At 68.3% G+C, this 115,343-nt stretch carries 94 protein-coding genes (2 of these 94 running past the window's edge); 38 read left to right on the top strand and 56 right to left on the bottom strand.

Going from position 1 to position 115,343, the window contains the following annotated elements:
• Positions 1–1,427, top strand: the 3' portion of a protein-coding gene (locus J8I35_RS02270) for an MFS transporter (protein ID WP_209924354.1). Its footprint begins 55 nt before the window's first position; 1,427 of the gene's 1,482 nt are visible here — the last part of the coding sequence; its start codon lies beyond the left edge, outside the window; the stop codon is at positions 1,425–1,427.
• A 43-nt stretch (positions 1,428–1,470) separates the two neighbouring features.
• On the opposite strand, the gene J8I35_RS02265 is transcribed toward J8I35_RS02270, so the two are convergent.
• Positions 1,471–2,946 (bottom strand): HD domain-containing phosphohydrolase, encoded by a 1,476-nt coding sequence (locus J8I35_RS02265; protein ID WP_209924353.1) that lies wholly within the window; start codon positions 2,944–2,946, stop codon positions 1,471–1,473.
• Between the two features lie 289 nt (positions 2,947–3,235).
• Between J8I35_RS02265 and J8I35_RS02260 the strand changes: the two genes are divergently transcribed.
• Positions 3,236–3,811: a DUF308 domain-containing protein gene (locus tag J8I35_RS02260; protein ID WP_209924352.1), complete on the top strand. Its 576-nt coding sequence runs from the start codon at positions 3,236–3,238 to the stop codon at positions 3,809–3,811.
• 330 nt (positions 3,812–4,141) lie between these two features.
• Here J8I35_RS02260 and J8I35_RS02255 read toward each other — a convergent pair whose 3' ends face one another.
• Entirely contained in the window at positions 4,142–4,753 is a 612-nt protein-coding gene (locus J8I35_RS02255; RefSeq protein ID WP_209924351.1) for a TetR/AcrR family transcriptional regulator, read from the bottom strand.
• Between the two features lie 95 nt (positions 4,754–4,848).
• Between J8I35_RS02255 and J8I35_RS02250 the strand changes: the two genes are divergently transcribed.
• The 3 genes from J8I35_RS02250 (at position 4,849) to J8I35_RS02240 (ending at position 7,598) form a co-directional block, all read left to right on the top strand.
• The gene (locus tag J8I35_RS02250) at positions 4,849–5,769 is read left to right on the top strand and encodes an alpha/beta hydrolase (RefSeq protein WP_209924350.1); all 921 of its coding nucleotides are present in this window, start codon (positions 4,849–4,851) and stop codon (positions 5,767–5,769) included.
• Entirely contained in the window at positions 5,756–6,625 is an 870-nt protein-coding gene (locus J8I35_RS02245) for an SDR family NAD(P)-dependent oxidoreductase (protein WP_209924349.1), read from the top strand. Before J8I35_RS02250 ends, J8I35_RS02245 begins: the two co-directional genes overlap by 14 nt.
• 121 nt (positions 6,626–6,746) lie before the next feature.
• A complete protein-coding gene (locus J8I35_RS02240) occupies positions 6,747–7,598 on the top strand; it encodes an SDR family NAD(P)-dependent oxidoreductase (protein ID WP_209924348.1) in 852 nt (283 codons plus the stop codon).
• Positions 7,599–7,973: 375 nt separating this feature from the next.
• On the opposite strand, the gene J8I35_RS02235 is transcribed toward J8I35_RS02240, so the two are convergent.
• A complete protein-coding gene (locus J8I35_RS02235; RefSeq protein ID WP_209924500.1) occupies positions 7,974–8,933 on the bottom strand; it encodes a LysR family transcriptional regulator in 960 nt (319 codons plus the stop codon).
• A 596-nt stretch (positions 8,934–9,529) separates the two neighbouring features.
• Positions 9,530–10,180, bottom strand: a complete 651-nt coding sequence (locus J8I35_RS02230) for a GntR family transcriptional regulator (RefSeq protein WP_245170048.1) — start codon at positions 10,178–10,180, stop codon at positions 9,530–9,532.
• Between the two features lie 53 nt (positions 10,181–10,233).
• Here J8I35_RS02230 and J8I35_RS02225 point away from each other — a divergent pair, with 53 nt between their 5' ends.
• Positions 10,234–11,400, top strand: a complete 1,167-nt coding sequence (locus J8I35_RS02225; protein ID WP_209924346.1) for a pyridoxal phosphate-dependent aminotransferase — start codon at positions 10,234–10,236, stop codon at positions 11,398–11,400.
• A 178-nt stretch (positions 11,401–11,578) separates the two neighbouring features.
• On the opposite strand, the gene J8I35_RS02220 is transcribed toward J8I35_RS02225, so the two are convergent.
• A complete protein-coding gene (locus J8I35_RS02220) occupies positions 11,579–12,925 on the bottom strand; it encodes an MFS transporter (protein ID WP_209924345.1) in 1,347 nt (448 codons plus the stop codon).
• Between the two features lie 298 nt (positions 12,926–13,223).
• On the opposite strand from J8I35_RS02220, the gene J8I35_RS02215 reads away from it, so the two are divergent.
• The 3 genes from J8I35_RS02215 to J8I35_RS02205 all read left to right on the top strand — a co-directional run bounded on the left by J8I35_RS02215 (position 13,224) and on the right by J8I35_RS02205 (position 17,443).
• Positions 13,224–14,261, top strand: coding sequence for a LacI family DNA-binding transcriptional regulator (locus tag J8I35_RS02215; protein ID WP_209924344.1), 1,038 nt, complete (start codon positions 13,224–13,226; stop codon positions 14,259–14,261).
• A gap of 189 nt (positions 14,262–14,450) precedes the next feature.
• On the top strand, positions 14,451–16,232 hold the full coding sequence (locus J8I35_RS02210; RefSeq protein WP_209924343.1) for an IlvD/Edd family dehydratase: 1,782 nt from the start codon (positions 14,451–14,453) through the stop codon (positions 16,230–16,232).
• A 32-nt stretch (positions 16,233–16,264) separates the two neighbouring features.
• On the top strand, positions 16,265–17,443 hold the full coding sequence (locus J8I35_RS02205; protein WP_209924342.1) for a fumarylacetoacetate hydrolase family protein: 1,179 nt from the start codon (positions 16,265–16,267) through the stop codon (positions 17,441–17,443).
• Between the two features lie 186 nt (positions 17,444–17,629).
• Here the strand turns inward: J8I35_RS02205 and J8I35_RS02200 are convergent, their stop codons facing one another.
• Positions 17,630–19,447, bottom strand: coding sequence for a methyl-accepting chemotaxis protein (locus J8I35_RS02200; RefSeq protein ID WP_209924341.1), 1,818 nt, complete (start codon positions 19,445–19,447; stop codon positions 17,630–17,632).
• A gap of 28 nt (positions 19,448–19,475) precedes the next feature.
• On the opposite strand from J8I35_RS02200, the gene J8I35_RS02195 reads away from it, so the two are divergent.
• The 3 genes from J8I35_RS02195 (at position 19,476) to J8I35_RS02185 (ending at position 23,501) form a co-directional block, all read left to right on the top strand.
• Positions 19,476–19,772 (top strand): hypothetical protein, encoded by a 297-nt coding sequence (locus J8I35_RS02195; RefSeq protein WP_209924340.1) that lies wholly within the window; start codon positions 19,476–19,478, stop codon positions 19,770–19,772.
• Positions 19,769–21,355: a methyl-accepting chemotaxis protein gene (locus J8I35_RS02190; RefSeq protein ID WP_209924339.1), complete on the top strand. Its 1,587-nt coding sequence runs from the start codon at positions 19,769–19,771 to the stop codon at positions 21,353–21,355. The genes J8I35_RS02195 and J8I35_RS02190 overlap by 4 nt, the downstream gene beginning before the upstream one ends.
• 184 nt (positions 21,356–21,539) lie before the next feature.
• Positions 21,540–23,501, top strand: coding sequence for a phosphatase PAP2 family protein (locus J8I35_RS02185; protein ID WP_124555360.1), 1,962 nt, complete (start codon positions 21,540–21,542; stop codon positions 23,499–23,501).
• Between the two features lie 34 nt (positions 23,502–23,535).
• Here the strand turns inward: J8I35_RS02185 and J8I35_RS02180 are convergent, their stop codons facing one another.
• Genes J8I35_RS02180 through J8I35_RS02140 form a run of 9 tightly spaced genes read right to left on the bottom strand, consistent with a single transcriptional unit; the run spans position 23,536 to position 33,056 of the window.
• Complete coding sequence (locus J8I35_RS02180) at positions 23,536–23,778, bottom strand: hypothetical protein (RefSeq protein ID WP_209924338.1); 243 nt, start codon at positions 23,776–23,778, stop codon at positions 23,536–23,538.
• Positions 23,779–23,831: 53 nt separating this feature from the next.
• A complete protein-coding gene (locus J8I35_RS02175; protein WP_050016812.1) occupies positions 23,832–25,355 on the bottom strand; it encodes an altronate dehydratase family protein in 1,524 nt (507 codons plus the stop codon).
• Positions 25,352–26,515 (bottom strand): mannitol dehydrogenase family protein, encoded by a 1,164-nt coding sequence (locus J8I35_RS02170; protein ID WP_209924337.1) that lies wholly within the window; start codon positions 26,513–26,515, stop codon positions 25,352–25,354. The genes J8I35_RS02175 and J8I35_RS02170 overlap by 4 nt, the downstream gene beginning before the upstream one ends.
• Before the next feature lie 31 nt (positions 26,516–26,546).
• On the bottom strand, positions 26,547–27,557 hold the full coding sequence (locus tag J8I35_RS02165) for a zinc-binding alcohol dehydrogenase family protein (RefSeq protein ID WP_089490426.1): 1,011 nt from the start codon (positions 27,555–27,557) through the stop codon (positions 26,547–26,549).
• A 22-nt stretch (positions 27,558–27,579) separates the two neighbouring features.
• A complete protein-coding gene (locus J8I35_RS02160; RefSeq protein ID WP_209924336.1) occupies positions 27,580–28,455 on the bottom strand; it encodes an amidohydrolase family protein in 876 nt (291 codons plus the stop codon).
• Positions 28,452–29,468, bottom strand: coding sequence for an aldo/keto reductase (locus J8I35_RS02155; protein WP_124555364.1), 1,017 nt, complete (start codon positions 29,466–29,468; stop codon positions 28,452–28,454). Before J8I35_RS02155 ends, J8I35_RS02160 begins: the two co-directional genes overlap by 4 nt.
• Positions 29,469–29,497: 29 nt before the next feature.
• Positions 29,498–30,445, bottom strand: a complete 948-nt coding sequence (locus J8I35_RS02150; RefSeq protein ID WP_209924335.1) for an ABC transporter substrate-binding protein — start codon at positions 30,443–30,445, stop codon at positions 29,498–29,500.
• A 42-nt stretch (positions 30,446–30,487) separates the two neighbouring features.
• Positions 30,488–31,519 (bottom strand): ABC transporter permease, encoded by a 1,032-nt coding sequence (locus J8I35_RS02145; protein WP_050016800.1) that lies wholly within the window; start codon positions 31,517–31,519, stop codon positions 30,488–30,490.
• The gene (locus J8I35_RS02140) at positions 31,512–33,056 is read right to left on the bottom strand and encodes a sugar ABC transporter ATP-binding protein (RefSeq protein WP_124630168.1); all 1,545 of its coding nucleotides are present in this window, start codon (positions 33,054–33,056) and stop codon (positions 31,512–31,514) included. The genes J8I35_RS02145 and J8I35_RS02140 overlap by 8 nt, the downstream gene beginning before the upstream one ends.
• Before the next feature lie 233 nt (positions 33,057–33,289).
• Here J8I35_RS02140 and J8I35_RS02135 point away from each other — a divergent pair, with 233 nt between their 5' ends.
• Complete coding sequence (locus J8I35_RS02135) at positions 33,290–33,991, top strand: FadR/GntR family transcriptional regulator (RefSeq protein ID WP_050016796.1); 702 nt, start codon at positions 33,290–33,292, stop codon at positions 33,989–33,991.
• A gap of 39 nt (positions 33,992–34,030) precedes the next feature.
• On the opposite strand, the gene J8I35_RS02130 is transcribed toward J8I35_RS02135, so the two are convergent.
• Positions 34,031–35,359, bottom strand: a complete 1,329-nt coding sequence (locus J8I35_RS02130; RefSeq protein ID WP_209924334.1) for an MFS transporter — start codon at positions 35,357–35,359, stop codon at positions 34,031–34,033.
• A gap of 581 nt (positions 35,360–35,940) precedes the next feature.
• On the opposite strand from J8I35_RS02130, the gene J8I35_RS02125 reads away from it, so the two are divergent.
• The 6 genes from J8I35_RS02125 (at position 35,941) to J8I35_RS02100 (ending at position 43,807) form a co-directional block, all read left to right on the top strand.
• Positions 35,941–36,885 carry a helix-turn-helix domain-containing protein gene (locus tag J8I35_RS02125; protein ID WP_050016792.1) on the top strand — a complete coding sequence of 315 codons (945 nt, stop codon included), beginning with the start codon at positions 35,941–35,943 and terminating at the stop codon, positions 36,883–36,885.
• A 289-nt stretch (positions 36,886–37,174) separates the two neighbouring features.
• Complete coding sequence (locus J8I35_RS02120) at positions 37,175–38,614, top strand: APC family permease (RefSeq protein WP_209924333.1); 1,440 nt, start codon at positions 37,175–37,177, stop codon at positions 38,612–38,614.
• A 261-nt stretch (positions 38,615–38,875) separates the two neighbouring features.
• The gene (locus tag J8I35_RS02115) at positions 38,876–40,321 is read left to right on the top strand and encodes an aldehyde dehydrogenase family protein (protein WP_209924332.1); all 1,446 of its coding nucleotides are present in this window, start codon (positions 38,876–38,878) and stop codon (positions 40,319–40,321) included.
• A gap of 63 nt (positions 40,322–40,384) precedes the next feature.
• Positions 40,385–41,749, top strand: a complete 1,365-nt coding sequence (locus tag J8I35_RS02110; RefSeq protein ID WP_209924331.1) for an aspartate aminotransferase family protein — start codon at positions 40,385–40,387, stop codon at positions 41,747–41,749.
• 150 nt (positions 41,750–41,899) lie between these two features.
• Positions 41,900–42,463 (top strand): cytochrome b/b6 domain-containing protein, encoded by a 564-nt coding sequence (locus tag J8I35_RS02105; RefSeq protein WP_209924330.1) that lies wholly within the window; start codon positions 41,900–41,902, stop codon positions 42,461–42,463.
• A gap of 195 nt (positions 42,464–42,658) precedes the next feature.
• The gene (locus J8I35_RS02100; RefSeq protein WP_209924329.1) at positions 42,659–43,807 is read left to right on the top strand and encodes a porin; all 1,149 of its coding nucleotides are present in this window, start codon (positions 42,659–42,661) and stop codon (positions 43,805–43,807) included.
• Positions 43,808–43,870: 63 nt separating this feature from the next.
• Here the strand turns inward: J8I35_RS02100 and J8I35_RS02095 are convergent, their stop codons facing one another.
• Positions 43,871–44,926, bottom strand: coding sequence for a porin (locus J8I35_RS02095; RefSeq protein WP_050016836.1), 1,056 nt, complete (start codon positions 44,924–44,926; stop codon positions 43,871–43,873).
• A gap of 312 nt (positions 44,927–45,238) precedes the next feature.
• Between J8I35_RS02095 and J8I35_RS02090 the strand changes: the two genes are divergently transcribed.
• Positions 45,239–45,967 (top strand): IclR family transcriptional regulator, encoded by a 729-nt coding sequence (locus J8I35_RS02090; protein ID WP_039356037.1) that lies wholly within the window; start codon positions 45,239–45,241, stop codon positions 45,965–45,967.
• A gap of 42 nt (positions 45,968–46,009) precedes the next feature.
• Here J8I35_RS02090 and J8I35_RS02085 read toward each other — a convergent pair whose 3' ends face one another.
• The 9 genes from J8I35_RS02085 to J8I35_RS02045 form a co-directional block, all read right to left on the bottom strand.
• On the bottom strand, positions 46,010–47,461 hold the full coding sequence (locus J8I35_RS02085) for an NAD-dependent succinate-semialdehyde dehydrogenase (protein WP_209924499.1): 1,452 nt from the start codon (positions 47,459–47,461) through the stop codon (positions 46,010–46,012).
• 84 nt (positions 47,462–47,545) lie between these two features.
• The gene (locus J8I35_RS02080; RefSeq protein WP_050016779.1) at positions 47,546–47,878 is read right to left on the bottom strand and encodes an NIPSNAP family protein; all 333 of its coding nucleotides are present in this window, start codon (positions 47,876–47,878) and stop codon (positions 47,546–47,548) included.
• On the bottom strand, positions 47,868–49,499 hold the full coding sequence (locus J8I35_RS02075) for a bifunctional 3-(3-hydroxy-phenyl)propionate/3-hydroxycinnamic acid hydroxylase (RefSeq protein ID WP_209924328.1): 1,632 nt from the start codon (positions 49,497–49,499) through the stop codon (positions 47,868–47,870). Before J8I35_RS02075 ends, J8I35_RS02080 begins: the two co-directional genes overlap by 11 nt.
• A complete protein-coding gene (locus tag J8I35_RS02070; RefSeq protein ID WP_209924327.1) occupies positions 49,496–50,419 on the bottom strand; it encodes an alpha/beta hydrolase in 924 nt (307 codons plus the stop codon). Before J8I35_RS02070 ends, J8I35_RS02075 begins: the two co-directional genes overlap by 4 nt.
• Positions 50,420–50,446: 27 nt before the next feature.
• A complete protein-coding gene (locus J8I35_RS02065; protein WP_023476921.1) occupies positions 50,447–51,052 on the bottom strand; it encodes an amino acid synthesis family protein in 606 nt (201 codons plus the stop codon).
• A gap of 48 nt (positions 51,053–51,100) precedes the next feature.
• Positions 51,101–51,616 carry a VOC family protein gene (locus tag J8I35_RS02060; RefSeq protein WP_089490437.1) on the bottom strand — a complete coding sequence of 172 codons (516 nt, stop codon included), beginning with the start codon at positions 51,614–51,616 and terminating at the stop codon, positions 51,101–51,103.
• A gap of 12 nt (positions 51,617–51,628) precedes the next feature.
• Positions 51,629–52,666, bottom strand: a complete 1,038-nt coding sequence (locus J8I35_RS02055) for a sialidase family protein (RefSeq protein WP_209924326.1) — start codon at positions 52,664–52,666, stop codon at positions 51,629–51,631.
• A 15-nt stretch (positions 52,667–52,681) separates the two neighbouring features.
• Positions 52,682–53,494, bottom strand: a complete 813-nt coding sequence (locus J8I35_RS02050; protein WP_209924325.1) for an SDR family oxidoreductase — start codon at positions 53,492–53,494, stop codon at positions 52,682–52,684.
• A gap of 49 nt (positions 53,495–53,543) precedes the next feature.
• Positions 53,544–55,124 carry an acetolactate synthase large subunit gene (locus J8I35_RS02045; RefSeq protein WP_209924324.1) on the bottom strand — a complete coding sequence of 527 codons (1,581 nt, stop codon included), beginning with the start codon at positions 55,122–55,124 and terminating at the stop codon, positions 53,544–53,546.
• A 394-nt stretch (positions 55,125–55,518) separates the two neighbouring features.
• On the opposite strand from J8I35_RS02045, the gene J8I35_RS02040 reads away from it, so the two are divergent.
• Positions 55,519–57,624: a TonB-dependent receptor gene (locus J8I35_RS02040; protein ID WP_209924323.1), complete on the top strand. Its 2,106-nt coding sequence runs from the start codon at positions 55,519–55,521 to the stop codon at positions 57,622–57,624.
• A 41-nt stretch (positions 57,625–57,665) separates the two neighbouring features.
• On the opposite strand, the gene J8I35_RS02035 is transcribed toward J8I35_RS02040, so the two are convergent.
• From J8I35_RS02035 to xylA, 13 genes are all read right to left on the bottom strand, one after another.
• Positions 57,666–58,919, bottom strand: a complete 1,254-nt coding sequence (locus tag J8I35_RS02035; protein ID WP_124555380.1) for an arsenic transporter — start codon at positions 58,917–58,919, stop codon at positions 57,666–57,668.
• Between the two features lie 37 nt (positions 58,920–58,956).
• Positions 58,957–60,222: an MFS transporter gene (locus tag J8I35_RS02030; protein ID WP_209924322.1), complete on the bottom strand. Its 1,266-nt coding sequence runs from the start codon at positions 60,220–60,222 to the stop codon at positions 58,957–58,959.
• A gap of 21 nt (positions 60,223–60,243) precedes the next feature.
• Complete coding sequence (locus J8I35_RS02025) at positions 60,244–60,789, bottom strand: hypothetical protein (protein WP_089490443.1); 546 nt, start codon at positions 60,787–60,789, stop codon at positions 60,244–60,246.
• 42 nt (positions 60,790–60,831) lie between these two features.
• Positions 60,832–61,413, bottom strand: a complete 582-nt coding sequence (locus J8I35_RS02020; RefSeq protein ID WP_235356275.1) for a hypothetical protein — start codon at positions 61,411–61,413, stop codon at positions 60,832–60,834.
• A 363-nt stretch (positions 61,414–61,776) separates the two neighbouring features.
• Positions 61,777–63,153 carry a sigma-54 dependent transcriptional regulator gene (locus J8I35_RS02015; protein ID WP_209924320.1) on the bottom strand — a complete coding sequence of 459 codons (1,377 nt, stop codon included), beginning with the start codon at positions 63,151–63,153 and terminating at the stop codon, positions 61,777–61,779.
• On the bottom strand, positions 63,135–64,625 hold the full coding sequence (locus J8I35_RS02010) for a HAMP domain-containing sensor histidine kinase (RefSeq protein WP_209924319.1): 1,491 nt from the start codon (positions 64,623–64,625) through the stop codon (positions 63,135–63,137). Before J8I35_RS02010 ends, J8I35_RS02015 begins: the two co-directional genes overlap by 19 nt.
• Positions 64,626–65,001: 376 nt before the next feature.
• The gene (locus J8I35_RS02005) at positions 65,002–67,140 is read right to left on the bottom strand and encodes a LamG-like jellyroll fold domain-containing protein (RefSeq protein ID WP_209924498.1); all 2,139 of its coding nucleotides are present in this window, start codon (positions 67,138–67,140) and stop codon (positions 65,002–65,004) included.
• 491 nt (positions 67,141–67,631) lie between these two features.
• Positions 67,632–67,949, bottom strand: coding sequence for a hypothetical protein (locus tag J8I35_RS02000; protein WP_209924318.1), 318 nt, complete (start codon positions 67,947–67,949; stop codon positions 67,632–67,634).
• A 47-nt stretch (positions 67,950–67,996) separates the two neighbouring features.
• Entirely contained in the window at positions 67,997–69,196 is a 1,200-nt protein-coding gene (locus J8I35_RS01995) for a sugar ABC transporter permease (RefSeq protein WP_209924317.1), read from the bottom strand.
• Positions 69,193–70,752: a D-xylose ABC transporter ATP-binding protein gene (gene xylG / locus J8I35_RS01990; protein ID WP_050016753.1), complete on the bottom strand. Its 1,560-nt coding sequence runs from the start codon at positions 70,750–70,752 to the stop codon at positions 69,193–69,195. Before xylG ends, J8I35_RS01995 begins: the two co-directional genes overlap by 4 nt.
• Positions 70,753–70,816: 64 nt before the next feature.
• Positions 70,817–71,845, bottom strand: a complete 1,029-nt coding sequence (gene xylF, locus J8I35_RS01985; protein WP_050016752.1) for a D-xylose ABC transporter substrate-binding protein — start codon at positions 71,843–71,845, stop codon at positions 70,817–70,819.
• An 87-nt stretch (positions 71,846–71,932) separates the two neighbouring features.
• Entirely contained in the window at positions 71,933–73,411 is a 1,479-nt protein-coding gene (gene xylB / locus J8I35_RS01980; RefSeq protein WP_209924316.1) for a xylulokinase, read from the bottom strand.
• A 4-nt stretch (positions 73,412–73,415) separates the two neighbouring features.
• A complete protein-coding gene (gene xylA / locus J8I35_RS01975) occupies positions 73,416–74,738 on the bottom strand; it encodes a xylose isomerase (protein ID WP_124555388.1) in 1,323 nt (440 codons plus the stop codon).
• 263 nt (positions 74,739–75,001) lie between these two features.
• On the opposite strand from xylA, the gene J8I35_RS01970 reads away from it, so the two are divergent.
• A complete protein-coding gene (locus tag J8I35_RS01970; protein ID WP_209924315.1) occupies positions 75,002–76,195 on the top strand; it encodes a DNA-binding transcriptional regulator in 1,194 nt (397 codons plus the stop codon).
• A gap of 27 nt (positions 76,196–76,222) precedes the next feature.
• Positions 76,223–77,311: an aldose epimerase family protein gene (locus tag J8I35_RS01965; protein ID WP_124679122.1), complete on the top strand. Its 1,089-nt coding sequence runs from the start codon at positions 76,223–76,225 to the stop codon at positions 77,309–77,311.
• 104 nt (positions 77,312–77,415) lie between these two features.
• Here J8I35_RS01965 and J8I35_RS01960 read toward each other — a convergent pair whose 3' ends face one another.
• Positions 77,416–79,707 (bottom strand): heavy metal translocating P-type ATPase, encoded by a 2,292-nt coding sequence (locus tag J8I35_RS01960; RefSeq protein ID WP_209924314.1) that lies wholly within the window; start codon positions 79,705–79,707, stop codon positions 77,416–77,418.
• Between the two features lie 247 nt (positions 79,708–79,954).
• Between J8I35_RS01960 and J8I35_RS01955 the strand changes: the two genes are divergently transcribed.
• Entirely contained in the window at positions 79,955–80,572 is a 618-nt protein-coding gene (locus J8I35_RS01955; RefSeq protein WP_209924313.1) for a hypothetical protein, read from the top strand.
• Between the two features lie 88 nt (positions 80,573–80,660).
• Entirely contained in the window at positions 80,661–80,825 is a 165-nt protein-coding gene (locus J8I35_RS01950) for a hypothetical protein (RefSeq protein WP_185624992.1), read from the top strand.
• Between the two features lie 141 nt (positions 80,826–80,966).
• Here the strand turns inward: J8I35_RS01950 and J8I35_RS01945 are convergent, their stop codons facing one another.
• Together J8I35_RS01945 and J8I35_RS01940 are read right to left on the bottom strand one after the other, a co-directional pair.
• Positions 80,967–83,345 (bottom strand): exo-beta-N-acetylmuramidase NamZ domain-containing protein, encoded by a 2,379-nt coding sequence (locus tag J8I35_RS01945; RefSeq protein ID WP_185624991.1) that lies wholly within the window; start codon positions 83,343–83,345, stop codon positions 80,967–80,969.
• 109 nt (positions 83,346–83,454) lie between these two features.
• Complete coding sequence (locus tag J8I35_RS01940; RefSeq protein WP_209924497.1) at positions 83,455–83,931, bottom strand: carboxypeptidase regulatory-like domain-containing protein; 477 nt, start codon at positions 83,929–83,931, stop codon at positions 83,455–83,457.
• Between the two features lie 410 nt (positions 83,932–84,341).
• On the opposite strand from J8I35_RS01940, the gene J8I35_RS01935 reads away from it, so the two are divergent.
• Complete coding sequence (locus J8I35_RS01935) at positions 84,342–84,830, top strand: lecithin retinol acyltransferase family protein (RefSeq protein ID WP_209924496.1); 489 nt, start codon at positions 84,342–84,344, stop codon at positions 84,828–84,830.
• A 64-nt stretch (positions 84,831–84,894) separates the two neighbouring features.
• On the opposite strand, the gene J8I35_RS01930 is transcribed toward J8I35_RS01935, so the two are convergent.
• Positions 84,895–86,151, bottom strand: a complete 1,257-nt coding sequence (locus J8I35_RS01930; RefSeq protein ID WP_209924312.1) for a putative glycoside hydrolase — start codon at positions 86,149–86,151, stop codon at positions 84,895–84,897.
• Positions 86,144–86,938 carry a polysaccharide deacetylase family protein gene (locus tag J8I35_RS01925; RefSeq protein WP_124555393.1) on the bottom strand — a complete coding sequence of 265 codons (795 nt, stop codon included), beginning with the start codon at positions 86,936–86,938 and terminating at the stop codon, positions 86,144–86,146. Before J8I35_RS01925 ends, J8I35_RS01930 begins: the two co-directional genes overlap by 8 nt.
• A 268-nt stretch (positions 86,939–87,206) precedes the next feature.
• Here J8I35_RS01925 and J8I35_RS01920 point away from each other — a divergent pair, with 268 nt between their 5' ends.
• Positions 87,207–88,811 carry a bifunctional aminoglycoside phosphotransferase/ATP-binding protein gene (locus J8I35_RS01920; RefSeq protein ID WP_209924311.1) on the top strand — a complete coding sequence of 535 codons (1,605 nt, stop codon included), beginning with the start codon at positions 87,207–87,209 and terminating at the stop codon, positions 88,809–88,811.
• Between the two features lie 129 nt (positions 88,812–88,940).
• Here the strand turns inward: J8I35_RS01920 and J8I35_RS01915 are convergent, their stop codons facing one another.
• From J8I35_RS01915 to J8I35_RS01895, 5 genes are all read right to left on the bottom strand, one after another.
• Positions 88,941–90,200: a nitrate/sulfonate/bicarbonate ABC transporter ATP-binding protein gene (locus tag J8I35_RS01915; RefSeq protein WP_209924495.1), complete on the bottom strand. Its 1,260-nt coding sequence runs from the start codon at positions 90,198–90,200 to the stop codon at positions 88,941–88,943.
• Between the two features lie 120 nt (positions 90,201–90,320).
• Positions 90,321–92,054, bottom strand: coding sequence for an ABC transporter permease subunit (locus J8I35_RS01910; protein ID WP_209924310.1), 1,734 nt, complete (start codon positions 92,052–92,054; stop codon positions 90,321–90,323).
• 323 nt (positions 92,055–92,377) lie between these two features.
• Positions 92,378–92,827, bottom strand: coding sequence for a CBS domain-containing protein (locus tag J8I35_RS01905; RefSeq protein ID WP_209924309.1), 450 nt, complete (start codon positions 92,825–92,827; stop codon positions 92,378–92,380).
• A gap of 140 nt (positions 92,828–92,967) precedes the next feature.
• A complete protein-coding gene (locus J8I35_RS01900) occupies positions 92,968–93,483 on the bottom strand; it encodes a hypothetical protein (protein ID WP_209924308.1) in 516 nt (171 codons plus the stop codon).
• Positions 93,484–93,706: 223 nt separating this feature from the next.
• On the bottom strand, positions 93,707–94,642 hold the full coding sequence (locus J8I35_RS01895; RefSeq protein WP_209924307.1) for a 1-phosphofructokinase family hexose kinase: 936 nt from the start codon (positions 94,640–94,642) through the stop codon (positions 93,707–93,709).
• A gap of 232 nt (positions 94,643–94,874) precedes the next feature.
• Between J8I35_RS01895 and J8I35_RS01890 the strand changes: the two genes are divergently transcribed.
• Positions 94,875–96,671: an adenosylcobalamin-dependent ribonucleoside-diphosphate reductase gene (locus J8I35_RS01890; RefSeq protein ID WP_209924306.1), complete on the top strand. Its 1,797-nt coding sequence runs from the start codon at positions 94,875–94,877 to the stop codon at positions 96,669–96,671.
• A gap of 53 nt (positions 96,672–96,724) precedes the next feature.
• On the opposite strand, the gene ftsH is transcribed toward J8I35_RS01890, so the two are convergent.
• Both ftsH and J8I35_RS01875 read right to left on the bottom strand, forming a co-directional pair.
• Positions 96,725–98,677, bottom strand: a complete 1,953-nt coding sequence (gene ftsH / locus J8I35_RS01885) for an ATP-dependent zinc metalloprotease FtsH (RefSeq protein ID WP_209924305.1) — start codon at positions 98,675–98,677, stop codon at positions 96,725–96,727.
• Positions 98,678–98,841: 164 nt separating this feature from the next.
• Positions 98,842–99,489 (bottom strand): BON domain-containing protein, encoded by a 648-nt coding sequence (locus tag J8I35_RS01875; protein WP_124592716.1) that lies wholly within the window; start codon positions 99,487–99,489, stop codon positions 98,842–98,844.
• 283 nt (positions 99,490–99,772) lie between these two features.
• On the opposite strand from J8I35_RS01875, the gene J8I35_RS01870 reads away from it, so the two are divergent.
• The 7 genes from J8I35_RS01870 to J8I35_RS01840 all read left to right on the top strand — a co-directional run bounded on the left by J8I35_RS01870 (position 99,773) and on the right by J8I35_RS01840 (position 108,527).
• Positions 99,773–99,961: a DUF2964 family protein gene (locus tag J8I35_RS01870; RefSeq protein ID WP_124555404.1), complete on the top strand. Its 189-nt coding sequence runs from the start codon at positions 99,773–99,775 to the stop codon at positions 99,959–99,961.
• Positions 99,962–100,143: 182 nt separating this feature from the next.
• Positions 100,144–101,640: a TolC family protein gene (locus J8I35_RS01865; protein WP_209924494.1), complete on the top strand. Its 1,497-nt coding sequence runs from the start codon at positions 100,144–100,146 to the stop codon at positions 101,638–101,640.
• Entirely contained in the window at positions 101,637–102,710 is a 1,074-nt protein-coding gene (locus J8I35_RS01860; RefSeq protein WP_050016742.1) for an HlyD family efflux transporter periplasmic adaptor subunit, read from the top strand. Before J8I35_RS01865 ends, J8I35_RS01860 begins: the two co-directional genes overlap by 4 nt.
• The gene (gene rbbA, locus J8I35_RS01855; RefSeq protein ID WP_245170047.1) at positions 102,707–105,511 is read left to right on the top strand and encodes a ribosome-associated ATPase/putative transporter RbbA; all 2,805 of its coding nucleotides are present in this window, start codon (positions 102,707–102,709) and stop codon (positions 105,509–105,511) included. Before J8I35_RS01860 ends, rbbA begins: the two co-directional genes overlap by 4 nt.
• A 2-nt stretch (positions 105,512–105,513) precedes the next feature.
• Positions 105,514–106,638, top strand: coding sequence for an ABC transporter permease (locus J8I35_RS01850; protein WP_050016739.1), 1,125 nt, complete (start codon positions 105,514–105,516; stop codon positions 106,636–106,638).
• Between the two features lie 170 nt (positions 106,639–106,808).
• Entirely contained in the window at positions 106,809–106,994 is a 186-nt protein-coding gene (locus J8I35_RS01845; RefSeq protein ID WP_209924304.1) for a DUF2964 family protein, read from the top strand.
• A gap of 129 nt (positions 106,995–107,123) precedes the next feature.
• Entirely contained in the window at positions 107,124–108,527 is a 1,404-nt protein-coding gene (locus J8I35_RS01840; RefSeq protein WP_209924303.1) for an MBL fold metallo-hydrolase, read from the top strand.
• Positions 108,528–108,621: 94 nt separating this feature from the next.
• Here the strand turns inward: J8I35_RS01840 and J8I35_RS01835 are convergent, their stop codons facing one another.
• The 4 genes from J8I35_RS01835 to J8I35_RS01820 are packed head-to-tail and all read right to left on the bottom strand — an operon-like array spanning position 108,622 to position 112,766.
• Positions 108,622–109,662 carry a zinc-dependent alcohol dehydrogenase family protein gene (locus tag J8I35_RS01835; protein WP_209924302.1) on the bottom strand — a complete coding sequence of 347 codons (1,041 nt, stop codon included), beginning with the start codon at positions 109,660–109,662 and terminating at the stop codon, positions 108,622–108,624.
• Between the two features lie 14 nt (positions 109,663–109,676).
• Positions 109,677–111,497: an alpha/beta fold hydrolase gene (locus tag J8I35_RS01830; RefSeq protein ID WP_209924301.1), complete on the bottom strand. Its 1,821-nt coding sequence runs from the start codon at positions 111,495–111,497 to the stop codon at positions 109,677–109,679.
• Entirely contained in the window at positions 111,494–112,240 is a 747-nt protein-coding gene (locus J8I35_RS01825) for a beta-ketoacyl-ACP reductase (protein ID WP_209924300.1), read from the bottom strand. Before J8I35_RS01825 ends, J8I35_RS01830 begins: the two co-directional genes overlap by 4 nt.
• A complete protein-coding gene (locus tag J8I35_RS01820) occupies positions 112,230–112,766 on the bottom strand; it encodes a hypothetical protein (protein WP_124592709.1) in 537 nt (178 codons plus the stop codon). Before J8I35_RS01820 ends, J8I35_RS01825 begins: the two co-directional genes overlap by 11 nt.
• 188 nt (positions 112,767–112,954) lie before the next feature.
• On the opposite strand from J8I35_RS01820, the gene J8I35_RS01815 reads away from it, so the two are divergent.
• From J8I35_RS01815 to J8I35_RS01805, 3 genes are all read left to right on the top strand, one after another.
• Positions 112,955–113,794, top strand: a complete 840-nt coding sequence (locus J8I35_RS01815; protein WP_124592708.1) for a universal stress protein — start codon at positions 112,955–112,957, stop codon at positions 113,792–113,794.
• A gap of 146 nt (positions 113,795–113,940) precedes the next feature.
• Positions 113,941–114,444: a universal stress protein gene (locus tag J8I35_RS01810; RefSeq protein WP_209924299.1), complete on the top strand. Its 504-nt coding sequence runs from the start codon at positions 113,941–113,943 to the stop codon at positions 114,442–114,444.
• Complete coding sequence (locus tag J8I35_RS01805; protein ID WP_209924298.1) at positions 114,441–115,274, top strand: universal stress protein; 834 nt, start codon at positions 114,441–114,443, stop codon at positions 115,272–115,274. Before J8I35_RS01810 ends, J8I35_RS01805 begins: the two co-directional genes overlap by 4 nt.
• 42 nt (positions 115,275–115,316) lie before the next feature.
• On the opposite strand, the gene J8I35_RS01800 is transcribed toward J8I35_RS01805, so the two are convergent.
• A protein-coding gene (locus J8I35_RS01800; RefSeq protein ID WP_124555413.1) for a universal stress protein crosses the window boundary here: on the bottom strand, positions 115,317–115,343 show its end. The gene runs 444 nt beyond the window's last position; only the last 27 of its 471 coding nucleotides appear in the window; its start codon lies off the right edge, out of view; its stop codon occupies positions 115,317–115,319.

Below are 115,343 nucleotides of genomic sequence, written 5' to 3'. Positions count from 1 at the left end.
TCCTGCTCGTCGGCGCGTTTCTGCCGCCGCTGGATTTCTTCATCGTCAATGTCGCGCTGCCGTCGATCCGCGCGGAACTGGGCGCGTCGTCATCCGCCGAGCAACTCGTCATTTCATCGTATGCGGGGCTGTACGCGGTGACGCTGATCACCGGCGGGCGACTGGGCGACCTGTTCGGCCGCGGCCGCGTGTTTTTCCTCGGGTTGATCGGCTTTGCGATCGCCTCGACGCTGTGCGGTCTCGCGAGTTCGCCGTGGACGCTCATCGTCGGCCGTGCGTTGCAGGGCGTGACGGCCGCGATCATGGCGCCGCAGGCGCTCGCCTCGATCCAGGCAATCTTTCCCGAAGCGGAAAAACCGCTCGCGCTCAGCTTGTACGGCGCGGTATTCGGCCTCGCCGCCGTGATCGGGCAGGCGCTGGGCGGGATCCTGATCTCGCTGAATCTGTTGAATCTGGGTTGGCGCACGATCTTCCTCGTCAACCTGCCGCTGGCGATTCTGGTCGTCCTGTTCGGGATTCCGTTGTTGAAGGAAACGCGTGCACAGCATGCGCGCAAGCTCGACCTCGGCGGCACCGCGCTGTCGATGCTGACGCTGGGCGCGCTGATCGTGCCGCTGATCGAGGGGCGCGAAGCAGGCTGGCCCGTCTGGGCCTGGGCGTCGCTGCTCGCGGTGCCGGCTCTCGCCGGCTTCTTCTGGCGCTACGAGCGCCGGCTCGGCCGCCGCGGCGGCGCCCCGCTGCTCGATCCGGCCGCGCTGCGCGCACCGGGGCTGGGCCGCGCGTTGCTGATCGCGCTGTTGCTGTACTCGATCGGCGCGTTCTTCCTGCTGTTCTCGGTGTATCTGCAGAATGCGTTGCACGTCGACGCGCTGAGCGCGGGCCTCGTGTTCTTGCCGTTCGGCGTCGGGTTCCTGCTCGGCCCGTTGTCGACGCCCTTCTGCTCGCGTGTCATCGGCGCTTACGTCAATCCGTTCGGCATGGGGCTGGAGATCGTCGGGCTCGTCGGCCTCGCGTGGTTGATCGCTGCCACGCCGCTCGGGATGCCGCTCGCTGCCGTGCCGCTCGCGGTCGTGCTCTTCGTCATCGGTTTCGGACAAGGGCTCGCGCTGCCGACGCTGATGCGCATGGTGACGGGGCGCGTCGCACCGGCGCTATCCGGCATGATCGCCGGCATCGCCAGTTCGACGCTGCAGGTCAGCACGTCGCTGAGCGTGGCGATCATCGGCGGCATTTTCTATACGACGCTCGGCACGCGCCAGGATCCGGCGGCCATCGCGCACGCGTTCATCGTCGCGCTCTTGTCGATCTCGGTGTTCCTCGCTGTCGGCGCCGCGCTGGGTATCTCGCTTGCACTCGCGCCCGCCGCGCACACGTCGATGCGTGCTGCCGCCCGGCCGGGCTTCGGCCCGGAACGCGAACGGCCGTGAGCGTCCGCGTACACACGAAAGCGAATCCGCGTCGCGGAGCGCATCAGAGCAGCCCGAGCGCCGATGCCTTGAGGGTCGCCGCGGCGCGTGTCGAACATTCGAGCTTGCGGAACGCCTTCTCGACATGGGTGCGCACCGTGCTCGGACTCATCGCGAGCGCCTGCGCGACCTGCTTGTTGCTCGCACCGCGGGAGATCGCCCGCAGCACGTCGATTTCCCGCGCGGACAGGCGCGGGCCAGCGGCCGACGCGCCCGTCGCGATGCGCCGGACCACGGGCGGCCCGCCCGTCACGAGCGCCGCCACCACTTCGCCGCACAGCCGGCCGCACGCCACTTCTTCCTGCAACTGGCCGGCGGCGGCCGCATCGCTCAGGGCCGCTCGCCACGGACGCGCCGAGCGCAACGCGACCCACGCCAGCGACGCCGCCAGCACGCGCGCTTCCAGCGTCAGCGCCGCATCGCGCGCGCCGCGGAAATAGCCCGAGCCGTCCTGCCGCTCGTACGCATACGACGCAAGCACCGCGGCTTCGCCGAGCGCGCCGGTCTGCCTGCCGGCGCGCTCGGTCCAGTACGGCACGAGTCGCACCTTTTCCCACGCGCTCGCAGGCAGCCGCGTCGGCAGATTCCACACGTCGTTCGGCACCGCGGCCCTGCCGATGCCATGAATCAGTCCGGCGCGGTACACGCGTTCGCGCGCGGCCTCGTCCGGCGACAGACGGCCGTAACACGCGGCCGCCGTCGCGGCGACCGAACGCGAAAAACCCGTCATCCACGGCAATTTCAGATCGATGACGTCCGCAATCAATTCGGCGGACGTCGCGCCCTGCATGTCCGGCGTGGCCAATGCGGCGTCCAGGTCGGCGGGGGCCATGTGTTCGAGCGCCGCCAGCCAGCGCGGTGCGTCGCGCGCAGCCGTCTCGACGAGCACGGCCGGATAGCGTGACCCCGCGCGTTGGCCGATCAATTCGAGGGCCCGTTCGATGCCGTACGTGCGGCTGAACACGTCGAGATCGCCTGCCAGCGCGACGATCGACACGGCGGGCGGCACCTGTTCGCGCACGAGCCGCGCAGGCAGCCCGTTGCCGTCCCAGGTTTCGAAAATGTGCCGCAGCGCGGTTTCCGTCGCGCTGGACAGGCCGAGTATTCGCGCAACTTCGCCCGAGACTTCGCAATGGATTTGCGCGAGCGGGATCAGCGCGGCACCCGCGCCGCCGATCGCTTCGGCCATGCCGGGCTGGCTCGCGAGCATTGCGGCGCGGATCGCGACGTCGTCGCCGAATATCTGCGCGAAGCCCGCCGCGTTCGCCGTGCAGCCCGACCAGCGCAACAGCGCCACCTCGCGGGCCGTGTCGCAGACCGATGCATCGAATCGTGCCGCGTGCGCGAGCTGCGCCGCCAACCAACTGGTGCGCGGCGAATGGTCCGTCGGCTGGCCCATGCTGAGATCGCCGATGAAGGCCAGCGCGCGGACGGCGTCGACTATGCGCAGCGGGGCGTGACGGGCTTCGGCGTCGGGCATCGGGTGGGAGGAGACATTCGCGAGGATGGGAAAAAGATCATACGCGACGGCGTCGCGGCCTGCAGGGGCATGCGCGTTGGCGGCGCGTCGGGGGCCGGCCGGGCGCGATGTCTGCCGGCATCGGCGCAGGCAACCGGCAGCGGACTTCGCCATCGGACATCTGACCGATGGCGGCAGGTGCGGACGATTGCGATACTCGGCGCACTGGAGATCCGGTTGGAACCGCATTCGCGTGGTGGAGACCGTGCATGCGGGCCGGAACGACGATTCAATGTAACAAGGAGTGCAAATGACTGATCGCTACCCCGAATTCCACGCCCCTGCCGACGAACACTGGCTGAAACGGTACTACTTTTCCCGGGCGATATTCTCGCTGATCTGGGTCGCGCTGGCGTTTTCCGTCGGCCGGCAAAGCGCGGCCGGCGCGGCGGTCCTGCTGGTCGTTTATCCGGCCTGGGATGCGCTCGCCAATTTCGTCGACCTCGCCCGCAGCGGCGGGATGGCGGCAAACCGCACGCAAGCGGTCAACGTCGCGATCAGCGCCGTCACGACACTGGCGGTATTTCCGGCGTTGAGTGCGGGCCTGCCCGCGGTGCTCACGGTGTTCGGCGTCTGGGCGATTCTGTCTGGCGCGCTGCAGCTCGGCACTGCCGTGCGGCGGTGGAAGCATGCCGGTGCGCAGTGGGTGATGGTGCTGAGCGGCGCGCAATCGGCACTGGCCGGGTTGTTCTTCATTTTGCAAAGCCACGCGCCGATGCCGCCCGCGATCGTGAAGATCGCCGGCTATGCGGGAGTGGGGGCGCTTTATTTCCTGATATCCGCCATTTGGCTGCAGGTGCGGGGGATGCGGCGTAGCGTGTCGTGAGCCGTCGGTCGGAATGAAGACCTGCACGCGGTCGCGAATGGCGCTGAACGACCCACTGCAGCCTTTCGACGCCGCCTGAATCAACGGCAGCTTGCGAGGTACAACGGCTATTCCCGCCATCGTCCACACCGGCGAAAGTTGGGTCCTTACCTGCGGTTCACGCCTTCGTGATAATCATCCAACTTCCGAGCCGAAGCCCGAAGTGAGATGAGCGAAACTGACCGAAAGGAAGCCCTTGGCTTGCAGGCACCTCGGAAGGCCGCCTGACGGCAGACCGGTTGAAAACTGCCTGAAGTCTTTGCCGGCGCCGAGTTGTCCGGGGTCTACGCGTCAATCGCCCCGCCTCTTGATACCGCCGGTCAACAATGAGATCGCGGTACCCAGTAGATCGTCGATGTGATCGACATCCAGTCGAAGGCTATCGGGGCGCCACATCAGGCTGATAACGCCATTCATCATTGCCCACAGGGCCGTCGACGCGTGTTCCGGCTCGACGTCTGCATCCACCCACCCTTCGTCGATACCTCGGCTGATCAATGCGGCCAATTTGGCGTTTTGCTGTCTGATCACGGCAGCAATGCGCGCGAGCGCCTCCGGCTCATTCGGTGGTTCGACAAGGATACGAAACTGGTGCGGGCGCTCCTTGGCGAACCGCGCGTAAGCAGCCGCCACGCAACGCAGTTTCGTCTCGACGTCGCCATCGGATGCATAGGCCGCGTCCATGTACTCGCGGTTTTCTTCCAACGCGCGCTCCGCCACGGCAATGAGCAACGCGGACCGACCACCGACACGGTTATAGAGCGTCTGCACCGCGACATCCGCTCGGGTCGCCACCGCCTCAGGCGTGACCGCGTCTAGTCCGCCCTCCGTCAGCAAAGTCTCGGCGGCTTCCAGGATCGCCAGGCGGGTCGCGGCAGCCCGGCGCTGAGTTCTCGATTCCATACGGGGGTTTACCTCACTAGATGGATCGCATTACAAAGTTAGAATGCGTTACAACATTGGATTGAAATCTATTCTCGCACACCTTGGAGGGACACATGGCCGGGCGGAGAAGTGTCGAGTTCGTGGCTGGCGGCCGCGGTGAACATTGCCGTGGTTGGCTGTACGAGCCTCGCGGGACGGGCCCGTTTCCCGTCATCGTGATGGCGCACGGGCTGGGCGGAATCAAGGAAATGCGGCTCGACGCCTATGCACAACGCTTTTGCGCGGACGGCTATGCGTGCCTCGTGTTCGACTATCGACATTTCGGCGCGAGCGACGGCTCCCCTCGCCAACTGCTCGATATCGATCGTCAACTGGAAGACTGGTTGGGTGCGATCGCTTTTGCACGCGGGAACAGCAGTCTCCAGCCGGATCAGGTGGTCCTGTGGGGAACCTCCTTCGGCGGCGGTCATGTGATTCTCTCTGCGGCACGCGACCGGACGATTGCCGGGGCCATCGCGCAATGCCCGTTCACGGACGGGGTCGCGTCGTTGTTCGCGTTGAACTGGCGTAGCGCGCTCAAGGTCACCGCGCTCGCGCTATGCGATGTCCTGCTATCCCTCGTCGGCAGGGCGCCGGTGATGGTGTCGACGGCGGGGCCGCCCGGTTCTGCCGCGTTGATGACCGCACCGGATGCCCTGGATGGCTATCTCGCGCTCGTCCCTGACGGTACTGCATTTCGCAATCAGGTCGCGGCACGCTTCGGCCTGAACATCGTGCGGCACCGCCCGGGTCGCAAAGCAGCCGACATTTCCTGTCCGATTCTGTTTTGCGTTTGCGAAGCCGATTCCGTCGCTCCGGCGGGGCCGACGAAACGGTATGCCAGGCGCGCTCCCAAAGGGGAAGTGCGCGCGTATCGGGCAGGCCACTTCGACATTTATGTGGGCAAGGACTTCGAACAGGTGGTCGCCGACCAGCTGGCGTTTCTCCACCGCCACGTTCCAACGAAGCAAGGAGGCGCACATGTCGACTTATAAGCTGGCGAACAAGGTGGTGGCCATTACCGGTTCCACCGGTGGCTTGGGATCGGCCTTGGCCGAAGCGCTGCACGCACGGGGCGCGCGTCTCGCTCTTTTCGACCTGGAGGCAGACAGGCTCACGGCGCAAACTCGCAACTTCGGCCACCCTTCCGACGTTCTTGGCTGGACCGCCGACGTCCGCGACTTCGAAAGCCTGGAAGCCGCAATGGCCCATGCGGCGGATCACTTCGGTCAAATCGACGTGGTCATCGCAAACGCGGGTATTGACACCATGGCCCCGATGGCCACCCTCGACCCGACCGCGTTTGATCGGGTCATCGACATCAACCTCAACGGCGTGTGGCGTACGTTCCGGGCCGGCTTGCCATTCGTCCAGCAACAGCGCGGCTACATGCTGGCGATTTCGTCAATGGCCGCGTTTGTGCATTCGCCGCTACAGGCGTCCTATACGGCCAGCAAGGCCGGCGTCTGGGCGATGTGCGACAGCATCCGTCTGGAGCTTCGTCATCTGGGTATCGGGGTCGGCAGCGCGCACCCGACGTTCTTCCCGACACCCCTGATGGACGATGTCGTTGCCGATCCTGCCGGCCGGGCATTGTGGGGCGGCAACGATCGAGGCTTCTGGAAGATGATCCCGCGCGAGCAGGTCGTGCGGGACATCGTGGCAGGCATCGAGCGCCGCGCGGACATGATCGTCGTACCAAAGGTCAACACGATCGTGGCCAAGGCACCCGGCTTCTTCAGGCGCTTCGTCGAACGCGCCGGCTTTCGCGGCGAGGACATTGAACGCGCCATCAGTCTCGCGTCGGCAACCGGCTGGAACGATTCGGCCGGGAACGCTCCGGCGAAATGAACGGCAATCGGTGGCCGCAGGAACCGATCGGCTTCGCTCGATCAGCGGAGCCGATGCCCCGGCATCCATCGCCCCGTGTTTGCGCAGCAATGCAAATCCAATAGCAGAGGAGCAGTACAAAGTGGCTTACGATCTTCAGGGAAAAGTCGTGCTTATCACGGGTGCTGCGGGCGGCATTGGTGCTGCGACCGCGCGCGAGTTGCATGCATGTGGAGCACGACTCGTGCTAACCGATGTGACGCAGGCTTCGGTGGACCGCCTCGCGGCGGAGTTTGACCCGGAGCGCACGCTTGCCCTGGCGCTCGATGTCACTGATGCGGCCGCCACCAAGGCAGTCGTGCAACACGCCGCCGATAGATTCGGTCGCCTCGACATTGCGTTCGCCAACGCCGGTATCTCATGGCACGATGTACCCGCCACCGTGTACAGCTGCGACGAACAGGAGTTCGAGCGGATCGTCGAGGTCGACCTGTTTGGTGTCTGGCGCACGATCAAGGCCGCATTGCCGGAGATCGTGCGCAATCGAGGCCAGGTCCTGGTCACCGCTTCGGTCTATGCGTTCGTGAACGGCATGGTCAACGCGCCTTACGCAGCGTCCAAAGCCGCAGTCGAGATGCTCGCGCGCTCACTGCGCGCCGAGCTTGGCGGCACCGGGTCCACGGCAAGCGTGCTCTATCCGGGATGGGTGGCGACAGCAATTGCCAAGGTCGGCTTTGGCGGCAATGCGCTCGCGACGAAATTAATTGAAAAAGGGTTTCCTGCACCGTTGCGGCGACCGATACAACCCGATGAAGTCGCCAAGGCCGTCATCAAAGGGCTGCGAGCCCGCCAACCGCGCATCGTCGTCCCGTTCCGGTGGGCACCGTTTTCGTGGACGCGCGGTTTCTTCAACATCGTGACCGACTGGCATCTCGGACGACAACATGAAATGCATAAGCTGATGCGCGAGCTTGAGCGCTGTCGTGACCGATAAAGCTAGCGCAAGTTGTGAGCGGTATGTTGGGGCGCCGGCGATCGGCTTTCCGTTTGACAGGACGGCTCCTGCGCGCTAGCGAAGGACTCCCAGCGACTGAGACGATCGGATCGCCATCCAAATGGCCGCTTGCAAGTGAGGAACGGACGTCCACGCGTCCTAGTGACTGTACCGGGGACTGACGCCTCATGGCCGAACGCGGCCGGCCGCTGCCCTGCAACGCGCGACCGACGCTGAACGACCCGTCGCAGCCATTGGGTGCCTCGGCAACTCAACGGCAAGGTTCGGTGCCAAGCTGACCTTCGAATGTCCAACTGCATGCACCGGCGAAGGTGCTCGGACAGTAGCACTGATGGCCTGTTACTCCGCGCTTTGTTAACGGACTGCGCAAGCGGGCGCCCCGGGCTGCCCTTTACTCTCTTGACGCGGCGTCAGGAGCCGTTCAAGCAGATCGGCGCTGTCTAGTTGCGCAATCCACCAGTTCAAAGCGTTCCCTACCTTGTCCTCGCGCCAAGCGAGGTAGCCATTCGTGAACTCGCGCACACCCACAATGCGACGCGCGACCAGCCTGCCTTCGTGTATCGGTTCTTTCGCTACGAAATCGGGCAGCATCCCGACAGCGATACCTTCGCACAGTGCTTGCAGTTTGGCTGCGAGCGTCGGCACGATGATCAGCGGCTGTCCGTCACGGGTGGCCACAGATTGCGGTTGCAGTTCGCGGGAAGTGTCACTGATGACAACACCTCGATATCTTGCGATCGTTTCGCTCTCCAACGGCTCGGGCATGCGGGCGAGTGGATGGTCCGGTGCCACGACAAAAACGTGCCGGAGGGTTCCGATTGGCCGGGCCGCAATATTGGCGGCATGCGGCGGCTCGCCGAACGCCCCTATCGCGAGATCGGCACGCCGCGTAACCAGGGCATCCCACACGCCCCCAAGCACCTCGGTGGAAAGACTTAGCTGGGTATTCATCTCCAGGTCGTAGAAGGCATGGACATACGGCCATAAGGACTGGATTGGCAAGATTGCATCGACGCATAGTCGAAGCTCCGATTCCCAACTGTCTCGAATGCCTTTTGCTTTGGCCTCCAGGTGTCGAGCCGCGTCTAAAAGTCGACGCCCATCTTCCACAACAGCACGACCCGCTTCCGTGAGTCTCGTCCGTCTGCCGCTGCGGTCGAACAGCTCGACATCCATGTCGCTTTCCAGCTTTTGCACAAGGTAAGTGAGCGTGGACGGAACTCTATGCAACAACTCGGCCGCCTCGGCAAATGTACCGGTCCGGTCAATTGCATCCAACACTTCGAGAACTTCGAATGACAGCTTGGTCGCCATATAGCAGATACTTCTATCGTTCACAGGATTCACCGCGACGGCCGAGCGGCTTTGCCGCAGCAACGCTTCCATGCGGTTGCCCAAACCTTTCGGGACTCGCTCGGATGCTGATCAGATGGACAAAGGCGATGTCGTCCCTGAACCGGATGCATCTCCCGGATGCTCTCGTTGACGAAGCCTCCGGCCACTCAATGGTCATTGCGGCAGGAGTCTAAGGTACACGCTGCCGTTTGTCTGCTCGCGTCAATTTAGTCGTCGCCCCGCCAGTGCAGCCACGGGCTGTTTATCGGTAGCGGCGACCGAGTCGCATTCCGGGTCAAGCGCCACGGCATCGGTCGGTGTCCGGTGCGCGTGTTCCAAGACGATCGGACGCGCCCACATTCGCGCCTTCGCGTACAGGGCGTGACATGCCGCGACGGATACGATTGGCACGCGTGTGTCCCTGGGCAAGGTACAGCCGACGTTCGAATGGCTGCTTGAGAGCGATTGCCTACGACTGTCGATGTCCGGATGCCGCCCGACGCGTTTAGAAGACACCAGCCGTTCCCAAAGCCGGTCCTATGAACCGCTTGATAACTGTGGCTCGGCCCGCATTCCTACCGCCTACGCAACGCCTGAGCCAGCGCATCCCCCGCAGCCAGAATATGCGCGGACAGGGCCGCACAGGCTGCGTCCACATCACCCTCGCGTATCGCCCGAACGATGTTCCGATGCTCGTCATTCGAGCGATCCTGCCAGTCGAGCTGCTGCCACGTCGCATACAAATGCCGCGCACTGGCCCGATGCATGTCGCCAATCGCAGCGACGAGCCGCGGCATCCCGCACCGCACTGTCAATGCGCGATGAAACCTCAGGTTCAGCGTGCCAAGCACGGCTATGCCACGCGCCGCCGCTTCCTGATCGAGGATCGCATCGAGCTCCTCCAGCGCATGTGCATCGAGAACGGGAATCGCCTCCCGCAACGCCAGCGCCTCGAAAGCAGCACGCATCTTCGCCATTTCAAGCACGTCCGCCGGCTCGAGCGGCGCCGCCCGCACGCCTCGTCGCGGCTCCACCACGGCCAATCCCTGCGCTTCCAGCCGTCTGAACGCCTCGCGTACCGGCACATGACTCGCACCGAACTCTGCCGCGATATGGTCCTGACGCAGCCATTCCCCCGGCGCGATGGCGCCCGAGATGATGCGGTCCGCCAATGCGCCAGCGATCCGATCGGCCAGCGAGCGATCCTCCTTGACTTCCAAATTCATCCCGACCACCATGCATAGATTATCTATTAAATTGTAACAAACCCGGAGGCTCGATGCGCCACCACCGCCCTGTCCGTCTGCAGCACATCGCCGGTATCGGCGTCGATCGCATGGGTTCGATCGCCGATCATGCCGACGTCGACCTTTTGCGACTCGAAAATCTCGATACCGACATCCCGCCTACCGCGGAAGCGCTCGCCTTCACCCGAGCGGCCATCCAGCGAGATTCGGCCAACTCCTATCTCCCATTCGTCGGTCAGGATCGGCTGCGCGCGAGCGCGGCCGCCCACGTGTCGGCGCTTTCCGGGCAGCGCTTCACGGCCGACCACGTGGTGGTGTCGGCGGGCGGACTCTCCGGCATTCTGAACACGCTGCTCGCCACCGTCGAGATCGGCGACGAAGTCATCGTCACCGATCCGACGTACGCAGGTCTGCTGAACCGCGTCCGCCTGGCGGGCGGCGTACCTCGGCAAGTGCAGTTCGCCTTCACGCCGGGCGGCGAATGGAAGCTCGACCACGTCGCGCTGCGGGCTGCAATCGGTCCGAAAACGCGGGCCATGCTGCTGATGTCTCCTTCGATGCCTTCGGGCGGCTTCTTCGATGCGTCCGACTGGCAACTGATCGCGAGCCTGTGTGTGCAGAACGATCTGCTGCTGATCCTCGACAGCGCGATGGAACGGCTGCTCTTCGATGGACGCACGGTCATCCATCCCGCCGGCCTGCCCGGCATGGCCGAGCGTACGGTGACGGTCGGCGCAGCGTCGAAGGAGCTGCGCATGATCGGCTGGCGGGTCGGCTGGATCGTCGCGCCGGAATGGCTGATTCCCGATCTTGTGGCCGTGTCGCTCGCCAATGTCGTGGTGCCGGTCGGCATTGCCCAGGAGGCTGCGGCGATTGCGCTCGAACATTCCGCATCCGAGCTGCCTGGCTACGTGAGCGAACTCGAGAGACGGCGGGACACGGTCGCCGCCGAACTATCCGGGCTGCCGTTCGGCATGCCGGCGGGCGGCTGGTCGATGCTGCTGCGCGTGTCCGACTTCGGCCTGACCGGATCGCAGATGTCGGAGCGCTTGCTGCGCCGCGGCGTATGTGCGACGGCGATGACCGGATGGGGCGTCGCACACGGCGAGCAGTACGTCCGTTTCGTGTTCTCGAACGAACCGGTTGAACGGTTGCGCACGCTCGGGGACAAGGTGCGCTTCGCACTGGAGGACGCATGACGGCCGCTCACGAGAAAAGCGAGCAGCGAGCAGGGCGTCGCTGGTTGGAGAGATCTGGAATTCCGCGTGCGATCGTCGAGCGAACTCACACGAGATCAATCCACATGACCTGATGCATCCGGCGCCGGGGGCGACGCGATATCGCGGCCCCCAGCGGACGTAACGTTGAACGAACGCCCTACCGCCCCGCCGGCGGCCGCAAAATATCGCGTGGAATCGACGCGATCAGCACGCAGCTGACCAACAGGCAAGCACCGAGCGCATAGGTGCCGTTGTTGATGTTGCCGGTCATTTGCTTGGCGACGCCGGTGATCATCGAGCCCGTGAAGCCGGACAGGTTGCCCACCGAGTTGATCAGCGCGATGCCGGCGGCCGCGGCCGTGCCGGACAGGATCTGCCCCGGAAAGGTCCAGTAGATCGGCATCAGTGCGAGGATGCCGCAGGTGGCGATAGTCAGGAATACGATCGACAGCGCCACGTTCTGCGCGAACGCCGCGCTCAGGATCAGGAAAACGCCGCCGATCAGCGCGGGAATCGCCGCGTGCAGGCGGCGTTCGCCGGTTTTGCGCGAGTGCGATGCGTTCCACACCATCGCGAAGATCGCCGTCAGGTACGGAATGGCCGTCAGCACGCCGATGTGCAGCGGGCTGTGCACGCCCGACGCGCGGATGATCGACGGCAGCCAGAAGGCCAGCCCGTAGAAGCCGGTATTGAACGTCAGCAGGATGAAGGTGAGCAGCCAGACGCGCGGGCTGCGCAGCGCGGCGCCGATGCTGTGCGACTTGTGCGCGGCCTCGGATTCGAGATTGCGCGACAGCACCGCCTTTTCGTCGGCGGACAGCCATTTCGCCGACTGCGGGCCGTCGCCGAGGCAGGCCAGCACGATGAACGCCACCACGATCGACGGCAGCCCTTCGAGCAGCAGCATCCATTGCCAGCCGCTCATGCCCGACAGGCCGTGCGTCTGCTGCATCAGCCAGCCGGACACCACGCTGCCCAGCGTCAGGCTCAGCGGGATCGCGACCAAAAAGCCCGACATCGCCACGCTCTGGCGGCGCGCCGGGAACCAGTAGTTCATGTACAGGATGACGCCCGGGAAAAAACCCGCTTCGCACAGCCCCAGCAGGAAGCGCAGCGTGTAGAACATCGTGGTCGTCTGCACGTGGAAGAACTGCGCGAGCGGCACGATGAACGCCATCGACGACGACACGATGCCCCACGTGATCATGATTCGTGCGATCCAGAAGCGCGCGCCGTAGCGATGCAGCAGCAGGTTGCTGGGCATCTCGAACAGGAAATAGCCCCAGAAGAAGATGCTGGCGCCGAGCGCATAGACGCCGTCGCTCAGGTTCAGGTCGTCGAGCATCTGCAGCTTCGCGAAGCCCACGTTGACGCGGTCCAGGTAGGCCACGACGTAGCACAGCAGCAGCAACGGCAGGATGCGCCGCATGACCTTGCGGTAAAGGGCGTCTTCGGACGAGTCGGCCGCGGCCGGTGCGGCAGCGGCCTGCGTTAGGGATGGCATCGGTCTGTCTCCTGATTGTGTAGGTCTTCTTCGTACCGTCGCGTGCGCTTCGCGCATCGATGTTACCGATAACATCCGGTGGCAAAAAAAAGCCGACGAGGCGACGGGAAGCGATCGGCACGCTGATACCGGTAACATCTTTGAAGGTAGCATGCTGCGATACGCACATACAAGTGCCGCCGAACGCGTGGTTTCCCTAGTACGGAGCTTACCGCGACGGGTACGGCGCGACCCGCCTGCGCGGTATGCCGCACCGGTATGATGTAGCCTTTCCGGCTTTCTCCCGATCGCGATTCCGATGCCCAGTCCCACCGCCGTCCGGCCCGCCGGGCCGCCCCGCATGTCCGACGTAGCGCGCCTCGCCGGCGTTTCGAAGATGACGGTGTCGCGCGTGCTCGCCGGCCACAGCGTGGCCGCCGAGACGCGCGCACGGGTCTGCGAGGCCATCGAGCAGCTCGGCTACGTGGCGGATGCCGCCGCCGGTGCGCTGTCGTCGGGACGCTCGGAATTCGTCGCGGTGCTGGTGCCGTCGCTGTCGAGCTCCAACTTCTCGGACACCGTGCGCGGCCTGACCGATGCGCTCGAGCCGCATGGTCTGCAACTGCTGCTCGGCGATACCGATTACGACCTGGAACGGGAAGAACGGCTCGTCCGCTCGATGCTGCGACACCAGCCGCGCTGCATCGCGCTGACGGGGTCGCAGCACACCGAAGCGACGCGCAAGGTGCTGGAGCGCTCGGCGATTCCGGTGGTCGAGATGTGGGACCTGCCCACGCGCCCGATCGACACCGCCGTCGGCTTCTCGAACGTGCGCGCCGCCCGTGCGATGGTGCGCCACCTGGCCGAGCGCGGTTACCGGCGCATCGGCTTTCTGGTCGGCGCGAGCGAACTGGATCGCCGCGGCCTGGACCGGCTCAAGGGCTACCAGGCGGAGATCAAGGCGCTGGGCCTGGGCGAACCGCGCGTCGTGCGGCTGGGCGAATCGCCGATCACGATGAGCCACGGCGGGCCCGCGATGGCCGCGCTGCTGGAGCGCTGGCCGGATACCGACGCGGTGATGTGCGTGAGCGACATGTCGGCATTCGGCGCGATCATGGAATGCCACCGGCGCGGCCTCACCGTGCCCGCCGACATCGCCGTGGCCGGCTTCGGGAACTTCGAAGTGGCCGAGTGCTGCCACCCGACCATCACCACCGTGTCGGTCGATGCGTACGGCATCGGGCTGCGCACCGGCGAAGCGTTGCTGGCGGCGCTGCAAGCGCGCGACGGCGGCGAGCCGACCGGCTCGAAAAGCATCCGTATCGACTACACGATCATCGCGCGGGAAAGCGCGTGACAAGCCGACGGCCGCGCGCGTCCCAAGACGCGATGCGCGCGGCTTCGCACCGGCCCCCTGCCCCATTCCTTCGCCACGCGCGCACGAAATCCCTTCCGCTACGCAAAAAAGCCGTGCTAACATCCAATCGATGTTACCGGTACCATCCGGCACGCAAAATGAAGAAGGCCCCTCAGGAGACAGCCTGCCATGTCACACACCCCTCGCCGTCTGCGCAGCCAGGAATGGTTCGACGACCCCGCGCACGCAGACATGACCGCGCTCTACGTCGAGCGCTTCATGAACTACGGGTTGACGCGCGAGGAACTGCAGTCGGGCCGTCCTGTCATCGGCATCGCACAGACGGGCAGCGATTTGGCGCCGTGCAACCGCCACCACATCGAGCTGGCCGAACGCACCAAGGCGGGCATCCGCGACGCGGGCGGCATTCCGATGGAGTTCCCCGTGCATCCGCTGGCCGAGCAGAGCCGCCGGCCCACCGCCGCGCTCGACCGCAACCTCGCGTACCTCGGGCTGGTGGAAGTGCTGCACGGCTTTCCGCTGGACGGCGTGGTGCTGACGACCGGCTGCGACAAGACCACGCCCGCGTGCCTGATGGCCGCGGCCACCGTCGACATGCCCGCGATCGTGCTGTCGGGCGGACCGATGCTCGACGGCTGGCACGACGGCAAGCGGGTCGGCTCGGGCACGGTGATCTGGCATGCGCGCAACCTGCTCGCGACCGGCGAGATCGATTACGAAGGCTTCATGCAGCTGACCACGGCGTCGTCGCCGTCGATCGGCCACTGCAACACCATGGGCACCGCGCTGTCGATGAACAGCCTCGCCGAGGCACTGGGCATGTCGCTGCCGGGCTGCGCGAGCATTCCCGCCGCCTATCGCGAGCGCGGCCAGATGGCTTACGCGACCGGCAAGCGCGCGGTCGAGCTCGTTCGCGAAGACCTCCGCCCGTCGACAATCATGACGCGCGCGGCGTTCGAGAATGCGATCGTCGTGGCCTCCGCGCTGGGTGCATCGACCAACTGCCCGCCGCACCTGATCGCGATTGCACGCCACATGGGCGTCGAACTGAGCCTGGACGACTGGCAGCGCCTGGGTGAAGCCGTGCCGCTGCTCGTCAACTGCATGCCGGCCGGCGAATACCTCGGCGAGAGCTTCCACCGCGCCGGCGGCGTGCCCGCGGTGCTGCGCCAGCTCGATGCGGCCGGCCTGCTGCGGCGCGACTGCCTGACCGTGTCGGGCCGTGCGATCGGCGAGATCGCCGACACCGCGCAGGACGCCGACCGCGACGTGATCCGCACGCCCGACGCACCGCTCAAGCACGGCGCCGGCTTCATGGTGCTGTCGGGCAACTTCTTCGACAGCGCGATCATGAAGATGTCGGTGGTGGGCGACGCGTTCCGCCAGACTTACCTTTCCGAGCCGGGCGCGGAGAATACGTTCGAGGCGCGCGCGATCGTGTTCGACGGCCCCGAGGATTACCACGCGCGCATCAACGATCCCGCGCTGAACATCGACGAGCGCTGCATTCTCGTGATCCGCGGCTGCGGCACGGTCGGCTATCCGGGCAGCTCCGAAGTCGTGAACATGGCGCCGCCGGCCGAGCTGGTGAAGCGCGGCGTGACGTCGCTGCCGTGCATGGGCGACGGACGCCAGAGCGGCACGTCGGCCAGTCCGTCGATCCTGAACATGTCGCCGGAAGCCGCGGTCGGCGGCGGTCTCGCGCTGCTGCGCACGAACGACCGCGTGCGCGTGGACCTGAACCGCCGCAGTGTCGACGTGCTCGTCGACGAGGACGAACTCGCGCGCCGCCGCGAAACCGCCAGCTTCACCGTGCCGCAGGCGCAAACGCCGTGGCAGGAACTCTATCGCCGGTTCGTCGGCCAGCTGTCCACCGGCGGCTGCCTCGAACCGGCCACGCTGTATCTGAAGGTGATCGAGCAGCGCGGCAACCCGCGCCATTCGCACTGACCCCACCGCCTCCGACTCTTGCCGAGCTGACCATGCGTACTCCTTCCGTTTCCGACTGCCTGCCGCACGACCTTGCCCACGCGCTGCTGATCGGCCGCGTCTGGCGGCACGACGGCGCCCACGCGGGGCCGAGCGTCGTCGCCGTGCGCAGCGGCGAAGTGTTCGACATCACGCGCACCGTGCCGACCACCGCGGACCTGTTCGACCGCCCCGATGCGGTCGCCATCGCGCGCACCGCTGCCGGCGAATCGCTCGGCCGCGTCGAGCCGTTGCTGCAGGCGGCGCTGGACGGCACACCGGGCGCCACGCACCTGCTCGCGCCGTGCGACGTGCAGGCGATCAAGGCGTGCGGCGTGACCTTTGCGGTCAGCCTGATCGAGCGCGTGATCGAGGAACAGGCCGGCGGCGATCCGGCCAAAGCGCGGGAGGTGCGCGACACCATCGCCGCGACCATCGGCACCGACCTGTCGAAGATCGTGCCGGGCTCGGAAGCCGCGTTGCGCCTGAAGGCGGAACTCGAGCGCCGCGGCGCGTGGTCGCAATACATGGAAGTCGGTATCGGCCCGGACGCCGAGGTGTTCTCCAAGGCGCAGCCGATGTCCGCGGTGGGCTTCGGCGCGGACGTGGGGCTGCTGCCCATATCGGTGTGGAACAACCCCGAGCCGGAGATCGTGCTGGCGGTCGCCAGCGACGGCAGGCCGGTCGGCGCGACGCTCGGCAACGACGTGAACCTGCGCGACGTCGAAGGCCGCTCGGCGCTGCTGCTCGGCAAATGCAAGGACAACAACGGCTCGTGCGCGATCGGCCCGTTCGTGCGGCTGTTCGACGATGGCTTCACGCTCGATGGCGTGCGGGCATGCAGCGTGTCGCTGCGCGTCGAAGGCGCGGACGACGGCTTTGTCCTCGACGGCATCAGCCGCATGCGCGAGATCAGCCGCGACCCGGCCGACCTCGTCGCGCAGACCTGCGGCGCGCATCACCAGTATCCGGACGGCTTCATGCTGTTCCTCGGCACGATGTTCTCGCCGATCCAGGATCGCGACGCGCCCGGCGGCGGGTTCACGCATCACCTCGGCGACCGCGTGACGATCTCCACGCCCGCGCTGGGCGCGCTCGTCAACACCGTGCGGCTTTGCACGGAGATCGCGCCGTGGACCTTCGGCGTGCGCGCGCTGTATGCGAATCTGGCGGCACGCGGGGTGCTTGCCTGAACGGAACGAAGGCGATACCGCCTCCCCGCTTGCGATCGATCGCAGTCAGCCACGGCGTGGGCGACGCACCAGCGGACCGGCGCAGGATACGAACGAAATCCCGCCCGTCGTCGGCGGGTACGCCAGCCGGACCGACTTAGCCGCGCCGCATGAAACAGGGGCCCGCGGGCCCCGTCAATCAAACCATCACACCGCCACCGCGCGCTCCGCCAGCTTGAACTCGCCCACCGTCTGCGCGAGCCGGGCCGCCTGCTCGCGCAGCGACGTCGCCGCGGCCGCCGATTGCTCGACGAGCGCCGCGTTCTGCTGCGTCGTGTCGTCGAGTTGCGACACCGCCTGATTCACCTGCTCGAGCCCCGTGCTCTGCTCCTTCGCGGCGACGCTGATCTCGGCGATCACGCTCGTGATGTTGCGCACGCCGTCGACGATTTCGTCCATCGTCGCCCCGGCCGTCTGGACGAGCCCGGAGCCGCCCTCGATCTTCTCGACCGACGAGTGGATCAACTGCTTGATTTCCCGCGCGGCCTGCGCGCTGCGCTGCGCGAGCGCACGCACCTCGCCGGCGACGACCGCGAAGCCGCGGCCATGCTCGTTCGCGCGGGCCGCCTCGACGGCGGCGTTCAGCGCGAGAATGTTGGTCTGGAACGCGATGCCGTCGATCACGCCCACGATGTTGGCGATCTCTGCCGACGCCTGCGTGATGTCGTTCATCGTCGACACGACGTCGCGCACGACCGTGCCGCCCCGCAGCGCGACATCCGACGCCGATTCCGCCAGCCGGTTCACCTGGCTCGCCGCATCGGCCGAATTGCGGGCCGTGCCGGCGATCTCCTCGAGCGCGGCCGCCGTTTCCTGCAGGCTCGACGCCGCGTGTTCGGTGCGGGCCGACAGATCCTGGTTGCCCTGGGCGATCTCGGCGCTCGCGAGATTGACCGACGCGCTGAACGCGCGGATCTGCAGCAGGATCGCACTGATCTTCTCGGCGAACGCGTTGAACGCGCGCGCGATCTGCGCGGCTTCGTCCGCGCCGTCGGCCGGCAGGCGCTTCGTCAGGTCGCCGCTGCCGCTCGAGACGTCCGTGAGCGCGTCGCGCACCATCAGGATGCGCTTGAAGGCCGCGTTCGTCATCGCGCCGACGAGCGCGGCCGCGATGATGGCGACGATCACGATCGCCAGCAGCGTGGTCGTCGCGACCGCGCGCATGCCGGCCGTCACGTCGCCCTTGTCGAGCGCGAGCACCAGCGACCAGTCGGTGCCGACGATCGGTTGTGCGCGCATCAGCTTGGCGGCGCCGTCGATGTCGACCGCGACGGGCGCCGACGCCGTCTGCAGCGCGCCGAGGTGACCGGCATCGAGTTCCGGCGACAGGCCGGTGGCCGGCTTCATGATCAGGTCGGTCTTGGCCGACGCGATCACGCGCGCGCCCTTGTCCACCAGGAACGCGAAGCTCGCCGGCGTCGGGTGAACGGAGGTCACGATCGAGCTCACGTTCTCCATGAACAGGCTGGCCGCCAGCACGCCCTTCACCGCGCCGTCGCGCACCACCGGCACCGCGAACGCGACGGCCGGCTTGCCGCTTGTCGCATCGCGGTAAAGCGCCGTCACGATCAGATGGCCCGCGCCGACGGCCTGCTTGTACCAGGGCCGCGCGGTCGGATCGTAGCCGGGCGCGAGCGGCACGTTCGAGAACGCCGTCTTGTCCGGCAGGCCGAGCGTCAGCACCTCGAAGCCGCCCGACTTGCCGAGCAGCTTCAATGCCGGCACCGGATCGCCGTCGCCGATCGCGATCGTATCCGCGAGCGCCTGGGTTTCGCGCGACCGGCTGGCCACCCATTCGTCGATCGCTAGCGCGTGGCCAGCGAGGATCGATTTGTGATTCTGGTCGATGGCCTCGTCGTTGTGGGTCTTGACGACGTAATAGACGAGCCCGCCGGTGACGGCCAGCGCCGTCACGACGATGGCGACACACGTCGCAAGTATCCGTGCGCGAATTGATGACAGCATGATGACTTCGGTCTCCGTTACCGCGTGATTGAAATGGATCGCTGAAAAGGGCGACCCTGATCCGTTTAACGGCACCGTCGGCGGGAAGTTGAGCGATGCCGGACGGACGGCGACCGGCACGGGTACGCCGAGGCAGAAACCGGTTGTGGTACGCGAAAACGGAGCCGTTCGTCCGTTCGGCGTGACGAATGCGGAGCGCTGGCGGATTTTTTTGACGACAGGCAACCCGCAAACGATTGCCTCGGGCGACGGTCCTAAACTGTTCGTTCCCCGTTCCGTTAATCAGGAAATCTATTTAATACCCACAACTGGATTCTTCCTATGAACGATCGACGATTAACGGTTCGCACGAAGCTGATCATGGCTTTCGGGCTTCTTACATGCACGGTTGTGCTCGTCTCTCTCGTCGGCATCGTCTCGCTCGGCAACGCGAACGCGGCATTCGAGAACTATGTCAACGGCACCAACGCCCGCGCGACCCTGGCGGACAAGGTTCTCGCCGCGGTCGACCGGCGCGCGATCGCCGCCCGCAACCAGGTCCTCGCGGCCAGCCCGCGCGACGCGGACATCGAGAAGGAAGCGGCGCTGCAGGCCGATCGCGAAGTCGGCGCGCTGATGGGCGAACTGACGAATGCGGTCCGCGAGGGGAGCGGCGCGTCCGACAAGTCTCGCGAACTGGTTCGGCAGATCGGGGCGGTCGAGGCGCAGTACGGCCCGGTGGCGCGCGCCATCGTCGATGCGGCGGCGAACAACCGGCGCGATCAGGCGATCACGATGATCAACGAACAGTGTCGACCGCTGCTGGCCCAGCTCGTCGCGGCCACCGATGCGTATGCGAAGTACTCGCGCTCGCGGGCCGACCAACTGGTGAAGGAATCGGACGACCGTTATACGTCGCGACGACTGATGCTGATCGCGATCTGCATCGCCGCCGCCGCCGCGGCCGCGATCTCGGGCCTCTTCATCACCCGCGGCCTGCTGCGCGCGCTGGGCACGGAGCCTGCCGTGCTCAGCGATATCGCCGGCCATATCGCCGCCGGCAATCTCGGCGCCGAAGCCGCGACCGGCGCCGCGCCCGCCGGCAGCGTGCTGGCTTCGATGCGCGACATGCAGGCAAACCTCATCCGCCTGATCTCGGAGGTTCGTACCGCATCGGGCAACGTCGCGACCGGCGCCGGCGAAATCGCGTCCGGCAACCAGGACCTGTCGTCCCGAACCGAACAGCAGGCCGCGTCGCTGCAGGAAACCGCGTCGAGCATGGAGCAATTGACGTCCACCGTGCGCCTGAACGCCGACAACGCGCAGCAGGCAAGCGGCCTGGCCAACAACGCATCGGAGGTCGCGCAGCGCGGCAGCTCGGCCGTCGGCCTGATGGTCGACACGATGACGGACATCAGCGCGAGCTCCGCCAAGATCGCCGAGATCACCGCGATCATCGAAGGGATCGCGTTCCAGACCAACATTCTCGCGCTCAACGCGGCCGTGGAGGCCGCCCGCGCCGGCGAACAGGGCCGCGGCTTCGCGGTGGTGGCGAGCGAAGTCCGAAGTCTTGCGCAGCGTTCGTCGAGCGCCGCGAAGGAAATTCGCGAGCTGATCTCGCAATCGGTCCGGAAAATCCAGGACGGCTCGCATATCGCGAACAACGCGGGCGACACGATGAGCGAGGTCACGCACGCGATTTCGCGCGTGACCGACATCATGGGCGAGATCGCCGCGGCATCGAGCGAGCAGAGCCGCGGCATCGAGCAGGTCAATCTCGCCATTACGCAAATGGACGAGGTCACCCAGCAGAATGCGGCGCTCGTCGAGCAGGCGGCCGCCGCCTCGAAGTCGCTCGAGGAACAGGGAAACCGGCTTGCCGAGGCCGTCTCGCTGTTCCGGCTGGACACGCGCGCGGTGGGCGCGTAGGCCGGCGCCCTCTATCGATGACGGACGGCACATGAATTCCGCCGTCCGTCATGTTCAGCACCGGAAATTAACCAGATAGTGGGAATTTTCGCCGTCGGCGTACGACGCGAAACAATTCCGTAACGACCGCGTAACGATCGCTGACCACAATCCTCCGTCTTCTACCCTCAGGATGGAGTCTTGCATGTTTGCGTCACGAAGCCGTTTCCCGCTGCACGTCGCGGCATTGTCGAGTGCGATCGTACTGGCCGCGTGCGGCGGCGGCGACGACGTCGCGTCGACCGCCACGATCGCCGCGGCCGTTCCGGCGCCGCCCGCCGACCCCGGCTTCGTCGACAGCGCGCCGATCCCGAGCGCGCCCGCTTTCGTCGACAACGTCGCGACCAACCAGCGCGGCGATGCGCGCTATGCGACGCTGTCGACCAACGCCGCGGTGCGCGTGTTGAGCCGATTTCTCGATCTGTGGCAACCGGCGACGATGCTGGTCGACGCGGGCGTGACCGCGCCGGCGAACGGCGCGTTCCCGGCCATCTCGCCGTCGACCTGCTCCGGGCTGCCGAACAGCGGCGTGCCGTGCGGCACGATCCTGAACGATGCGGTGCTGTCGGCCAACGTGCAGTATGTGGTCAACGCGACGACCGCCCGCACGCCGCAGCAGGCCGATGCCGCGTACTACGACGACCGGCGCGGCAAGGGCTACAGCGTGACCGACGGCATGGGCCCGCTCACCGCCGCATGGCGCACCGCGGCCCAGCAGACCACCAGCATCACCAGCGTGCCCGCCGATGCGACGACCGTGCTGTACAACGATTCCGGCAACAACGTCGGCGTCGGCAGCAGCGGCGGCAACGCCAGCTTCGGGAAGGTCGTCGACCTGCTCAACGAAATGGGCAACAACGCGTCGACCGAACCGTCGAAGCGCTTCTTCAAATATGCGCGCCCGTACCGCTGGAGCAGCAGCGTGGTCGTCGCGCCGACGCTCGTGCCGGCCGAGAGCACGACGCCCGCGACCGACGGCGGCTTCATCAGCGGCCACACGGCCGAGGCGATGCGCGATGCGACGACGATGGCGTGGCTCGTGCCGGAACGCTTCCAGGAAATGGTCAGCCGCGGCCTCGAACTCGGCGAGAACCGGATTCTCGCCGGCATGCATTCGCCGCTCGACGTGATCGGCGGACGCATGCTCGCGCTGGCCGTCAGCGCGGCGAACCTGACCGCATACGCCGGCGACGCACAGGCCGCGTACACGCAAGCCCATCAGACGCTGCAACAACTGACGGGCACGAGCGCGACGACCTTCTCCGCATTCGCGCGCTCCGGCACGACGGCCACCGACCGGTTCGCCGACTACACGACGAACAAGACCGCATTCCTGCGCCGCATGACGTTCGGCTTCGGCGCGATCGAATCGACGAACGCACCGCCGGTCGTGCCGAAGGGCGCGGAGATCCTGCTGCAGACGCGCTTTCCGTACCTGAGCGCCGACCAGCGGCGCGTCGTGCTGAAGACGACCGAGCTGCCGTCCGGCTATCCGGTGATGGACGACGCGGAAGGCTGGGGCCGCCTGAACCTGTTCGCGGCGGCCGACGGCTACGGCGCGTTCAACGGCAACGTGATCGTGTCGATGGACGCATCGCAAGGCGGGCTCAGTGCTGCCGACCTGTGGCGCAACGACGTCGCGGGCGCCGGCAAGCTGACGCTGCAAGGCAGCGGCACGCTGACGCTGGCGGGCAACAACGCGTACACGGGCGGCACGCAGGTGAGCGGCGGCACGCTGGCGGCCGCGTCGCCGACGGCGTTCGGCAAAGGCGACGTGTACGTCGGCCCGGGCGGCAGCGTGCGGATCGCGGCCGCCGCGCCGGTGACGATCGCGACCCGCTACACGCAGCTCGACAACACGACGCTCGAACTCGATATCGACGGCAACGGCGGTGGGCGTCTGCGCGTGGGCGGGCCGCTCACCGTCACGGGCGGCACGCTGCACGTGACATTCGTGAACGGCTACGCACCGAAGGCCGGCGACACGATCGCGCTGATCGACGGCGCGGCGGCGGCCGCGAAGTTCGCGACGGTGACGGTCGACGGGTTCAAGGCCACGCCGGTCTACACCGCGACGGGCGTGTCGATCACGCTGTCGGCGGCGTAATCGGCAGCGAAGCTCGATCCTGCAACGGCGCCGCTCACGGGCAAGGCCGCGTACCGAAGCGCCGTTGCAGTTCGATGATCGTCGGCAGGTTGAAATCGTGGACGTCCGGCGCGGCGCCGCCCTGCCGCCGGCTGACCTCGACACTGAGTTCCAGCGCACGCGCGCGCGTCTGGGCGAGCAACCTCAGCGCCTCGCCGAGCAAGCCCTTCTCGAGTTCCGACAGCGAGCCGTCCTGATCGATTTCGCCGATCGTCGGCTCGCGCATGCGGGTCTCCATCGCGGCTTCTCCTTCGCTGTCCGATTGCGCGCGGTCGCACGTCGCGTCGCGCATCACATGACCGCGCCGCGCAGCCACGGCACGAATTCGCGTTCGCCGATGCCGTTGTCCTCGCTGCGGGATCTGCGTCCGGACGCGACGTCGAGCATCAGCCGGAACAGCCGTTCGCCCGCTTCATCGACCGTCAGCGAACCGGCGACGATCCCGCCACTGTCGAAATCCATATCCGATTGCATCCGCTCGAACAGGCCGGTCGTCGTCGCGATCTTGATCGTCGGCACCGGCTTCGAGCCGAACACCGAACCGCGGCCCGTCGTGAAGCACACGAGATTCGCGCCGCCGGCGATCTGCCCGGTGGCCGACACCGGGTCGTAACCGGGCGTATCCATGAACACGAGCCCGGCCTGCCGCACCGGCTCCGCATAGTCGTAGACCGCGCGCAGCGGCGAGCGGCCGCCCTTCGACACCGCGCCGAGCGACTTCTCGAGAATCGTCGTGATGCCGCCGGCGAGGTTGCCGGGCGACGGGTTGTTGTTCATTTCGCCGCCGTCGTCGGCGACGTAGCGCTCCCACCACTGCAACCGGCCGAGCAGACGCTCGGCCACGTCGCGCGACGCCGCGCGCGCGATCAGCAGATGCTCGGCGCCGTAGATCTCGGGCGTCTCGGACAGAATCGCGGTGCCGCCGTTGCGGACCAGCAAGTCGACGGCCGCGCCGAGCGCCGGATTCGCGGTGATGCCCGAGTAGCCGTCGGAGCCGCCGCATTGCAGGCCGACCGTCAGCCGCGAGGCCGGCACGGCGCTGCGACGCGCACCGTCGGCCGCCTCCACCAGTTCACGCACGATCGACACGCCTTTGGCCACGGTGTCGCGCACGCCGCCCTCGTCCTGGATCACCAGCGTGCGCACGGTGCCGGGCGCGGCCGCGTCGAGCCGTTGCGCGAGCGCGCCGACCTGGTTGACTTCGCAACCAAGGCCGACGAGCAGCACGCCCGCGAAATTCGGGTTCCGTGCATAGCCGACGAGCGTGCGCCGCAGCAGTTCGATGCCGTCCCCGGTCGCGGACATCCCGCAGCCGCTCTGATGGGTGATCGCGACGACGCCGTCGACGTGACCGAACGCATCGAGCGCGCCGTGCCGGTAGGCATCGGCGATCGCATGGCAGACGCTCGCCGAACAATTGACGCTCGCGATCACGCCGACGTAGTTGCGGGTCCCCACGCTGCCGTCGGGCCGCACGAATCCGTCGAAGGTATCGCGGCGATCCGTCGCCACGTCGTGCGCGTCGCCGACGAGCCCGTCGTCGTGCGCATGCCGCTCGGGCATCCCGACGTTGTGCACGTGCACGTGCTCGCCCGCGGCGATGTCGCGCAGCGCGACGCCGATCGGCTGCCCGCATTTGACGATCGCGCTGCCGCGCGCGATCGGCGCGGTGGCGACCTTGTGGCCGGCCGGTACCGCGTCCGCCAGCCGCAACGGTGCGCCGTGCACGTCGATCGGCACGTCCGGCGCCAGCGCGTCGAGTGCGACGGCGACGTTGTCGTTGCCGTGAAGGATCACGACTGCCGGTTGCTTCACGATGTATTTCTCCCAGTGGTTGCGATGCCGGCCGGCTCATAGCGGGCGACGAGTTGCCGCAAGCGCGGTTGGTCGGCCGGCACCGCCAGCGAATCGGCGAGCGCGAGCAACGGCTCGATCCGCCGCGCCACCTTCTCGCGATGGTTGACCGCGATATCGGCGATGCGATGCGCGAGAAACGGATTCAGAAAGCGCTCGCGCACGCTGTCGACGTAGCGTTCGGCCGTTTCGCGCAGGCCGAGCGCGACGAACACCGGCGCGACTTCGTCCCGCCACACGGCCTCGAGACCGTCGCGCAGCCGCGCGTCGTTCATCGCGTTCAGCACCGTTTCCGATGCGTCGCGCCCGGCCGCGAGCCACTGTTCCGCGAGCCAGCTGTGCCCGAGATTGAGGAAGAACAGCTTCAGCCGCTCGTGGCTGCGCAAATCGTCGGTGACGACGATCTGTGCATGCCGGCACGGCAGCGCCATGCCCGCACGTCGTTCGATCGCCCATAGCGCATACGGCTCCGCGATCGCGCCGACCGGATGAAGCGGCTCGGACACGATGCGGTCGACGAGCGAGTTGACCCACACGCAGCGGTTGCCCAGATAGTCGGCGAACGCGTCGGGCAGCCGCCACCGGCGTGCGAGGCCCAGCACGATGTCGCGCAGCGTGTCGCCGTTGTTCGTCACCAGTTCGCAAGGCAGGATGGACACGCCGTCATCGGGCCGCACCTGCCAGCGCGCATGCAGCAGCGCGAGCAGCTTCGCCGGAAAGCCGTGCGGCGCTTGCCCGGGTTGGGCCAGCAGGTCCACGGTGTCGCGCGGATCGGCACGATAGCCTGCGTCGCCGGTGTTCGACACGATGGCGCGCACCGTCTCGATCGCGGCGCCGCGTATCTCCGCCCAGTCGCGCTCGGCGTCCCACGCGCGATGCACGGCGCGGCACTCGACGACTTCGTCGACCACGCCGCCGCGCTCGCGCCCGCGAATCCGCACCGGATACCGGCCGGTGGCACGCAGCGCGTCGATGCGGGCGCGGCTGGCCGGATTGCCGGTCGTCTGCACGATACCGATGCCGCCCATCGCGTGGGCATCGTCCAGCGCCTGCGAGACGAACAGGTCGACGTGCGCGAGCAGGAAGCGGCTCGTGCCGAATTGCAGGATCGGCGGCGTCATCGCGTGCGCTCCGCGTGCCGGATTCGCTGGATCAGCATTCGACGAGCGCCTTCACGACGGTCTGCCCTGCATCCAGCAGACGCGGCAGCGCGTCCGGCACCTCGTCGAGCCGCATCCGGTGCGTGTTCAGCGCGCGGTCGGGAATCCTCCCTGCCCGCATCGCGTCGAGCACCGTCGCGAAATCCTCGGCCGTCGCGTTGCGGCTCGCGAGCAGCGTCGTTTCCCGTTTGTGGAATTCGGGATCCGAAAACGCGACGTGCCCGCGCACGATCGAGATCAACGTGTATTTGCCGCCATGCGCGACGAATTCGAAACCGCGATTCATCGCATCGAGGTTGCCGGTCGCGTCGAACACCGCATCGAAATACTCGCCGTTCGTCAGCGCGGCGAGACGCGCCGCGTCGCCTTCCCCCACCTCAACCGCCGCATCGACCGCCAGATGCTGGCGGCAAAACGCGAGCCGGTCGGCCCGCGTGTCGAGGCACGTGACGTCGGCGCCGCGCAGCTTCGCGAAGATCATCGCGGCCATGCCGATCGGCCCGGCGCCGACGACCAGCGCGCGCTGCCCGGCACGGACGTCCGCGCGCCGCACCGCATGCGCGCCGATCGCGAGAAATTCCAGCATCGCCGCCTGGTCGAGCGAAATGCCGTCGGCCTTGTGGACGAACTGCGCGGGCACGCTCAGGTATTCGGCCAACGCCCCGTCGCGATGCACGCCGAGCACCTTGATGTTCACGCAACAGTTCGTGTTGCCGTGACGGCATGCGACGCAGTGTCCGCACGACAGATACGGCATCACGTATACCGCATCGCCGGCGCCGAGCCCCGACGCCGGCTCCGCGTCGACGACGACCGCCGAAAGCTCGTGGCCCATCACGCGCGGATAGTCGAGGTACGGCTGGTTGCCGGTAAAGATGTGCAGGTCGGTGCCGCAGATGCCGACCCGTTGCACGCGCAACAGCACTTCGCCGCTGCCGCGCACGGGCGGTTCGCGATGCTGCACGCGCAGCACGCCGGGGGATTCGCAAATCACGCTGAGCATGTCGGGTTCCTTTCGTTCTGGTTCATTCGTCGTGGCGTGCGGTGTCGATCCGGTAGAAGCGGCGCGCGTTGCCGCCGAAGAGGCGATCCAGCGCCGCGGCGCCGAGCAACCGCGCGCAATCGTCCTCGCACGCGGCCAGCCATTCGCCGTAGCCGCCGCATGCCGACGCGAGCCGCAGCACCGGCCAGTCGCTGCCCCACATCAGGCGCGTCGGCCCGAACAGATCGGCCAGCGCATCGACATACGGCCGCGTGCGCGCGCGCACCGCATCCGGGCCGGCCGACGGCCCCGCTTCGGTCCAGAGGCCGGACAGCTTGCAGTGAAGGTTCGGCAGGCGCGCGAGCCGGCTCATCGCGGACAGCCACGGCTGCAATTCGCCGCGCTCGATGAACGGCTTCGCGCCGTGGTCGATCACGATCGGCAGATCCGGATGGCGTCGCGCGAACGCATGCAGCGCATCGAGATGACGCGGCATCACCAGCGCATCGAAACCCAGCGCATGCTTGCGCATCGCGGCGACCGCGCGATCCAGCCGCGGATCGTCGATCCACGCGTCGTCCGGCAGATCCTGCAGCATCGGTCGCAAGCCGCGCGCCTTCGGCGCGGATGCAAACGCCGCGATTCGCGCCGGTGCGTCGTCGGCCTTCAGGTCGACCCAGCCGACCACCGCGCCGACGCTCGGCGTTTCAGCCGCGAGATCGAGCAGAAAGCGCGTATCGGCTTCGCTCGGCAGCGACTGCACGAGGACGGTGGTATCGATGCGCGCCGCGTCGAGCAGCGGCGCGAGATCGGCCGGGCCGAAGTCCCGGTGAATCGCATCGAGTTCGGCCGGCGGCCAGCAACCGGCTCGCGCACCGATGCGCCAGTAATGCTGATGGGCGTCGATCCGTGCGGTCATGCGCGTGCTCCCGGCACCGGCGCGTGCGCATCGATCAGACCTTCGTCGCGCAGCGCATCCCACAGCTCGGCCGGCGCGGGGCGCTCGAACCAGTCGATGTTCTGCTTCAACTGGGCCACGCTGCGCGCGCCGACCACGCACGACACGACGGCCGGATGGCCGAACGGAAACTGCAACGCAGCGGCGGGAAGCGGCACGTCGAAGCGGTTGCACAGCGCGCCGAGCCGCGTGGCCTTGTCGATCACGTCGGCGCTCGCGTCCGCATAGTCGAACTTGCCGTTGCCGGCGAGCAGGCCGGAATTGAACACGCCGCCGATCACGATCGCCGTCCCGTCACGCGCGCACGCGTCGAGCAGCGGTTCGAGCGCCGTCTGTTCGAGCAGCGTATAGCGGCCGGCCAGCAGCACCGCATCGAGTTCCGCTTCGTTCCGCGCGTCGGCCGCGACTTCCCATTCGTTCACGCCGAGACCGAACGCGCCGATCTCGCCGCCCGCGCGCAGCGCGTCGAGCGCGCGAAACCCGCCGCCACGCGTCAACTGTTCCCAGTAGTGCGCGTGACGATCGCCGTGCGTCATCGCGCCGATGTCGTGCACGTACAGCATGTCGACGCGCGCGAGCCCGAGCCGCTGCCGGCTGTCGTCGTGCGAGCGCATGATCCCGTCGTAGCTGTAGTCGTAGACCGGCCGGAACGGCAGCGGCTCGGCCCAGCCGTCGTCGCCCGGCTGCACGCTGGCGTCGGCGCGCATCAGCCGCCCGACCTTCGTGCTGAGCGTGAACGCGCGGCGCTCGCGCGGGGCGAGGCCGGCCCCCACGCGCCGCTCGGAAAGCGTGTAGCCGTAATACGGCGCGGTGTCGAAATAGCGCAGGCCGGCCGCCCACGCGGCGTCGACGAGCGCGGCGGCATCGGCGGCCGACATCGGCCGATAAAGGCCGCCGAGCTGCGAGCAGCCGAGGCCGAGCGCGGACACCGTCAGCCCGCTGCGCGGCAAGGTGCGCGTATCGTTTGCGTTCATGAGGCGTGACTGGATGCGGGGTAAAGGGATCAGTACAGGACGTTCTTCGCGGCTTGCGAATCGAGATTCTGCTTGTCGACCATCACGACGCCGGTATCGATCAGCTTCGGCGCGGGCTTGCGCTCGATCACGTCGAGCGCGGTACGCACGCCCTGGTTCCCCATCTGCCACGAGCCCTGCACGGCGATCGCCTGCACGGTGCCGTCGCGCACGAAGCCCTGCAAGTCCTCGTTGCCGTCGAAGCCGATCGCCACCACCTTGCCCGCCTTGCCGGACTGCTTCAGCGCCCGGCCCATGCCGACCGCGGTCGGCTCGTTCGCGCCGAAGATGCCCCTCAGGTCCGGGTTCGCCGACAGCACGTCGGTCGTCTGGTTCAGCGCGGTCGCCATTTGCGATTGCGAGTAGTAGGGGCCTACGACCTGCAGCTTCGAATGGCTCTCGAGGTACTTGCGGAACCCGCCGACGCGGCTGACCTCGGACCCCGCGCCCGGCACGTACGACATGATCGCGATCTTGCCGGACTGCCCGACGCGCTCGATCAGCGCCTTCGCGCACAGCGCGCCCGCCTTTTCGTTGTCGGTCGACAGGAACGCCTGGTAATACGGCTTGCCGGCGTCCGCGATCGCAGAGTCGATCAGCACGACGGGAATGTGCGCTTCCCACGCCTTCTTGATCGCGGGCACGAGCGCATCGGGATCGGACGGCGCGAGCACGATGCCCGCCACGTGACGCGTGACCGCGTTGTCGACCATGTTGACCTGCCCGCTGATATCGGACTCGGCCGCTGGGCCCTGGAACGTCATCGTGTAGCCCTTGGCGCCGTCGAGCGCCGCCTTCGCGCCCTTCTGCACGTTCTGCCAGTAGTTCGAATTGACCGTCTTGACGATCACCGCGATCTCGCCGCCCGCCGCATGCGCGCCGCTGCTGCATACCGCGAATACGCACGCCGATGCCGCCAGCAGGATGGATTTGTTCATGTCTCGCTCCGCTTCTCGTTGGTAGGGACTGCTTGCTGCCGGTCAGGGCCGGCGATTGCGCAACTGGTCGATCCACACCGTGCCGAGGATCACGACGCCGATGATGATCTGCTGGATGAAGCTCGACACGCCGTTCATGTTCAGGCCGTTGCGCAGCACGCCGATCACGAACGCGCCGATCGCCGTGCCGGAAATCGTGCCGACGCCGCCCATCAGCGACGTGCCGCCGATGACCGAACTGGCGATCGCGTCGAGCTCGTACATCACGCCTTCGTTCGGCTGCCCGGTGACGAGCCGCGACATCAGCACGCAGCCGGTCACGCCCGCGAGTGCGCCGGACAGCACGTAGGTGAACAGCTTCACGCCCTGCACGTTCACGCCCGACAGCCGCGCGGCTTCCGCGTTCGACCCGACCGCGTAGATATGCCGGCCGAGCGACGTTCTCGACAGCAGCACGGACACCACGACGAACAGCACGACCATGATCACGACCGGATACGGGATGCCGGGAAAGGTCGTGTCGGGGAACCCGTCCGCGCCGATGTGCGAGATCCGCAGCAGCGCGCCGTTGCCGAGCGCGCCGAACGCGTCGCCGAGATCCGAGACCGGCCGCGCGCCGGTGATCTGCAGCGCGATGCCGCGCGCGACGAGCATCATGCCGAGCGTCGCGATGAACGGCGGCAGGCCCATCTGCGTCACGCAGATGCCGTTGACGAGCCCGCACAGCGCGCCGACCAGGATGCCGGCCGCCATCGCGGCGGGCACCGGCACGCCGGCCTTGACCAGCAGCGCCGCGCACACGCCGGCCAGCGCGAGCACCGAGCCGACCGACAGGTCGATGCCGCCGGTGATGATCACGCAGGTGGCGGCCACGCCCAGATAGGCGATCGACGTGACCTGCAGGCCGACCGTCATCAGGTTGTCGACCGAGAAGAACGCCGCGCTCGATATCGAGAACGCGAACACGAGCACGACGAGACTGCCCAGCGCCGCGAACTTCTGGATCAGGTCGCGCCGCCGCTGTCGCGCCGCCCGTTCGTCGGCCTGGCTTCGATCGGATGTCATTTCAAGCATGGGAACGCCCCGACGCGTAGTGCATGATCTCCTCCTGACTGGTGTGTTGAGTGTCGAGCAACGCGGTCAATCGACCTTCGTGAAACACGGCGATCCGGTCGGTCATGCCAAGCAGTTCGGGCAATTCCGAACTGATCAGCACCACGCCGACGCCGTCGGCGGCGAGCCGGTCCATCAACCCGTAGATCGCGAATTTCGCGCCGACGTCGATGCCGCGCGTCGGCTCGTCGAAGAACAGGATCTTCGAGCCGCGGTACAGCCATTTGCCGATGACGACCTTCTGCTGGTTGCCGCCGGACAGGTTGCGCACGCGCTGGTGCACCGACGGCGTGCGAATCGCGAGGTCCTGCACGTAGCGGCGCGCGACGTCGAGCTCGTCGTCGAAGCGCAGGAATCCGAAGCGTGACGTGATGCCGCGCACGTTCGCGAGCGTGAGGTTCGCCGCGACGGGCATCGGCAGCGCGAGCCCCTCCTTCTTGCGGTCCTCCGACAGATACGCGATGCCGTGCCGGATCGCCTCGCGCGGCGAGCGGATCGTCACGGGCCGGCCGTGCAGCGCGATCGTGCCGCCGTCAATGCGATCCGCGCCGAAGATCGCGCGGGCGATCTCGGTGCGCCCGGCGCCCATCAATCCCGCGAAACCGAGGATCTCGCCGCGGCGCAGCGCGAACGACACCGGCCCGAACACGCCGTCGCGGCGCAGGTCGCGCACGTCGAGCAGCACGTCGTCCGTCGGCACCGATTGCCGCGACGGATACGCGTCGTCGAGCGTGCGTCCAACCATGCGCGCGACGATGTCGTCGATGCTCACGTCGGCGAAATCGTCCGTCGAGATGTGACGCCCGTCGCGCAGCACCGTCACGCGATCGACGATCTGCGCCATTTCGTCGAGCCGGTGCGAGATATACAGAATCGCCACGCCGTCGGCGCGCAGTTCCTCGATGATCCGAAACAGCTGCACCGTCTCCGCTTCCGTCAGCGACGACGTGGGCTCGTCCATGATCAGCACGCGCGCATCGTGCGACAGCGCCTTCGCGATCTCGACCATCTGCTGCTGCGCGATGGACAGCACGCCGACCTTTGTCGTCGGGGCCACGTTCAGCCCGATGCGCGCGATGCAGCGCGTCGCATCCGCGTTCATCCGTTTCGTATCGACGAACGGCCCGCGCCGCGGCTCGCGTGCGAGGAACAGGTTCTCCGCCACGCTCAGGTGCGGGACGAGATTGAGTTCCTGGTGAATGATCGAGATGCCGGCCGCCTGCGCTTCGGAAGCCGAACGAAATCGCACCGGCGCGCCGCGATAGTGAACGACGCCGTCGTCGGGCAGGTACTGGCCGCTGATGATCTTCATCAGCGTGGATTTGCCCGCGCCGTTCTCGCCGCACACCGCATGCACCTCGCCGCGGCGCAGGTCGAGGCGAATCCCGTCGAGCGCGAGGACGCCCGGGAAGCGCTTGCGAATCCCGTCCAGGCGCAGGATCTCCCGGTCGGCTTCGTCGTGCGCGGCCTGACCGGGCAGATTGCGAGGCATTGCCATTGCGTCTCCTTGGGGTGGATCGACCGCGGCACTATCTGGTCAGTCCAATTTGGATGAATTACAGCAATCAAACCAACTTTGGTCAAGCCAATTTAACTATTCACATCTGATCTTACCAATAGTGAAAACCCCGACATCCGGATGAACCTGCTGCCACACGGGGCAAAGCGGCAGGCGTGATAGACTCCGCGACACGCGCTTGCGCCGAAAGCGCATTGATCCCTATCACTCGCATGAAATCGACAGAACCCAAGCGGCTTTACCAATCGGTCGCGGCCCAGATCGTCGCGTTGATTCGCCAGGGCGAATTCGCGATCGGCGAGCGGCTGCCGCCGGAGCGGGAGCTGGCGCTGACGCTCGGCGTATCGCGCCCGTCGCTGCGCGAAGCGCTGATCGCGCTGGAAATCGGCGGGCAGATCGAGATCCGGATGGGCTCCGGCGTGTATGTGCGCGACACGGCGGCCGACGCGGTCGGCCCGATGGCCACGCTCGGCGACAGTCCGTCGGAATTGATGCAGGCGCGCGCGGCCGTCGAGGGCAGCGTCGCCGCGCTGGCCGCCGCGCGGATGACGGCCGCGATGCTCGAGCGCCTGCGCCGCACGGTGCAGCGCATGAAGCGGCTCGCGGAGGCCGGCAAATCCCCGGTCGAAGCCGACCGGCAGTTCCACATGCTGATCGCGGAAGCCGCCGGCAATTCGGTGCTCACCCGCTTCGTCGGCGAGCTGTTCGACAGCCGCCACGACCCGATCGCGACCGCGATGCGCGGCCATGCGGAGAATCCGCAGACGTGGACGGCGGCCGTGCGCGAGCACGAGGACGTGCTCGTCGCGTTGCAGGCCGGCGATCCGATCGCGGCCCAGACGGCCATTCGCGCGCACCTTCGCGCGTCCGAAGCGCGGTGGATCGAGGGTGGGCTGAAAGCCGATCCGGATTGAGCGGGCGCCGGCGCGCGTCGGCGAGGGCGCGGCAACGCGCTATTCGACGCCCTGCCACGCGGCCCGTTCGCTCGCCGTGCGGCGCGACGGCAGCGTGCGCGGCACCAGGCTCGTCACCAGCACCGCGCCGACCACCAGCAGCCCCGCGACCACCGCGAACCCGGCATACGGCGCGCCGGTACGTGCGAACAGGATGCCGACCAGCCACGAACTGAACGCGCCGCCGAGCGAACCCAGCATGCTGATCACCGCGATGCCGGCTGCCGCCGCGCGGCCGGTCAGCTGGGCAGCCGGAATCGTCCAGAACACGATCGGCACGGTGAACGCGCACAGCTGCGCGATCGCCAGCAACGCGACGGTGACTCCTACATGGCCGACCGAGAAGCGCAGGAGCAGCAGACTGCACGCGGTGACGAGCATGCAAGCCACCGTATGCCAGCGGCGCTCGCCGTATCGGTCGGAACTCCATGCGATCGCCACGTTGCCGATCATCGTGAACACGGAAATCAATCCGGACAACCAACCGATTCCGGTAACGCTCGCGACCCCGGCCGCCTTCAGCACCGTGGGCGACCAGAACGTCACCGTCCCCATCCCGACGTAGACGCAGAAATAGATCGCCGCCAGCCCCAGCACGCGCGCGTGGCGAACGATGTCGAGCACGCCCGTTCGGTCATGGCCGACCACGGCCGACGCCCGCTCCGCGTCCAGATCGCGCAACAGCGCCTGCCGGTCCGCAGGCGACAGCCATGCCGCCCGTTCCGGCCGGTCGCTCAGCATCAGCGGCGCAACCAGCCCGAGCGCAATGGCCGGCAATCCCTCGATCAGGAACAGCCACTGCCATCCGCGCAACCCCATCGTGTCCTGCAGGTGCGCCATGATCCAGCCGGACAGCGGTCCGCCGATCATCCCCGCGACCGGAACGGCGAGCAGCAGCACGCTGTTGACGCGGGCGCGCACCCTATCCGGAAACCAGTACGACAGGTACAGGATCAGGCCCGGAAAGAAGCCGGCCTCGGCGGCGCCGAGCAGAAACCGCACCACGTACAGCGACACGCTGCCGGTCACGAACATCTGCGCGACCGTGCACAGGCCCCACAGCGCCATGATCCGCATCAGCGTGCGGCTCGCGCCGATGCGCGCCAGCAGCAGGTTGCTCGGCACCTCGAACGCGGCGTAACTGATGAAGAAGATGGCCGTCGCGGAGCCGAATACGGCTTCGCTCAAGCCGAGATCCTGCAGGAACTGCAGCTTGGCGAACCCGATGTTGACGCGATCGATGAAGTTGACGACGTAGCAGACGAACAGAAACGGAATCACGCGCAGCGCGATCCGGCGATACAACAAGGCAGGGGGTGACTCGGACATGGACCGCTCCCGGTATGTGGACAAGCGTCACGAACAGGCGAGGCGTTGCGGGGTAATTATACAAATCCCGTATTTCGGGATTTATTGGTAGTTAACACGAGAGGAGGAATCGCGCGTAGCCTGGGCCATGACGTGAATCGGCATCCGACAGTTTTGTAAGAAAATACCGATGGTGCGCGATCGTGTTGACCATGAAGCCCCCGTTACTCGGCAGCGCGTGACGCCATGTGCAAATCCCACCGCAAAAATAAGTTTAATCCCCTATAATGAGATTTTAAAAAATAGGGTTGTCAACGACATTCGTCAGTCGATATCGCCCGGCACCCCCGAATTTCTTTCGGTTTGGCTATGCGCCGCCGCCCTCCGCGGGCCGCTCGCTCGACAAACGCCACCGGACTTTTCGATCGCGTCACGCGGTGTTTTTTTCTGGATATGATCGTCGGCAGGACTGACCGCGTCGCACCGCGCGTTCGGAAAGCCATCCGGGCGGCGCGCGCATGGCGCGATCGCGCTGCCCGCGCCGGCAGCATGAGCCGGCTTCGGCCGGCATCGAATTTGAAACGGGATGCATTCGCCACGCCATGAACCTGCGCGCTGAAACACTGTGCTTCTCGGATGTGTTCCTCCATTCCCAGGCGATCGTGAACTGGTCGCAGCACTACGACCAGATCAGTCCGGGCACCGCGACGACCACGCTGCGCCAGGTCGCCGGCCAGCGTTTTCACGTCTTTCGCGAACGCATCAACCAGCGCGTGATGCAGCACGGCCTCGCGCCGCGCGACCGGCTCTGCTTCGCGCTGCCGATCGCCAGTGCGGTCGCGCCCGTGGTCCAGGGGCGCACCGTCGAGCGGCCGAGCCTGCTGACGCTTCGCGGCGGCGAGGAATTCGTCGCCCACCTGCCGTGCGACACCGAGGTGCTCGCGTTCACGATCGACCGCACGCTCGCGGCCGATCGCGAGGTGGACGAACTCGCGAACCTGCCCGCACGTTTCCTGAAGCAGCCGGTGCTGCCGATCTCGCCCGCACGCTACCGCAACGCGCTGGACGGCCTCGAACGCGTGCTCGGCCAGGCGCTCGACAGCGGTTCGCTCACCGCGCGCGATGCGTTCGACGAACGCGTGCTCGCGCACAGTCTGGTCGGCATCCTGCTCGACCTCGTGCAGCCCGACGACCCGGATGCCGGTGCGCTGCCGTCGGCCTCGACGCAAAGCTACATCGTGCGGCGCAGCCAGGAAATCGCGCTGGAATCCGACGACGTACCGACGGTCATCGATCTCTGTCATCACCTGCGGATCAGCCGCCGCACGCTGCAATACAGCTTTCAGAACGTGGTCGGCACCACGCCGACCGCCTATCTCCGCTCGATCCGGCTGAACGCCGTGCGCCGCTTCCTGATGACGACGCCCGACACGATGCGGATCGGCGACGCGGCGGCGCAATTCGGCTTTTGCCACTTCGGACGCTTCTCCGCGTACTACCAGCAGCATTTCCACGAACTGCCGTCGCACACGCCGCGCCTGAGCTGAGCCCGCGACAGACGCATGGCGGCGTCGCATCCGGGTAATCCCCTGCCGCCCCCGCCCATGCGGATTGCCGATTACGGACAACGCCCGTTTTTTCGGCACCGTAAATTTTGTCGTCGGCCCTGCTCGCATGCGCTGCACCGCATCGAGCGGCCGTCCAAGCGCATACCTGTGTCGTCGGCGGAGGTCGGCATCGATTGCCGGCACGTCAGGATCGGCGCGCGGCACGGGGATATCGATCAGGCATGCCGGTGTCGACTCCTGACGGACGAGCCGGCCAGCGGGACCCATCATGAACGAATCGTCACCCCGGTCCGAAGCGGGGCTCAGCAAGAACGCCGTCGGACTCTCCCACATCGTCTTCTTCGTCGTCGCCGCGGCCGCGCCGCTCACCGCGATGGTCGGCGCGACGCCCGCGGCATTCTCGCTCGGCAACGGCCCCGGCGTGCCCGGCGTATTCGTGCTGGCCGGCGTCATGTACCTGATCTTCAGCATCGGCTATGCGGCGATGAGCCGGCACATCTCCAATGCGGGCGCGTTCTACGCGTACATCGCGAACGGGCTCGGACGCCCCGCCGGCGTGGGCGGCGCGTTCGTCGCGATCGTCGCGTACAACGCGGTGCAGATCGCGATCTACTGCGTGTTCGGCTTCTTTCTGAACGACAGCATCCAGCGGCACTACGGCGTCGACGTGCCGTGGTGGGCGTTCGCGCTCGCGTGCGTCGTCGCGGTCCACTTCTGCGGCGCGCGGCGCATCGAGTTCAGCGGCCGGCTGCTCGGCATGCTGATGATCGGCGAAATCGCGATCGTGATGCTGCTCGATCTCGCGATCGTCGTGCACGGCGCGAGTGCCGGCGGCTTCAGCGCGAAACCGTTCAGCCCCGCGATGGTGTTCGCGCCCGGGCTCGGCACCGCGCTCGTGTTCGTGCTCGGCTCGTACATGGGCTTCGAGGCGACCGCGATCTTCTCCGAGGAGGCGCGCGACCCGAAGCGCACGATTCCGCGCGCCACCTACCTCGCCGTGATCCTCATCATGGCGTTCTACGCGCTGTCGTCGTGGGCGATCGTCGAGGCGTGGGGCGAGCGCGCGATCGCCGCGCAGGCCGCGCGCGATCCGGCCAATCTGTGGTTTGCCGTCAGCGGCCGGCTGCTCGGCAGCATCGCGACGGACGCGATGAACGTGCTGCTCGTCACGAGCCTGTTCGCGGCCATCCTGTCGTTCCACAACACGATCACGCGCTATTTCTACGCGATGGGCCGCGAACGCGTGCTGTGGCGCAAGCTCGGCCATACGTGCCCGGTGCATCGTTGCCCGGACGTCGCCGGCAAGGTGCAGACGCTGATCGCGCTCGCGGCCATCGCCGGGTCGGCCGCGTTCCGCCTCGATCCGTTCGCGGTCGTGTTCTCGTGGATGAGCGCGCTGGCCACGATCGGCATCATCGCGGTGCAGATCCTGGTGGCGGCGTCGGTGATCGCGTTCTTCGCGCGCGATCACCGCGACGCCGGCGTCGTGCACCGCCTGATCGCGCCGCTCGTCAGCATGATCGCGCTCGGTGCGTGCCTCGTGCTCGTCGTGCGCAACCTGTCCGTGCTGAGCGGATCGGATTCGACCTTCGTCGCGATGTTTCCGTATTTCCTCGTCGCCGTCGGTGCGCTCGGCATCCGCGCCGCGCTGCGGTTGAAGCGCAGCGACCCGGACCTGTATCGCGAACTCGGGCGCGCCGCCCAGTAGCCGCCGACCGGACGGTGCCGCGCCGCACCGTCGTCTCATTGTTCGCTTCCCGCGCATTTCCCGCTGCCGACGCGATTCTCGATGCGTCGCGCCGGCACGGGTATTCCCTATCCCGATCGCGCCGCAACGATTGCCGATAGCGGACAAGGCGCGCGTTTTCATCGACATACAGTGAATGCGACGTCGAAGCCTGACGGTGGCCGTTGTCATCGCCCTCACCCGTTCGGCCCGACGATTCGCCCCTGGGAAACACGGAACACCATGATGAAAATTCAGAATCTGATCGACGGCAGGCATTGCGACGCAGCGGCCGGCCGTACCTTCGAAAAGCTGGCGCCGGCGACCGGCGACTACGTGGCCGCCGTGCCCGCATCGACCGCCGAAGACGTCGATCGCGCGGTGCGTGCCGCGCACGCCGCGCTGCACGGCGACGCGTGGGCCCGCGCGGGCGGCTCGGCGCGCGCGCGCTGGCTGCTTCGGCTGGCGGACCTGGTCGAGCGCGACCGTGACGCACTGGCGGAATGCCTGGCCGTCGAACAAGGGCGCCCGCTTGCCGAGATGCGGATGATGGACCTGCCGATGTGCATCGACACGCTGCGCTATTTCGCCGGCTGGGCCGACAAGCTCGAGGGCCGCACGATTCCGACCGACGGCTTCATGGGCCGCCCGACGCTCAGCTACACGCGGCGCGCGCCGGTGGGCGTCGCCGGTCAGATCATCCCGTGGAACGCGCCGTTGATGATCGCGGTGTGGAAGCTCGCGCCGGCGCTCGCGGCCGGCTGTCCGGCGGTCATCAAGCCGTCGGAGGACACGCCGCTGGCCGTCGCCCGGCTCGGCGAACTCGTCTGCGAAGCCGGCCTGCCCGCCGGGGTCGTCAACATCGTGCACGGCGTCGGCGCGGAAGTCGGCGCCGCGCTGGTCGCGCACCCGCTCGTGAACAAGATCAGTTTCACCGGCAGCACCGAAGTCGGCCGCGCGATCGCGGGCGTGGCAGCGAAGACCTTCAAGCGCGTCACGCTCGAACTCGGCGGCAAGGCCGCGCAGATCGTGTTTGCGGATGCCGATCTCGACCGGGCGATTCCGTCGCTGATGGCCGGCATGTTCGCGAACCAGGGGCAGACGTGCGCGGCCGGCTCGCGCGTGCTCGCACATCGCTCGATCGCGCAGGCACTCGAAGAACGGCTTGCCGACGCAGCTCGCGCGATGCGCGTCGGTCCGCCGTCGGAGCCCGGCGTGCAGATGGGTGCGCTGATCAACCCGCGCCACCTCGCGCGGGTACGCGCGCTCGTCGACGGCGCGCTCGCCGAAGGCGCGGTGATGCTCGCCGGCGACGAGCAGGTGCCGCCGCGCGGCTGCTTCATGCGCCCGACGATTCTGGGCGGCGTTCATCCGGGCATGCGGATCGCCCGCGACGAGGTGTTCGGCCCGGTCGGCATGGTGATGCCGTTCGAGACCGAGGACGACGCCGTCCGCATCGCCAACGACACGCCGTTCGGTCTCTCCGCTTCGGTGTGGACGCAGGACGTCGGCACCGCGCACCGCGTCGCCGAGCGGCTCGACGTCGGCGCGGTCGCGATCAATGCGTGGAGCCCGATCGACGCGCGCCTGCCGTGGGGCGGCACCAAGCAAAGCGGGATCGGGCGCGACCTGTCGAAGGCCGCGCTCGATTCGTATCTCGAGGAAAAGATCGTCACCGCAGCCCTGTGACCCGACGGCGCACACCGCGCCCCAACCCTGTTCAAGTACTTCGCAAGAGAGACGAGAGACACCATGGACTATCAAAAGCGTCAAAAACGATTCTGGCACCCGATGAGCTCGGCGGCCGCCGGGCATACGACTCCCACCGTGATCATCGAGCGCGGCGACGGCAACTACGTGTACGACGTCGACGGCCACCGCATGCTCGACGGCGTCGGCGGACTGTGGAACGTCAACGTCGGCCACAACCGGCCGGAAGTGAAAAGCGCGATCGCGCGGCAGATGGACGCGCTGTCGTACTACCAGACCTTCGACGGCGTCGCCCATCCGCGCGTCTACGATCTGGCCGACCGCCTGTGCGCGATGTTCGCGCAGGAAGACATGCAGCGGGTGATGTTCGGCAGCGGCGGCTCCGACGCGATCGAGACCGCGCTCAAGATGGCGCGCCAGTACTGGGTCGCCGCGGGCGAGCCGTCGCGCACGAAATTCCTGTCGCTGCGCAACGGCTATCACGGCGTGCACATGGGCGGCACGTCGATCGGCGGCAACGGCGTCTACCATTACAATCATGGCCCGCTGCTGCCCGGCTGCGTGCTGCTCGACACGCCCTGGCTCTATCGCAATCCGTGGAATTGCGACGATCCGCAACAACTCGTCGAGCACTGCATCCGGCAGCTCGAGGAAACGATCGCGTTCCACGGCCCGCAGACCATCGCCGCGTTCGTCGCCGAACCGGTGCAGGGCGCCGGCGGCCTGATCGTCCCGCCGGCTGATTACTGGGCGCGCGTGCGGGCCGTGTGCGACCGTAACGGCATCCTGCTGATCGCGGACGAGGTGGTCACCGGCTTCGGCCGCACCGGCAGCCTGCTCGGCAGCCGCGGCTGGGGCGTCGCCGCCGACATCCTGTGCGTCGCCAAGGGCATTTCCGCCGGCTACGTGCCGCTCGGCGCGACGCTGTACAACGGGCGCATCGCCGACGCGATCGAACATGGCGCGGGCTTCTCGCACGTGGTCATGCACGGCTATACGTACAGCGGGCATCCGCTCGCGTGCGCCGCGTCGCTCGCGGTGCTCGACATCGTCGAGGCCGAGGATCTGCCGGGCAATGCGGCGCGGGTCGGCCAGCGCCTGCTCGAGCAATTGCTGCCGCTGGAGGCCGACTTCGAGACCGTCGGCGACGTCCGCGGCAAGGGGCTGATGCTGGCGCTCGACCTGGTGACCGACAAGGCCAGCCGCACGCCGCTCGATCCGGGCAAGGGGTTCGCCGCCCGCGTGGCCGATGCCGCGCGCCGGCGCGGCGTGCTGGTGCGGGCGATCGCGAACAAGGTGGTGATGTCGCCGCCGCTGACGCTGCGGCAGGACGAAGCCGACTTCATCGCGGTGACGCTGCGCGAGGCGTTGCAGGAGTGCTGCGCGGAATCGACGGCGATCGCCTGAGCGCGCGAACCGGCCCGGCGCACGGGCCTTTCGTCGAAGACTCGTGCGCATCGCCATCCGGCCTCGGTTCGACGAAGATCGCCGCGGGGCGCCGAAGTCGACGATCGGCATCCCGCGTGCCCCGTTTCGTTTAAAAGGAAGACAAATCAAATGGAAAACCAGGCCATCGCATTCCCCGCGGAGAAATACCCGCTCGCGCTTCGGTTGCTGCACTGGGTCAGGGCGATCCTGATCGGCGCGCAGCTGTGGACCGGCTGGACGATGGTCCGGCTCGACGACAACCTGCCGGCCAAGTTCGACTGGTACTACCCGACGCACAAGGAATTCGGCGTGCTCACGCTGCTGGTGGTCGTTACGCAACTGGCGATTCGCTCGATGAAGCCGTTGCCGCCGCTGCCTTCCACGCTGCCAACGCTCGATCGCACGCTCGCCAGGATCGGCCACTACCTGCTGTATGCGCTCGCGATCATCGTGCCGCTGATGGGCTATTCGATGTCCAGCACGTATACGCAGAGCGACGGCGTGCCGTTCTTCTTTTTCCGCGTACCCGAGTTGCTGCCGAAGAACGACCATTGGTTCGAGGCGTTTCAATGGCTGCACAAAACGCTCGCCTATATGTTGCTCGCGCTCATCGTGCTGCATGTGCTTGGCGCGCTGAAACACCGGTTCTTCGACCGCAACCCGGAAAACGACGTGCTGCGGCGGATGCTGTAACGCCGCCGCCACGCGGAACCGCGCGCCCGGCGAGGTTCCGTATTCGGTCCGCCCGATCGCGGCGGGTCTCTTTTCTTCAAATTTAATATTTCGTTTTACTAACGACAAGCGGACCCGCTACACGCGTCCGGTGCTGACGTATGCCGTCGGAAACCGCACCGCGCCGCGTGGGCCGTCCACACCTGGAGATCGACGATGAAGAAGATGATGGCGGCCGTATCGGCCGCGAGCGCGATGGGATTCGGCCTGACGGCCCATGCGCAAAGCACCGTGGCGCTGTACGGCCTGATCGACGAAGGCGTCAACTTCACGAGCAACGCCGGCGGCAGCAACGCTTACCAGATGGTCAGCGGCGATACCGTCGGCAGCAACTGGGGGCTGAAAGGCACCGAGGATCTCGGCGGCGGGCTCAGAGCGCTGTTCCAGCTCGAGAACGGCTTCAACGCGAGCACCGGCGCGCTCGGCGTGACGTCGCGGATGTTCGGCCGGCAAGCCTACGTCGGGCTCGATTCCGACCGGTTCGGCACGCTCACGTTCGGCCGCCAGTACGACCCCACGCTCGACATGTGGAGCCCGTTCACGGCCACCGGCAACTGGCTCGGCGACTTCGGCGCGCACCCGTACGACAACGACAACGCCGACTGGGACTACCGCATCCAGAACAGCGTCAAATACGTGTCGCCCTCCTACGCCGGCTTCAAGGGCGAAGTGCTCTACGGGCTCGCGAATCAGGCGGGGGGCTTCGCGCGGAACCGCGTTTATAGCGCCGCCGTGCAGTACCAGGCGGGCGCGTTCTCCGCCGCCGTCGCGTACCTGAAGGCCAACAACGGTGGCGCGACCGCGGGCGGTGCATTGTCGAGCGACGATACGGTCTTCAGCGGCCGCTCGCAGCAGAACATCGATGCCGGCATGTCGTACAAGTTCAGCGACACGCTGACGCTGTCCGCCGCGTATTCGCACGTCGACGTGACCAACCCCGAGTCGAATCTGTACTTCGCGAACCAGCCGGCCGCAGGCTCGCAGCACGCGTGGAAGTTCGACAACTTCGAGGTCAACGGCCAGTATTTCTTCCGGCCGGACCTCTGGCTCGGCGCCGCCTATGCCTACACGCATGCGCATGTCGCGACGACGGCAGGCGATGCGTCGCCGAGCTGGCATCAGATGTCGATGATGCTCGACTACGATCTGAGCAAGCGGACCTCGACGTACATCCAGGGCGCGTACCAGCATGCAACCGGCCATACCGGCACCGACTTCGACTACGCGCACGTGCTGGGCACGGCCGGACAGTCGTCGGGCCGCAACCAGCTGGCGTTGCGCGTCGGGATGATGCATCGGTTCTGAACCGGGTGGGGAAACACGGGCTCTCGCGCGACGGACGCGGCAGCCCGTGTTTCTCGCGCATCGTCAGAACTGATGCCGCAGGCCGAGCCGAACCGCGGTCTGCGTCGAACCGGACGCCGCCCCGCCGAGCGCCGCCTCGACCTGCGCGCCATACGCACTGTCGTGCCCGCGTGCGAATACCGCGTAAAGGCCGGACCGCTTCGACAGCGAATAGTCGGCGCTCAACGTGATCTGGTTGGCCGAGCCGATGTCGCCGCCGCGCTGCTGGTACTGGAAGCCGCCGCCCAGTTGCAACGCCGGCGTGACCGCATAGGTCAGCCCGGCGTCATAGGTGGTGGCCCGCAGCGGCGCGGCAGCGCTGATCCGCACGTCCGACACCATGCCGAAGACACGAAACGGCCCGACGTTGTAGCCTGCGCCGCCCGAGACATTGCGCAGATTGCCACCGGCAGTTACATCGTGCTGGCCGAAATAAGCGAGCGCGGCGCTGAACGCGCCTTGCGTGTAGGACAGCATCGCGCTTTGCACGCTGCTGCGCGCGACCGTGCCGGGCACGTTGCCGAATCCCCACAGGCCGCCGAACGACAATCCGCCGAACGTCGGGCTCACGTACTTCACCGCATTGTTCACCTGGACGCCCCATACGCGGTTGTCGAGCGCGCCGCCCGCCGACGCGTTCGCGGGCAAGCCCCACGCGAGCAGGCCGGCCGGCGTGTTCGCACCGGTTGCAAAAGCCGGCATGAGATCGCCGACGAAATCGAACTGGCGCCCGAGCGTCACGGTCCCCCAGTCGCCGCCGAGCCCGACGTACGCTTGCGAACTGAATGCGGAGCCGGGTACGGTCAGCGCACCGTCGGACGTCTGGAACTGGCTTTCGAGCCGGAAGACCGCATAGTCGGCGCCGCCGAGATCCTCCCTGCCCGTCACGCCCCACACGTCGTTGCGCGACACGCCGGCCTGCAACGCGATCTGACGTCCGCCGCGCGGGGCGGACGCCACGTCGTTCGTATAGGTCACGCCCGTGTCCAGCGAACCGTAGAGCGTCACGCTCGATTGCGCGAACGCCGGTGCGACGGCACCGCAGCCGCACCATGCCACCATCCGGAACCACCGTTTCATCTGCTTCTCCTCATCGAATTTTCCCGGACGATGCACGCGTGAACCGGCCGGCGCGGCAGCAACATCGATCCAGTGCGATTTCATTGTCTAAAATAGGAATCCATATCAATCGATGGCGAAGCGAGTCACGTCGATGCGCCGGCACGCATACCATACAAGCATCGACGCGGTTCCCGGTGCCGCCCGCACGACTTAAGTTAGACTACGGCCTGTCGCCCGCCGCGCTGCATTTCGTGCCGCAGCGCGGCAACCCGAAACCGCACTCGCCCTTCACGTTCCCTAGCCGCAAGCCGTCTGATCCCGGATTACGTCATGTCGAGCCTCACCAAAATGCTGTCCATCCTCGACGTCTTCTCTTCGTCGGCGACGTCGATGACCGCCGAGGAAATCGCCGAACACATGGGCTTTTCGCGCACCACGTGCTATCGCTACGTGAAGGAACTGGCATCCGTCGGCCTGCTCGTCGGCACCAACGGCCGCTATACGCTGGGCCCGCGCATCATCCATCTCGACTACAACATGCGGCAGTCGGACCCGACGCTCACCGCCGCGAAGCCCGTGATCCAGAAGCTGGTTCAGGTCACCGGCGGCGATGCGCTCGTGTCGACGCTGTTCGACGAACAGATCATCAACGTGATGCACGAAACCGGCGCCGAGAACCTGCAACTCGGTTTCGGCCGCGGCCGCATCATGCCGCTGTTCCAGGGCGCGTCGTCGAAAGTGATCGTCGCCGCGATGTCGCGCGCGCGGCTGAAGCGCCTGCACGAACGCCACAACGCCGAGCTCGGCGAGTTCGCGAGCGACTGGACGCAGTTCTGGCGCGCGTGCCAGCAGATCGTCGACGCGGGCTACTGGATCTCGCGCGGCGAACTCGATGAAGGGTTCGTCGGCATCGCCGCGCCGATTCGCACGGCCAGCAGCGGCGAGGTCAACAGCAGCCTGTCGCTGGTCTTTCGCGCCGAACACTTCGCGCTGTTCGACGAGCACGTGCTCGGCAAGCTGCTGATCGACGCCACCGCGCAGATCGGCGACGCGACCTGAGCATGCGACCGTCGTCGCGCGCGACGGTCGACCGACATCCGGTCAGTTCATCTGCGTGATGAATTTGGTGACCAGATAACCGTCGAACGTCTCCATTCCGCCCTCGCTGCCGAAACCGCTGTCCTTCACGCCGCCGAACGGAATCTCCGCCGGCCCCATCCCGAAGTGATTGATGTTGACCATGCCGGCTTCGAGCGCGCGGCCGATCCGGTGCGCATCGCGCGCCGACGTCGTGAACGCGTACGACGCAAGGCCGAACGGCAAGCGGTTCGCTTCGTCGAGCGCATCGTCGAGCGCGTCGAACGGCACGATCCCGACGATCGGGCCGAACGGCTCTTCGTTCATCAGCCGCGTGTCGCGCGCCGGTCCCAGTACGACCGTCGGCGCGAAGTAGTGCCCTGGTCCGGCCACGCGCGTCCCGCCGCATGCGATCTTCGCCCCTTTCGTCTTTGCGTCGGCAACGAACGCGTCGATCTCGGATACGCGTCGCGCATGCGCAAGCGGCCCCATCGTGGTCGCCTCTTCCAGCCCGTAGCCGACGCAAATCTTGCCGACCGCTTCCAGATACGCGCCGACGAACCGGTCGAACACCGCACGCTGCACGAAGAACCGCGTCGGCGACACGCAAACCTGCCCCGCATTGCGAAACTTGTACGCGGCCAGCATCGTCGCGGCGCGGTCGATATCGGCGTCCGCACAGACCAGCACCGGCGCATGCCCGCCCAGCTCCATGGTCATGCGCTTCATGTGCGACGCGGCGAGCGCCGCCAGTTGCTTGCCGACCGGCACCGAACCCGTGAACGAGATCTTGCGCACGAGCGGCGACTCGATCAGCTGCCTCGACACGTCGGCCGGCACGCCCCAGACGATGTTCAGGCAGCCCGCGGGCAAGCCGGCGTCGTGAAAGATCCGCGCGAGCGCGACGATCGCGCTCGGCGATTCCTCCGGCCCTTTCAGCACCAGCGTGCAGCCCGACGCAAGCGCGGCCGCGATCTTGTGCATCGCCTGGCTGAACGGAAAATTCCACGGCGAGAACGCCGCGCACACGCCGATCGGTTCGCGCAGCACCGTCTGCGCGACGTCCGGCGAGCGCGACGGCACGACGCGGCCATAGGTGCGACGCCCTTCCTCCGCATGCCATTCGAGCTGCTCGGCCGACGACACGACCTCGGCAATCGCCTCGCGAAGCGGCTTGCCCTGGTCCATCGTGATGTGGCGGCCGATCGCCGGCGCCCGCTCGCGCACCAGCGCAGCTGCGCGGCGCAGGATGTCCGAGCGCGCGAGCGGCGACTCGCGGCGCCACGTCGCGAACGCACGATGCGCGGCGCGCACCGCGGCGTCGATATCGTCCGGCGTCGCATGCGGCAAGTCGCCGAGCACGCTGCCGGTTCCCGGATCGAGAACGGGCTGCGTGCGCCGGCCATCGGCCTGAAGGAACCGGCCGTCGATATACAGATGGAGCGACGCGTAATCGCGTTGCGCATCAGGCGTCATGCGGGAAGTCAGCGGCGTAAACGGGATCAAGACGGATACCTCGGTAGAGACTGTACGATAGGCCGGACATGCAACGAACGCGCATCACGCGGCCGATGGCGGTGCACGCAGCAGACCGCCGATTTCCTGTCGGAGAATCTGGTTTTCCTGCCGGACGAGCAGATGCCGGACCTTGCCGCGAAACGTCCTGAAGTCGGGATCGGCCATCAGCACGGCACGACGCCGCGCCCGATCGTCCAGCGAATCGAACGCCCACAGATAGACGAGCTGATTCAGCGGTCCGACTTCCGTCGCGAAACAGCCGACCATCGTGCCGAGCGCGTGCTCCTGCGGCGCGCGGCCGCACTCCGCATAGAGCCGCAGATACTCGGCGACGCCGCCCGGCACCAGCGTGTACGTGCGTTGCTCAACAAACATCCGCGGTCTCCCGTTGTCGCGGCGCAAACGCCTGGAACGCCGCGGTCACGCCTGCGATGCCGGCGGCGTCCGTCTGCGCGGCCACGTAGCGGTCGGGGCGCACGACCACGAGCGGGCCGCGATGCCGGTCGAACCATGCCGCCAGCGCGTTGTCGACGTCCTCGACGCACACGCTGCCGTGGGCGCTCGTCACGCGCCGCGCGCGGCCCGTCCCGCTGCGCGAGCGGTTGACCTGAACGAAGGTCGCGCCCAGCGCCGTCCAGTACGCGCGATCGTCGTCGCTCAGGCACGCCTGCGGATCGCATTGCCAGCCGACGATCGAAAACCATGGGCCGAGCACGTCGTCGAGCTTGCGGCGCACGCCGTCGGCCGTTTCGACGTCGGGCTGCGCGATCATCCTGCCCGCCGCGTCGCCCGGCGCGCCCGGCAGCACGACGCCGCGCGTATAGCTCGGCATCGGCTTGAACCGCATCTGCAGCACGTAGTCCTTCAGGCCCGGCGCATACCGCGCGAGCCCGAGGAACCGGTCGCGCAGAAACGCGACGACCCGGTTGGTCGGCATCAGCATCGCACCGAACGTGTCCGCGAGATCGATCATCGCCTTCGCGTGGTCGCGGCGTTCCGATTCGTAGGTAGCGATCACGCCGGGATCCAGCGTGCCGTTCACGACGCCTGCGAGTTTCCACGCGAGATTGCCGACGTCGCGCAGGCCGGCGTTCAGGCCCTGGCCGATCCACGGCGGGCTCAGGTGGGCAGCATCGCCGACGAGCGCCACGCGGCCCGCCACGAAACGCTCGGCCACGCGAGAATGGTGCGTATAGGTCCGCGCGCGCACGATCTCGATACGATCGACGTCGTCGACGTACGGCGCGATCAGCGCACGGATCGATTCCGGCCGCGCGATCGCCTCTGCGTCCTCGTGCGGGAATACGAGAAACTCCCAGCGCCGGAAATTGAACGGCAGATAGATGCACACGTTCGGGCGGCGCGGGTCGCAGTTCAGCGCCGTGCACGGCTGGTCGAGCCCGGCATTCTTCACGTCGACCACGACCCATTTGATCGGATGCGTCGTGCCGGCCAGCTTGATGCCGAGCCAGTCGCGCATCGGGCTGCGTCCGCCGTCGGCCGCCACCACGTAGTCGGCGTCGAGCGCATACTGCCTGCCGTCGGCGGCGCGCACCTGCAACGTGACGCATCGGTCGTCCTGTTCGACGCCGACCACTTCCTCGCCGGTCCGCAGCGCTACGTGCGGATAGCGCGCCAGCCCCGCGCGCAGCGTGTGTTCGGCCAGTTGCTGCATGAAGATGTTGCGCCGCCACCAGCCGAATTCGCGTATCGACGGGCGGATGTCGGCAAAGCATTCGCCGTTCGCCTTGAACATGCGCAACGGCACGTTCTGGATGATGTCGCGGCTCAATTCGTCGGCGAGCCTCGCGGTCTGGAACATCCGCAATGCTTCGTCGTCGATGCCGACCGCGCGCGGAAAATCGACGACGTCCGCCGCCTTCTCGATAATCACCGTCGCGACGCCGTAAAGGCCCAGCAGATTCGCCATCGCGACGCCGTTCGGCCCCGCGCCGACGATCGCGACCGACGTCCGGTTCCGGTTGTTCGCTTTCATTCGCCCACGCCTCCGCTGCGCCATGCAGGATCCTCGAGACGATCGAGCCACGACCGCAACGCGCGATTGAACGCATCGGGTTGATCGTCGTGCACGTAATGCGTCGCGCCGGGAATGTCGATCCGCTCGATTTCCGCATTGGCGGCCGCCATTTCGGCCGCCACGTCCGCGGACAGGAAATCCGAGTCGCCGCCGCGCACCAGCAACGTGGGCACGTGCAGGTTGAGGATCAACGGCCACAGATGGACGAGCTGCTCCGGCGTCGCCGCCAGCCGTGCGGCCGCAATTCCTTGCGCGTCGTGCCGCCAGACGATCCGGCCCGGCTCGCCTTCTTTCAGCGAATGCGCGATGCGCGAATCGAGCGCGGATTCCGCGATGTTCGGCCGCTGGCGCCGCCAGAACGCGCGTGCGTCGTCCCACGACGCGAACGCGTCCGGCGTTTCCTGCAGCTCGCGCTTGATGCGCTCGGAACCCGGCGAGCCGGCCGACGCGCCGGGGCCCATGTCCTCGATCACGAGGCCCGCGAGCCGTTCGGCGTGCCGTTCGGCGTGCCTTTCGGCGTACCGTTCCGGCTGCGCCGCCGCGTAGACGAATGCATTGGCGCCGCCCATCGAGTGCCCGACCAGCACGAATCGTCGCAGGCCGAGCGCGCGCACCAATGCGTCGAGATCGCGCACGTAGGCCGCCGCGTAGTAGTCGCGCCGCGGATCCCAATCGCTGAGCCCGCGCCCGCGCTGATCAAGCGCGACGACCCGGTAGCGGTCGGCCAGCGCAGCGGCGACGGGCGCCCAGGTATGTGCGTAACTGCGCAGGCCGTGCAGCATCACCACGGTCGGCGCATCGTCGCGCCCCCAGCTCACGTAGTGCAGCCGCAGTCCATCGTTGTCGATCCATCCATCGTTGACGGACGCCGTGTTCATCATCTGCTCCTCGCCCGACATGCGCGCTCAGACCAGACCGTCGCGACCGACGATCTCGCTCGCCTTCAGCCCACCGAGCCGCGCATGCAGCCGGCCGCGTGTCGCGAACGCGAAGATCACCAGCACTTCGTCGTCGTTCGGCGCATCGGGAAACAGACACGTCACCGTGTCGTAGTGCGAGCGCACGTAGAGCGCATCCTTGTGCGCGAGCGGCACGTCGATCACCGTATTGATCGGGCCGCGCTTGCCGCTCGACGGCACCCACGATTTGCCGCCGCCCAGCGCCGCGCGGATCGGCTCCGCGAAGATCGACGTGAGGAACGCGTTGCCGTGTTCGTATTCGCCGGCCGAACCGACCAGGCACGCCTTGCCGTAGCTCTCGATCGCGCGGCCGTCGGCGAGCGACTCGATGCGTCGCGCAAACTCCTTGCCGAGCGCGGGCGACGGACGCACGAGATCGTCGAGGTTTTCGCTGAATCGCCCTGCGTACGGGTTGTGAACGGCCGCGGCGATCACGATCTTGCGCAACGGCTCGCCATCCGCGAGCTGGCCGGTTTCGTTCGCGAGCGAATCCTCGATCTGCGTGTACCACTTGCGGATATGAAAGCCTTCGAAATTGGCGATCTTGCTCATTTGCATTCCTATATAAAACGTCGATGATGCGGATGGAAAGGCGGTGCGTCAGTCGAACAGCGGTTCGAGCTGGACGGGATCGCTCGGCGCGTTGTATCGATGCAGCACGCGCTTGCCCTCTTCGTCGTCCGTGACCATTTCGCAGAAGAATTCGAGCCGGTTGCCGTCCGGGTCCGTGAAATACACGCCGATCCCGACCTTGTGATCGGTGATCTTGACGATCGGCACGTCGCGGCGAATCAGCATCCCGTACAGACGGCGCAATTCGGTCAGCCCGCCCGCGATTTCGAGGCCGTAATGCTGCAGGCCGATCGTGCCGAGTTCCGCATCGGACGCCGCGCGAATCAGCGCGATGTCGTGGTGCTTCTGGCCGAACGACATGAACACCCACTGCTCGCCGCGCGCGGTTTCCATCATGCCGAGCACCTCGGCATACCAGGTGCTCGAGCGAACGGGATCGCGCACGAACAGCGACAGGTGGGTGCGTTGCACGCGCGGCGTCGGCAGCGGCAGGCCGCTCGCGTTCGCACGCTCGGCGCGTTGGCGGATATCGGACGGTGTCATCGTTCGCTCCGCTCAGTGGGTCGACTGCGCGTGGGCGGCCAGCGGCGCCTCGAACGGCGTCCATGCCACCGCCGTGATCTCGCTGAAATCGCGCCATTCCTTGGTCCAGTTCCGGCCGCCGTCGCGCGAGCGGAACAGGTGCCCGTACTTGGTGCCCGCATACACGAGCGCCGGCCGGGCCGCATGCACGCCGAACGCCCAGAACGTGGAGTTCGGCGGCGTGTGCAGATCCGTCTCGTGCCACGCGTGGCCGCGATCGGTCGAGCGGTAGATGCGGCTGCGGCTGCCCGGCGTGCCGTCGCCGATCGCCATCAGCAGGTCGCCTTCGGGCTCCGGCAGTTGCACGACGGTGCGCGTGTAGTACAGCCCGTCGAAGCGGTCGCGCGACAGCTTGCCGTCCCACGTCACGCCGTCGTCCTCGCTCACGTACACCGCGTTGACCGTCAGCAGCACCGTGGTCTTCGGCCGGCCTTGCGCGGCGGGCACGACGGCGATCGCATGAATGTCGCTGTTGCGGATCGCGGTGCCGGGGCCGTCCACGCGCGTCCAGCTCGCACCGGCATCGCGGCTGCGCCACGCGCCGCCCTCCTCCACGCCGTACCAGACGTTGCGGCTGTCTTCCGGGTCCACGCAGATCGTCAGCAGCCGCGGACGATTGACGCCCGAGCAAAACTCCGGAAACTCGGGCGCCGTTCGCGCCCAGGTCGCGCCCGCGTCGCTCGACTTGTAAAGCGCGGCGCGCGACGGCGCGCCGGTGCCCGCATAGAGCACGGCCGGGTTGGCCGGATCGATCGCGATCGACCAGACCGTCTGCCCGTTCAGCAGGTTCTCGGGCCGGAACCAGTGCGCGCCGCCATCGTCGCTGATGCACAGCCCCGAATCGGCGCCGGCATAGACGCGCGACGGCGTCGCCGGGCACACCGCGAGCGCGCGCACGATGCCGTCGAACTCGATCGGCTCGGCAAGCCCGAGGCGATGCCAGGTCTCGCCGTCGTCGTTCGAGCGCAGGATGCCTTGCCCGGCGGTGGCGACCAGTACGGTTGCGGTCATGAAGTGCTCCTTGTGTCAGAGAAAAATGCCGCGCGTGAGCCCGCCGTCGCAGCCGATCGACTCGCCGGTGATCGAGCCGGACTTCGGCGACGCGAGAAACGCGACGATCCACCCCATTTCTTCCGGCTGCAGCACGCGGCGGATCGGCGTGACCTTCACGTAGTTGGCCTCGACTTCCGCGGCCGTGAGCCCCTGCTTCTGCGCTTCCTTCTCGTAGAGCTCGTGGATGTGCGGCGTCTCGACGACGCCCGGATGAATCGTGTTGACCGTGATGCCGAACGGGCCGAGCTGGTCGGACAGCGTCTTGGTCAGGTGCACGATCGCCACGTTGCGCATGCCGGACAGCTGCTTGCTGCCGCGGCCCGTCAGGCCGCCGATGTTGACGATCCGGCCGAAGCCGTTGGCCCGCATGTACGGTGCGGCCGCCTTCGCGCAGCGCAGGTAGCCGACCACCTTGATGTCGATATCCTGCAGCAGTCCCTGCGGGTCAGCGTGTTCGAGTTCGGCGCGCACGAGCCCGCCCGGATGCGCGGCGCCGTTCAGCAGGATGTCGAGCCGGCCGAAGCGCTCGACGCACGCGGCCATCGCCGCTTCGATCGACGCCATGTCCGTTGTGTCCACCGTGACGGGCAGGATCGCGCCGGCCGCGTCGCCGAGCGGCGCGAGCGTCGTGCGAATCTCGGCGGCCGCCGCTTCGAGGTGTTCGATGCGTCGCGCGGCGATCGCGACGTTGACGCCTTCGCGCGCCAGTTCGAGCGCGACCGCCTTGCCGATGCCCATGCTGCCGCCGGTGATGAACGCGGCTTTTCCGTGCAGTTGCAGATCCATGTCGATGAAAGGTGAGAGTCGGGATTAAGGAAAGAAGCGCGTTGTGCGATCAGGACAACTGCATTTCGATGAGCGTCGGCCCGTCGGTATGCGCGAGCGCGTTGTCGAGCGCTTGCACCAGCGCGTCCGTCGTGCCCACGCGTTCGGCCGGCACGCCGTAGCCGCGCGACAGCGCGATCCAGTCGATCGGCGGATCGTCCAGTTGCGTCAGGCGGCTCGCGTGCGGCGTGTCGGCCGGCAGGCCGCTGCGCGCGAGTTCGGTCTGCAGGATGCCGTAGCGCCGGTTCGATGCGATCAGCATCACGATCGGCAAACGCTCGCGCGCCATCGTCCACAGCGACTGGATCGTGTATTGCGCGCTGCCGTCGGACTGCAGCGCGAACACGCGGCGGTCCGGGCACGCGACGGCGGCGCCGAGCGCCACCGGCAGGCCCTGGCCGATCGCGCCGCCGGTGTTCGTCAAAATGGTGTGACGACGTGCGCGCGCCGATGCGGTCACGAACGGGTAGCCGCACGTACCGCCTTCGATCGACACGATCGCGTCGTCGGGCAGCGCATTCGCGAGCACGCGGCCGACGGCCTGCGGCGTGAGCGGGCCGTCCTCCACGCGCCAGCGCTCGACGTGCACGCCATCGTCATTCGCCGCCGCACCGATGCGATCGGCCAGCGCCTCCAGCGCGTCGTCCGCCGCATCGCCCGGTGTTGCCAGCGTCACGATGTCCTCGGGTCGCGCAAGTTCGCCCGGAATGCCGTCGTAGCCGAAGTAGGTGACGGGCGCGAGCGCGCCGGCCAGCACCACGCGCCGGCCGGCCAGCGCCGCGAGCGCCGGCTCGGGGAAATAAGGCAGGCGGTCGATGTCCGGCAGGCCGCCGCCGCGCTCCGCCCGCGCAGGAAAGGTTTCGCTGAAGCAGGTCGCGCCGGTGGCCGCCGCGATGCGTGCCGCCGCCCGCTGCCCGCGCGCCGACAGCGCGCGGGCGCCCATCAGCAGGACGGCGCGATGACCGCCGAGCAGCAGATCGGCCACCTGTTCGACCCGCGCGGCGTCGAACGACACCGCGGCCGGGCGTACGACGGCGGGCCACGCCGCGCCGCGCACGCTGGCCGACTGGAGGTCGACGGGCAGCACGAGGGTCGCGACGCCGCGCGGCGTGCCCATCGCGGCCGAAATCGCATCGGCCGTATCCGTCGCGAGATCCGTGTCGCGCGCCACGCTGCGATACCACACCGACACCGGACGGGCGAGCGATTCGATGTCGGACGTGAGCGGTGCGTCGTACTTCAGATGCTCGCGCGTGTGATCGCCGACGATGTTCAGGATCGGCGTGCGGGCGCGGCGCGCGTTGTGCAGGTTGGCAATGCCGTTCGCGTGGCCGGGCCCGAGATGCAGCAGCGTCATCGCGGGCTTGCCGGTCATGCGGCCATAGCCGTCGGCCGCGCCCGTGCACACGCCCTCGAACAGCCCGAGGATCGACCGCACGCCGGCCACGGTGTCGAACGCACCGACGAACGGCATCTCGGTCGTGCCGGGATTGGCGAAACAAACGTCGACGCCCGCGTCTCGCGCAGTGGCGAGCACGACGCTCGCCCCGCTTCTTGCTTCGGTATCGCTGTCCAACTGTGGGATGTTCATGCGGCTGCTCGACGGGTTTGGCTGAAGTGTTTTTACTTTAATCCCGAATTACGGGATTTGTCAAACGACCCAATTCACATTCCATGACTTCACCAAGGTCCACGTTTACCCGATATTTCTTGCAAATTTCCCATATTGCGGACGTTGACGCGATATCCGATCGCCACCACGACACGACACATTTCCCACCATTCGGAATTTCACGAAACCGCTACGCCCGATCGACCGCGTCCGCCACGCGCACCGTTTCCCTTCCCGCATCCATTCTCAAAATTACGATTGCAAATGCCTCTCATTTGCATTAAATTGCCGCGCAAATGTACTGTTTGGAACACAGATGTCGGCGCAAGGCCGCCCGCCGTGCCCGAACGCGAACGACACGAAAAGGAGAGGTATGAGCAGGAGGAACTGGGCGGCCGCGCCGATGGCCATCGTCGTCGGCACGACCGGCATGGGCGCCGCCGACGCGCAGGAAACGTCGCTGCCCACCATCGAAATCTCCGCGCAACGCGCGACGGCGCCGTTCCGCACGCGCGAATCGACGAGCGCGACGCGCAGCGAGGCCGACGTGATGGAGATTCCGTTCGCGGTCAGCAGCGTCGACACGAAGCTGATCCAGACCGTGGCCGCCACGCGCGGCGACGAGCTTTACGACTGGGTCGCGGGCGTGTCGCGCCAGAACAACTTCGGCGGCCTGTGGGACAACTACGCGGTGCGCGGCTTCGCCGGCGACGGCAACACGTCCGGCACCGACTACCTGGTCAACGGCTTTTCGTGGAATCGCGGGATGAGCGTGCCGCGCGACACCGTCAACCTTGAGCGCATGGAAGTGCTCAAGGGGCCGGCATCCGCGCTGTATGGCCGCGGCGATCCGGGCGGGATCATCAGCTATACGACGAAGCAGCCGCAGTTTGCACGCGCGAACACCATCGGCGTATCGGCCGGCAGCTACGGCGCACTGCGCCAGACCCTCGATTCGACCGGCCCCGTCACGAAATCGCTCGCGTACCGCTTCGTCGCGATGAACGAAAACAACGGCAGCTTTCGCGACACGGTGTCGAGCAAACGCTACCTGTTCTCGCCGTCGTTCACATGGGACATCGGCGCGGACACGACGCTGCACTACGAATTCGAGAGCGCGCGTCAGCGCGCGCCGCTCGATCGCGGCGTGCTGGCGGTCAACGGCCAGCTTGGCGTGATCCCCGCGTCGCGCTTTCTCGGCGAGCCGCGCGACGGCGACTACGACGTGCGCAACACCGGCCACCAGTTCACGCTCGAGCATCGCATCGATTCCAGCTGGTCGATCAATGCGGGCGTCGCGCAACGCAACACCGACCTGTCGGGGCGCTCGTCCGAGGCATTCGCATTGCAGCCGGACGGCCGCACGCTGTGGCGCCGCTACCGGCAAGTCGCGTTTCACTCGAACGACCTGCAGGGCCGCGTCGAAACCACCGGCTCGTTCCGCACGGGCGGTATCGGCCATACGCTCGTGATGGGTGTCGATGCGTATCGCTTCAACTACGACCAGTTCGTCGCGCGCTCCACGCCGAGCGCCGCGGCGCCGTATGCGATCGACATCTTCGATCCGGTGTACGGCCAGCCCGCGCCGACGCCGCGCACCGCGACCAACCTGCTCGAACGCGATAACGGACAAGGCGTCTACGCGCAGGACACGCTCGCGTTCGGGCCGCACTGGAAGATCCTGGCCGGGCTGCGTTGGGATCGCTTCCACCAGTCGATCGACAACCGCCTGAAGGGCGTGACGACGAGCCAGTTGCAGACCGCGGTGAGCCCGCGTATCGGCGTCGTGTATGAAATGAGCCCCGCGTGGTCGTTCTATGCGAACACCGCGTATTCGTTCCGGCCGAACAACGGCGCCGACGTCGGCGGCAACGCGTTCGATCCCGAAAAGGGCCACGGCTACGAAGCCGGCGCGAAATGGGCGGGCGCGCGCTCGCTCACGACCGTCTCCGCGTTCTACGTGACCAAGCGCAACGTGCTCACCGCCGATCCGGCGAACGCCGGCTTCTCGCGCGCGGCCGGCGAAGTACGCAGCCGCGGCGTCGAATTCGAATGGAGCGGCGATCTCGGCCACGGCCTGCGCGGCATCGCCAATTTCGCGTACGTCGACGCCGAAGTCACGCGCGATACCGTGCTGGCGCCCGGCTCACGCCTCGTCGACGTGCCGCGTCTGAGCGGCAGCGCGCTGCTGATGTACGAGACGACCCTGCCGTTCGCGGACAAGGCCGGCGCCGGCGCCGGCGTGATCTACGTCGGGCGCCGCGCCGGCAACACGGCCAACACGCAGGACGGCTTCGAGCTGCCGGCCTACGCGACCGTGCAGCTCAACGGCTACGTTCAGGTCAACAAGCACCTGCGCGCGTCGGTCGTGCTGAACAACCTGTTCAATCGCACCACCTACGTCAGCTCGTACAACAGCCTGTGGGTCGCGCCGGGCGCGCCGCGCAGCCTGTTCGCGTCGCTCGCTTACTCGTTCTAAGCCGGCCGGGACGGCTGACGCGACGCGCATCGCGCGTCGCGTCAGCCGCCGACCACGAACCGCGCGCCCAGCGCGAGCAGCAACGCCGGCGGCATCACGCACGCGCCGACCGCGAGGAATGCGCGGAAACCGACCTGCAGCCCTTCGCGCCGGATCGCCGTCAGCCACAGAATCGTCGCGAGCGATCCGGTGATCGACAGGTTCGGGCCGAGATCCACGCCGATCAGCATTGCATCGACCACCGTTTGCGGGCTGTGCGCGACGTGGATCGTCGAACTCGCGATCAGCCCGGCGGGCAGATTGTTGACCCCGTTCGACACCAGCGCGACCGCGACGCCGGCTACGGCCGCCGCGACGTGCTCGCCGCTTTGCATGAGCGCGTGTAGCAGCCCCGCCAGCGCGCGCACCGCGCCGGTCCGGTCGAGCGTCTCGACGACGACGAACAGCCCCGCGACGAGCGGCAACACGCTCCATGAAATCGCGCGAACGATCGGCACGCCCGCCGCGCGATCCCGCATCACCACGCACGCGACCGTGACGACACCCGCCAGCGCGGTCGGCAACCCGAGCGGGCGATCGGCGATCGATACCGCCATCAGCGCGACGGCCGTTGCGGCGATGCCTGCCAGCGCGATGCGGCCGCCGCTGGTCAGCGGCTGCACCGGCAGCGCGGACTCACAACGGCCGGAAAGCGCACGTCGCTGCACGATCCGCAGCATGACGAACGTGCACGCGATCGACGCGACGGACGGCGCCGCGAAGTGCGCGAGCCAGACGCCGAGGGCCGGCATGTGCGCGCCGTACAGCACCAGGTTCGCGGGATTCGAAATCGGCAACACGAAACTCGCGGCATTGGCGACGAGCGCACAGCTGTACAGCAGCGGCATCGGATCGGCCTTCGCGCGGCGCGCAGCGGCCAGGACCGCGGGCGTCAGCACGACGGCGGTCGCATCGTTCGACAGGAACACCGTGGTGACGACGCCGACCGCGTAGATCAGCGCGAACAACCGCCGCGGCGATCCCTGTGCGAGATTGACGACGTGCGTCGCGACCCAGTCGAACAGCCCCTCGCGACGGGCCGCCTCGGACAGCAGCATCATGCCCGTCAGGAACAGGTACACGTCGCCGCCTTTCGCGACGGCGTCCAGTGCCTGCGCGACGGGCAACAGGTTCAACCCGACCAGCAGCAGCGCGCCGCTCACGGCCCACGTGGCCTCGGGCCAGCCGAACGGGCGCGTGATGACGCCCGCGGTGGCGAGCGCGGAAATCAGCCAGGCAAGCGAAACAGGATTCATGGGCAAGTGGACGGAGGCAGGGGAATCGACATCGCTGTCACGACGATGTCGCCGATAAATCGGCGGGCTTGCCGCACGCGCTGCTCAGCGATCGCGCATGGCCGAGCCACAGCGCGAGCGAGCCCGTCGACACGGCACCCAGCACGACGAACGCGGCCGGATAGCCGAAGTGCTGCGCGAGCATGCCGCCCAGCACCGGACTGAGCGCCGCGCCGATGCCCTGCGCGGTCGCGACGGCGCCCTGCCCGGCATTCACGCGCCCGGAGCCATGCAACAGGCGCACCACGAGCGCGGGCACGACCACGCTTTGCAGACCGGCGCCGATACCGTCGAGCACCTGCACCGGCCACACGCCCGCTTCGCTCATCCATGTCGCGGCGACCAGCCCGCGCACCGGCAGCACGAGATACGAGCACAGCAGCACCCGCCAGTAACCGTGCGCGCGGATCAGCCGGGGCGCGAGCCACGCCGCCGCAATCATCACGCACTGCGCGATGACGATCGTCTGCGCGGTGAACGCGCTCGCGTTGCTGCGATGCGTGACGACGACGCCCATCCCGTAGAGCGGCAGCATCGCGGCGTTGCCGAGATGAAACAGCGCGAGCGACGCGCCGAGCAGCACCAGCGGCCGGCTCTCGGCGAGCGTGCGCAGGCCGCCGACGCGCGACGTCGACGCCGCGTCGAACGCATCGGGATGCGTCGCGTCCGTTGCCGGCGCAGCACCGGCAGGATCGAGGCCACGTGCGGACGCATGATCGATCGCGTACCTGGGAATCGCCAACGTGCTCGCGATCGCGAGGACCGTAAACACGCCGACGAGCGCGAACACCGCATCGAACCCGACATGCCAGCCGAGCCACCCGGCGAGCGCCGCCCCGGCGACGTTGCCGGCGTGGTTCGCCATCTGGTTGCGCCCGAACTGCCGGTCGAAACCCTGCCGGCGCACGATGCCGAGCGTCACGCCCGCGGCGGCCGGCGCCAGCACCGCGCCGCTGACCGCCGCGAGGATCTGCGACGCCGCCACCGCCGGATAGCTGTGGACGAACAGCATCGCCAGCGACGCAAGCGCCGTCGCCGCGGTCGCCACGACGATCAGCGCCCGCTTCGCGCGCACCGCATCGACGAGCGCGCCGGCCAACGGCGTCGCGGCCATCGCGGCGAGCCCGGCCAGCGTCATCACCGAGCCGATCGCATCGGCGCCCCAGCCGCGCGACAGCAGGATGACGCCGATGAACGGGCCGATGCCGGCCTGCACGTCGGCCAGGAAGAAGTTGAGCGCCTCGAGCGCGCGTGCCGGTCTCATGGGCGTCTCACCGTCACACGCTCATTCGGCATCCGCATCGACGAGCTCGGCGATCTCGCTCACGTCGAGCGTCGTACCGTGCGGCGTGACGACGCCGTGGCCCCACGCCTGCACATGGACGCCGGGAAGCAGATAGTCGCGCAGGGCTTCAGCCGCATGCGGCGGCACCCGCAGCGCGACGCCGCTCGTCAGCAACGCACCGTTCAACTCGCCTTTCGGGCCATGCAGCCCGAACGCGACTTCGCCGCTCGATTCCATCGGCTGTCGAGGCGGTCGCGGCGGCTTCGGGACGGCGTGCTCCGGCCCGGCGTCGATGATGTCGATGCCGCCGCGACCGGTCAGTTGCACGGCCGCGATCATCGCCGCGCGACGCGGCTTGACGCCCCGCACGCGGATGCGGTCGCCGACCGCGACATGACGCACCAGTTCGCGGCCCAGATGCGGCGGTACGTGCACCTGGAGGTCGCCGTTCAGGATCAGGCCGTCGATTTCTCCGTGCGGATTGAGCAGGAACTGCGTGACGCGGCCGCGCGTTTCGGGCAGGCACGCGGGATCGATCCAGTGCATGACAGGACTCCTTTCGATGGATGGGGGAATAGCGTCGCGCGATCAGCGCGCGACATCGTCGTAGAGGTTCACGACATGGCCCGGCGCACCGAACGCCGTCGCCTGCAACGCTTCGCCGTACGCATTGCGCGTGCCGTAACCGACCGCGGCCACGCGCTCGCCGGGAACGAGCAGCGCGCCGAATTGCTGCGCGGCCGGAACGGTCAGCTTGACGATCGTCCCGCTGTCGAGCATCACGCCGTCCGGCTCGCCGCGCGGCGCGTGCGTCACGCGGCGCACGACGCCGGACACGCTCAGGCGGGCGAGATTGACGCCGCGCAGCATCGGCGGCACGGGTGCGACGGGCGCGGGCGGCTGATCGGACAGCGACGCGCCGGTGCCGTCGTTGCGGACGACGCGTGCGCGGATTTCATCGTCGACGTGTCGTTCGCCGGCTATCGTGACACGCTGGCCCGACCGCACGAGCGCCGTCAATTGCGAACCGAGATGCGGCGGCAGGCGGACGAGCGTGCCGTCGGTCAGCACGAAGCCGTCGACGGCGCCTTCCGGATTGATCGTCAGCCGCGACAGCGTGCCGGAAACCAGCGCATCCGACGCGGCGTCGTTTCCGGGCGCGGCAGGCACAAGCGCACGAGGCCGGGGAGGAGCAGGCGACGGCATGGCGCCGGCCGGGTCTTCCGCACGCGGCGCCGGCGGCACCTGCGCCAGGCTGACTGTTGCGACGGCAACGAGTGCGGCAGCGCAGAGCATGCGATACGACCGGTGAACGGCGGCACGGCGCCGCGACCGCGATCGAACGACAGGCAGGTACGACTTCATGACGGGCTCCGGCGACGGGTTGCGATGCATCGATATCCGCAATACCCGTGCCAGCCTGAGATGCACCGTGTGGCCGTGCGCCGAATCGCGAAGCACGTCTGACGTGTCGGATTTCCCGACACGTCGCTTCACCGGATGTCGGCATTCCCGACGGTCGAAACGGCGCGACTAGTCGTCCCGCTCGATCCCGAGATTCGCCATGCGCGCATAGAGCGACTGGCGGCCGATCCCGAGCTGCCTCGCGGCCTCCGCGCGATTGCCGTTCGCGCGCTCGAGCGCGTGCAGGATCGCCGCGCGCTCGACCGTCGCCAGCGCATCGGGCAGCGGCATGTCGAGCAGGTGCGCCGGCACCGCCTCGGCGCCCGACGCGCGCGCCGGCACGGCGGCCAGGCCGAGATCGGCCGCGCCGACGGCCGGCCCGGGGGCGAGCGCGGCCGCCCGCTCCATCACGTTGCGCAGTTCGCGCACGTTGCCCGGCCAGCGGTGATCGAGCAGCGCGCGCTGCGCGTCGTTCGTCAGATGCAGCGCGCGCATGCCTGCCGCGCTGCCGAGGAAATGCGCGGCGAGCGGCAGGATGTCGGCGACGCGCTCCGCGAGCGGCGGCAGGTGCAGCGGAATGACGTTCAGCCGATAGAACAGGTCTTCGCGGAACGTGCCGTTCGCGACGGCCGCGGCGAGGTCGCGGTGCGTCGCGGCCACGACGCGAATGTTGATCGCGGTCGGGCGATCCGCGCCGAGCGGCATCACCTGGCGCTCCTGCAATGCGCGCAGCAGCTTCGCCTGCATCGCGGCGGGCATGTCGCCGATCTCGTCGAGAAAAAGCGTCCCGCCGTCGGCCTCGACGAGCCGCCCCGCGCGATCGGCGTGCGCCCCCGTGAACGCGCCGCGACGATGCCCGAACAACTCGCTTTCGAGCAGATCGGCCGGGATGGCCGCGCAGTTCACGGCGACGAACGGCCCCGCATGTCGGGCCGATGCGGCATGCAGCACGCGGGCCGCCACCTCCTTGCCCGTGCCCGTCTCGCCGGTCACGAGCACGGTCGCGTCGCTCATCGCGGCGCGGCCGACCTGCTTTTGCACGTCGCGCATCGCGGCGCTCACGCCCAGCAGTTGCGGTCGATCCGCCGACGGTTCGCCCGCGAAACCGCTGTCAGGCGGCGCGAGCGCGGGCGGCTGATTCGCCGACACGATGCGTTCGAGCAGTTGCGCGATGTCGCGACGCCCGATCGGCTTCGTCAGGTGATCGAATGCGCCGAGCCGCATCGCTTCGATCGTGTTGTCGCTGGTCGCATGGGCCGTCAGCATGACGACCGGAATCGCGGCCAGCGCAGGATCGTCGCGCAGTTGCGCGAGCACGGCCAGCCCGTCCAGATCCGGCAGGCGGAAATCCAGAAAGATGCATTCGATGCCGCCGCCGTCGCGCAACGCGCTGAGCGCGGCGCGACCGGTTGCGGCCTCGACGGCCCGATGACCGAGATCGGCGAGCGTTTCGGCGAGGCTGTCGCGGAAGGCCGCGTCGTCGTCGACTATGAGGATGTTTGCCATGGAATTTCAATCACGAATGCGGCGCCCCCGTCGAGGCGCGCGTGCCCGCCATGCGCCGCCGCCACTTCGCGGACGACGGCGAGGCCGAGGCCCGTGCCATCCGCGCGGCCCGTCACGAACGGCTCGAAAATCCGCTCGCGCTGCGCGGCCGGCACGCCGGGGCCGCTGTCCGACACGGTGATGCACAGCCAGTCGCGCCCGGCGAACGCGCGCCGCTCGGCGGCGAGCGTGACCGCGCCGCCGTCGCCCGCGTGGTGCAGCGCGTTGAGCAGCAGATTGTCGAGCGCCCGCCGCATCTGGTCGGGATCGAAGGCGGGACGATCCGACGGCCACGCGAGCCGCTCGCCCTGCCCCGCGAGCGACAGCGTCAGGTCGATCGCTTGCCGCTGCGCGAACTCGCGGTGCGCATCGACGACCTGCGCGAGCCACGCGTCGACGTCGACCCGTGTCGCATGCGGGCGCACCGGCTGCGTCAGCGCGAGCAGGCTCGACAATTGCGCATCGATGCGCTCGATCTGCGCGAGGATCACGCGCAACGCGTCCTGCTGCCGCCGGCCATCGCCGGCCAGTGCGTTTTCCGCCTTCAGCCGCATCGCGCCCATCGGATTGCGAATCTCGTGCGCGACCTGTGCGGCAAGCTTCCCCAGCATGCCGAAGCGCTCGGCCTGCGCGAGGCGCGTGCGCAGTTCGTCGGCCTGCTGTTGCAGCAGGTCGGCGCGCCGCGCCCGCTCGTTGAACGCATCGATGACGCGGTCGAGATCGGGTTCGCCGACGTACGGCAGCTGATGCTCGCGACCGTCGGGCCCGAGCCCGCTCTCGATCCGCGCGAGATTGCGCTTCCATCGGCGCAGCGCCACGGCCAGCGCCGCCGCGATCGCCAGAATCACCGCGAGCACGGCCGCGAGGCCCGTGGCCAGCAATTCCCCGTGCCGGCCCAGCGGCGGGCGCGCACGCGTCAGCATCCACACGTACAGCCCCGATCCGCCGCGTACCGGACAGGCCGCCGCGATCACCGCATCCTGCGCGCCTTCGACGACGTTCGCCGTCGCGGCATGCGTCGCGGCCGCGGCGCGCAGCGTGCGGAGGATCAGCGGCGTTTCCGCTTCCGGAACGTCGTGTTTGACGCCGCTGCCCTGATAAGTCGGAAAGGAATACGCGAGAAAGCCGCTCGCCGCCGGGGCGGCGTCGGGCATCCAGAACCCGCCCTCCATGTCCGGCGCGCGGGACAGCACGATGTCGAGGATCGCGTGCATCAGGTCCGGGGCGGGCCCGGCGCCCGCCGACGCGGAAGACGCGCCGTAACGCGACGCGACCGCTTCGCAGGCCGACGCGCCGGCGGCCTTCGCGCTGGCCACCTGCTGACTCTCGGCGGAACTCGCCGTAACCCAGACGACCGCGACCAGCGTCGCGCACAGCGCCGCGACGAGTGCCCAGAGCATGACGAGTTGGGTGGAAAACGACGGACGCTTCATCGGATCGGGCTGGCGGTTGAGGACGACAGAATAGCGTATTGCATGTCATGCGAAGCGGTCACGACCGGCATGCATTGCGCCGACTGCTGGCCCGATCGGATCGGATCGGAACGGCAACGGCGCGCGCCAGTGCCGTCACGCTCGCCACTTGCATTTCGGTATCGGCGACGAATCCCGCCGATCGCACGCGCCTGGGCCGCCTTGCCGCCATCGACATACGTGTCCGCAATCACCGCCTTCGCCGAGCCCGCGCCGTTGCGCCGACCGTACTCAGGCTTGAAGGTACCTGCCCGGAAAATCGAACGGGAATCGAAAACGCCCGCCGCCGGAAATCCGGCGTCGGGCGTCTCGACCCCTCTTGGCGTGCGGCGCGCCCCTACCGCGCAAGCGCGGCGACTTGCCCCGCCGTCAGCGCACCGTGGTACACGCGGAAATCGCTCACCAAACCGTCGAAGGCCGGATCGGCCGCGAACTGCGACCGCCCGATCCAGTTGTTCGCGGTCGGACCGAGCCGCCACGGCGCGAGAAACGCGTCGGCCGCGCTGCCGACTGCTGCGCCGTCGACGTAGAGCGTGGCCGTCGTCCCCGCCAGCGTGACGGCCACGTGCGTCCACTGCGCGGCTCGCAGCGGCGCTTTCGCATCGATACGCCGCTCGCCGTGCGCCCCGTTGACCGTGATCGCGAAGCGCAGCGCGCCGGTGTCGGCGAGCGGCGTGAGCATCATGTAGCGCCCGACACCGGAGCCGAAGTCGAACACCCGCGACCACTTCCGCACGGTGCGCGCACACACCCATGCCGCGACCGTGAAATCCGACACGTCGGCGAGCACGCCCGCCGCAAGCGCGACGTAGCTGCCCGCACCGTCGAGCGACAGCGCATTGCCGCTGCGCCCCGGCGCGAACGCCGCCCCGCCGACCAGCGTACCGGGGTGCCCGTTGCCGCTGCGATCGGCGGCGGTGACGCCGCGCGATTCGTCGAACGGCAGCCAGATCTGCAGTTGCTGGCCGGTCACCACGCGCGCCTCCGCGGAATGCTGCGTTTCGCCGGTCGGCGTGGTTGCGCTCACAACGTAATACCAGGTGCCCGCGGCCGGGCTGTCCGTCCACGTCAGCGGATCGACGATGCCGGTCGCGACGGTCGCGTACGGGCCGCCCGACGCCGCGCCGCGCTTCACCGTATAGTGCGTGCCGTTCGCGACACCCCACCACGACAGCACCGCGCGCCCGGCGCTCGCGTGCGCGGTGAGCCCGCTCGGTGCGGGCGCCGGGCCGGCCGGATCGCGCGTATACATCAGCGTGCCGTAGCCGAGCTGATCGTAGCCGCCGCTGTTCGGCCCGTAGTTGCCGCCGCCGCCCTCGGGCTGTGCGGCGAGCGCGAAGCGCTTCGACCACGGCGCCGCGAGCCCCTTGCGGTTCACGTAGTGGTTGTACACGAGCGCCCAGCACGGCCGGACCCCGCCCTGACCGCCGGTCGCGAACTGCGTTTGCGTGACGTTCACGTTCGAGTAGGTGACGTACGGCACGTCGAAGAACGGGCCGTCGGGCGATTGGCGCAAATTGGCTTTCGCGACGTATTCGGCGCCGGCAAGAAAACGGTTGTTGTCGTACCCGTACAGATCGACGCCCTGATTCCACGCCATCTCGCAGATCGCGCCGGCCAGCGCGATGCCGAGCGTGTTGTGCCCCTGGTCGCGGCCGCTCTCCTGCCACTGGCCGAGATGGCCCGGATGCAGGTAATACACCGCCTGCGGTATCGCGCCGTTGCCGGGCCCCGCGCGGAAATAGTCGATCGCCTCGTCGAACAGCACGCGGTCGTCGCACAGCACGCCGATCGCGAGGATCGACGCGATATTGCACAGGTCCCAGTTCGCCCAGTAGTGCGTGATCTCGGTATTGTTGTGACGATGCAGGAAATCGGTGTTGATCGGGTAGAACACGGTGCGCATCATCCGCTGGAACGCGGCGAAATCCGCGGCCGCCCAGCCCGGATAGCCGCGCATGATCTCGCCGGCATTCGCGAACTCGTAGCCGTACAGGCCGGCCGCGAGGTCGACGTTCGAATCGCCGCCCAGGCGCTTCAGCGTCGCCGCCCATGCGTTCATGATCCGCACGGCCGTGTCCGCATACAGCTTGTCGCCGGTCACCTTCCAGCGCAGCGCGCACGCATAGGCGGCGGCGACGTCGTTGTACAGGATTCCGTAGTTCTGCGGCCCGCTGCCGCCGCGATCGATCTCGACCTGCGGCCGCGGCTGCCACGACTGGCTCGCGTGGCCGTTCGCGATCAGCACCGACCAGCCGTCGAACCACGGCTGCGCGTGCGTCATCACCTTTTGCGCGACGCGATCGAAATCCGCCTGCGTATGCAGCAGGCCCGGATGGACGAAGGCCGCCGTCGAGCCCTGCGATACCGCGGCGAATGCGGCGCTCGCACCGCCGAACGTCCCGCCGCAGGCGAGCATCGCCCATGCGCCCAGACTGTGGAGAAACGTGCGCCGCGACATCGCGTCGTCCGACATCCATTCGGGTTGCGAAGCGTCGCCCGTGCGATGCGCGACCGCTTCGCGCATCGCGTTGTCCTTCGTCCAGTCCTTGCCGCTCATGCGTCTCCCTTGGTCGTTGCGGCCGCGCTCGCGCGCGGCCCTGGGTTCGAACTTCGTCGAAAGTGTGCCGCTGTCGCCGGAAGTCCCGGCACGGCGAAGCAGACGGCGGTCGGTCAGGCATCTGCGGAAGCGCCCCGCTTCGCCTGCACCGGCTCCGGCCGCCACACGTCATGCGATCCTGAACGCAAACGATGACAGTGGCGGGAAGCGGCGGCAATCGCGCATGGTGCGCGTCGGGATCGGGCGGGTCAATTACGCGTTGTAAGGAAACGGCCGTGTCAGCCCGCGATTCGGGGAATCGTCGTCCGCTGATCGGCGTGCGATTCGATTCGCCGCGTTGAGCGTCGACCGCGCGGCATGCGCGGCGCATTCGGTCCGCGGCCCGCGCGTCGGAGCCGCCTCGCCTTTCAACGCGCGTCCGCGGCAACGGCAGCGCGCTGCGACGCACCGTCCCGCTCGACTCGCTCGACGACGCGCGCCAGCCGAATGATGTCGGTCAGCGCGAAATCGGCTGCATCGGGCCGGGGCCGGCCGCACTGGTCAGCCATGCGCATCGCGAACGCGAGCGCTTCGGAACGCTCGCGCAGCAGCGCGCGCAGTGCATCCGCGATCACCTGCCGGTCGCGCGGGTCATCCAGGCCCAGCACGGAACCGGCATCCGGCATCGCGAACGGTCCGGCCACCCGCACGGAAACATCCGCCGCGCGCATCGTGTTTCGTTCCATGGTCGTCCTCTTCGTCGACTCGCGACCGACCGGCGCCGACCCGCACGTCAGCGCCGGTTCGACCGCGACACCACGTCGATCCACACCGCCAGCACCAGCACCGCGCCCTTGACGATCATCTGCCAGTACGCGTCGACGTCGAGCATCGACATCCCGTTGTCGAGGCTCGCCATCACGAGCGCGCCGATCAGCGCGCCGTAGACGGTGCCCGACCCGCCGCGCATCGACGTGCCGCCGATGAAGCACGCAGCGATCGCATCGAGTTCGCCCATCGAGCCGGCCGACGGCGACCCGGCCGCGAGCCGCGCCGTGTTGACGAGGCCGGCGAACGCGCACATCAGCCCCATCAGCGCGAAGATCGCGAGCTTCACGCGATCGGTGTCCACGCCCGACAGCCGCGTCGCCTCCAGGTTCGACCCCACCGCATAGATGCGCCGGCCGAACACGGTCTGCGTCGCGATCCACGAGAACACGCCGAGCAGCACGAGCAGCAGCAGCACGGGCACCGGAATGCCGCCGTAACGGTCGAGCGTCGCGACGAACGCGAACAGCACGGCGCCCGCGCCGACGATCTTCGCGACGTCCTGCCACAACGGCGCGACCGAGAGCCGGTAGCGCCGCCGCGTGCCGCGCTGCCGCACCACCAGCAGCGTCGCGACCACGAACAGCAGCACCGCGAGGCCGTCCCCGGCGAGACGCGGCAGATAACCCTGCCCGATGAACACGAAGCCGTCCGACACGGGCGCGATCGTCGAGCCGCCCGTCACGCCGAGCAGGATGCCGCGAAACGCGAGCATCCCGCCGAGCCCCACGATGAACGACGGCACGCGCCGATAGGTCGACCACCAGCCGTTGAAGAGTCCGATCAGCACGCCGAGCGCGAGCACGGCCGGGACCGTCGCCGCAACCGGCCAGTGGCGGTTGACGTCGAGGATCGCGGCGACGCCGCCGAGCAGCCCGAGCAGCGAGCCGACCGACAGGTCGATCTCGCCCGCGATGATGACGAACACCATCCCGCACGCGAGCATGCCGGTGATCGACATCTGCCGCAGCAGGTTCGATACGTTGCGCGGCGTGACGAACGCGCCGTCCGTCAGCACCGAGAAGAACGCCCAGATCGCGACGACCGCGAACAGCAGCGCGAGCACCTTGTAGCGCGTGAAGACGTGGCGCAATGGCAGCCGCGGCGCGCGGCCGGCGTCTGCATCCGGCGTCGCCGGGGTCGAGGAAGAAAGTTCGGAATTCATGTCGCACTCGCTGCGGTGGGTTCGGCCGGCAGCCGCGCGGGCTTCAGCGCGGCGCCGAGAATCTGTTCCTGCGTGAGGCCCTGGTTGACGAAATCGCCGCGCAATTCGCCTTCGCCGATCACCAGCACGCGATCGGCGAGGCCGAGCACTTCCGGCAGTTCCGACGACACGACGATCAGCGCGACGCCGCGCTTGGCCAGCGCGAAGATCAGCCGGTAGATCTCGGCCTTCGCGCCCACGTCGACGCCGCGCGTCGGTTCGTCGAGGATCAGCACCTGCGGCTCGGTCAGCAGCATCTTCGCGAGCACCGCCTTCTGCTGGTTGCCGCCCGACAGGCTCGCGATCGACAGGAACGGGTGGGCGGCGCGCACCGACAGCCGCTGCATCTCGGTGCGGATCGCGTCGAGCTCGGCGGCCGCGTCGATCCGCCCGCGCGCCGCGAAGCGCTGCAGCACCGCGAGCGTGATGTTGTGGCCGACGCCGAGCTGCGGCACGATGCCGTGGCGCTTGCGGTCCTCGGGCACCATCGCGATGCCGGCGCGGATCGCGTCGGCCGGCGAGCGGATCGACAGCGGCCGGCCGTTCATCGTCACGGTCGCCGTGCACGCGCCCGGATACGCGCCGAAGATCGCCTGCATCAACTCGGTGCGCCCCGCGCCGACGAGCCCGGCCACGCCGACGATCTCGCCGCGCCGCACGCTGAACGACACGTCGTCCACGCGCTTGCGGCGCGCGTTCGTCACGTCGCGGCACGTCACGTGGCGTACGTCGAGCACGACGTCGCCGATCTCGTGCGGCTCGCGCGGATACAGGTCGCGGATCTCGCGGCCGACCATCATCGCGATGATCCGGTCGGTGGTCAACGCGGCCATCGGCTCGGTCGCGACATGGCGGCCGTCGCGGATCACGGTGACCGTGTCGCACACGGCCGCCACCTCGTCGAGCTTGTGCGAGATGTACACGCACGCCACGCCGCGCCGCTTCAGGTCGCGCACGATGTCGAGCAGGATCCGCGTTTCCGACGCGCTCAGCGACGACGACGGTTCGTCGAGGATCAGCAGCTTCGCGCGCTTGTTCAGCGCCTTCGCGATCTCGATCAGCTGCTGGTGGCCGCCGCCGTAGTTCATCACCGGCTGCGCGACGTTGATCGAGTCGATCCGTAATTCCTGCAGCAGTTCCTCCGCGCGCTGGACCATCGCCGCGAAGTGCATGCGCCCGCCCGGCAGCGTGATCTCGTTGCCGAGGAAGATGTTCTCGGCCACCGACAGTTCGGGCACGAGCATCAGTTCCTGATGGATGATCGCGATGCCCGCGCGCTCGGTGTCGCGCACGCCGGACGCCACGAGCGGCGCGCCTTCCCAGCGGATCTCGCCGTCCCACGTGCCGTGCGGGTACACGCCCGACAGCACCTTCATCAGCGTCGACTTGCCGGCGCCGTTCTCGCCGCACAGCCCGACGCATTCGCCGGGGCGCACGGTCAGGTCGATACCGTCGAGCGCCTTCACGCCGTCGAATGCCTTGACGATGCCACGCATCGTCAGCAAGGGTTCCGTCATTCGTTCATTGCCTCGCAGTAAGCGGCCGCCGTCGCGGCGGCCGCGCGTCGCGTCCGTCGTACGCTTACTGGCTCGCCAGCTGGGCCTGGGTATAGAAGCCGTCCTTCACGACGACGTCGACGTTGCGCTTGGTCAGCAGCGTCGGCTGCAGCAGCACCGTGTCGACCTTCTTCTTGCCGTTGTCGTACTGCGCGTTGAACGCAGGCTTCGTGCCCTTCGCGAGATCGACCGCCAGCTTCGCGGCTTCGCTCGCGATCAGCTTCAGCGGCTTGTAGACGGTCATCGTCTGCGTGCCGGCGATCACCCGCTTGACCGCGGCCAGATCCGCATCCTGCCCGGACACCGGCACCTTGCCGGCCAGATGCTGCGCGGCGAGCGCCTGGATCGCGCCGCCGGCCGTGCCGTCGTTCGACGCGACGATCGCATCGATCTTGTTATTGTTCGCGGTCAGCGCGTCCTCGACGATCCGCAGCGCGGTCGACGCGCTCCATTCGGGTACCCACTGCTGGCCGACGACCTTGATGTCGCCGCGGTCGATCGCGGGCTTCAGCACCTTCAGTTGTCCTTCGCGCAGCATCTTCGCGTTGTTGTCGGTCGGCGCGCCGCCCAACAGGAAGTAGTTGCCCTTCGGCTTCGCGTCGAACACGCCCTGCGCCTGCAGCTCGCCGACCTTCTCGTTGTCGAACGAGATATACGCGTCGACGTCCGCGTCGAGAATCAGGCGGTCGTACGACACGACCTTGATGCCGGCCTTGCGCGCTTCGGCGACGACGTTGCCGAGCGTCTTCGAGTTGAACGGCACGATGACGATCACGTCGACGCCGCGCGAGATCAGGTTCTCGATCTGCGAAATCTGCCGCGCCTCGCTCGCGTCGGCCGACTGCACCGACACCTTCGCGCCGAGCTTGGTTGCCGCTGCAACGAAATAGTCGCGATCGCGCGACCAGCGCTCGACGCGCAGGTCGTCGATGCAGAAACCGATCTCGGGCTTGTCCTTGCTCGCATGGGCGAGCGGCGAGCCCAGTGCGAGGATCGCCAGCGCGGCGGCGCCGGCAAGCGAACTCAATACGGTACGACGCGTCACGGATTTCATGTCTCCACTCCTTGTTATGGAACCACTCACGAACCGCGGGCGGCCGCCGGATTGCACCGCCCGCATCGATTCACTGCAACGTGCGTGTCAAGCGCCCGTCGCAAACACCGGTTCGAGCGCCCGATACAGCGCGCGAAACGTCGGCCGGCGCACGTCGCGATACCACGCGTGCCGCTCGGGATCGGGCTCGCGCACCGCGACGACGGGCGGTTGCGGGCACACGTCGTCGAGCCGCGCACGCGGTTCGACCGCGAGGTGCGCGAGGCGCGCGGCGCCGAGCGCCGGCCCCACTTCGCCGCCTTCGCGCAGCGTCAGCGCGCGGCCGCTCAGATCGGCGAGCATCTGCGTCCAGTACGCGCTGCGCGAGCCGCCGCCGATCACGGTGATGCTGTCGGGGGCGAGCCCGGCCGCATGCAGCGCGTCGATGCCGTCGAGCAGCGCGAAGCCGACGCCTTCGAGCGTCGCGTTCGCGAGATCCGCGCGCCGCGTATCGGGCGTGAGCCCGTAGAACACGCCCTTCGCGTTCACGTCGTTGTGCGGCGTGCGCTCGCCGCTCAGGTACGGCAGGAACCACGGGCGGCTCGCGCGGGCGTTCGTCTCGGCATCGTCGAGCAGCGCCGCGACGCCGTCGTAGCCGGCCAGTTGCGCGGTGAAGTCGATGCAGCCGGCCGCGTTCAGCATCACGGACATCAGGTGCCACGTATCGGGCAGCGCATGACAGAAGCTGTGCACCGCCGATTCGGGATTCGCGCGAAACCCGTCCGACACCGCGAAATACACGCCCGACGTGCCGAGCGACAGCAGCGCATCGCCGGGCCGCACGATCCCGACGCCCACCGCGCCGGCCGCGTTGTCGCCGCCGCCCGCCACCACCGGGATCTCGCGCAGGCCGAGCGCCCGTGCGACGGCCGGCAGCAGCGTGCCGGTGATCTGGTTGCCTTCGAATACGGCCGGCATCTGCGTGCGCGACAGCCCGCAGGCGGCGAGCAGCGTGTCGTCGTAATCGCGCTTCGCAACGTCGAGCCACAGCGTGCCGGCGGCATCCGACGGATCGGTCGCGAACGCACCGGTCAGCCGGTAGCGCAGATAATCCTTCGGCAGCAGCACGTAGGCGATGCGCGCGAACGCGTCGGGCTCGTGACGCCGCACCCACAGCAGCTTCGGCGCGGTGAAGCCCGGCATCGCGATGTTGCCGGCCACCGTGCGCAGCGCGGGCGCGAGCCGTTCGAGTTCGTCGCACTCCGCGTCGGCCCGGCCGTCGTTCCACAAAATCGCGGGGCGCAGCACGTCGCCATGCGCATCGAGCAGCGTCGCGCCGTGCATCTGGCCGGTCAACCCGAGCGCGTCTATGTCGCGCGGGTCGATGCCGGCCGTACGCGCATCCGACACGAGTGCGGCGAGCGCGTCGCAGGCGGCCTCCCACCAGTCGCGCGGCGCCTGCTCGGACCAGCGCGGCTGCGGCCGGCTCACGGTGAGCGGACGGCTCGCGCTCGCGCGCACCGCGCCGTCACGGTCGAGCAGCACCGCCTTCACGCCCGACGTGCCGAGATCGAGTCCGATGTACATGGCGTCAGCGCAGCCCGTAGATCGCCTGGTTCACGATGTTCTCCAGCCGCTCCTGCGCGCCGCTCGCATGCCGCGGGTCCACACCGCGCGCGAGCGCATCGGCCGCCAGCGACTCCAGCGTGTAGCCACCCGACAGGATCTTGCGGCCGAATTCATCGTCCCACTGCGCATAACGCTGCCGGCGCAGCGCGTCGAGCCGGTCGTTCTCGACCAGCACCGCCGCGCGTTCGAGCGCGAGCGCGAGCACGTCGATCGCGCCGACGTGGCCGTAGAACAGGTCTTCCGGATCGATGCTCTGGCGACGCACCTTCGCGTCGAAGTTCATCCCGCCGGTCGTGAAGCCGCCGTGGCGCAGGATCTCGTAGAACGCGAGCGTCAGCTCCTCGACGCTGTTCGGGAACTGGTCGGTGTCCCAGCCGTTCTGCGGATCGCCGCGGTTCGCGTCGACGCTGCCGAACACGCCGAGCGCGAACGCGTTCGCGATCTCGTGATGGAACGAATGGCCGGCGAGCGTCGCGTGGTTCGCCTCGATGTTCACGCGGATCTCGTCCTGCAGCCCGTACTGCACGAGAAAGCCGTGCACGGTCGCGACGTCGTAGTCGTACTGGTGCTTGGTCGGCTCCTGCGGCTTCGGCTCGATCAGCAGCGCGCCCTTGAAGCCGATCCGGTGCTTGTGCTCGACCACCATCGACAGGAAGCGGGCGAACTGGTCGCGCTCGCGCTTCAGGTCGGTATTGAGCAGCGTCTCGTAGCCTTCGCGTCCGCCCCACAGCACGTAGTTTTCGCCGCCGAGCCGGTGGGTCGCGTCGAGCGCATGGCACACCTGGGTCGCGGCCCAGGCGAACACGTCGGGGTTCGGGTTCGTCGCGGCGCCGGCCGCGAAGCGCGGGTGCGAGAACAGGTTCGCGGTACCCCACAGGAGCCGCACGCCGCTCGCCTGCTGGCGCTCGCCGAGATAGTCGACCATCCGCGCGAAATTGGCCGCGTATTCGCGCAGGCTGTCGCCTTCCGGCGCGACGTCGGTGTCATGGAACGTGTAGAACGGCGTGCCGAGCTTCGTGAAGAATTCGAATGCGGCATCGGCCTTCATCCGCGCGCGTTCGAGCGCGTCGCCCGGCTGGTGCCACGGCCGCTGGAATGCGGCCTGGCCGAAGATGTCGTTGCCCGGCCACACGAACGTGTGCCAATAGCAGACCGCGATCCGCAGATGCTCGGCAAGCGTCTTGCCGAGCACGCGCTTCTCGGGGTCGTAATGGTGATACGCGAGCGGATTGTCCGACTGCGGGCCTTCGTAGCGAATGGCGGGAATGTGTTCGAAATACGACATGGCGTCTCCGTGCAGGTTCTTGTTGCAGCGCAACGCGCGTCGCGGCGACGCACGCGGCCGAATTCGGTTGGCTGGATCGTGCCCCCGCGCCTGCCGGCCGGCAATTGCGAAATTGCGCAGCGCGCTTGATGTTTCTTGCCAGTCGTACGCGTGCGGCCTGCGTTCCGTCCTACAATCGCCGTACACCAGACAACCGCGCGCCGCCGTCGAGCGCGCCCCGGAGACAACGGCACGGCGCCCCGACGCGCTCACCCGACACCGAGATGACACGCGCCCCATCCGCCCAGACACCGCACCGCATCGCGCTGCTGTTCAACGCGAACAAGGTCTACGACCGCGAGATCATCAGCGGCATCGGCCAGTACCTGCACACGACGCGCGTCGTGTGGGACCTGTTCCTCGAAGACGATTTCCGCTGCCGGCTCACCGGAATCGAGCGTTTCGACGGCGACGGCATCATCGCGGACTTCGACGACCCGGCCGTCGCCGACGCGCTCGCCGGTTCGCCGCTGCCGATCGTCGCGATCGGATCGTCATACGAGGACCCGGCGCAGTACCCGGACGATGTCCCATATATTGCGACGGACAACCCGAAGCTCGTGTCGCTCGCCTATACGCACCTGATCGGGGCCGGCCTCGCGCATTTCGCGATGTACAGCCTGCCGGTCGCGCAGGAAAACCGCTGGGCGCAGCAGCGCGAGCTGGCGTTCGACCGGCTCGCGCGCGCGGACGGGCTCGACGCGCCGATCTATCGTGGGCTGTCGACCAGCGCGTCGGGCTGGAATCACGCGATCGAGCAACTGATCGACTGGTTGCATGCGCTGCCGAAGCCGGTCGGCGTGATCGCGGTGACCGATGCGCGCGCGCGGCATCTGCTGCAGGCGTGCCTGATCGCCGGCATCGCGGTGCCGGAACAGGTCGCGATCATCGGCATCGACAACGATCCGCTCACGCGCACGCTGACGCGCATTCCGCTGTCGTCGGTGATCCAGGGCACCGAGGAAATGGGCCGCACCGCCGCGCACCTGCTGCACCGGATGCTGCGCGGCGCGCGTTTTCCCGGGCAGCGCATTCTCGTGCCGCCGGTCGGCATCAACGTGCTCGAATCGACGCGCCACCAGCCGCTGGCGAGCCCGCACGTGATGCGCGCCCGGCATTTCATCCGCCAGTACGCGTGCCAGGGGATCAAGACCGAACAGGTCGCCGACTATGTCGGCGTGTCGCGTTCGCTGCTCGAGGAGCATTTCCGGCGCGAACTGCAGCGCACCGTGCACCAGGAGATCCTGCGTCACAAACTCGAGGCCGCGCAGGCGCTGCTCGCCGGCCGGCAGGCGTCGAGCGCCGAAGTCGCGATCCGTTGCGGGTTCACGTCGCTTCAATACATGTACGCGGTGTTCCGGCGCGAACTCGGCTGCACGCCGCGCGAATATCAGGAACGCGCGGCCGCCACGAACTGACGCCCGCCGCCCATTCGACATCCACTCATGCACATCGATACCGATTCCTCACCTCTGACACCCGGCGTGGCACGCGTGCTGGCCGAGCCGTGGGGCGCGTTGCCCGACGGCGAACCCGTGCGGCGCTACACGCTGCGCAACGCGCACGGGATGCGCGTCGTCGTCAGCGATCTCGGCGCGACCGTCGTGTCGTGGCTCGCGCCCGACCGCACGGGGCGCCTGGCCGATATCGTGCTCGCGCACGACACGCCGGCCGAGTACCTCGAATCCGGCGCCTATCTCGGCGCGACGGTCGGCCGCTGGGCGAACCGGATCGCCGGCGCGCGCTTCACGCTCGACGGCGTCGACTACCTGCTCGACCGCAACGAGAACGGCAACCTGCTGCACGGCGGCGCGAACGGCTTTCATCGCGCGCGGTGGGACGTGGTCGACGATAGCGGCGGGCTGACGCTGCGGCTCGATTCGCCGGAAGGCGATGCGGGATTCCCCGGCAACGTGAGCGTGCAGGTGCGCTACACGCTCGACGACGACGGCACGCTGACGATCGACTATTCGGGGTGGACCGATGCGCCGACGCCGCTGAACCTGACGAACCACAGCTACTTCAACCTGAACGGGCGCGCGGGCAGCGACGTGCGCGGCCATCTGCTGCACATCGACGCCGACGCGTTCCTCGAAGTGGACGACGCGCTGATCCCGACCGGCACGGCCGACGTGACGGGCACGGCGTTCGATTTCCGGCAAAGCGCGCCGATCGGCGCGCGCCTCGACTGGCCGCATGCGCAACTGGCGCGGGCGCGCGGTTTCGATCACTGCTACGTCGTCGGCAACGGCGCGCGCGAGGTCCGGCCCGTCGCACGGATCTACGATCCGGAAAGCGGCCGCGAGTTGATGGTGTCGACCGATCAGCGCGGGCTGCAGCTCTATACGGGCAACTATCTCGACGGCCTGCGCGTGAGCGGCGGCACGCGCTGCGTGCAGCACGCGGCGCTGTGCGTCGAGGCGGGCGGGTTTCCGGACCAGGTCAACATGGACGGCCTGCGCGACGACGTGATCGTTCGTCCGGGCGACGTCTATCGGCAGACCACGCGGTATCGGGTCGCGGTTCACGCATAGCGTGGGCAGGCGGCATCGTCGACGCACGGGCGGCGCTGGCGTCGACCGTCGTCACTTACGCCGGTTTTCGTCGCGGAGCGTGCGCGACGCGTTTCGACGCCGCGTCACGCATCCGCGCCCACGGCGTGGAACAGTTCCTCCTCCTGCGCGCAATGCAGGCGTACGATCGCCTCCAGCCCGTACAGCACGCGTTGTATTGCCTGAACCTGCATGGTGTCCACGCAGTCGCGCGGCAGGTCCGCGACCATCTGCCTGAGCGACCGGACCAGCGTGAAGATCTCCCGGTGCGCGCCGCTCATCACGGCGAGCGGATCCTCGCCGCCGAGCAACGGCGCAAGACGCGCGTAGACCTCCCGGTCGTCGGCGCGCTCGTGCGGCAGCAGCCGTTGATCCAGCGCGTCGACGACGTCGGCCAACTCGCTGGCGATGGCGGCGCCGGATAGTTCCGGCAAGCGGCCCGCGAACTCCCTGATCCGGTCCAGCAACGGCGACAATGCCGCGTGCTCGCGCTTGAGTTGCTCGACGTCGACATCGGCGAGCCGGGTGTCCGGCGGCCGCGGGCGCACGAGCAACACGCGCAGCGCATTGACGATCACGACGACGTCGACGACTTCCTGAATCACCGCGCCGGCAATCGGCGGCAGGAATCCCGCCGCCGCGATCGCCATCGCGACGATCGACAACGACATGCCGATCACCACGCTCTCGAGCGCGATCCGGCGCGATCGACGGGCAATGCGCATCGCATCCACGAGTCGATCCAGCCGATCCACCAGCAACACCACGTCGGCGGCTTCGGACGACGCGGCCGCGCCCCGCGCACCCATCGCGATGCCGACGTCGGCCGCCGCCAGCGCCGGCGCGTCGTTCACGCCGTCGCCGACCATGATCGTCACGCCCTCCTTGCGTGCGGCCTGGATCGCGGCAAGCTTGTCCGCCGGCGTCTGTTCGGCGCGCACGTCGGTGACCCCAATGAGTTCGCCGACGGCGCGGACAATGTCGCGCCGGTCGCCGGTCAGCATGACGAGGCGCTCGACGCCTTCGCGTTTGAGCAGCCGTAACGCCCGCGGCGTTTCCAGCCGCACCTGGTCGGCCATCTGGATCGCGCCGACCATGACGCCATCGACGCCGACGAACACGGCAGCCCCGCCCGCGTTGCCGACGCGCTTCAGGAATGCTTCGCTCCACGGGGCATCCGCCGAGCCTGCGCGGACGTACCCGACCTTGCCGATCCTGACGATCCGGTTGTCGACCCGGCCGGTCACGCCCTCGCCGGCCGTTTCGAGGACGTGCGACGGCGGCGACAGGTCGATTCGGCGTTCTCGCGCCGCGACCGTCAGCGCATCGGAAATGACGTGGCCCGACGCCTGGGCCAACGATGCCGCGACATGCAGCACGTCGTCCGTTCCGATGCCGGCGCCGCATTCGATCGCCACGATGCGTGCGCGCCCGCCCGTCAGCGTGCCGGTCTTGTCGAAGAACAGGATCGTTGCTTGCGCAAGGCGTTCGAGCGCGCCGCCGCCTTTGACGAGGATGCCGCGTTTCGAACAGCGCGACAGGCCGGACACGATGGCGACCGGCACGGCGAGGAGCAACGGACAAGGCGTGGCGACGACGAGCACGGCGAGCGCACGCGCGACGTTGCCGGTCAGCACCCACGCGACGCCGGCGACGAGCAGCGCGGCGAGCACGAAGAATGCGGCGTAACGATCCGCGAGGCGCACGGACGGACCGCGCTCGTGTTGAGCACGCTCCACCATGCGGACGATGCCTGCGAACGTGCTGTCGCCCGCCGTGGTGCGGGCGACCATTTCGAACGGCGCGCCTGCATTGACCGCGCCGCTGCAGGCGTTTTCCCCCGACCGTCGCCGCTGGGTGGACGACTCGCCGGTCAGCATCGATTCATCGAGCTCCGCGTCGCCGGTCAACGTGCCGTCGACCGGCGCGCATTCCCCGCTGCGCACGAGCAGCCTGTCGCCGGGAAGGATGGTGTCCGGCGCGACGGCACGCCATTCGCCGTTCTCGAACCGGGTCGCCTGCCGAGGCGCGCGACCGAGCAGCGCGGTCATCTCGCGTTGCGCGCGGTCTTGCGCATACCGCTCCAGCGTCCGGCCGCTTGCCAGCATCAACGCGATGACCGCGGCCGTCAGCGTCTCGTCGAGCGCGATGGCCAGGCCGATTGCCAGCCATGCGAGCACGTCGATGCCGGCCTGCCGTTTCACCACGGCCCTTGCAAGGGAGACCGTCAACGCGAGCAAGACCGGCACCGTGCCCATCAGCCATACCACCCGCGCGAGCGAAGGCAGGCCGAACGCCACGCACATGCCGCCTGCCGCGAGCGTAACAGCCGCCAGAATCAGCAACGCGAGATCGATCGACCAGCGGATACGGGACATGACCATTTTTCCAATTGCCGTGCGCGGCGGGTGCGCCGCATCCGGTTCCGGTTCCGGTTGCGGAGGGCCGGTCGCGGACGGCGTGGCATCAGTCTAGGAAACGCCGCGGTTCGACCGTTGACCTGCGTCACGGCGAAGCGCGTCACGCACAAGGCCGGCATGGGGCGTTGCTTGACGTGAGTCAAGCGGCCGGCGCCTTTCGTCAGCACAATCGAAGCGTGACGCCGGAGCGCCTGGGATCGATATCGTGCTGACGCTGGCTGTACTCTTCGTGCTGATTCTTCTGCTGAATCTCATGCCGGCGTTCGCGCCGCCCACGTGGATGGCGATGTCGTGGGTCGGGTTCAACCTGCCCGACGGCAATCCGCTGGTCTTTGCCGTCGTGGCGGCCGGCGCGGCGACCATCGGACGCGTCATTCTGGCGACCTTCGCCCGGTCGCTCGTGCGCTCCCGCTGGATGCGGGACGCGGATCGCGAGAACATCGACGTCGCCACGCACTGGCTGCGCAAGCACCGGACGCTCACCGCCGGTGCGTTCTTCTTCTATGCGCTGAGCCCGCTTCCGTCGAACTACCTGTTCATCGCATACGGCCTTTCCGGATTGCCGCTCAGGATCATCGCCGCGGCGTTCTTCATCGGCCGTGCCACGACCTATGCGATCTGGGCGCACCTCGGCCGCTTCGCGTCGACCCGGTTGGACCTGGAATCCGGAATCGAAGGCAGTTACCTCGGCGGATACTTCGTCGTCACGCAGCTGGCGTTGCTCGGCGTCGTGTTCGCGTTGATGAAGCTCGACTGGCGCGCGCTCGTCAACGAACGCCGGTTGACGTTCCGGCGCGGCCATCCTCCGCGCGGCGCGGAATGATGGCGCGCATGCGCGCCGTGCCGATCGGCCGCGTCTGCCGCATCGGCCGACCGTTGCCGCTCGTCGTGCAGTCCGTTCGTACACGTAGATGACCGACCCGGTGGCCGCCCCCGTTGCTTCGGCCGGCCATGAGGTTGACCGCATCGGCTATCGGGTGAGCCGGCATGGCTGGCATCTCGCGCAGCTGCCGCACGCCGTCTACGCATTTACGCTGATGCTGCTCGTGTTTGCAATGCAGGTCGCTGCCTTCTGAATCGGAACCAGCGCCCGGCACATTCGGCCTCGTCTCGGCAGACAGCTCCCGCACCGGACCGTTGCAGGCAGCGCGTTCGACATCGCGCGGACGCCGCCGCGCACCTATCGGCGTCACGACCGCCGTCGGTTCGCCATTCGTTCAGTACAGCAGAAACGCGGCCCGCTCACCGGCAAACGCCGTATCCTGAGCATCGACCGCCCGCTCGATCTCGTCGAGCGGGCGCCCTGCTTCCAACATGTCCGCCACCTCGCGCGAGCCGACCGATGTCCGTATCGCGTCGATGCGGAACTGCGCGGGATAACGCCGGCGCAGCGCCAGTGCGAGCGCCAGCCCGAGCTTGCCCGGCCGCGTGGCGGCGGGCGACCGTTCGATGCGCACGCCTTCGCACACGCTGCCCCGATACGGCCCTTCCGTCGGCACGAATCTGACCGGCGAGAACGTTGCATCGAGCCGCATCGCGCGAAGATCGTCCGCCAGGCGACGCGCGTCGATCCACGGTGCGCCCACCACGCTGAATGGCGTCGCCGTGCCGCGCCCGACACTGATCGCCGCCCCCTCGATGAGTCCGGTCTCCGGGTACAGCGCCAGCGCGGCGCCGTCGCGCAGGTTCGGCGATGGCGGCACGCGGCCGAGCCCGGTATCGTCGAAGCGCATCGCGCGTACGTAGTTCGCCATCGGCACCACGGTCAGCGCGGCGCCGATATGCAGGCGGTCGTTGAACAGCCGTGCCAGTTCGCCGAGCGTCATGCCGGGCTGCAGCGGCAACGGGTAATAGCTGGTGAACGTCGCCGGCCCGGCATCGGCCACGGGACCGCCGAATACGTCGCCGCCCAGCGGGTCCGGCCGATCGAGCACGAGCACCGGGCGATGCGCGGCGGCGGCGGCTTCGAGCGCGTAACCGAGTGTGGCCAGGTACGTGAAAAAGCGTACGCCCGCGTCCTGCAGGTCGATCACCAGCACGTCGGCATCGGCGAGCAACGCGGGCGCGATCCTGCGGCGCTCGCCATAGAGGCTGTGAACGACCAGACCGGTCGCGCCGTCGAGCGTGTCGCCGAACGTTTCGTCGACGTCGGTGCCGAGCCCGTGCTCGGGCGCGAACAGCGCGACGAGCCGCGCGTCCGGCGCCTGCGCGAGGAGGTCGACCGTGCGCCGGCCGAGCCGGTCGAACCCGCTGCGGTTCGTGATGAGCGCAATGCGCTTGCCCGCCACGGCGGCGAAGCCGCTCGCCGCGAGCACGTCGATGCCGGCCAGTACCGGCCCGCGCGATACCGGCAGCCGAGCCGCCCGCGCGACGGTCGCCGCCATCTCGGGCACGCGCGTCGCAATCCGCGACGACGTCGCCGGCGCGGTCCCGCTCGATACGATGCCGAGCACGAGCGCGCGCAGCGGCGTCGCCGTGCCGGTTTCGTCGGGATACAGGCGGCTCGTCAGCACGATCGCGAAGCGGCGGGTCACGGGATCGATCCACAGTGCCGTGCCCGTGTAGCCGAGGTGCTGCAGCGCGCCGACCGGCGGCAACCGGTAGCGGTTCGCCACGAGCGGCGGCCCCACCGCCCAGCCGGGCGTGTGCGGGTCGCCTTGCGCGTCGAGCGTGGCCGGTGTCTCGAGCACGGCGACGCTGCGGCGCGCCAGCACGCGCACCGGTCCGAGCGCGCCGTCGTTCAGCAGCATGCGCGCGAAGCGCGCCAGATCGTCCGCACTCGCGAACAGGCCCGCGTTGCCGGCCACGCCGCCCATCGCCGCCGCGACCGGATCGTGCACGCGCCCGCGCAGCAGGCGGCCGTCGCGCACGATGGTGGGCGCCACACGCGGGCGCAGCGGCGCCGGCGGCCGGAACGCGGTGCTCGCCATCCCGAGCGGCGCGAACACGTGCGCGACACACCACACGTCGAGCGGCCGGTGCGACACGCGCTCGACGATCTCGCCCAGGGCCACGTAGTTGACATCGCTGTAGCGCACTCGTGTGCCGGCCGGGGCGTCGGGCGTCATCGCGACGATGTCGGCGAGCACGGCGGCGCGGCCGCGCAGCGCGCGGGACGACGACAGGCCAGCCGGCAACCCGGACACATGGGCGAGCAACTGGCGGATCGTGATGCCGGCCTTGCCGCGTGCACCGAACGCGGGCCAGTAGCGCGCGGCGGGCGCGTCGACGCTCAGCATGCCGCGCTCCGCGAGCTGCATGATCGCAACCGCCGTCGCCACCGGCTTGGTCAGCGACGCGAGATCGAAGACGGTATCGACAGTCATCGGCTCGACGTGATCGCCGCTCACGCGCAGGCCGCGCGCGACGCGCACCCGCACGCCGGCGGCGTCGCCCGTCACGACCACCGCGCCGGCAAGATGGCCGTCCGCGATCTCGCGTACGGTCGCCTCGTCGATCGCGGTGGCCTGCGGCGCTGCGGCGGACGTGTCCGGCTCCGCTCGCACACCGGCCGATGCGAGCGCGAACAGCAGCGCGCCGATCAGCGCGGCGGCGCACGGGAATCGTCGCGATCGAGCGCGTTTCACTGCATCCATGCCATTTTGCCGACAGCAGCGGCGATGGCGATCTGCACGCGGATGACGGCTGGGCCGATGTCGAAAACGCCTCGCACCGCCGAGCTCGTCCGCGCCGACCGCAGCGTGGCTAGCGGTCCGGTTGCGCCTGCGGGCCGGCGCACCCGGTACACAGCCGCATCGTCCCGCGCCGGTCAGGGTCGTGCCACGAAAAGCGCACATCGACGCCCCCCCGCGCCGGGACGACGACGTGCCGGACTTCCTGAACGGCCCGGTCGTGTGCGGACACGGTGTATCTCCCCGGCGGCACGCGCGCGAACAGGAATGGCCCGTTCGTGTGAACGTCGAGAATCGTCGACTTGCCCGACGACAGCGAGACATCGACATCGGAAAGATACTGGCCGGACTTCGATGCGAACGTGAGCCGCAGGTTGTATCGACGCGCAACGTCGCGAAACGCGATGACCTCGTCCCGGCCGATTCCGCCGGTGATATAAGCCACACCGTTGCGCACGACCGGTTCGGTCGACGTGTCGGCCAGCGCATTCGTGCCGACATTCAGCAGGCAGGCTGCCAGCAGCAGCATCTTCACGGTTGTGGTGCCCATCTTCGCTCTCCTGATTGACCACGCACGTCGCACATGCGTATCGAGGACGATGCCAGCGTCGCGCGAAACGACAATCTCCCGTTGACGCATGTCAAGTGCGCGGCGAAGCGAACGCCGCCGGAGGCGGCATCGCGATACAACCATCGCGCCCCCTCCCGAGCGGCGCGGCAAGCCCGGACACCCGGGGGTTCCGGCTCCGGACGTCGCGATCGGCCGTGACGGCTGTCAGCCGATATTGCAGCGCTCGTCGGAAATTTCCGACACGGTGGCCCGACGCCGGACAGCAAGCTCAGGCCACGCTGATTGTCCCGCGCGGCGCCGCCGCCAATACTGGAGACGTGACAGGACACAACGTGTTTCGCGGCCGGGGCGCCGTTCTTTCGCCCCGCCGCCGGATCGAGGAGCTGGCGATGATTCAATCGACCGCAGCGCGCGCCGACGACGCCATGCCGAATGGCGAGCCGCCGGTCGGCGCCCACCTTGTGACCCGTCGCCACGGCTATCTGCATCACGGGATCTACGTCGGCGACGGCAACGTGATTCACTACGCCGGATGGTCGCGCCAGCCGAGCGGCGGCCCGGTCGAAATCGTGACGCTCGACGGCTTTCGTGCCGGTTTCGGGTTCGCCGTCATTCGCCACGCGCGCACGCCGTACGACGGGATGGAAGCAGCAAGCCGCGCGGCCTCCCGCCTGGGCGAATGCCGCTACCGGCTGCTCACGAACAACTGCGAACACTTCTGCCTGTGGTGCTTGTTCGGCGTCGGGCGCAGCGAACAGGTCGCGTCTTGCCTGCGCAACCCCGTGCATGGTGTGGCGGTCGCGGTCACGCTGATCGCGTGCGTGCTGGTCGCACGATGGCATCCTGCGGCGGCCGGGCGCGCATGCCCGGCTCCATAGTCGGCCCGGCATCGGCTGCCATGCCGTCGCCTCGTCGATCGCGACCTTGATCCGGACCGGCCGGTCAGCGCGGCAACGCGTCCGGATCGTAGCGATTGCGCGGGTTCCACAGCATCCAGCCATCCGTGCCTGCCGCATCGGCCGCGTCGACCTGCGCGCGAATCTCGTCGGCATCGAACAGCCGGCGATCGAATGCGTAGTCGCGAAACGCCTGGAGCCACGGCCTGAACCGGACACCATCCAGCCCGGTGCGGCGCTTCGCCTCCTCCAGCGACCGCGAAACGATCTCGCCCGGATGCTCGGTCGGTTTCCGGCAACCGGGCAGGCCCCACGTGAAGCCGGACGGATACAGCATCGGCGACACGTAGTCCACCACCGGCACGAGCGCATCGAGCCGCTGTCCGATTGCCGTATCGTCGGCATTCCAGCAGACGTACCCGAAGATATCGGCCGACAGGTAGAGGTTGTACGGCTGCAGCCGCGCACGCGCGCCGGTGAGGAATCCGCTGATCGCCGCGACCCGGTTGGCCTCGGTATTCGGCTCGGCGAACCGCAGGCCGTTGGCATCGGGAAACCGCAGGTAGTCGAACTGGATTTCGTCGAAACCCATGCGGGCCGCCTCTTCGGCGACATCGTAATTGTGTTGCCAGGCCGCACGCGACGTCGGGTCGATCCAGCGCTGATGCTCGCGGTCCTGCCAGACCTCGCCGGCCGCGTCGCGCACGGCCCACTCGGGATGAGCGCGCGCGAGCGGATCGTCCTTGAACACGACGATGCGCGCGATCAGGTAAAGGCCGCGTGCGTGGAACGTCCGCAGCAGGTCCGGCAGATCGGGCGGATGAACGATCGCGCCGGATACATTGTTCGTCGCGCCGGAAATCTCGCGCGCCTGGCTGCGATAAGGCGTCACGCCGCTGTCGCCCTTCACGTCGATGACGAGCGCATTGATCGCCGTCTTGTCCTGGAGAGCCAGCGCCGCGTCGCGCAGCGTGCGATCCGCGACGCCGTATGCCGACAGGTAGACCGCTTTCGGGCGCATCGGCATCATCCGGAACGTGTGCGCGACCGCGGCCGGCGTCAGCGTGACTTCCGTTCGCGCGTAGCCCGCCGCGCGCACGCTGACGCGTGTCCCGCTCGCATCGAGCTCCAGTGAAAACGCGCCATCGCGATCCGCGGTCCGGGTCACGCCCGCCGCGTGGCCGATTGCGCCGGCCAGCGGGCGCCCATTCGCGGCGTCGACGACGGTGATCGCGACCGGCGCCGCCTCGACGGCGAAACCGGCGAGCGACACGAGCAGACAGACGAACAGGCGCTCAATCACGGTTGCCTCCGGCGGTTCTCAGCAACCCGTTCATGCATCGCGTACCGCACGCGTCCGTCATCAGATAGCGCGGCAGCGCCATCGCCGGATCGGCGACACGAACGGGATGTGCATCGAGCGTGAACGCCGCGACATAGCCTTCGCGAGCGGCGAGCGCATCGGTCTGCGCATCGTGGACGCCGAACGGCCAGGCCAGCAGCCGGACCGGCTGGCCGGTTTCGGCCTCGAGCCGTGCACGCGACCGGCTCAGCTGGAACGACACGAAACGCCGGTAGTCGTCCGGCGCGAGCCGGGCGCGCTCGGTACGGAAATTCGGATGCCAGACCGTATGCGACTCGATGTCGAATCCGCCGGCGCGCCCGAGCGTGCGAAGTTGGTCCCACGTCATCGCGTAGCGGGCATTGGAGATGGCCGACGGATAGATGAACAGCGTGACCGGCACCGGATGCGCCGCCAGCAGCGGGCGCAGCACCTCGTACACGGAGCGGTGACCGTCGTCGACCGTGAGCGCGACCGCGCGCGCCGGCACGGCATCGCGCTGGCCGTCATGCCAGCGTACGACGTCGGCGAGCGGCACGATGCGGTAGCCGTTCGCCTCGATCGCCTGCAACTGGTCGCGGAACGTGTCGACGCGCACCGTCATCGAATCCAGGCGCGCGGTGGCGAACCGGTGATAGGCCAGGATCAGCACACGCTGCGGTGGCGAAGCGATCGTCGCGACGTCGGCGGACGCAACCGGCCGCGCGCACGACAACAGCAGCAGGCAGGCGAGCAGTCGAAAGGCCATGGCGGATCTCGTGGAGCAGGTGCCCCATTTTTTGCGATCGCGCCGCGCCATCCGCTGAGCCAGATCAACGATCGATCGCGCCGTCGGCGCGCTTGACGCGCATCAAGCCGCAACGGGCGACAGTCGGCTGCAATGGGGGCGTCGCACGCGTGTACCGAACCTGCCGCCCAGGTCCCGCGACATCGAGCACACGGAAACGTGCCGTTTCCGTGGACTAAACCCGCGGGCGCTGCGACATGCAGTCGCCCTGCCCATCGATCCGTTCGCCATGCCGAGAGCGCCACGCCTGCCGTTCACGTCGAGCCGCGGAGCCGCACGACGAAAGACCATGCAATTCGATCGCGCGTTGCGTCGGCCTGCCACCTACCCCCATCCCGCCGGCCGGATCGTACGGATCGAAACACACCTGTCGGTCGTCTATCTGGCGGGACGCTACGCGTACAAGCGCATCAAGCCCGTTCGATTCGCGTTCGTCGATCTCGTCCGCCCCGCGCAGCGTCGCCGCTGCGCGCTGGCGGAATGCACGCTCAACCGGCCGTTCGCCGGCTCGCTTTACCTGGGCGTCTGGCCGATCATGGCGCGCGGCCGGCGCAGCGCCTTCGGGCCGCCCGTGCAAACCGGCGCGCGTCGCCGTCGGCAGCCGGCGGTGCCCGGCGAGTACGTGGTACGGATGCGCCGGTTCGACGCGCAGGCCATGTTGTCGGCCCGCAGCGCATCACACGGCGCCGGGCTGGCGGACGCGGACGCACTCGCGGATACACTGGCCCGCCATCATCTGCACGCGCCGCGCCGTGCGCCGCGCGGCCATCCGGGCAGCACGGCCAGCGTCGTGGCGCAATGCCGGCAGTTGTGCGACACGCTCGACGTCACGGTGCCCGGAGAAGCTGCGCTGCGCCGCTGGTACGAGGCCGAGCTGGCCCGCGTCGCACCGCAGTTCGCCGAGCGGCATGCACGCGGATTCGTGCGGGCGTGCCACGGCGATCTGCATCTCGACAACGTCGTCCGCTGGCGCAACCGTATCCTGATGTTCGACTGCATCGAGTTCGACGACGCGCTGCGCTGGATCGACGTGGCGAGCGATCTCGCGTTTGCGCTGACGGATTATTCCGCCCGCGGGCGAGCCGACTGCGCCCACCACCTCCTGTCCGAATGGCTCGCCCGCACGGGCGATCATGCGGCGCTGGGCGTGCTGCCGTGCTACTTCGTCTATCGCGCGCTGGTGCAGGCGATGACTGCGCGGCTGCGCGGCGACGATGCGGCCCGCCGTCGGCATCTGCGGATCGCGTCGGACATGGCGCGGACACGGCGCGATGTGCGACCGGCATTGCTGCTGTGCCGTGGCGTGTCCGGTTCTGGCAAATCGGTGGCCAGCCGCGCGCTTGCGGCACAGATCGGCGCGATCCGGCTGTCCAGCGACGTCGAGCGCAAGCGCGACGCCCGCGCGCCCGAGCACACCCGGCTGCCCGCTGCCGCTTACTCGGATTCGGCGATCGACGCAATCTACGAAAGACTGCGTGAGCAGGCCGGCGTGGTCCTCGCCAGCGGCTACACGGCGATCGTCGACGCAACGTTCCTGCGCCGGCGCCACCGCGCGGCGTTCATCTCGCTCGCCGCGCAACTCGGCGTGCGCGTCGCGATTCTCGATTTCGTCGCGAGCCGGGCAACGCTCGTCGCGCGTGTCGCGGCGCGGGCCGAGCGCGGGCGCGACGCGTCCGACGCCGACCCGGCCGTACTGGCGCGGCAGATCGACCATGCCGACACGCTGGCCCCGGCCGAGGCCGCGATCGCAATCCGCTTCGATACCGATTGCGACGCCGCGGCATACGGCGACCGCGCATTCTGGGCGCCGTTGTTCGCCGTACTACGTACGTAGCCGCGCGACGTATGGCGCTCGTGGAACGACCCCGGCGTCCCCGGCGGGCGCCGGGCCGGCGATGTTGCGCGCGGAAGCGCCGCGCCCCGATCCGACACGTCGCATCGCATCGGATGGAAGCGCGCCCGGTCAACGGCCGAATGTGCGCGTATGGTCGTCGTAATCGAACAGCCCGGCGTAACGGCCCCAATCGGTCACGACGCGCAGCGCCTGATCCGCGCGGCGCGGATCGAGATGATCCTCGAGTTCCAGTTCAAAGCGCTCGCGAGGCGCGCGATGTTCTGCCCGCTCGCCCAGCACTTCGTCGATATGCGCGGCAAGCGGCACGAACTTGACGACGTGCTCCCGAAACAGGCGCCGCCGGGCCTCGTCGTCGCTGTGCGCGAACACGTGGCCCGCCGCGCTCAGCCGGATGGTGCGGTCGTGCCACTCGGCAAAGGCGAGCAGATGGAGCGCGGCGGCGGTCGGATGGAGCGCGTCGGCCTGCAGCGCGAGCGCCAACGCAATCGTGCCGAGCTCCGCATGGCCGTCGTACGGCGCGGCCGCCAGTGTCTCGACGAACCCGGCGAGATGGTGGCTCGTCACGTCGGGCAGCGTCATCGCCAGCGCGCCGCCGGCCGTCTCGCGGTTCGCCGCCGCATCGGCGATGCGTGCGGTCAGCGTCGCGTAGATCTTGCCGACTATCGCCTGAAAGGCGGGGTCGTGCCGGCTGCGCGGACGCGGCAGCGGCACGTTCAGCGCGGTGTCGATGCGTGCGGGACCGGCGCCGAGCACCAGGATGCGATCGCACATGAGCACCGCTTCCTCGATGTTGTGGGTCACCATCATCACCGATCGGATCGACAGCTGGCGCGCGTCCCACAGATCGAGAAAATCGGTGCGCAGCGTTTCCGCGGTGAGCACGTCCAGCGCCGAGAACGGTTCGTCCATCAACAGCAGGACGGGTTCGCTGACGAGCGCGCGGGCAAACCCGACCCGCTGACGCATGCCGCCCGACAGTTCGCGCGGAAACGCCGATTCGAAACCGTCGAGCCCGATCAGCTCGATCGCGGCAATGGCCCGTGCGCGCACGTCGCGTGGCGGGAGGTTCAGCGCATCGAGTCCAAGCTCGACGTTTTCGACGACGGTCAGCCACGGGTACAGCGCGAAGGTCTGGAACACCACCGCGATGCCGCTGGTCGGGCCGGCAAGCGTTGCGCCGCGATACGCGACCGCGCCCGACGAAGGCTCGACGAGCCCGCCCGCGATCCGCAGCAGCGTGGACTTGCCCGATCCGGAGCGGCCGAGCAACCCCAGTATCTCGCCCTCGCGCAGCGTGAAGTCGATATCGGCCAGCACGTGCAGCGGTTCGCCGGACGGTTTCGTGAATGATTTGCATACGGCGCGCATCTCGAGCACGACCGGCGCTTGCTCCGATGACGGCGCGGCCGCGATCGCAACGTTCGCTTGCTTGCATTCACCGAAATTCGACACGCCAGTCTCCCGCGGGTAAAGGATGGGACTCCGGACTCAATCGAGCCGCGTTCTGCGCTCCGCGAACGCATACATCGGGCGCCACACGAGCCGGTTGGCCGCAATCACGAGCAGCGACATGACGGCGACGCCGAGCGCGATGCGCGGAGAGTCGCCGGCTTCGGTCATCCGCGCGATGTAGGCACCGAGGCCACCGGCATTCAGGCGCGTGCCGCCCCAGCTCACGGCTTCCCCGACGATGCTCGCATTCCATGCGCCGCCGGATGCAGTGATCGCGCCCGTCACGAAATACGGCAGGATGCCCGGCAACATGACGCGACGCCACCAGGTCGACGGACGGACCCGGAAGCATGCAGCCGCTTCGCGCAGGTCGGCCGGAAACGCGCTCGCGCCCGCGATCACGTTGAACAGGACATACCATTGCGCGCCCAGGGTCAGCAACGGGCACAACCAGATGTCGGGTTCGAGACGAAAACGCACGATCGCAAAGACGGCGACCGGAAACAGCAGGTTGGCCGGAAACGCGGCGAGGAACTGTGTGACCGGCTGAACGCGGGCGGCCACGCGCGGCCGAAGACCGATGGCGATCCCGATCGGCACCCAGATCGCCGACGCGATCACGACCAGCACCGTCACACGGACGAAGGTGAGCGCCCCTTCGCCCGCCACGACACGCAGGTCCGTCCAGGTCAGCGTCGCGCGCCCGAGGCTGAACAGCCCGTACACCGCGTACACACATCCCGCGCCGCCAAGCGCGAGCCACAGCGCGTCACCCGCGTGCCGCGGCAGCGCCATCCGGCCGCGCCACGGCCATGTCGCCGCGGGCAGCCGTGCGAGCGCCACGCGGCGCAACAGCATGCCGACCGGGCGGCCCGCGCGGACCATCCATCGCGATCGATGGAACAGGTCGAGCAACCAGTTGCGCGGCGCGACCGCGGGCGCGGCATCGCCATGGCGGAACCGTTCCGACCACGCAACCAGGGGCCTGAACAGCAACTGGTCGTACAGGACGATTGCGATGCTCATCGCGACGATCGCCCAGCCCACCGCGGCCAGGTCGCGGTTCGCGATCGCCTGCGCGACATAGGCGCCCACGCCCGGCAGGTCGACGTGCAGGTTGCCGACCGCGATCGCCTCGGACGCGACCACGAAGAACCAGCCGCCCGACATCGACATCATGGCGTTCCAGACGAGGCCGGGCATCGCGAACGGCACGTCCAGGCGCCAAAAACGCTGCCACGCCGAAAGCCGGAAACTGCGGCTGGCCTCGTCGAGGTCGAGCGGCACCGTGCGCAGCGCCTGGTAGAAGCTGAACGTCATGTTCCACGCCTGGCTCGTGAAGATCGCGAAGATCGCGGCGCACTCGGCGCCGAGGATTCGTCCCGGGAACAACGACAGGAAGAATAGCACCGTCAACGACAGGTAGCCGAGGACCGGCACCGACTGAAGCACGTCGAGCAACGGAATCAGCACCCGTTCGGCCGACCGGCTCCTGGCCGCCGCGGTCGCATAGACGAACGTGAAGACGATCGACGCGAGCAATGCCGCGAACATGCGCGAGACGGTACGCAGCGTATAGCCGGGCAACGCCGCGGGCGACAGCGAGATGGCCGGAGGATGCGCGACTGCGAGCGGGCCTGCCATCTGGTGCGCCGAGATCCCGGCGAGCAGCAGGACGCCGGTGACGATCAGCATCGCGGCGAGATCCCGCCAGCCCGGCGCGGGCAGCGTCCAGCGGCCGCCCCGCAATACCTCCGCATGGTGCTCCACGGTGCCCCTCCCCGTCGATGATGGCGGTTCATCTTCCGGGGCGGTGGGGCGAGCCGGGTTGACCTGCGTCAACCGTCCCGCAGTGGTGGGCGCCCGGCGCGCCACGCGGCGACCGGGCGCTCGGCCGCAACCGTGCGGCGGCGCCGCATGTCCCCGCGCCCGTCGTCGAAACCGACCGGCTGCCCCGGCGCTTCGGCGGCCTGACCGGCTACGTGAACCTGCGCGTGATCGCCCGAAATCGCCATCGTCACGCCCGCTTCTCGGCCGTGCTCGCGCGCGCCGTTGCCGCGGGCACGTCGCGACCGCGCCCGACGCACACCGCATCATCCACGCTGTTTCTCCTCGAAATACGGTTGGCGTGCCGCCACGAGGCGTAGTTCGTCGAGCAGCGCCGCGGCCGCGCGCAGCAGGTCGTCGAGCGACACGATGCCGATCAGTTCGCCGCCGTCGCCCACCACCGGCAATCGGCGTACGCCATGCTGGCGCATCCGCTTCGCGAGCAGCCAGAGATCGTCGTCGACGTCCGCGACGGCGACCGGGGCCGACATGATGTCGCCGACGAACAACGAACCGGCCGGTGCGTCGGGACCGACGACGGCGAGCACGATGTCCCGGTCGGTCAGCATGCCGACCGGCTCGCATCGTCCTTCCCTTTCACGTACGACGACCAGGTCGCCGGCATGTGCGTCGCGCATCATCGCGGCCGCCTCGACGACGGTCGTCTGCGCGGAACACATGGCGACATCGCGGGTGCAAAGCATCGCGGCATTCATGTTCCCTCCCCTGCCCGGACGACGCGGGCCGTCGGTCGACGCCCGTCTCCGCCCGCCTATTCACGCAACGGTGATTCGATCGACCCCGTTGCGCACGGCGTCGATCGATGGATCCGGCTCGAGCGCCTGCTCGACATCGTTCAGTCGGCGCCGTTTTTCATGGTCACGGGCCTGTCCGTATCCCATGGCGATAACCGTGCATCCGGCAGCATTGCGGGATGCCTGACACGGATCAGCGAAGCGCCTCGCCCGAGGTCCGCCCCACCGTCGTGAAATCGGCATCGCGCCCGGTTGCGTGCCTCGAGACGCGACACCATCTGCCGCCCCCGGTCCGACAGACGCACGCGCGCCTCCGCGAGCGGCACGGCATCCAGCCGGACGAGGCCCCGGTCCACAAGACAATGAAGATCGGCAGGGTCGCCCTGCTGGCGTCGTGGTTCGCTGGCAAGCACCATCAGGATCGCAATCTCGTGAGGGCTCAGCAGGCACTCGCCGTCGGTGTCGGGCGGTCGATGCCAGTCGGGTTCGGCTGACGGCAGGTTCGGCGTCCCGTCGATGGACGGCGTGATGATCGGGAAATCCGACGTGCGCGCAAACGAGGAGAGCATGATGGCGTTCCGTATCACGAACGTGAAGACGCAGACGGCACGGTGCATGTCGGTCCTCGATCGTGATCGACACGCGCGAACCTCGATCTTCGCTCTTGCGGCACGAGGGAGGGTTGACGCAGGTCATCAAGCGCACGCATGCACCCGAAACAGCCGGCGATTCGTCTGACGCAATGCCATCCGACGCCGCGGTTTCGCATGCCCGTCACGCCACGCCGAAGCAATCGGCGCACACGTCGAACGACTCTGATGGGTCCGCGCCGCCTGTCCGTCAACTTGCCTGCGCAACCAGTTCGGCATGAATCCGCTCGACGTCGTCGCGCGTGCACAGCGCCGTCCCCGGATGCTCGACCGAAGCGGCCGATGCCGCCAGCGCGTAGCGGCACGCATCGTCGAACGGCACGCCGCGCGCCAGCGCCCACACCATGCCGCCGACGAAACTGTCGCCCGCGCCGACCGTGCTGCATACGGCTGCCGGCCTGCCGGGCAGGCGCAACGTGCGATCGCGCGTGACGACCCATGCGCCACGCGCGCCGAGCGTCAACGCGACGATGTCGGCCTGGCCGCGCGCCACGAGTTCGCTGGCCTTCCGGCACGCCGACGTGTCGTCGAGCGGTTCGCCGGCCAGCGCGCTCAGTTCGCCGATACTGGGCTTGACGAGATGCACGCCGGCCTCGAGGGCCGCCTGCAGCGCCCGGCCCGCCGCGTCGACCACCACGCGGCTGCCCTTTGCCTTCGCCGCGCACGCCAACGTCGCGTAGAGATCGTCAGGCGCGCCCTGCGGCAGGCTGCCGCTCAACACGAGATAGCGCGGCGCCGGTTGCATCGCGTCGATGCGCGTCGCGCACTCGCGCCACTCGGCCTTCGTGAGCGTCGGCCCCGGCATCAGGAAGCGGTATTCGCGCCCTGTCGCCGTCTCGGTCACGCACACGTTCTCGCGGGTCTCGCCGGCGATCCGGATGCGCTCGCTCGGCAGATGCTCGGCTTCGAGCAGCCGCGTCAGGACGTCGCCGGTCGGCCCGCCGGCCAGGTACAGCGCGACGCAATCGCCGCCGAGCCGGTGAACGGTCCGGGCGACGTTGATTCCGCCGCCGCCGGGGTCGCGCCGCGGCCGCGCGCAGCGCAGCTTGTGCGTCTCGACGATGTGCTCGACCGACGTAGCAACATCGACGGCGGGATTCAATGTGACGGTAACGATGTCGGTCATGGTTCGTGGCTCTCGGTCGATGGCAGGGACGCCGCCGGCTTCTCGCGACGGACGCCGGCGCGGCGAAGCCCGGCAACCGCCGCATGCCGGCCGTGGCTCCACATTACGTTCGCTGCCGGCCACCGCGTTGACCGCCGTCAAGCCACGCCGCGAAGGCGCCCGCTTGCGCTCGATCAACGACGCGTCCGGGCGGACTCCTACAGTGAGTCATTCATCGTTGCCGAGCCCCGCCATGGACGAGCAGCCGCTTTGCACCACCGTGTTCACCGAACGCTATGCGCGGCCCGGCGAAACGTCTCGCGAGGCCCTGTTCCATCGCGTCGCGCATGCGCTGTCGCTCGCCGAGCCGGTCGATCTCCGTGCGCAGGCGGCGCGCGCGTTCTTCCGGAACCTGCAGCGCGGCGCGATCGGCGCGGGCCGCATCCTCGCGAACGCCGGCGCGGATACCGGCGGGACGATGGTCAACTGCTTCGTCCATCCGCTCGCGATTGCGCCGGGCGCGCCATGGGCCGCCATCGACGCAGCACTCGCGCATGCGCTCGACGACGCACGGCTCACGCTGTTGATGGGCGGCGGAATCGGCTACGACTTCTCGCCGGTGCCGCCCGCCGGCGCGTATGAACGGCGCGTGTCGTCCGAACGAGGCGCATGCGTCGCGATCGACCGCTTCGATGCGATGTGCCGGGCGCTGCCGTTCACCGGCCCGCGCCGGGGCGCGCAAATGGGCGTGCTGCGCTGCGATCATCCGGATCTCGCGGCCTTCGTCGCCGCCAAGCGCGGACGATCGCGCTGGCCGACGTTCAACCTGTCGGTCGGCGTCACCGATGCGTTCATGGAGGCCGTCCGGCAGGATTTGCCCTGGGCACTCGTCCACCACGCGCGGCCTCGCTCCGGGGCCGGTGCACAGCCCCGGCGGCCGGACGGACGGTATCTGTACGCGACGATTCCGGCGCGCACGCTCTGGCACGAGATCGTCGGCGCGGCGCGCGACAGCGCCGAGCCGGGGCTGCTGTTCCTCGACACGATCCGCGACGCGAATCCGCTGCACGAACACGAGCGGATCGACGCGACGAACCCGTGCGGCGAGCAGCCGCTGCCGGCGTACGGCAGTTGCGTGCTCGGGCCAATCGACCTGTCGCGGTTCGTCCATCACCCGTTCGGGGTCGACGGCAAGCCGCGCTTCGATTTCCCGGGGCTCGCCGACGCGGTGCGCGTCCAGGTGCGCATGCTCGACAACGTACTCGACCTGACCGCGTGGCCGCTCGCCGCGCACGCCCACGAGGCGCGGCGCACGCGCCGCATCGGGGTCGGCGTCACCGGCCTGGGCGACGCGCTGACGATGCTGCGGCTGCGCTACGACAGTATGCAAGCGCGGGCGTTCGCACGCGGGATCGTGCTGACGATGCGCGAGCATGCGTTCGCGGCTTCGGCCGCGCTCGCCGCCGAGCGCGGCGTGTTTCCCGCGTACGATCCCGCCGCCTATCTGACCGGCCCCGCGCACCGCATGCCGCTGCCGCTGAAGGTGCACCACGCGATCGCGCGGCACGGGCTGCGCAACAGCCATCTGCTGTCGTTCGCGCCGGCCGGCAGCGTGAGTCTCGCGTTCTGCGACAACTGTTCGAACGGAATCGAGCCGGCGCTCGGCTGGACGCAGCGGCGCCTCGTGCGCACCGCGGACGGACGGGTGCGACCGTTTCGTGTCGAGAATCACGCATATCGGCTGTTTCGCGACCTGCATGGCGGCCACGTCAGGCTGCCGGATTATTTCGTCGCGGCGGCCGATATCGCGCCGGTCGATCACGTCGCGATGCTCGCGGCGCTGCAGCCGTGCGTCGATGCCGGCATCTCGAAGACCGTGACGCTGCCGGCGCAGTGTTCGCTCGTGGACGTCGACGCCCTGTTCTTCCAGGCATGGCGTGACGGGCTCAAGGGCATCACGGTGTTCCGGCCCGATCCGCGGCTCGCGTCGGTCGTGACCACCGATGCGGCGCAGGCGCGGCGCGAGCGCCCGGTCTGCATCGGCTGCTGAACGACGCACGCAGACCGGCGGCCGACGCTCGGCGCGGCGCGGCGATCGTTCGTTCAGACGGGAGCGTCCGTGGTCGTTTCCGTGTCGGCCGGCGCGGGACTGCGCGCGTCGCCGGTATCGCCGGTATCGCCGGTATCGCCGGTATCGCCGGTATCGCCGGTATCGTCGGCCGGCGTGATGAGCGCCATCAGCCTGTCGTGATCGATCGATTCGTGCTCCAGCAAGCTGCGCGCGATCCGCTCCAGCGCGTCGCGATGCTCGCCGAGCGTCGCCGCGACCCGCGCGTGCGCATCGTCGAGCAGCGCGCGCACCTCTTCGTCGATCAGTTGCGCGGTGTGCTCGCTGCAATGGCCGTCGCCCGGTGTCCACACGGCCGGCACGCCGCCCTGCGATACCGCATCGTCGAGCGTCATCAACCCGATCCGGTCGCTCATCCCGTACTGCATGACCATGTGCCGCGCGAGCGCGGTCGCGCGTTCGAGATCGTTCTGCGCGCCGGTCGATACGTCGCCGAACGCGATTTCCTCGGCCACGCGCCCGCCGAGCAGGACATCGAGCCGGTCGAGCAGTTCGCTCCGGCGCAGCACGTAGCGATCCTCGGTCGGCACCTGCTGCGTATAGCCGAGCGCCGCGATCCCGCGCGGGATGATCGACACCTTCTTCACCGGGTCGCAGTGCACGCGGCTTTGCGCGACGAGCGCGTGCCCGGCTTCGTGATAAGCGATGGTCCGCTTCTCCTGTTCGTTCATCACGCGGCTCTTGCGCTCCATGCCCGTCAATGCGCGGTCGATCGCTTCGTCGAAATCGGCCATCGCGATCGCCGGCTTGCCGAGTTCGGCCGCATGCAGCGCGGCTTCGTTGACGACGTTCGCGAGATCGGCGCCGACGAAGCCGGGCGTGCGCTGCGCCAGTTCCGCGAGGTCGACTTCCGGCGCCAGCTTCACGCGCTTCGTATGGACGGCCAGGATCTGCTTGCGGCCGGTCAGGTCCGGCTGGTCGATCGCGATGTGCCGATCGAATCGTCCGGGGCGCAGCAGCGCGGGATCCAGGATTTCGGGCCGGTTGGTCGCGGCCATGATGATGACGCCCGAATTCGCCTGAAAACCGTCCATCTCGACCAGCAATTGATTGAGCGTCTGTTCGCGCTCGTCGTTGCCGGACATCAGCCCGACGCCGCGCGCCTTGCCGAGCGCATCGAGCTCGTCGATGAACACGATGCACGGCGCCTTCTGCTGCGCCTGCTCGAACAGGTCGCGCACGCGGGCGGCCCCCACGCCGACGAACATCTCGACGAATGCCGATCCGCTGATCGTGAAGAACGGCACGCCGGCCTCGCCGGCGACGGCGCGTGCCAGCAGCGTCTTGCCGGTGCCCGGCGCGCCGACGATCAGCACGCCCTTCGGGATCTTGCCGCCGAGCCGCTGATAGCGTTCGGGGCTGCGCAGGAACGCGACGATCTGCTGCAGCTCGGCCTTCGCCTCGTCGATTCCCGCGATGTCGTCGAACGTGATGCCGGTCTCCTGCTGCACATACACACGGGCCTGGCTCTTGCCCATGCCGCTCAGGTCCCTCATCCCGCCCGGCCGCCGCATCGTGAAGTTCCAGGCCAGCACGAGGACGATCATCGGCAGCAACCACGTCGCGAGCATCGCGATCCAGCCCGAATCCGGCACGCCGCGATAGCGGATGCCGGCGGCCGTCAGCGCGGCGACCAGATGATCGTCGCCGACGCGGTTCGTCGTGAAGCGCCACGGCGGCCCTGCCTTCTTGACGGCGACCGCGTCGGACGCCGGCAGCATGGTAGCGGCCTGCGGCATGCGCAACGCGCCCGAGATCGACGACTGACCGATCTCGAGCTCGTCGACCAGCCGCGCGTCGACCAGCCGATGAAAATCGCTGTACGAAATCGATGTCGTCGCCGGCTGGGCCGACAGCAGTTGATAGGCGATCAGGACCGCGAACGCGATCGGGATCATCAACCCGGAGTAGTCGAATGTTTTCTTCATGACGTCGAGGCTGTGCGCCGGACTCGCGACCGCTCAGGCCGCGTCACGGGTCCAGTTCGCGCGCAGCATGTCCTCGCTGTCGCGATAGTTGAATGCCAGCGCGCCGGGAAGCGATCGATTCATGGCGGCTTCTCCGTGGGAATCGGCGGTACAGGGCGCAATGCTCACGCGACGGTCAACCGGTCGACGACCTCGCGCACGCCCCGGACCGACGCCGCCGCGCCGCACGCGGCACGCCTTTCCGCCAGCGACGCGACCGTGCCCGTCAGCGTGACGATGCCGTCGTCCGCCTCGATCGCGATTCCGGCGGATTCGCGCTGCGCGCGACGGGCCAGCGCTTCGGCAATCCGCGTGCCGACGTCGGGCACCGTCTGGTCGGCCCGCACCCGAATGCGGTTCGCGACACCGACGACGCCTTTCATCCGGCTCACCATTTTTTCCGCTGCACGGCTCTGGAACGCATGATCGACCTCGCCGTCGAGCGTCACGCAGCCGTGATCGACTTCGACGCGAATCTGGTGATCGCGCAATGCCTCCTGCCAGCCGAGCGCGAACGTGATCGCGATCGCCAGTTCGTGGTCGGCGCAGGCATCCTCCGGCGGCTCGACGTTCAGTTCGAGCACCAGCGCACGCGCATCCGCGACATGCAGCGCGGTTTTCTGCGCCTCGAGCTTCTGGGCCCAGCTGTCGACGGTGCCGCGCAGCGTCACGATCCGGTCGCGTACGTCGACGTCGATCCGGCGCGAATCGATCGCCGGATTCCAGAACAGCGCCTGCTCGACATCCTGCTTGAGTGCTGCATCGGACTTCATGTCGGTCTCCCGTCCCGGCGCGTGCCGATCGCGAAGCGTGCGACCGGACGTGTGCCGTACCCGATTCAGCATCGCGCATGGCGGCACCGGCGGCTTGACGAGGATCAATCAACCGCGGGCTTGCGGCGACGGCGGCCCCGTGCGTAACCGGCCGATTTGTCCGTTGATGCAGATCAACGGGGCGCCGGAGCGCGACTCGATCATGGCGACAGACGCTGCGCACGACGCGACGAAGCGAACATGTCGCAGCGATATGACAGAGCCGCTTTCCGGGGAGACCGTCATGAACCGAAAGCAGTACCGCATCGCACTCGCGACGCTCAGCGTGTTCATCGCGCTGGCGTCGCTGGCCGGCATCGTGCATGGGATGCTGTTCGACGAACGGGTGTTCAGGTATTCGATCGTCACGTTGATCCTGAGCGTCCTGTCGTTCGTCGTGCTGCTGAATCTCGCGCCCGGCGACCGCCCGTAAGCGGAACATCGGCTGACGCGAATTACCGCTGCCTGTCAACCGAGGCCGCCCTCGACACGCATTCCCGCCGCAGTGATTCAGATCAAGGGGGCGCGCGGCAATCGTCGGATATAAGTGAACCCGAAGCGGCGTCGCCACGAGCGCGGCGCCATCCCGTGTTCGTGTAGCCGATGAGGAACCCCATGCGCGCCGTCGCGCTTCCGCCGCTGTTTCAGCCTGCCGCCGCGCGGCGCGTTCGTCTCGTTGCGCTGGCAGCCTGTGTGGGCCTGCTGTCGGGATGCCTGTCGCTCGCGCCACCCGACGAACGTCCCGCCGCGCCGATCCCCGCCGCGTTCCCCGATCCTGCCGCCCGCAGCGCCGCCATTGCGCAGGCGCCGCCCGCCTGGCAAGACTATTTCGTCGACGGACGTCTGCGCGCGTTGATCGAGCAGGCGCTCGCCAACAACCGGGATCTGCGCGCAGCGGTTGCACGCGTCGAACAGGCGCGCGCCGTCCATGGCATCCGCAGCGCGGATCAGTGGCCGACGATCGGCGCCGGCGCGGCCTACGCGCGGTTTCGCACACCGGGCGGCTTCCTGACGCCGACGCCGGTCATCGGCCAGGTCTACGAGATCCAGCTGGCGGAGACGCAATGGGAGATCGATTTCTGGGGCCGCGTGCGCAACCTGAAAGCGTCGGCGCTGCAGCGCTATCTCGCGAGCGATGCGGCCCGGCAAGCGGTGACGCTGAGCGTGATCACCGGCGTGGCGGACGCCTATCTGACCCTGTGCGAGATCGATGAACGGATCGCGCTGACGCGCGCGACGATCGACACGCGACGCGAATCGCTGCGGATTTTCCGGCTGCGTCACGCGGCCGGCGCGATCTCGCGGCTGGACCTGACGCAATCGGAAATCCTGCTGCAGCAGGCCGAGTCGCTTGGCGTCCAGTTGCAGCAGGCGCGGGCATCGGCGGCCGATGCGCTGGCATTGCTCGTCGGTGCGACGCCGGCGCTGGCCGACGCGCCGCTGACGCTCGACGATGGCGCCGTGATGCCGTCGCTCGCGCCGGGCCTGCCGTCGTCGCTGCTCGCCCGGCGTCCGGACGTAATCGCCGCGGAGCACGAATTGCAGGCCACGCGCGCGAACATCGGCGCGGCGCGCGCGGCGTTTTTCCCGCGTATCGCATTGACGAGCGCGATCGGTTCGGGGAGCACCGCACTGCGCGACCTGCTGTCGTCCGGAACGGGCGTGTGGTCGGTGATTCCGAACGTCACGCTGCCGCTCGTCGACGGCGGCCGCAATCGGTCGAATCTCGCCCTCGCGCACGCCCAGCGCGACGAGGCGCTCGCCCAGTACGAGAAGACCGTGCAGCGCGCGTTTCGCGACGTGTCCGATGCACTCGCCGCACGCTACTGGCTCGCCGACCAGGTCGCGATCGAACGGGCGACGCTCGCGTCCCAGGCCGAGCGCGCACGTCTGGCGAAACTGCGCTACGACAGCGGCGCCACCCGCTTCCTGGAAGTACTCGATGCGCAACGGGACCTGATGAACGCCGAGCAGCAATGGGTGATGACGCGTCGTGCGCTGCTATCGAGCCGCGTCGCGCTGTACGGCGCGCTCGGCGGCGGGACCACCGATACCGACAGCGCCGCCGCGGCATCGAACCACCTTTCCATCGATTCGGGTTCCAGACCATGAAGACCATCAAGCGCCCTCTTCTGATCGGTGCCGGTGCGGCCGTGCTCGCGATCGGCCTCCTTTACTACGGCTGGACGCGCTGGCGCGACGCACAGACGGACGCCGGGCTCGTCAGCGGCAACGGCCGCATCGAGGCGACCGAGATCGACGTCGCGACCAAGCTGCCGGGGCGCGTCACCGCCATGCTCGTCGACGAAGGCGATTTCGTGAGTGCCGGTCAGCCGCTCGCCCGCATGGACGTCGTCGTCCTGCGGGCGCAGCTCGACGAGGCGCAGGCCCGGGAACAACAGGCGGTGAACACCGCGGCGAGCATCGACGCGCAGGTGGCCCAGCGTCGCAGCGACAAGGCCGCGGCGGCCGCGCTCGTCGTGCAGCGGGAAAGCGAGCTCGACGCGGCCACGCGCCGGCTGGCGCGCTCCGAAACGCTGTCGCGGGACGGCGCGTCGTCGCTGCAGGAACTCGACGACGATCGCGCGCGCGCCGGCAGCCTGCGGGCGACCGTCAACGCCGCGCGCGCCCAGGTCGAAGCCGCGCAGGCCGGGATCGACGCCACCCGCGCCCAGCTCGTCGCCGCCCGCTCGGCGGTGACGGCCGCGCAAGCGACCGTCGCGCGCGTGCAGGCCGATATCTCGGACAGCGAGCTGACGTCGCCGCGCGACGGGCGGGTCCAGTATCGCATCGCCGAATCGGGCGAAGTCCTGCCGGCAGGCGGCAAGGTGCTCAATGTCGTCGATCTGTCCGACGTCTACATGACGTTCTTCCTGCCCGAAACGGTTGTCGGCAGAGTCCCGCTCGGTGCCGACGTGCGGATCGTGCTCGATGCGGCGCCGGAATACGTGATTCCGGCACGCGTGTCCTACGTGTCGAGCACGGCGCAATTCACGCCGAAAACGGTCGAGACGGCCACCGAACGGCAGAAACTGATGTTTCGGGTCAAGGCGCGCATCGACCGCGATCTGCTGCAGCGCCATCTGAAGCTCGTCAAGACCGGCCTGCCGGGTGTCGCGTGGCTGAAGACCGATCCGAACGCGGGCTGGCCGGCGCGCCTCGCGATCAAGGTGCCGCAATGAACGCGACGTTGCCCGTCGCTAGCGGTGCCGGTGCGGGCGAAAGTCCGCCCGCATCCGTTGAATCGGGCGTGGTCGCCCGGCTGTCGGGCGTCTCGTTGCGCTACGGCGATACCTGCGCGCTCGACGACGTGACGCTCGATATCCCGGCCGGCCGCATGGTCGGGCTGATCGGACCGGACGGTGTCGGCAAGTCGAGCCTGCTCGCGCTCGTGTCCGGCGCACGGGCGATCCAGCAGGGCCGTGTATGGGCCCTCGGCGGCGACCTGTCGTCGCGCGGCCACCGCGCACGCGTATGCCGGCGCATCGCCTATATGCCGCAAGGGTTGGGTCGGAACCTGTACGCGACGCTGTCGGTCGAGGAAAACCTGCAGTTCTTCGCCCGACTGTTCGGCCACGATGCGGCCGAGCGACGCCGCCGCATCGACGCGCTCACGCACAGCACCGGGCTGCATGCGTTTCTCGACCGCCCCGCCGGCAAGCTGTCCGGCGGGATGAAGCAGAAACTCGGCCTGTGCTGCGCATTGATCCACGATCCCGACCTGCTGATCCTGGACGAACCGACGACCGGCGTGGATCCGCTGTCGCGCGCCCAGTTCTGGGAACTGATCGACCGTATTCGCACCGCGCGTCCGGCGATGAGCGTGCTCGTTGCGACCGCGTACATGGACGAGGCCCGGCGTTTCGACTGGCTGATCGCGATGGACGCCGGCCGCGTGCTCGCGACGGGCAGCCCCGGCGACCTGCTCGCCCGCACCGGCTGCGACACGCTGGAAGCCGCGTTCATCGCGTTGCTGCCGGAAGCGCGCCGGCACGGGCACCAGCCGATCCGGATCACGCCGTTCCGGCCCGACGCGACCGACGGCTACGCGATCGAGGCCGACGCGCTGACGATGCGGTTCGGCGATTTCGTCGCGGTCGACCACGTGAGCCTGAAGATCCGCCGCGGCGAAATTTTCGGCTTTCTCGGCTCCAACGGCTGCGGCAAATCGACGACCATGAAGATGCTCACGGGCCTGCTCGCCGCGTCCGAAGGCACGGCGACGCTGTTCGGCCGGCCGGTCGCCGCGAACGACATCGATACGCGCAGGCGAGTCGGCTACATGTCGCAAGGGTTTTCGCTGTACGGCGAACTGACCGTCCGGCAGAACCTCGTGCTGCATGCGCGCCTGTTCGGCGTGCCGGAAGCGGACCTGCCCGCGCGCATCGACGAAATGGTCGGGCGCTTCGGTCTCGCGGACGTACTCGATGCGCTGCCCGAACGCCTGCCGCTCGGCATGCGGCAGCGGCTGTCCCTTGCCGTCGCGATGGTGCACAAGCCCGAACTGCTGATCCTCGACGAACCGACGTCGGGCGTGGACCCGGTTGCGCGCGACGACTTCTGGCGATTGATGATCGAGCTCGCGCGCAACGACCGCGTCACGATTTTCATTTCGACGCACTTCATGAACGAGGCCGCCCGCTGCGACCGCATCTCGCTGATGCATGCGGGCCGCGTGCTGGCGAGCGCCGCGCCGGACGAACTGGTTCGCCTGCGCGGCGCCGCCACGCTCGAGGACGCGTTCATCGGCTACCTGACCGACGCGCAACGCGGCGACAGCGCACCGACGGACACGTCACCGGGCGCCGACTGGCTCGCCGCGTCGCCCGACGCGAGCGACGCCGGCCGCGGCGCCGCCTGGTTCAGCCCGGCGCGCGCCGGCAGCTACCTGTGGCGCGAAGTGCTGGAGCTGCGCCGCGACCCGCTGCGCGCGACGCTGGCGCTGTTCGGTTCGCTCGTGTTGATGTGCGTGATCAGCATCGGCATCAGTCTGGACGTGGACAACCTGACGTTCGCCGTGCTCGATCGCGATCAATCGATGCTGAGCCAGGACTACGCGCAGCATCTCGCGGGCTCCCGCTACTTCGTGCCGCGCGCCCAGCTTGCCGATGACCGCGATATCGATCGCCGCATGCGCAACGGCCAGCTGTCGCTCGCGATCGAGATCCCGCCCGGCTTCGCACGCGACGTCGCCCGCGGCCGGCACGTGGAAATCGGCGCGTGGGTCGACGGCGCGATGCCGATGCGCGCGGAAACGATTCGCGGCTACGTGGCCGGCATGCACGAGAACTGGCTGCGCGATCAGGCGAAGCGCCGGCTCGGCGTGTCGCTCGTCCCGGCAGTCGACGTCGCGATCCGCTATCGGTACAACCCGGACGTCAAGAGCCTGCCCGCGATGATTCCCGCGATCATGCCGATGCTGCTGCTGATGCTGCCCGCGATGCTGACGGCGCTCGCCGTCGTCCGGGAACGCGAGCTCGGATCGATCGTCAACCTGTACGTGACGCCCGTGACCCGCGCCGAATTCCTGCTCGGCAAGCAGGCGCCGTACGTGATGCTGGCCATGCTGAATTTCCTGCTGATGGTCGTGCTGGCCGACGTCGTGTTCGGCGTGCGGATCAAGGGCAGCTTCGCGACGCTGGCCGCCGCGGTGCTGATCTTCAATGTCGTCGCCACCGGCATCGGGTTGTTTGCGTCGACGTTCACGCGCAGCCAGATCGCCGCGATCTTCATGACGATCGTCGGCACGCTGATCCCCGTCGTGCAGTTCTCGGGCCTGCTCACGCCGCTGTCGTCGCTCGAAGGCAGCGGCAAGTGGATCGGTACGATCTATCCGGCCACCTACATGCTCGCGATCAGCCGCGGCGTCTACAACAAGGCGCTCGGGCTCGCCGACCTGTCGTCCCAGTTCTGGCCGCTGCTCGCCGCCGTGCCGGTCATCATGGTGACGACCGGCGTCCTGCTGCGCAAACAGGAGCGCTGACCATGTCGCGCGTGCTCGCCATCTACCGGCTCGGGATCAAGGAACTGTGGAGCCTCGCCCGCGACCCGATCCTGCTCGCGCTCATCGTGTATACGTTCAGCGCGTCGATCTACGTCGCCGCGACCGCACGCCCCGAAACGCTGCACAAGGTGCCGATCGCGCTCGTCGACGAAGACGCGTCGCCGCTGTCGGCACGGATCGCGGCGGCGTTCTTTCCGCCGCAGTTCGCGCCGCCCCCGGTCGTCGACGCCGGCGCGGCCGATCGCGGGCTCGACAACGGCGACTACACGTTCTCGCTCGACATTCCGCCGAACTTCCAGCGCGACGTGCTGGCCGGCCGTCATGCGACGATCCAGCTCAACGTCGATGCGACACGCATGACGCAAGCCTTCACCGGCAGCACCTACATCCAGCAGATCGTGTCGGGCGAGATCGACGCGTTCGTGCGGCGCTATCGCGGCACGCCGCCACCGCCGGTCGATCTCGCGCTGCGGATGCGCTTCAACCCGAATCTCGACGAAGTCTGGTTCGGCGCGCTGATGGAACTGATCAACAACGTGACGATGCTGTCGATGATCCTCACCGGCGCCGCGCTGATTCGCGAGCGCGAACACGGCACGATCGAGCATCTGCTCGTGATGCCGGTGACCGCAGCGGAGATCATGCTCGCGAAGGTCTGGTCGATGGGGCTCGTCGTCACGGTGGCGGCCGTCGCGTCGCTGACGTGCGTCGTGGGCGGCGCGCTGCACGTGCCGATTCCCGGCTCCATCCCGCTGTTCGTGGCCGGGATGGCGTTGCACCTGTTCGCCACGACGTCGATGGGGATCTTTCTCGCGACGCTCGTGCGCAGCATGCCGCAGTTCGGCATGTTGCTCGTGCTCGTGCTGCTGCCGCTGCAACTGCTGTCGGGCGGACTGACGCCGCGCGAAAGCATGCCGCCGGCCGTGCGGGACATCATGCTGGCCGCGCCGACGACTCATTTCGTCGAACTCGCGCAACGCATCCTGTACCGGGGCGCCGGCTTCGATGCGGTGTGGCCGCAGTTCGCGGCGCTGTTCGCGATCGGGGGCGCGCTGTTCCTGCTGTCGCTGATGCGATTCCGCAAGACCATTGGTCAGATGACTTGATCGCCCCACTGCCTGATTGCCCGATTGCGCGCGAGGCCGGGATTCGCCGGTTGATACAGATCAACCGCGCCGGAAGCCGGTACGCGATCATGACGCCATAGCTTGCGAAATCGCAAACTGCCGCTGCGTGCCAACGCGGACGAACACCGGCCGCTCCACGGGAGAACGTCATGATTCGCCATTCGTACCGGACCGCGCTCGCCACGCTGGGCGTGTTCGTCGCGCTCGCGTCGCTACTGGGCGTCGTGCACGCGATGCTGGTCGACGCGCACGTGCTGCCGTACGCGATCGTCGCGCTGGTGTCGGGCGGCGTCGCGTTCGTCGCGCAGCTCGATCCCGCGCCGCGCGAGCGCTAGCGAAACCGCCGGACGCGCCGCATTCGACATCATGCTTGATGCGGGAATCGCTGATTTCCGTCAATCGCCGCGCGCCGCTTCGCGATGTAATCGACGCACCGAACCCGTCGACTTCCAGTGAGACGAGCGATGAAACTGACTTTTCTCGGTGCGACCGAAACCGTGACCGGCTCGAAGTATCTGGTCGAGCACGGCGGCCGGCGCGTGCTGATCGATTGCGGCCTGTTCCAGGGCACGAAAAACCTGCGCTTGCGCAACTGGAGCCCGCTGCCGCTCGCACCCGACTCGCTCGACGCGGTCGTGCTCACGCATGCGCATCTCGACCATACCGGCTATCTGCCGGTGCTGGCGCGCGAAGGCTATCGCGGCCCGGTGTACTGCACGGCGGCCACGGCCGAACTCTGCGACATCATGCTGCGCGACAGCGCGCGGCTGCAGGAGGAAGAAGCCGACTTCGCGAACCGGCACGGCTACTCGAAGCATCATCCGGCGCAACCGCTCTATACGCTCGACGATGCGCAGCGCGCGCTGCGGCTGCTGAAGCCCGTCGCCTTCGACGAATGCACGGCGCTCGGCGATGGCCTCGCGTTCCGCCTGCTGCCGGCCGGGCACATCCTCGGCGCGGCGAGCGTCGTGATGCACTGGGATCACAAGGTGCTCGCGTTCTCGGGCGACCTCGGCCGCTATCACGACCCGATCATGCAGCCGCCGCGGCCGCCGGCGCATGCCGACTATCTCGTCGTCGAATCGACCTACGGCGACCGGCTGCATCCGGATTCCGATCCCGAGAACGAGTTGGCCACGTTGTTCGACACGACGTTCGCGCGCGGCGGAGTGGTCGTGATGCCCTGCTTCACCGTCGGCCGCGCGCAGGAGATCCTGCACTACATCGCGCGGCTGAAGGCGTCCGGCCGCATGGCGCGCGTGCCCGTGTTCGTCGACAGCCCGATGGCGACCGACGTGACCGACATCTATCGCCACCACATCCTCGAACACCGGCTGACGCTTTCCGAAGCAAACGCGCTCGGCCACGCGGCGACGATGATCCGGACGGTCGAGCAGTCGAAGGCGATTGCGGAACACCACGGCCCGATGGTCATCATCGCCGGCAGCGGCATGGCCACGGGTGGCCGCGTGCTCCATCACCTGAGCCGCTACGCGCCCGACGCGCGCAACACGATCGCGCTGGTCGGCTATCAGGCGGCCGGTACACGCGGCGCGGCGCTGGCCGCGCACGAACCGACGGTCAAGATTCACGGCGAATACGTGCGCGTGCGCGCGCAGGTCGAGTCGATCGCCGCGCTGTCCGCGCATGCCGACTACGAGGAGATTCTCCGGTGGCTCGGCACGATGCAGCCCGCGCCCGCACGGACCTTCATCACGCATGGCGAACCTGCATCGGCGGACGCACTGCGGCGGCGCATTTCGGAGCGATTGCACTGGCCGTGCGAAGTCCCGACCTACGCGCAGACCGTCGATCTCGACGCAGTCGAATCGGACGATGCGCGCGAGCCGGCCGGCGTTTCGTCCTGACTACGGCGCCGCCGAAACGCCGGTAGACACCGGTCGGGCGCGGCAAGAACCGGGCGACGTTGCGTACCGGCCTCCGTCACGCGCCACCGGCCCGTCAGCCGACTTCGATGATGACCTTCAGCGCATGGGTCTGCGCCGCGCGACCGAACGTGTCGTACGCACGCTCGACGTCGTCGAGCGAAAACCGGTGCGTGATCAGGCGTGTCGGATCGAGACGCCCGGCGCGCACGGTCTTCAGCAGCATCGGCGTGCTGACCGTGTCGACGAGCCGCGTCGTGATCGAGATGTTGCGATCCCACAGCTTCTCGAGGTGCAGGTCGGCCTTCACGCCATGCACGCCGACGTTCGCGACGACACCGCCCGGCGCCACGAGCGCCGTGCACATCTCGAACGTCGCCGGAATGCCGACCGCCTCGATCGCGCAATCGACGCCGATGCCGTCGGTCAGCTTCATCACTTCCGCGACCGGATCGCCGGTGCGGCCGTCGATGCTATCGGTCGCGCCGAAGTGCCGCGCGATCTCGAGCCGGTTGCTGTCCGGGTCGATCATGATGATCTGCGCGGGCGAGTAGAACTGCGCGGTCAGCAACGCGGCCAACCCGATCGGCCCCGCGCCGACGATCGCGACCGAGCACCCGGGCTGCACCTTGCCGTTCAATACCCCGCATTCGAACCCGGTCGGCAGGATATCGGACAGCATCACGAGCGCGTCCTCGTCGGCGCCGCCCGGAATCCGGTACAGGCTGGTCGCCGCATGCGGGATACGCACGTACTCGGCCTGCGTGCCGTCGATCCGGTTGCCGAGAATCCAGCCGCCGGTCGTGCAATGCGAATACAGGCCGCGGCGGCAGTATTCGCAGCGGCCGCACGACGAGATGCACGAAATGAGCACGCGATCGCCCGGCTTCAGCGAATCGACCGCGGCGCCGACCTGCTCGACGACGCCGACGCCCTCGTGGCCGAGAATGCGGCCCGGTTCGCAGGTCGGTACGTCGCCCTTGAGGATATGCAGATCGGTGCCGCAGATCGTCGTGCGCGTCACGCGGACGATCGCGTCGGTGGGCGACTGCAGTTCCGGCCTGGGCCGTTCCTCGAGCGCCTTGCGCCCCGGCCCGTGGTAGACGAGTGCTTTCATCGCTGTTTCTCCATTCATGTTTCGAGTACGTAGGCGCCGGGCGCCGCCGCGAAGCCGGCGGGCGGCGTACGGGCCGGCACGTCGCCCGACGAGCGTGCGTGCAACCAGTCGCGCCAGCCTGTCCACCACGATCCGTCGACCGCCGGCGTATCGCGCACGAAGTCGTGCGGGCTGCGGTAGGCCACGCCGGGTTCGCGCGTCGCGCACCGATAGTGGCGTCCCGGATGGCCCGGTTCGGACACGATGCCCGCGTTGTGCCCGCCCGACGTCAGCACGAAGGTCAGCGCGTGGTGCGTGAGCAGATGGAGCTTGTAGACGGACCGCCAGGGCGACACGTGATCGCGCTCGGTGCCGACCACGAACGTCGGCACGTCGATATCCGACAGCGCGACAGGCCGCCCTTCGACGCAGTAGCGGCCGGCCGCCAGATCGTTGTCGAGAAAGAGCCGCGTCAGGTATTCCGAATGCATGCGGTACGGCATGCGCGTGGTATCCGCATTCCACGACATCAGGTCGTTGGGCTTCGTGCGCGTGCCGAGCAGGTATTCGCTCATCATCCGCGACCAGATCAGGTCGCGCGCGTTCAGCAGTTCAAACGCGGCGGACATTTGCGCACCGTCCAGATAGCCTTGCCGCCACATCAGCGCGTCGAGCGCGGACAGCTCGCTCGCATCGATGAACAGGCCGAGTTCGCCGGGTTCGCTGAAATCGGTCTGGGCCGCGAGCAACGTGACCGAGCGCAGCGCGTCGTACTGCTTGCCGTCGCGCGCCAGCGCCGCCGCGGCGATCGCCAGCAGCGTGCCGCCCAGACAATAGCCGACCGCGTGGACCGCTTCGCCGCCGATCGACCGGGCGGCGTCGAGCGCCGCGATGCAGCCGTCGCGCAGATAGTCGTCGAGCCCGAGGTCGCGCGATTCCGCGCCCGGGTTGCGCCACGACACCGCGAACACCGTATAGCCCGCATCGACCAGGAAGCGGATCAGCGAATTATGCGGCTGCAGATCGAGGATGTAGTACTTCATGATCCACGACGGCACGATCAGGATCGGCTCGCGCGCCACGCGGGCTGTCGTCGGCGCGTATTGCAGCAGCTCGCACAGCGCGTTGCGCCAGACGACGCGACCCGGCGTGATCGCCACGTCGCGACCCGGCAGATAGGTGCGCGCATCGTGGGCCTGCGTGCCGCTCGCCCGCTCGACGAACGCGTTCGCGTCGTCCAGCCAATGCCGCAAGCCCGCCGCGAGGTTCGCGCCGCCGCTGCGCATCGTCGCGTCGAGCACGACCGGATTGGTCGCCAGGAAATTGCCCGGCGAACAGGCGTCGAGCCACTGGCGGGCGGCGAATCCGACCAGTTCCTCATGATGGCGTTCGACACCCGGCACACCGCGGGTCGCGTCGCGCCACCAGCGCTGGATCGACAGGAAGCCGTCGCGATACGCGCGAAACGGCCAGCCGCCCCATGCGGGCGCGGCGAAGCGCGGATCGGCGCCGCCGGCGTGCACGGCCAGGCCGCTCGACTCCGCATCGTCGGCCTCGCCGTCGCGCCCGCTTGCCGTCGGCGCCACCGCGCCCAGCCACGCCTGTGCGGCGAGCTCGAAGCCTTTGCCCGGCGCCACCGCCAGATGCGCGCCCCAGTCGAGCATCGCCAGCGCCAGCGACACCGGCGACAGCCCGAACGTCAGCGCGGCCACGTTCGCGTGCGCGGCACGGTTCCACTGTTCGGCAGCGCTCATCGGGGAAGGCGCGCATCGCGTCGCCGCCGGCGCCTGCCCGTCGTCGCCCGGCGTCGGCAGCGATGCCGGCGCGAGCGCCGCGCGCAGCACGGACGCGTTCATCGCAGGTACATTCCGCCGTTGACGTCGAATTCCGCGCCGGTGGCGAACGCACCGGCGTCGGAGCACAGGAGCGCGACGAACGCGGCGATCTCGTCGGGGTCGCCGAGCCGCCCGGCCGGAATCTGCGGCAGGATCTTCGCGTCGAGCACCGCCTTCGGCACCGACTCGAGCATCGCGGTCGCCAGATAGCCGGGCGACACCGTGTTGACCGTCACGCCATGCCGCGCGAGTTCGAGCGCGAGCGTTTTCGTGAAGCCGTGGATGCCGGCCTTCGCGGCCGCGTAGTTGGCTTGCCCGTACGCGCCTCTCGAACCGTTGACGGAGCCGATGTTCACGATCCGCCCGAAACCGGCGTCGATCATGCCCGGCACGAACGGCTTCGTCATGTTGAACATGCTGTCGAGATTAGTGCGCAGCACCGCGTCCCACATGCTCTTCGTCATCTTCACGAAGGTGGCGTCGTGCGTGATGCCGGCGTTGTTCACGAGCACGTCGACGCGCCCGAATTCGGCGAGCACGCGTGCCGCGCAGTGCTGGCACGAATCGTAGTCGGCCACGTCCACTTCGAACGCATGAAACGTGCGGCCCGCGTCGCGCTCGTGCGCGAGCCACGTCGCGACGTGGTCGTTGTGTTCCGTGTGCGACACCGCCACCGTCATGCCGGCGTCGTGCAGGCGACGGCCGATCGCGGCGCCGAGCCCGCCCATCCCGCCGGTGACGAACGCGACGCGCTTAGCGGACATGATCGCGCTCCCGTTCGCCTGCGATGCCGTTCAGGCGGCGCGCCGCAAGCGCCCCGTTCGTCGCGCCGCCCGCTTCCTCGATCCCGCGCTCCAGCGCGGCCATCCAGTCGGCCCACGGCATGCTGGCTTCGTTGACCACCGCGAGTCGCTCGAGGTCAGGCAACCAGTCGGTCTGATAACGCGTCAGCGCGCCCGAGCCGTATTCGCGCAACCAGGTACGCCACGCACTGGCATGCTCGAATTGCGCACGCATGCACAGCTCGGCGGCGTCCTGCCAGATCTCGACGCTCGCGATCGCGTAGTCGCTCGTCACCTGCCGGCCGGCCTCGGCGAAGGCCGTCCACTCGTTCGTTTCCGCCAGCGCCTGCTGCAGGCGCCGCACCGCGGTGCGGTCGCGCTCGATGCGCCGCCCTGCCAGCGCATGCCATTCGTGTTGCCAGTCGCGGTTCAGCGCGACCATGCGCAACGCGAGATCGCAGCTCGCGCGCCAAGCGCCGTTCGGTGTCGTCAAAGCATCGCTACTCATCGGCTTCCCCTTTCGATCGGATCAATGGGTTCGCATCCGCGTCGCGCCGCCTGCCCGGCCTCGGCGTCTCGACCGCTTCACTGTGCGGGTATCGCGCACGGCCGCCGTTGATCTGAGTCAAGCGCGTGGAAACCCTGCTTCGTAGACTGGATTGCACTGGCGGATCACCCGTCGATGGAGCGATTCCGATGAGCTACAAAAGCATGGTCGTGCACCTCGATACGAGCGCCCGCGCGCATTCGCGTCTCGAGTTCGCGTTGCGTCTCGCCCGGCGCTTCGGTGCGCATCTCACCGGGCTGTTCGCGATCTACACGCCCGAGCCGCATTCGTTCTATGTGATGGCCGGTTCCGCCGACTATTTCCGCGCGCAACGCGAACGGCGCGACGAACGGATGGCCGCGCTGGAGCGTCTGTTCCATGCGGAGACGGCGCGCGCCAAAGTGCCGGCAACCTGGATTCGCACCGACGAGCGCGCGAACGTGGCCGTCCCGCGCGCCGCCCGTCTCGCCGATCTGGTGATTGCCGGCCAGAGCGACCCGAACGATCCCGAGACCTATATCGACGACCAGTTTCCGGAAAATCTCGTGTTGACCGCCGGCCGCCCGGTGCTGTTCTGGCCGTACACCGGAGAATTCCCGTCGGTCGGCGAACGGGTCTTCGTCGCATGGGACGGCAGCCGCGAAGCGTCCCGCGCCGCGCACGACGCGCTGCCCTTTCTCGAACACGCGAAACGCACGACGGTCGTCGCCGTGGTCGACGGCAAGTCGGAGGCCGCGGCCACGCGGATTCCGGCCGCCGATGCCGCGCTGATGCTGGCGCGCCACGCGCACGACGTGAACGTGCTCGACATCGATGCCGGCGCCGGCTCGTCCGTCGGCGACACGCTGCTGTCGCGCACGTATGACACGGGTTCCGACCTGCTCGTCATGGGCGCGTACGGCCATCCGCGCTGGCGCGAGCTGTTGATGGGCGGGGCCACGCGCACGGTGCTCGCGTCGATGACGCTGCCGGTATTGATGTCGCACTGAGCCGCCCGGCGCGCATCGACCAACGACGCGTGAATCGCACCGCGGCGGGCGGGCTGCGCGGCAACCGGGACGCTTGATCCAGATCAGCGCCATCGGCGTGCACGCGCCGATGATGGTTTCATCCACATCCGTTCAAGGGAAATGCCATGTACTCGAACATTCTGGTGGCACTCGACGGCAGCGACACGTCGTCCCGTGCACTCGACGCCGCGCTGGCGCTCGCGGCGGAAACGGGTGCGCGGCTGACACCCGTCTACGTCGTCGATTTCCTGGCGCCGGCCTACGACATGGTCGGATACGATCCGTCGATCCTGGTCGATTCGTTCCGTGAAGAAGGATTGCGCGTGACCGAGGACGCCGCGCGGCGCATGAAGGCGCGCGACGTGGCCGGCACGCCGCAGATCTCCAACGTCGCGCCAGCAGGCGAAGACATCCCGCACCGGATCGTCGGCGTCGCGGGCGAGATCGACGCCGATCTGATCGTGATGGGCACGCATGGCCGGCGCGGCTTTCGGCGCATGTTCCTCGGCAGCGTGGCCGAACGCGTGCTGCGCCTGGCCAGATGCCCGGTCCTGATGATTCCGGCGAGCTGCGCAGCGAAGGCATCCGCCGACGTCACGGCCGCTTCCACCGAAAAGGAACCGTCATGAGCTACAAGACCCTGCTTGTTCATCTCGACGACAGCGATCGCTGCGCGACGCGCGTCGACCTCGCGCTCCAGCTCGCGGGACGCTGGAACGCGCATTTGATCGGCCTCTACCTGGTCTGCCAGGATCTCTTCGAACCGTTGCGCCGGCCCGACGAACCGCTGAAGCTGGCCGTCTACGAGCGCCTGTGCGACCAGCGGCGCAAGGAGGCGGAAGAACGCTTCCTGACGGCCGCCGAACGCGCCGGACGCAGCGTCGAATGGCAGGCGCCGGCCGGCAATGCGATCGATGCCGCGATCCTGCACGCCCGTCACGCCGATCTGCTGGTGCTCGGCCAGGAGGATCCCGACGATCGCATGACCTACGTGGCGCGCCATTTCGTCGAGGATGTCGTGATCGGCAGCGGCCGTCCGGCGATCATCGTGCCGTATGCCGGCGACGTGCGCACGTTCGGCGAGAACGTGCTGATCGGCTGGGACGGCGGGCGCGAGGCCGCACGCGCGATGGCCGACGCGCTGCCGCTGCTCGCCCGCGCACGCTTCGTCAACGTCGAGACGGTCGTCCGCGGGCAACCCGATCCGGACCGGACGCCGGCCGGCGTCGACGTCGCCGCGTATCTCGAACGACACGGCGTTCGCGCGTCGTTCTCGACGACGCCGCGCGAGCGGTCGGTCGGCGTGGGCGGGACGCTGCTGAACCGGGTGACCGACGTGCATGCGGACCTGCTCGTCATGGGCCTGTACAGCCATACCCGCGCCCACGAGCGCGTGCTGGGCGGCGCGACGCGCACGATCCTCGAGACGATGACGGTGCCGGTGCTGCTGTCTCACTGAACCGGCGAGGTTCGGGCAGCCGGTCGCGGCTGCCCGCTTTCGTCACAACACGGACGCCCCTGCGCCCTG

This window comes from Burkholderia sp. CpTa8-5, assembly GCF_017815045.1.
In the GTDB taxonomy this organism is placed as follows: Bacteria; Pseudomonadota; Gammaproteobacteria; order Burkholderiales; family Burkholderiaceae; genus Burkholderia; species Burkholderia sola.
Note: the sequence above shows the minus strand (reverse complement) of the source record. Positions and strands in the feature narration are given on the sequence as shown.

What these genes read in the sequence shown, in the direction of transcription:
- J8I35_RS01850 (WP_050016739.1), top strand. Translation starts at nt 105,514, where the DNA reads ATGTCGCGCGTGCTCGCCATCTACCGGCTCGGGATCAAGGAACTGTGG.
- J8I35_RS01815 (WP_124592708.1), top strand. Translation starts at nt 112,955, where the DNA reads ATGAGCTACAAAAGCATGGTCGTGCACCTCGATACGAGCGCCCGCGCG.
- J8I35_RS02215 (WP_209924344.1), top strand. Translation starts at nt 13,224, where the DNA reads ATGCCCAGTCCCACCGCCGTCCGGCCCGCCGGGCCGCCCCGCATGTCC.
- J8I35_RS02005 (WP_209924498.1), bottom strand. Translation starts at nt 67,140, where the DNA reads ATGTCGGACGACGCGATGTCGCGGCGCACGTTTCTCCACAGTCTGGGC.
- J8I35_RS01830 (WP_209924301.1), bottom strand. Translation starts at nt 111,497, where the DNA reads ATGAACGCGTCCGTGCTGCGCGCGGCGCTCGCGCCGGCATCGCTGCCG.
- J8I35_RS02190 (WP_209924339.1), top strand. Translation starts at nt 19,769, where the DNA reads ATGAACGATCGACGATTAACGGTTCGCACGAAGCTGATCATGGCTTTC.
- J8I35_RS02045 (WP_209924324.1), bottom strand. Translation starts at nt 55,124, where the DNA reads ATGAACATCCCACAGTTGGACAGCGATACCGAAGCAAGAAGCGGGGCG.
- J8I35_RS01825 (WP_209924300.1), bottom strand. Translation starts at nt 112,240, where the DNA reads ATGTCCGCTAAGCGCGTCGCGTTCGTCACCGGCGGGATGGGCGGGCTC.
- J8I35_RS01965 (WP_124679122.1), top strand. Translation starts at nt 76,223, where the DNA reads ATGCACATCGATACCGATTCCTCACCTCTGACACCCGGCGTGGCACGC.
- J8I35_RS02055 (WP_209924326.1), bottom strand. Translation starts at nt 52,666, where the DNA reads ATGACCGCAACCGTACTGGTCGCCACCGCCGGGCAAGGCATCCTGCGC.
- xylA (WP_124555388.1), bottom strand. Translation starts at nt 74,738, where the DNA reads ATGTCGTATTTCGAACACATTCCCGCCATTCGCTACGAAGGCCCGCAG.
- J8I35_RS02180 (WP_209924338.1), bottom strand. Translation starts at nt 23,778, where the DNA reads ATGGAGACCCGCATGCGCGAGCCGACGATCGGCGAAATCGATCAGGAC.
- J8I35_RS02085 (WP_209924499.1), bottom strand. Translation starts at nt 47,461, where the DNA reads ATGACGCCTGATGCGCAACGCGATTACGCGTCGCTCCATCTGTATATC.
- J8I35_RS02100 (WP_209924329.1), top strand. Translation starts at nt 42,659, where the DNA reads ATGAAGAAGATGATGGCGGCCGTATCGGCCGCGAGCGCGATGGGATTC.
- xylG (WP_050016753.1), bottom strand. Translation starts at nt 70,752, where the DNA reads ATGACGGAACCCTTGCTGACGATGCGTGGCATCGTCAAGGCATTCGAC.
- J8I35_RS02160 (WP_209924336.1), bottom strand. Translation starts at nt 28,455, where the DNA reads ATGACCGCACGGATCGACGCCCATCAGCATTACTGGCGCATCGGTGCG.
- xylF (WP_050016752.1), bottom strand. Translation starts at nt 71,845, where the DNA reads ATGAAATCCGTGACGCGTCGTACCGTATTGAGTTCGCTTGCCGGCGCC.
- J8I35_RS02130 (WP_209924334.1), bottom strand. Translation starts at nt 35,359, where the DNA reads ATGTCCGAGTCACCCCCTGCCTTGTTGTATCGCCGGATCGCGCTGCGC.
- J8I35_RS02225 (WP_209924346.1), top strand. Translation starts at nt 10,234, where the DNA reads ATGCGCCACCACCGCCCTGTCCGTCTGCAGCACATCGCCGGTATCGGC.
- J8I35_RS01940 (WP_209924497.1), bottom strand. Translation starts at nt 83,931, where the DNA reads ATGGGCACCACAACCGTGAAGATGCTGCTGCTGGCAGCCTGCCTGCTG.
- J8I35_RS01895 (WP_209924307.1), bottom strand. Translation starts at nt 94,642, where the DNA reads ATGACCGACATCGTTACCGTCACATTGAATCCCGCCGTCGATGTTGCT.
- J8I35_RS02140 (WP_124630168.1), bottom strand. Translation starts at nt 33,056, where the DNA reads ATGGCAATGCCTCGCAATCTGCCCGGTCAGGCCGCGCACGACGAAGCC.
- J8I35_RS02165 (WP_089490426.1), bottom strand. Translation starts at nt 27,557, where the DNA reads ATGCTCAGCGTGATTTGCGAATCCCCCGGCGTGCTGCGCGTGCAGCAT.
- J8I35_RS02255 (WP_209924351.1), bottom strand. Translation starts at nt 4,753, where the DNA reads ATGGAATCGAGAACTCAGCGCCGGGCTGCCGCGACCCGCCTGGCGATC.
- xylB (WP_209924316.1), bottom strand. Translation starts at nt 73,411, where the DNA reads ATGTACATCGGACTCGATCTCGGCACGTCGGGCGTGAAGGCGGTGCTG.
- J8I35_RS01810 (WP_209924299.1), top strand. Translation starts at nt 113,941, where the DNA reads ATGTACTCGAACATTCTGGTGGCACTCGACGGCAGCGACACGTCGTCC.
- J8I35_RS02000 (WP_209924318.1), bottom strand. Translation starts at nt 67,949, where the DNA reads ATGGAACGAAACACGATGCGCGCGGCGGATGTTTCCGTGCGGGTGGCC.
- J8I35_RS02010 (WP_209924319.1), bottom strand. Translation starts at nt 64,625, where the DNA reads ATGAAGCGTCCGTCGTTTTCCACCCAACTCGTCATGCTCTGGGCACTC.
- J8I35_RS02220 (WP_209924345.1), bottom strand. Translation starts at nt 12,925, where the DNA reads ATGCCATCCCTAACGCAGGCCGCTGCCGCACCGGCCGCGGCCGACTCG.
- J8I35_RS01870 (WP_124555404.1), top strand. Translation starts at nt 99,773, where the DNA reads ATGAACCGAAAGCAGTACCGCATCGCACTCGCGACGCTCAGCGTGTTC.
- J8I35_RS02120 (WP_209924333.1), top strand. Translation starts at nt 37,175, where the DNA reads ATGAACGAATCGTCACCCCGGTCCGAAGCGGGGCTCAGCAAGAACGCC.
- J8I35_RS02145 (WP_050016800.1), bottom strand. Translation starts at nt 31,519, where the DNA reads ATGCTTGAAATGACATCCGATCGAAGCCAGGCCGACGAACGGGCGGCG.
- J8I35_RS02035 (WP_124555380.1), bottom strand. Translation starts at nt 58,919, where the DNA reads ATGAATCCTGTTTCGCTTGCCTGGCTGATTTCCGCGCTCGCCACCGCG.
- J8I35_RS02265 (WP_209924353.1), bottom strand. Translation starts at nt 2,946, where the DNA reads ATGCCCGACGCCGAAGCCCGTCACGCCCCGCTGCGCATAGTCGACGCC.
- J8I35_RS01925 (WP_124555393.1), bottom strand. Translation starts at nt 86,938, where the DNA reads ATGGCCTTTCGACTGCTCGCCTGCCTGCTGCTGTTGTCGTGCGCGCGG.
- J8I35_RS02150 (WP_209924335.1), bottom strand. Translation starts at nt 30,445, where the DNA reads ATGAACAAATCCATCCTGCTGGCGGCATCGGCGTGCGTATTCGCGGTA.
- J8I35_RS01950 (WP_185624992.1), top strand. Translation starts at nt 80,661, where the DNA reads ATGACCGACCCGGTGGCCGCCCCCGTTGCTTCGGCCGGCCATGAGGTT.
- J8I35_RS02125 (WP_050016792.1), top strand. Translation starts at nt 35,941, where the DNA reads ATGAACCTGCGCGCTGAAACACTGTGCTTCTCGGATGTGTTCCTCCAT.
- J8I35_RS02200 (WP_209924341.1), bottom strand. Translation starts at nt 19,447, where the DNA reads ATGCTGTCATCAATTCGCGCACGGATACTTGCGACGTGTGTCGCCATC.
- J8I35_RS01970 (WP_209924315.1), top strand. Translation starts at nt 75,002, where the DNA reads ATGACACGCGCCCCATCCGCCCAGACACCGCACCGCATCGCGCTGCTG.
- J8I35_RS01920 (WP_209924311.1), top strand. Translation starts at nt 87,207, where the DNA reads ATGCCGAGAGCGCCACGCCTGCCGTTCACGTCGAGCCGCGGAGCCGCA.
- J8I35_RS02030 (WP_209924322.1), bottom strand. Translation starts at nt 60,222, where the DNA reads ATGAGACCGGCACGCGCGCTCGAGGCGCTCAACTTCTTCCTGGCCGAC.
- J8I35_RS01890 (WP_209924306.1), top strand. Translation starts at nt 94,875, where the DNA reads ATGGACGAGCAGCCGCTTTGCACCACCGTGTTCACCGAACGCTATGCG.
- J8I35_RS02060 (WP_089490437.1), bottom strand. Translation starts at nt 51,616, where the DNA reads ATGACACCGTCCGATATCCGCCAACGCGCCGAGCGTGCGAACGCGAGC.
- J8I35_RS01845 (WP_209924304.1), top strand. Translation starts at nt 106,809, where the DNA reads ATGATTCGCCATTCGTACCGGACCGCGCTCGCCACGCTGGGCGTGTTC.
- J8I35_RS02040 (WP_209924323.1), top strand. Translation starts at nt 55,519, where the DNA reads ATGAGCAGGAGGAACTGGGCGGCCGCGCCGATGGCCATCGTCGTCGGC.
- J8I35_RS02260 (WP_209924352.1), top strand. Translation starts at nt 3,236, where the DNA reads ATGACTGATCGCTACCCCGAATTCCACGCCCCTGCCGACGAACACTGG.
- J8I35_RS01995 (WP_209924317.1), bottom strand. Translation starts at nt 69,196, where the DNA reads ATGAATTCCGAACTTTCTTCCTCGACCCCGGCGACGCCGGATGCAGAC.
- J8I35_RS02065 (WP_023476921.1), bottom strand. Translation starts at nt 51,052, where the DNA reads ATGAGCAAGATCGCCAATTTCGAAGGCTTTCATATCCGCAAGTGGTAC.
- J8I35_RS01860 (WP_050016742.1), top strand. Translation starts at nt 101,637, where the DNA reads ATGAAGACCATCAAGCGCCCTCTTCTGATCGGTGCCGGTGCGGCCGTG.
- J8I35_RS02155 (WP_124555364.1), bottom strand. Translation starts at nt 29,468, where the DNA reads ATGAACGCAAACGATACGCGCACCTTGCCGCGCAGCGGGCTGACGGTG.
- J8I35_RS02090 (WP_039356037.1), top strand. Translation starts at nt 45,239, where the DNA reads ATGTCGAGCCTCACCAAAATGCTGTCCATCCTCGACGTCTTCTCTTCG.
- J8I35_RS02245 (WP_209924349.1), top strand. Translation starts at nt 5,756, where the DNA reads ATGTCGACTTATAAGCTGGCGAACAAGGTGGTGGCCATTACCGGTTCC.
- rbbA (WP_245170047.1), top strand. Translation starts at nt 102,707, where the DNA reads ATGAACGCGACGTTGCCCGTCGCTAGCGGTGCCGGTGCGGGCGAAAGT.
- J8I35_RS02135 (WP_050016796.1), top strand. Translation starts at nt 33,290, where the DNA reads ATGAAATCGACAGAACCCAAGCGGCTTTACCAATCGGTCGCGGCCCAG.
- J8I35_RS02070 (WP_209924327.1), bottom strand. Translation starts at nt 50,419, where the DNA reads ATGAACACGGCGTCCGTCAACGATGGATGGATCGACAACGATGGACTG.
- ftsH (WP_209924305.1), bottom strand. Translation starts at nt 98,677, where the DNA reads ATGAAGAAAACATTCGACTACTCCGGGTTGATGATCCCGATCGCGTTC.
- J8I35_RS01945 (WP_185624991.1), bottom strand. Translation starts at nt 83,345, where the DNA reads ATGGATGCAGTGAAACGCGCTCGATCGCGACGATTCCCGTGCGCCGCC.
- J8I35_RS02050 (WP_209924325.1), bottom strand. Translation starts at nt 53,494, where the DNA reads ATGGATCTGCAACTGCACGGAAAAGCCGCGTTCATCACCGGCGGCAGC.
- J8I35_RS02015 (WP_209924320.1), bottom strand. Translation starts at nt 63,153, where the DNA reads ATGGCAAACATCCTCATAGTCGACGACGACGCGGCCTTCCGCGACAGC.
- J8I35_RS02170 (WP_209924337.1), bottom strand. Translation starts at nt 26,515, where the DNA reads ATGACGCCGCCGATCCTGCAATTCGGCACGAGCCGCTTCCTGCTCGCG.
- J8I35_RS01915 (WP_209924495.1), bottom strand. Translation starts at nt 90,200, where the DNA reads ATGCGCGCCGTATGCAAATCATTCACGAAACCGTCCGGCGAACCGCTG.
- J8I35_RS02210 (WP_209924343.1), top strand. Translation starts at nt 14,451, where the DNA reads ATGTCACACACCCCTCGCCGTCTGCGCAGCCAGGAATGGTTCGACGAC.
- J8I35_RS01840 (WP_209924303.1), top strand. Translation starts at nt 107,124, where the DNA reads ATGAAACTGACTTTTCTCGGTGCGACCGAAACCGTGACCGGCTCGAAG.
- J8I35_RS01875 (WP_124592716.1), bottom strand. Translation starts at nt 99,489, where the DNA reads ATGAAGTCCGATGCAGCACTCAAGCAGGATGTCGAGCAGGCGCTGTTC.
- J8I35_RS02080 (WP_050016779.1), bottom strand. Translation starts at nt 47,878, where the DNA reads ATGTTTGTTGAGCAACGCACGTACACGCTGGTGCCGGGCGGCGTCGCC.
- J8I35_RS01820 (WP_124592709.1), bottom strand. Translation starts at nt 112,766, where the DNA reads ATGAGTAGCGATGCTTTGACGACACCGAACGGCGCTTGGCGCGCGAGC.
- J8I35_RS01835 (WP_209924302.1), bottom strand. Translation starts at nt 109,662, where the DNA reads ATGAAAGCACTCGTCTACCACGGGCCGGGGCGCAAGGCGCTCGAGGAA.
- J8I35_RS02230 (WP_245170048.1), bottom strand. Translation starts at nt 10,180, where the DNA reads ATGAATTTGGAAGTCAAGGAGGATCGCTCGCTGGCCGATCGGATCGCT.
- J8I35_RS01960 (WP_209924314.1), bottom strand. Translation starts at nt 79,707, where the DNA reads ATGTCCCGTATCCGCTGGTCGATCGATCTCGCGTTGCTGATTCTGGCG.
- J8I35_RS01900 (WP_209924308.1), bottom strand. Translation starts at nt 93,483, where the DNA reads ATGCACCGTGCCGTCTGCGTCTTCACGTTCGTGATACGGAACGCCATC.
- J8I35_RS02250 (WP_209924350.1), top strand. Translation starts at nt 4,849, where the DNA reads ATGGCCGGGCGGAGAAGTGTCGAGTTCGTGGCTGGCGGCCGCGGTGAA.
- J8I35_RS02095 (WP_050016836.1), bottom strand. Translation starts at nt 44,926, where the DNA reads ATGAAACGGTGGTTCCGGATGGTGGCATGGTGCGGCTGCGGTGCCGTC.
- J8I35_RS01865 (WP_209924494.1), top strand. Translation starts at nt 100,144, where the DNA reads ATGCGCGCCGTCGCGCTTCCGCCGCTGTTTCAGCCTGCCGCCGCGCGG.
- J8I35_RS02075 (WP_209924328.1), bottom strand. Translation starts at nt 49,499, where the DNA reads ATGAAAGCGAACAACCGGAACCGGACGTCGGTCGCGATCGTCGGCGCG.
- J8I35_RS01805 (WP_209924298.1), top strand. Translation starts at nt 114,441, where the DNA reads ATGAGCTACAAGACCCTGCTTGTTCATCTCGACGACAGCGATCGCTGC.
- J8I35_RS01905 (WP_209924309.1), bottom strand. Translation starts at nt 92,827, where the DNA reads ATGAATGCCGCGATGCTTTGCACCCGCGATGTCGCCATGTGTTCCGCG.
- J8I35_RS02025 (WP_089490443.1), bottom strand. Translation starts at nt 60,789, where the DNA reads ATGCACTGGATCGATCCCGCGTGCCTGCCCGAAACGCGCGGCCGCGTC.
- J8I35_RS02110 (WP_209924331.1), top strand. Translation starts at nt 40,385, where the DNA reads ATGGACTATCAAAAGCGTCAAAAACGATTCTGGCACCCGATGAGCTCG.
- J8I35_RS02105 (WP_209924330.1), top strand. Translation starts at nt 41,900, where the DNA reads ATGGAAAACCAGGCCATCGCATTCCCCGCGGAGAAATACCCGCTCGCG.
- J8I35_RS02235 (WP_209924500.1), bottom strand. Translation starts at nt 8,933, where the DNA reads ATGGCGACCAAGCTGTCATTCGAAGTTCTCGAAGTGTTGGATGCAATT.
- J8I35_RS01935 (WP_209924496.1), top strand. Translation starts at nt 84,342, where the DNA reads ATGATTCAATCGACCGCAGCGCGCGCCGACGACGCCATGCCGAATGGC.
- J8I35_RS02205 (WP_209924342.1), top strand. Translation starts at nt 16,265, where the DNA reads ATGCGTACTCCTTCCGTTTCCGACTGCCTGCCGCACGACCTTGCCCAC.
- J8I35_RS02185 (WP_124555360.1), top strand. Translation starts at nt 21,540, where the DNA reads ATGTTTGCGTCACGAAGCCGTTTCCCGCTGCACGTCGCGGCATTGTCG.
- J8I35_RS02115 (WP_209924332.1), top strand. Translation starts at nt 38,876, where the DNA reads ATGATGAAAATTCAGAATCTGATCGACGGCAGGCATTGCGACGCAGCG.